At 67.9% G+C, this 113205-nt stretch carries 109 protein-coding genes, 2 tRNA genes and 5 pseudogenes (2 of these 116 only partly in view); 58 read left to right on the forward strand and 58 right to left on the reverse strand.

Annotation, left to right across the window (positions count from 1 at the left end; translation table 11 throughout):
- The 7 genes from BN3385_RS11885 to BN3385_RS11915 all read right to left on the reverse strand — a co-directional run.
- Positions 1-429, reverse strand: partial view of an enoyl-CoA hydratase family protein gene (locus tag BN3385_RS11885; RefSeq protein WP_059016975.1) — the 5' portion only. The gene continues 339 nt to the left of window position 1, outside the view; only the first 429 of its 768 coding nucleotides appear in the window; the start codon lies at positions 427-429; its stop codon lies beyond the left edge, outside the window.
- 1 nt (position 430) lies between these two features.
- Positions 431-1597 carry an acyl-CoA dehydrogenase family protein gene (locus tag BN3385_RS11890; protein WP_059016976.1) on the reverse strand — a complete coding sequence of 389 codons (1167 nt, stop codon included), beginning with the start codon at positions 1595-1597 and terminating at the stop codon, positions 431-433.
- The gene (locus tag BN3385_RS11895) at positions 1594-3573 is read right to left on the reverse strand and encodes an ATP-binding protein (RefSeq protein WP_059016977.1); all 1980 of its coding nucleotides are present in this window, start codon (positions 3571-3573) and stop codon (positions 1594-1596) included. The genes BN3385_RS11890 and BN3385_RS11895 overlap by 4 nt, the downstream gene beginning before the upstream one ends.
- A 10-nt stretch (positions 3574-3583) precedes the next feature.
- On the reverse strand, positions 3584-5179 hold the full coding sequence (locus BN3385_RS11900; RefSeq protein WP_059016978.1) for an acyl-CoA carboxylase subunit beta: 1596 nt from the start codon (positions 5177-5179) through the stop codon (positions 3584-3586).
- On the reverse strand, positions 5176-6324 hold the full coding sequence (locus tag BN3385_RS11905) for an acyl-CoA dehydrogenase family protein (protein ID WP_059016979.1): 1149 nt from the start codon (positions 6322-6324) through the stop codon (positions 5176-5178). The genes BN3385_RS11900 and BN3385_RS11905 overlap by 4 nt, the downstream gene beginning before the upstream one ends.
- Positions 6321-8018 (reverse strand): acyclic terpene utilization AtuA family protein, encoded by a 1698-nt coding sequence (locus BN3385_RS11910; protein WP_059016980.1) that lies wholly within the window; start codon positions 8016-8018, stop codon positions 6321-6323. Before BN3385_RS11910 ends, BN3385_RS11905 begins: the two co-directional genes overlap by 4 nt.
- A 77-nt stretch (positions 8019-8095) precedes the next feature.
- Positions 8096-8458, reverse strand: coding sequence for a hypothetical protein (locus BN3385_RS11915; protein ID WP_059016981.1), 363 nt, complete (start codon positions 8456-8458; stop codon positions 8096-8098).
- A 213-nt stretch (positions 8459-8671) separates the two neighbouring features.
- On the opposite strand from BN3385_RS11915, the gene rpmF reads away from it, so the two are divergent.
- The 7 genes from rpmF to mspA all read left to right on the forward strand — a co-directional run bounded on the left by rpmF (position 8672) and on the right by mspA (position 14591).
- The gene (gene rpmF / locus BN3385_RS11920; protein ID WP_059021838.1) at positions 8672-8845 is read left to right on the forward strand and encodes a 50S ribosomal protein L32; all 174 of its coding nucleotides are present in this window, start codon (positions 8672-8674) and stop codon (positions 8843-8845) included.
- 82 nt (positions 8846-8927) lie between these two features.
- A complete protein-coding gene (locus tag BN3385_RS11925; protein ID WP_059021840.1) occupies positions 8928-9614 on the forward strand; it encodes a response regulator transcription factor in 687 nt (228 codons plus the stop codon).
- Positions 9614-11155, forward strand: a complete 1542-nt coding sequence (locus tag BN3385_RS11930; RefSeq protein ID WP_059016982.1) for a HAMP domain-containing sensor histidine kinase — start codon at positions 9614-9616, stop codon at positions 11153-11155. The genes BN3385_RS11925 and BN3385_RS11930 overlap by 1 nt, the downstream gene beginning before the upstream one ends.
- 62 nt (positions 11156-11217) lie before the next feature.
- Positions 11218-12693, forward strand: a complete 1476-nt coding sequence (locus tag BN3385_RS11935; protein ID WP_059016983.1) for a S1C family serine protease — start codon at positions 11218-11220, stop codon at positions 12691-12693.
- A 50-nt stretch (positions 12694-12743) separates the two neighbouring features.
- Positions 12744-13271 (forward strand): MogA/MoaB family molybdenum cofactor biosynthesis protein, encoded by a 528-nt coding sequence (locus BN3385_RS11940; protein WP_059021842.1) that lies wholly within the window; start codon positions 12744-12746, stop codon positions 13269-13271.
- A gap of 148 nt (positions 13272-13419) precedes the next feature.
- Positions 13420-13575, forward strand: coding sequence for a hypothetical protein (locus BN3385_RS28590; protein WP_197415197.1), 156 nt, complete (start codon positions 13420-13422; stop codon positions 13573-13575).
- A gap of 377 nt (positions 13576-13952) precedes the next feature.
- Positions 13953-14591, forward strand: coding sequence for a porin MspA (gene mspA / locus BN3385_RS11945; RefSeq protein WP_059016984.1), 639 nt, complete (start codon positions 13953-13955; stop codon positions 14589-14591).
- Positions 14592-14659: 68 nt separating this feature from the next.
- Here mspA and mscL read toward each other — a convergent pair whose 3' ends face one another.
- A complete protein-coding gene (mscL, locus tag BN3385_RS11950) occupies positions 14660-15115 on the reverse strand; it encodes a large-conductance mechanosensitive channel protein MscL (RefSeq protein ID WP_059016985.1) in 456 nt (151 codons plus the stop codon).
- Positions 15116-15220: 105 nt separating this feature from the next.
- Between mscL and BN3385_RS27600 the strand changes: the two genes are divergently transcribed.
- Complete coding sequence (locus BN3385_RS27600; protein ID WP_082690434.1) at positions 15221-15433, forward strand: hypothetical protein; 213 nt, start codon at positions 15221-15223, stop codon at positions 15431-15433.
- A gap of 1 nt (position 15434) precedes the next feature.
- On the opposite strand, the gene BN3385_RS11955 is transcribed toward BN3385_RS27600, so the two are convergent.
- The 3 genes from BN3385_RS11955 to BN3385_RS11965 all read right to left on the reverse strand — a co-directional run bounded on the left by BN3385_RS11955 (position 15435) and on the right by BN3385_RS11965 (position 17237).
- On the reverse strand, positions 15435-16088 hold the full coding sequence (locus tag BN3385_RS11955; protein WP_059016986.1) for an SAF domain-containing protein: 654 nt from the start codon (positions 16086-16088) through the stop codon (positions 15435-15437).
- Positions 16089-16150: 62 nt separating this feature from the next.
- On the reverse strand, positions 16151-16471 hold the full coding sequence (locus BN3385_RS11960) for an FmdB family zinc ribbon protein (protein WP_059016987.1): 321 nt from the start codon (positions 16469-16471) through the stop codon (positions 16151-16153).
- 172 nt (positions 16472-16643) lie between these two features.
- Positions 16644-17237, reverse strand: a complete 594-nt coding sequence (locus BN3385_RS11965; RefSeq protein WP_197415291.1) for a 5-formyltetrahydrofolate cyclo-ligase — start codon at positions 17235-17237, stop codon at positions 16644-16646.
- A 62-nt stretch (positions 17238-17299) separates the two neighbouring features.
- Between BN3385_RS11965 and BN3385_RS11970 the strand changes: the two are divergent.
- The 5 genes and pseudogenes from BN3385_RS11970 to BN3385_RS11990 all read left to right on the forward strand — a co-directional run bounded on the left by BN3385_RS11970 (position 17300) and on the right by BN3385_RS11990 (position 21614).
- A pseudogene (locus BN3385_RS11970) lies at positions 17300-18314 on the forward strand (UTP--glucose-1-phosphate uridylyltransferase).
- A 49-nt stretch (positions 18315-18363) separates the two neighbouring features.
- Positions 18364-19611, forward strand: coding sequence for a molybdotransferase-like divisome protein Glp (gene glp / locus BN3385_RS11975; RefSeq protein WP_059016988.1), 1248 nt, complete (start codon positions 18364-18366; stop codon positions 19609-19611).
- Positions 19612-19616: 5 nt separating this feature from the next.
- Positions 19617-20270 (forward strand): GNAT family N-acetyltransferase, encoded by a 654-nt coding sequence (locus tag BN3385_RS11980; protein WP_059016989.1) that lies wholly within the window; start codon positions 19617-19619, stop codon positions 20268-20270.
- 145 nt (positions 20271-20415) lie between these two features.
- Positions 20416-21489, forward strand: coding sequence for a divisome protein SepX/GlpR (gene sepX / locus BN3385_RS11985; protein ID WP_059016990.1), 1074 nt, complete (start codon positions 20416-20418; stop codon positions 21487-21489).
- A 52-nt stretch (positions 21490-21541) separates the two neighbouring features.
- Positions 21542-21614: transfer RNA gene (locus tag BN3385_RS11990), tRNA-Ala, on the forward strand.
- A 196-nt stretch (positions 21615-21810) separates the two neighbouring features.
- Here BN3385_RS11990 and BN3385_RS11995 read toward each other — a convergent pair.
- Positions 21811-22557 (reverse strand): hypothetical protein, encoded by a 747-nt coding sequence (locus BN3385_RS11995; protein ID WP_197415198.1) that lies wholly within the window; start codon positions 22555-22557, stop codon positions 21811-21813.
- 627 nt (positions 22558-23184) lie between these two features.
- On the opposite strand from BN3385_RS11995, the pseudogene BN3385_RS12000 reads away from it, so the two are divergent.
- Positions 23185-23469, forward strand: a pseudogene (locus BN3385_RS12000) (tyrosine-type recombinase/integrase); the annotation flags it as partial.
- Here BN3385_RS12000 and BN3385_RS28135 read toward each other — a convergent pair.
- The 3 genes from BN3385_RS28135 to BN3385_RS12015 are packed head-to-tail and all read right to left on the reverse strand — an operon-like array spanning position 23466 to position 25313.
- Entirely contained in the window at positions 23466-24416 is a 951-nt protein-coding gene (locus BN3385_RS28135) for a hypothetical protein (RefSeq protein WP_156432730.1), read from the reverse strand. The pseudogene BN3385_RS12000 and the gene BN3385_RS28135 sit on opposite strands and share 4 nt — an antisense overlap.
- A gap of 16 nt (positions 24417-24432) precedes the next feature.
- On the reverse strand, positions 24433-24993 hold the full coding sequence (locus BN3385_RS12010; RefSeq protein WP_059016994.1) for a hypothetical protein: 561 nt from the start codon (positions 24991-24993) through the stop codon (positions 24433-24435).
- Positions 24990-25313, reverse strand: coding sequence for a DUF3263 domain-containing protein (locus BN3385_RS12015; protein WP_082690435.1), 324 nt, complete (start codon positions 25311-25313; stop codon positions 24990-24992). Before BN3385_RS12015 ends, BN3385_RS12010 begins: the two co-directional genes overlap by 4 nt.
- A 562-nt stretch (positions 25314-25875) precedes the next feature.
- Here BN3385_RS12015 and BN3385_RS12025 point away from each other — a divergent pair.
- On the forward strand, positions 25876-26622 hold the full coding sequence (locus BN3385_RS12025; protein ID WP_059016995.1) for a DUF5131 family protein: 747 nt from the start codon (positions 25876-25878) through the stop codon (positions 26620-26622).
- On the opposite strand, the gene BN3385_RS12030 is transcribed toward BN3385_RS12025, so the two are convergent.
- Positions 26617-27720 (reverse strand): three-Cys-motif partner protein TcmP, encoded by a 1104-nt coding sequence (locus BN3385_RS12030; protein ID WP_197415199.1) that lies wholly within the window; start codon positions 27718-27720, stop codon positions 26617-26619. The two genes, BN3385_RS12025 and BN3385_RS12030, sit on opposite strands and share 6 nt — an antisense overlap.
- Before the next feature lie 641 nt (positions 27721-28361).
- Here BN3385_RS12030 and BN3385_RS12035 point away from each other — a divergent pair.
- Positions 28362-29615, forward strand: coding sequence for a cytochrome P450 (locus BN3385_RS12035; protein ID WP_059016997.1), 1254 nt, complete (start codon positions 28362-28364; stop codon positions 29613-29615).
- Positions 29608-30249 carry a TetR/AcrR family transcriptional regulator gene (locus tag BN3385_RS12040; protein WP_059016998.1) on the forward strand — a complete coding sequence of 214 codons (642 nt, stop codon included), beginning with the start codon at positions 29608-29610 and terminating at the stop codon, positions 30247-30249. The genes BN3385_RS12035 and BN3385_RS12040 overlap by 8 nt, the downstream gene beginning before the upstream one ends.
- Here the strand turns inward: BN3385_RS12040 and BN3385_RS12045 are convergent.
- On the reverse strand, positions 30164-31054 hold the full coding sequence (locus tag BN3385_RS12045) for a pyridoxamine 5'-phosphate oxidase family protein (RefSeq protein ID WP_059021846.1): 891 nt from the start codon (positions 31052-31054) through the stop codon (positions 30164-30166). The two genes, BN3385_RS12040 and BN3385_RS12045, sit on opposite strands and share 86 nt — an antisense overlap.
- A gap of 29 nt (positions 31055-31083) precedes the next feature.
- Positions 31084-31653: a TIGR03086 family metal-binding protein gene (locus tag BN3385_RS12050; RefSeq protein WP_059016999.1), complete on the reverse strand. Its 570-nt coding sequence runs from the start codon at positions 31651-31653 to the stop codon at positions 31084-31086.
- A gap of 102 nt (positions 31654-31755) precedes the next feature.
- On the opposite strand from BN3385_RS12050, the gene BN3385_RS12055 reads away from it, so the two are divergent.
- Both BN3385_RS12055 and BN3385_RS12060 read left to right on the forward strand, forming a co-directional pair.
- Positions 31756-32352 carry a CGNR zinc finger domain-containing protein gene (locus tag BN3385_RS12055; RefSeq protein WP_059017000.1) on the forward strand — a complete coding sequence of 199 codons (597 nt, stop codon included), beginning with the start codon at positions 31756-31758 and terminating at the stop codon, positions 32350-32352.
- An 87-nt stretch (positions 32353-32439) separates the two neighbouring features.
- Entirely contained in the window at positions 32440-33066 is a 627-nt protein-coding gene (locus tag BN3385_RS12060; protein ID WP_059017001.1) for a hypothetical protein, read from the forward strand.
- A gap of 2 nt (positions 33067-33068) precedes the next feature.
- On the opposite strand, the gene BN3385_RS12065 is transcribed toward BN3385_RS12060, so the two are convergent.
- Genes BN3385_RS12065 through BN3385_RS12085 form a run of 5 tightly spaced genes read right to left on the reverse strand, consistent with a single transcriptional unit; the run spans position 33069 to position 37323 of the window.
- Complete coding sequence (locus BN3385_RS12065) at positions 33069-33803, reverse strand: GAF and ANTAR domain-containing protein (protein WP_059017002.1); 735 nt, start codon at positions 33801-33803, stop codon at positions 33069-33071.
- 54 nt (positions 33804-33857) lie between these two features.
- On the reverse strand, positions 33858-34670 hold the full coding sequence (locus tag BN3385_RS12070; RefSeq protein ID WP_059017003.1) for an alpha/beta fold hydrolase: 813 nt from the start codon (positions 34668-34670) through the stop codon (positions 33858-33860).
- Between the two features lie 3 nt (positions 34671-34673).
- The gene (budC, locus tag BN3385_RS12075) at positions 34674-35498 is read right to left on the reverse strand and encodes a meso-2,3-butanediol dehydrogenase (protein ID WP_059017004.1); all 825 of its coding nucleotides are present in this window, start codon (positions 35496-35498) and stop codon (positions 34674-34676) included.
- Complete coding sequence (locus BN3385_RS12080) at positions 35495-36481, reverse strand: transketolase family protein (protein ID WP_059017005.1); 987 nt, start codon at positions 36479-36481, stop codon at positions 35495-35497. The genes budC and BN3385_RS12080 overlap by 4 nt, the downstream gene beginning before the upstream one ends.
- Positions 36481-37323 (reverse strand): transketolase, encoded by an 843-nt coding sequence (locus BN3385_RS12085; RefSeq protein ID WP_059017006.1) that lies wholly within the window; start codon positions 37321-37323, stop codon positions 36481-36483. Before BN3385_RS12085 ends, BN3385_RS12080 begins: the two co-directional genes overlap by 1 nt.
- Positions 37324-37349: 26 nt before the next feature.
- On the opposite strand from BN3385_RS12085, the gene BN3385_RS12090 reads away from it, so the two are divergent.
- A complete protein-coding gene (locus BN3385_RS12090) occupies positions 37350-37916 on the forward strand; it encodes a TetR/AcrR family transcriptional regulator (protein ID WP_082690437.1) in 567 nt (188 codons plus the stop codon).
- Here the strand turns inward: BN3385_RS12090 and BN3385_RS12095 are convergent, their stop codons facing one another.
- Together BN3385_RS12095 and BN3385_RS12100 are read right to left on the reverse strand one after the other, a co-directional pair.
- Positions 37917-38279, reverse strand: a complete 363-nt coding sequence (locus BN3385_RS12095; protein WP_059017008.1) for a heme-binding protein — start codon at positions 38277-38279, stop codon at positions 37917-37919.
- A 69-nt stretch (positions 38280-38348) separates the two neighbouring features.
- The gene (locus BN3385_RS12100; protein ID WP_059017009.1) at positions 38349-38774 is read right to left on the reverse strand and encodes a DUF1398 family protein; all 426 of its coding nucleotides are present in this window, start codon (positions 38772-38774) and stop codon (positions 38349-38351) included.
- Positions 38775-38822: 48 nt separating this feature from the next.
- Between BN3385_RS12100 and BN3385_RS12105 the strand changes: the two genes are divergently transcribed.
- Positions 38823-39245, forward strand: coding sequence for a MarR family winged helix-turn-helix transcriptional regulator (locus tag BN3385_RS12105; RefSeq protein WP_059017010.1), 423 nt, complete (start codon positions 38823-38825; stop codon positions 39243-39245).
- 4 nt (positions 39246-39249) lie between these two features.
- Here the strand turns inward: BN3385_RS12105 and BN3385_RS12110 are convergent, their stop codons facing one another.
- Positions 39250-40362: a serine/threonine-protein kinase gene (locus BN3385_RS12110; RefSeq protein ID WP_059017011.1), complete on the reverse strand. Its 1113-nt coding sequence runs from the start codon at positions 40360-40362 to the stop codon at positions 39250-39252.
- Positions 40363-40401: 39 nt separating this feature from the next.
- A complete protein-coding gene (locus BN3385_RS12115; RefSeq protein WP_059021847.1) occupies positions 40402-40962 on the reverse strand; it encodes a hypothetical protein in 561 nt (186 codons plus the stop codon).
- Positions 40963-41162: 200 nt separating this feature from the next.
- Here BN3385_RS12115 and BN3385_RS12120 point away from each other — a divergent pair, with 200 nt between their 5' ends.
- Complete coding sequence (locus BN3385_RS12120; protein ID WP_082690439.1) at positions 41163-42479, forward strand: histidine phosphatase family protein; 1317 nt, start codon at positions 41163-41165, stop codon at positions 42477-42479.
- Between the two features lie 49 nt (positions 42480-42528).
- Here BN3385_RS12120 and BN3385_RS12125 read toward each other — a convergent pair whose 3' ends face one another.
- On the reverse strand, positions 42529-43281 hold the full coding sequence (locus BN3385_RS12125) for an O-methyltransferase (protein WP_059017013.1): 753 nt from the start codon (positions 43279-43281) through the stop codon (positions 42529-42531).
- Positions 43282-43325: 44 nt separating this feature from the next.
- Between BN3385_RS12125 and BN3385_RS12130 the strand changes: the two genes are divergently transcribed.
- From BN3385_RS12130 to BN3385_RS12155, 6 genes are all read left to right on the forward strand, one after another.
- On the forward strand, positions 43326-44072 hold the full coding sequence (locus tag BN3385_RS12130) for a methyltransferase family protein (RefSeq protein WP_197415200.1): 747 nt from the start codon (positions 43326-43328) through the stop codon (positions 44070-44072).
- Positions 44073-44162: 90 nt separating this feature from the next.
- A complete protein-coding gene (locus BN3385_RS12135; RefSeq protein WP_059017014.1) occupies positions 44163-46457 on the forward strand; it encodes an MMPL family transporter in 2295 nt (764 codons plus the stop codon).
- A 36-nt stretch (positions 46458-46493) separates the two neighbouring features.
- On the forward strand, positions 46494-47564 hold the full coding sequence (locus BN3385_RS12140; protein ID WP_059017015.1) for a type III polyketide synthase: 1071 nt from the start codon (positions 46494-46496) through the stop codon (positions 47562-47564).
- A gap of 6 nt (positions 47565-47570) precedes the next feature.
- Complete coding sequence (locus BN3385_RS12145) at positions 47571-48080, forward strand: isoprenylcysteine carboxyl methyltransferase family protein (RefSeq protein ID WP_059017016.1); 510 nt, start codon at positions 47571-47573, stop codon at positions 48078-48080.
- On the forward strand, positions 48077-49093 hold the full coding sequence (locus tag BN3385_RS12150) for an NAD(P)/FAD-dependent oxidoreductase (RefSeq protein ID WP_059017017.1): 1017 nt from the start codon (positions 48077-48079) through the stop codon (positions 49091-49093). The genes BN3385_RS12145 and BN3385_RS12150 overlap by 4 nt, the downstream gene beginning before the upstream one ends.
- A 20-nt stretch (positions 49094-49113) precedes the next feature.
- Positions 49114-49947 carry an SDR family NAD(P)-dependent oxidoreductase gene (locus BN3385_RS12155; RefSeq protein ID WP_059017018.1) on the forward strand — a complete coding sequence of 278 codons (834 nt, stop codon included), beginning with the start codon at positions 49114-49116 and terminating at the stop codon, positions 49945-49947.
- 1 nt (position 49948) lies between these two features.
- Here the strand turns inward: BN3385_RS12155 and BN3385_RS12160 are convergent, their stop codons facing one another.
- Positions 49949-51442, reverse strand: a complete 1494-nt coding sequence (locus BN3385_RS12160; RefSeq protein ID WP_059017019.1) for a cellulase family glycosylhydrolase — start codon at positions 51440-51442, stop codon at positions 49949-49951.
- 195 nt (positions 51443-51637) lie between these two features.
- On the opposite strand from BN3385_RS12160, the gene pat reads away from it, so the two are divergent.
- Both pat and BN3385_RS12170 read left to right on the forward strand, forming a co-directional pair.
- Positions 51638-52645 (forward strand): acetyltransferase Pat, encoded by a 1008-nt coding sequence (gene pat, locus BN3385_RS12165; RefSeq protein WP_502688100.1) that lies wholly within the window; start codon positions 51638-51640, stop codon positions 52643-52645.
- A gap of 1 nt (position 52646) precedes the next feature.
- Entirely contained in the window at positions 52647-53468 is an 822-nt protein-coding gene (locus BN3385_RS12170; RefSeq protein WP_059017020.1) for a shikimate 5-dehydrogenase, read from the forward strand.
- Between the two features lie 5 nt (positions 53469-53473).
- Here BN3385_RS12170 and BN3385_RS12175 read toward each other — a convergent pair whose 3' ends face one another.
- The 4 genes from BN3385_RS12175 to lpqN form a co-directional block, all read right to left on the reverse strand.
- Complete coding sequence (locus tag BN3385_RS12175; protein WP_059017021.1) at positions 53474-54826, reverse strand: HNH endonuclease signature motif containing protein; 1353 nt, start codon at positions 54824-54826, stop codon at positions 53474-53476.
- A gap of 76 nt (positions 54827-54902) precedes the next feature.
- The gene (locus BN3385_RS12180) at positions 54903-55766 is read right to left on the reverse strand and encodes a hypothetical protein (RefSeq protein ID WP_231748717.1); all 864 of its coding nucleotides are present in this window, start codon (positions 55764-55766) and stop codon (positions 54903-54905) included.
- A gap of 38 nt (positions 55767-55804) precedes the next feature.
- On the reverse strand, positions 55805-56176 hold the full coding sequence (locus tag BN3385_RS12185) for a hypothetical protein (RefSeq protein WP_059017023.1): 372 nt from the start codon (positions 56174-56176) through the stop codon (positions 55805-55807).
- Positions 56177-56238: 62 nt separating this feature from the next.
- Positions 56239-56943 carry an envelope biogenesis lipoprotein LpqN gene (gene lpqN, locus BN3385_RS12190; protein ID WP_059017024.1) on the reverse strand — a complete coding sequence of 235 codons (705 nt, stop codon included), beginning with the start codon at positions 56941-56943 and terminating at the stop codon, positions 56239-56241.
- 396 nt (positions 56944-57339) lie between these two features.
- On the opposite strand from lpqN, the gene BN3385_RS12195 reads away from it, so the two are divergent.
- The gene (locus tag BN3385_RS12195) at positions 57340-58713 is read left to right on the forward strand and encodes a PE-PPE domain-containing protein (RefSeq protein ID WP_156432732.1); all 1374 of its coding nucleotides are present in this window, start codon (positions 57340-57342) and stop codon (positions 58711-58713) included.
- 77 nt (positions 58714-58790) lie between these two features.
- A complete protein-coding gene (locus BN3385_RS12200; RefSeq protein ID WP_059017026.1) occupies positions 58791-59267 on the forward strand; it encodes a TspO/MBR family protein in 477 nt (158 codons plus the stop codon).
- Here the strand turns inward: BN3385_RS12200 and BN3385_RS12205 are convergent.
- Complete coding sequence (locus BN3385_RS12205) at positions 59264-60232, reverse strand: linear amide C-N hydrolase (protein WP_059017027.1); 969 nt, start codon at positions 60230-60232, stop codon at positions 59264-59266. The two genes, BN3385_RS12200 and BN3385_RS12205, sit on opposite strands and share 4 nt — an antisense overlap.
- A 62-nt stretch (positions 60233-60294) precedes the next feature.
- On the opposite strand from BN3385_RS12205, the gene BN3385_RS12210 reads away from it, so the two are divergent.
- Positions 60295-61008, forward strand: a complete 714-nt coding sequence (locus BN3385_RS12210; protein ID WP_197415201.1) for a DUF5642 family protein — start codon at positions 60295-60297, stop codon at positions 61006-61008.
- Positions 61009-61038: 30 nt separating this feature from the next.
- Positions 61039-61695, forward strand: a complete 657-nt coding sequence (locus BN3385_RS12215) for a DUF5642 family protein (RefSeq protein ID WP_059017029.1) — start codon at positions 61039-61041, stop codon at positions 61693-61695.
- A gap of 2 nt (positions 61696-61697) precedes the next feature.
- On the opposite strand, the gene BN3385_RS12220 is transcribed toward BN3385_RS12215, so the two are convergent.
- Together BN3385_RS12220 and soxR are read right to left on the reverse strand one after the other, a co-directional pair.
- Positions 61698-62291, reverse strand: a complete 594-nt coding sequence (locus tag BN3385_RS12220; protein WP_059017030.1) for an alpha-ketoglutarate-dependent dioxygenase AlkB — start codon at positions 62289-62291, stop codon at positions 61698-61700.
- A 33-nt stretch (positions 62292-62324) separates the two neighbouring features.
- Complete coding sequence (gene soxR / locus BN3385_RS12225) at positions 62325-62756, reverse strand: redox-sensitive transcriptional activator SoxR (protein ID WP_059017031.1); 432 nt, start codon at positions 62754-62756, stop codon at positions 62325-62327.
- Between the two features lie 45 nt (positions 62757-62801).
- On the opposite strand from soxR, the gene arcA reads away from it, so the two are divergent.
- From arcA to BN3385_RS12245, 4 genes are read left to right on the forward strand one after another with little or no spacing between them, the layout of a single operon-like run.
- Positions 62802-64010, forward strand: a complete 1209-nt coding sequence (gene arcA / locus BN3385_RS12230) for an arginine deiminase (protein WP_059017032.1) — start codon at positions 62802-62804, stop codon at positions 64008-64010.
- Positions 64007-65449 carry an aldehyde dehydrogenase gene (locus BN3385_RS12235; RefSeq protein ID WP_231748718.1) on the forward strand — a complete coding sequence of 481 codons (1443 nt, stop codon included), beginning with the start codon at positions 64007-64009 and terminating at the stop codon, positions 65447-65449. Before arcA ends, BN3385_RS12235 begins: the two co-directional genes overlap by 4 nt.
- Before the next feature lie 20 nt (positions 65450-65469).
- Positions 65470-67203 carry a flavin-containing monooxygenase gene (locus BN3385_RS12240; protein WP_059021854.1) on the forward strand — a complete coding sequence of 578 codons (1734 nt, stop codon included), beginning with the start codon at positions 65470-65472 and terminating at the stop codon, positions 67201-67203.
- A gap of 8 nt (positions 67204-67211) precedes the next feature.
- Positions 67212-68750: a flavin-containing monooxygenase gene (locus BN3385_RS12245; protein ID WP_059021856.1), complete on the forward strand. Its 1539-nt coding sequence runs from the start codon at positions 67212-67214 to the stop codon at positions 68748-68750.
- On the opposite strand, the gene BN3385_RS12250 is transcribed toward BN3385_RS12245, so the two are convergent.
- On the reverse strand, positions 68690-70993 hold the full coding sequence (locus tag BN3385_RS12250) for a CaiB/BaiF CoA-transferase family protein (protein ID WP_059017034.1): 2304 nt from the start codon (positions 70991-70993) through the stop codon (positions 68690-68692). The two genes, BN3385_RS12245 and BN3385_RS12250, sit on opposite strands and share 61 nt — an antisense overlap.
- Positions 70994-70998: 5 nt before the next feature.
- Positions 70999-72138: an NDMA-dependent alcohol dehydrogenase gene (locus BN3385_RS12255; protein WP_059017035.1), complete on the reverse strand. Its 1140-nt coding sequence runs from the start codon at positions 72136-72138 to the stop codon at positions 70999-71001.
- 136 nt (positions 72139-72274) lie between these two features.
- On the opposite strand from BN3385_RS12255, the gene BN3385_RS12260 reads away from it, so the two are divergent.
- The gene (locus tag BN3385_RS12260; RefSeq protein ID WP_059017036.1) at positions 72275-73204 is read left to right on the forward strand and encodes an LLM class F420-dependent oxidoreductase; all 930 of its coding nucleotides are present in this window, start codon (positions 72275-72277) and stop codon (positions 73202-73204) included.
- Positions 73205-73228: 24 nt separating this feature from the next.
- Here BN3385_RS12260 and BN3385_RS12265 read toward each other — a convergent pair whose 3' ends face one another.
- Entirely contained in the window at positions 73229-74776 is a 1548-nt protein-coding gene (locus tag BN3385_RS12265; RefSeq protein WP_059017037.1) for a dolichyl-phosphate-mannose--protein mannosyltransferase, read from the reverse strand.
- Positions 74777-74801: 25 nt separating this feature from the next.
- Here BN3385_RS12265 and rsmI point away from each other — a divergent pair, with 25 nt between their 5' ends.
- Positions 74802-75647 (forward strand): 16S rRNA (cytidine(1402)-2'-O)-methyltransferase, encoded by an 846-nt coding sequence (gene rsmI, locus BN3385_RS12270; protein WP_059017038.1) that lies wholly within the window; start codon positions 74802-74804, stop codon positions 75645-75647.
- On the opposite strand, the gene BN3385_RS12275 is transcribed toward rsmI, so the two are convergent.
- From BN3385_RS12275 to metG, 4 genes and pseudogenes are all read right to left on the reverse strand, one after another.
- Entirely contained in the window at positions 75608-76852 is a 1245-nt protein-coding gene (locus tag BN3385_RS12275) for an aminodeoxychorismate synthase component I (protein ID WP_059017039.1), read from the reverse strand. The two genes, rsmI and BN3385_RS12275, sit on opposite strands and share 40 nt — an antisense overlap.
- 45 nt (positions 76853-76897) lie before the next feature.
- A complete protein-coding gene (locus BN3385_RS12280; protein ID WP_059017040.1) occupies positions 76898-77785 on the reverse strand; it encodes an RNA polymerase sigma-70 factor in 888 nt (295 codons plus the stop codon).
- Positions 77782-78980 (reverse strand): annotated as a pseudogene (locus BN3385_RS12285) (NAD(P)/FAD-dependent oxidoreductase). The gene BN3385_RS12280 and the pseudogene BN3385_RS12285 overlap by 4 nt, the downstream one beginning before the upstream one ends.
- A 49-nt stretch (positions 78981-79029) precedes the next feature.
- A complete protein-coding gene (metG, locus tag BN3385_RS12290) occupies positions 79030-80616 on the reverse strand; it encodes a methionine--tRNA ligase (protein ID WP_059021858.1) in 1587 nt (528 codons plus the stop codon).
- 87 nt (positions 80617-80703) lie between these two features.
- Here metG and BN3385_RS12295 point away from each other — a divergent pair, with 87 nt between their 5' ends.
- The 3 genes from BN3385_RS12295 to rsmA all read left to right on the forward strand — a co-directional run bounded on the left by BN3385_RS12295 (position 80704) and on the right by rsmA (position 83717).
- The gene (locus BN3385_RS12295) at positions 80704-81531 is read left to right on the forward strand and encodes a TatD family hydrolase (protein WP_059017041.1); all 828 of its coding nucleotides are present in this window, start codon (positions 80704-80706) and stop codon (positions 81529-81531) included.
- Between the two features lie 150 nt (positions 81532-81681).
- Positions 81682-82803: a resuscitation-promoting factor gene (locus tag BN3385_RS12300; RefSeq protein WP_059017042.1), complete on the forward strand. Its 1122-nt coding sequence runs from the start codon at positions 81682-81684 to the stop codon at positions 82801-82803.
- A complete protein-coding gene (gene rsmA / locus BN3385_RS12305; RefSeq protein WP_059017043.1) occupies positions 82800-83717 on the forward strand; it encodes a 16S rRNA (adenine(1518)-N(6)/adenine(1519)-N(6))-dimethyltransferase RsmA in 918 nt (305 codons plus the stop codon). Before BN3385_RS12300 ends, rsmA begins: the two co-directional genes overlap by 4 nt.
- Here rsmA and BN3385_RS12310 read toward each other — a convergent pair.
- Positions 83711-84520, reverse strand: coding sequence for a serine/threonine-protein kinase (locus BN3385_RS12310; protein WP_059017044.1), 810 nt, complete (start codon positions 84518-84520; stop codon positions 83711-83713). The two genes, rsmA and BN3385_RS12310, sit on opposite strands and share 7 nt — an antisense overlap.
- Positions 84521-84588: 68 nt before the next feature.
- On the opposite strand from BN3385_RS12310, the gene BN3385_RS12315 reads away from it, so the two are divergent.
- The 4 genes from BN3385_RS12315 (at position 84589) to BN3385_RS12330 (ending at position 89271) form a co-directional block, all read left to right on the forward strand.
- Positions 84589-85542, forward strand: a complete 954-nt coding sequence (locus BN3385_RS12315) for a 4-(cytidine 5'-diphospho)-2-C-methyl-D-erythritol kinase (protein WP_059017045.1) — start codon at positions 84589-84591, stop codon at positions 85540-85542.
- 310 nt (positions 85543-85852) lie between these two features.
- The gene (locus BN3385_RS12320) at positions 85853-87487 is read left to right on the forward strand and encodes a fatty acyl-AMP ligase (protein WP_059017046.1); all 1635 of its coding nucleotides are present in this window, start codon (positions 85853-85855) and stop codon (positions 87485-87487) included.
- A 101-nt stretch (positions 87488-87588) separates the two neighbouring features.
- Complete coding sequence (locus BN3385_RS12325; RefSeq protein WP_059017047.1) at positions 87589-88617, forward strand: epoxyqueuosine reductase; 1029 nt, start codon at positions 87589-87591, stop codon at positions 88615-88617.
- A 9-nt stretch (positions 88618-88626) separates the two neighbouring features.
- The gene (locus BN3385_RS12330; RefSeq protein WP_059017048.1) at positions 88627-89271 is read left to right on the forward strand and encodes a DUF998 domain-containing protein; all 645 of its coding nucleotides are present in this window, start codon (positions 88627-88629) and stop codon (positions 89269-89271) included.
- A 52-nt stretch (positions 89272-89323) separates the two neighbouring features.
- Here the strand turns inward: BN3385_RS12330 and BN3385_RS29315 are convergent.
- The 4 genes and pseudogenes from BN3385_RS29315 to BN3385_RS12350 form a co-directional block, all read right to left on the reverse strand.
- Positions 89324-89728, reverse strand: a pseudogene (locus BN3385_RS29315) (DUF6611 family protein); the annotation flags it as partial.
- A gap of 87 nt (positions 89729-89815) precedes the next feature.
- A complete protein-coding gene (gene pth, locus BN3385_RS12340; RefSeq protein WP_059017050.1) occupies positions 89816-90391 on the reverse strand; it encodes an aminoacyl-tRNA hydrolase in 576 nt (191 codons plus the stop codon).
- A 9-nt stretch (positions 90392-90400) separates the two neighbouring features.
- Positions 90401-91057: a 50S ribosomal protein L25/general stress protein Ctc gene (locus tag BN3385_RS12345; protein WP_059017051.1), complete on the reverse strand. Its 657-nt coding sequence runs from the start codon at positions 91055-91057 to the stop codon at positions 90401-90403.
- A 139-nt stretch (positions 91058-91196) separates the two neighbouring features.
- Positions 91197-92063, reverse strand: coding sequence for an oxidoreductase (locus BN3385_RS12350; RefSeq protein WP_059021860.1), 867 nt, complete (start codon positions 92061-92063; stop codon positions 91197-91199).
- Positions 92064-92489: 426 nt separating this feature from the next.
- Here BN3385_RS12350 and BN3385_RS28925 point away from each other — a divergent pair.
- A pseudogene (locus tag BN3385_RS28925) lies at positions 92490-93111 on the forward strand (PGRS repeat-containing protein); the annotation flags it as partial.
- A 12-nt stretch (positions 93112-93123) separates the two neighbouring features.
- Positions 93124-94014 carry a PecA family PE domain-processing aspartic protease gene (locus BN3385_RS12355; protein WP_231748844.1) on the forward strand — a complete coding sequence of 297 codons (891 nt, stop codon included), beginning with the start codon at positions 93124-93126 and terminating at the stop codon, positions 94012-94014.
- On the opposite strand, the gene BN3385_RS12360 is transcribed toward BN3385_RS12355, so the two are convergent.
- The 5 genes from BN3385_RS12360 to BN3385_RS12380 all read right to left on the reverse strand — a co-directional run bounded on the left by BN3385_RS12360 (position 94007) and on the right by BN3385_RS12380 (position 97675).
- Positions 94007-94612: an LpqN/LpqT family lipoprotein gene (locus BN3385_RS12360; protein WP_059017053.1), complete on the reverse strand. Its 606-nt coding sequence runs from the start codon at positions 94610-94612 to the stop codon at positions 94007-94009. The two genes, BN3385_RS12355 and BN3385_RS12360, sit on opposite strands and share 8 nt — an antisense overlap.
- 38 nt (positions 94613-94650) lie before the next feature.
- On the reverse strand, positions 94651-94995 hold the full coding sequence (arsC, locus tag BN3385_RS12365; RefSeq protein WP_059017054.1) for an arsenate reductase (glutaredoxin): 345 nt from the start codon (positions 94993-94995) through the stop codon (positions 94651-94653).
- Positions 94992-95972 (reverse strand): ribose-phosphate diphosphokinase, encoded by a 981-nt coding sequence (locus BN3385_RS12370; protein ID WP_059017055.1) that lies wholly within the window; start codon positions 95970-95972, stop codon positions 94992-94994. Before BN3385_RS12370 ends, arsC begins: the two co-directional genes overlap by 4 nt.
- Before the next feature lie 94 nt (positions 95973-96066).
- The gene (gene glmU / locus BN3385_RS12375) at positions 96067-97521 is read right to left on the reverse strand and encodes a bifunctional UDP-N-acetylglucosamine diphosphorylase/glucosamine-1-phosphate N-acetyltransferase GlmU (RefSeq protein WP_082690444.1); all 1455 of its coding nucleotides are present in this window, start codon (positions 97519-97521) and stop codon (positions 96067-96069) included.
- An 82-nt stretch (positions 97522-97603) separates the two neighbouring features.
- Positions 97604-97675, reverse strand: a tRNA-Gln gene (locus BN3385_RS12380).
- Positions 97676-97770: 95 nt separating this feature from the next.
- On the opposite strand from BN3385_RS12380, the gene BN3385_RS12385 reads away from it, so the two are divergent.
- Genes BN3385_RS12385 through BN3385_RS12395 form a run of 3 tightly spaced genes read left to right on the forward strand, consistent with a single transcriptional unit; the run spans position 97771 to position 102981 of the window.
- Positions 97771-98364: a TetR/AcrR family transcriptional regulator gene (locus tag BN3385_RS12385; RefSeq protein WP_059017056.1), complete on the forward strand. Its 594-nt coding sequence runs from the start codon at positions 97771-97773 to the stop codon at positions 98362-98364.
- Between the two features lie 55 nt (positions 98365-98419).
- On the forward strand, positions 98420-102070 hold the full coding sequence (gene mfd / locus BN3385_RS12390) for a transcription-repair coupling factor (RefSeq protein ID WP_059017057.1): 3651 nt from the start codon (positions 98420-98422) through the stop codon (positions 102068-102070).
- Entirely contained in the window at positions 102067-102981 is a 915-nt protein-coding gene (locus BN3385_RS12395) for a nucleoside triphosphate pyrophosphohydrolase (protein ID WP_059017058.1), read from the forward strand. Before mfd ends, BN3385_RS12395 begins: the two co-directional genes overlap by 4 nt.
- A gap of 107 nt (positions 102982-103088) precedes the next feature.
- Here the strand turns inward: BN3385_RS12395 and efeB are convergent, their stop codons facing one another.
- Genes efeB through efeU form a run of 3 tightly spaced genes read right to left on the reverse strand, consistent with a single transcriptional unit; the run spans position 103089 to position 106442 of the window.
- The gene (efeB, locus tag BN3385_RS12400) at positions 103089-104399 is read right to left on the reverse strand and encodes an iron uptake transporter deferrochelatase/peroxidase subunit (protein WP_059017059.1); all 1311 of its coding nucleotides are present in this window, start codon (positions 104397-104399) and stop codon (positions 103089-103091) included.
- Complete coding sequence (efeO, locus tag BN3385_RS12405) at positions 104380-105546, reverse strand: iron uptake system protein EfeO (protein WP_059017060.1); 1167 nt, start codon at positions 105544-105546, stop codon at positions 104380-104382. The genes efeB and efeO overlap by 20 nt, the downstream gene beginning before the upstream one ends.
- Positions 105543-106442, reverse strand: a complete 900-nt coding sequence (gene efeU / locus BN3385_RS12410; protein ID WP_059017061.1) for an iron uptake transporter permease EfeU — start codon at positions 106440-106442, stop codon at positions 105543-105545. Before efeU ends, efeO begins: the two co-directional genes overlap by 4 nt.
- A 176-nt stretch (positions 106443-106618) precedes the next feature.
- Between efeU and BN3385_RS12415 the strand changes: the two genes are divergently transcribed.
- From BN3385_RS12415 to BN3385_RS12440, 6 genes are all read left to right on the forward strand, one after another.
- Positions 106619-107347 carry a lytic transglycosylase domain-containing protein gene (locus BN3385_RS12415; RefSeq protein WP_059017062.1) on the forward strand — a complete coding sequence of 243 codons (729 nt, stop codon included), beginning with the start codon at positions 106619-106621 and terminating at the stop codon, positions 107345-107347.
- Between the two features lie 120 nt (positions 107348-107467).
- A complete protein-coding gene (eno, locus tag BN3385_RS12420; protein ID WP_059017063.1) occupies positions 107468-108754 on the forward strand; it encodes a phosphopyruvate hydratase in 1287 nt (428 codons plus the stop codon).
- 20 nt (positions 108755-108774) lie between these two features.
- Complete coding sequence (locus BN3385_RS12425) at positions 108775-109440, forward strand: FtsB family cell division protein (RefSeq protein WP_059017064.1); 666 nt, start codon at positions 108775-108777, stop codon at positions 109438-109440.
- Positions 109433-109924, forward strand: a complete 492-nt coding sequence (locus BN3385_RS12430; RefSeq protein WP_059017065.1) for a DUF501 domain-containing protein — start codon at positions 109433-109435, stop codon at positions 109922-109924. The genes BN3385_RS12425 and BN3385_RS12430 overlap by 8 nt, the downstream gene beginning before the upstream one ends.
- A complete protein-coding gene (locus BN3385_RS12435) occupies positions 109921-110862 on the forward strand; it encodes a Ppx/GppA phosphatase family protein (protein WP_059021864.1) in 942 nt (313 codons plus the stop codon). The genes BN3385_RS12430 and BN3385_RS12435 overlap by 4 nt, the downstream gene beginning before the upstream one ends.
- Before the next feature lie 99 nt (positions 110863-110961).
- The gene (locus BN3385_RS12440) at positions 110962-112041 is read left to right on the forward strand and encodes a hypothetical protein (RefSeq protein ID WP_059017066.1); all 1080 of its coding nucleotides are present in this window, start codon (positions 110962-110964) and stop codon (positions 112039-112041) included.
- Here BN3385_RS12440 and BN3385_RS12445 read toward each other — a convergent pair whose 3' ends face one another.
- Both BN3385_RS12445 and BN3385_RS12450 read right to left on the reverse strand, forming a co-directional pair.
- Positions 112042-112515 (reverse strand): DUF4383 domain-containing protein, encoded by a 474-nt coding sequence (locus BN3385_RS12445; protein ID WP_059017067.1) that lies wholly within the window; start codon positions 112513-112515, stop codon positions 112042-112044.
- A gap of 326 nt (positions 112516-112841) precedes the next feature.
- Positions 112842-113205: the 3' end of an NDMA-dependent alcohol dehydrogenase gene (locus tag BN3385_RS12450; RefSeq protein ID WP_059017068.1), read on the reverse strand. 743 nt of this gene lie beyond the right edge of the window; the window shows 364 of its 1107 coding nt (coding positions 744-1107); its start codon lies off the right edge, out of view; its stop codon occupies positions 112842-112844.

The following is a 113205-nucleotide window of genomic DNA, read 5'->3' on the forward strand; positions in this document are numbered from 1 at the left end:
GATGATCGCCGGGGCCACCCCGATCCGCGCCTCGGTCAGGGCGAACGTGCTGCGCGGTCCGGCGACGGCGAGGTCACACGCCCCGACCAGGCCCATGCCGCCGGCCCGCACGTGCCCGTTGATCGCGGCGACCACCGGCCGCGGCGAGGCGACGATCGCACGCAGTACCTCGGCCAGCTCGCGCGCCCGTGCCGCCGTCATCTCGAACGGGTCGCCGCCTGAGGCCTCGCTGAGATCGGCGCCCGCACAGAATGTTCCGCCGGTGTGGCCGAGCACCACCACCCGCACCGCGGGATCGTCTGCGGCCCTGCGTAATCCGTCGTGCAGTTGCTCGACGAGGCGGGTCGACAGGGCGTTGCGGTTGTGTGGCGAGTCCAGCGTCAGCCGGGCGACGTGCCCGTCCACCGCATAGGAGACCAGCGACTCCATGTCAGTACGACCGCGGCAGGCCCAGTGAAGTCTGCGCGACGAAGTTGAGGATCATTTCGCGGCTGACCGGGGCGATGCGCGAGAGCCGGGACGCGGTGAGCATCGCGGCGATGCCGTACTCCTGGCTCAATCCGTTGCCGCCGTGGGACTGCACGGCCTGATCGACGGCGCGGGTGGACGCCTCGCCCGCGGCGTACTTGGCCATGTTGGCCGCCTCGGCGGCACCGGCGTCGTCGCCCGCGTCGTACAGCGTCGCGGCCTTCTGCATCATCAGCTTGGCCAGTTCGAGCTCGATGTGGGACTGCGCCAACGGATGTGCGATGCCCTGGTGCGCGCCGATCGGGGTCTTCCACACCTGCCGGGTCTTGACGTAATCGGTGGCCTTGGTCAGCGCCAGCCGGCCCATCCCCACCGCGCTGGCCGCGCCCATGATGCGCTCCGGGTTCAGGCCCGCGAACAGCTGCGCGATCGCGGCGTCCTCGGATCCGACCAGCGCGTCGGCCGGCAGCCGCACCTCGTCGAGGAACACCTGGAACTGGCTCTCCGGCATGACCAGTTCCATCGGGATCTTGGTGTAGCTCAGACCGGGGGTGTCGGTCGGGACGACGAACAGCGCGGGGCGCAGATTGCCGGTCTTCGCCTCTTCCGTGCGGCCGACGACGAGCAGCGCCTGGGCCTGGTCGACTCCGGAGATCCACACCTTTTGGCCGGACAGGATCCAGTCGCTGCCGTCGCGACGGGCAGTGGTGGTGATTCGATGCGAGTTGGAGCCGGCGTCGGGTTCGGTGATGGCGAAGGCCATGGTGATCGAGCCGTCGGCGATACCGGGCACCCAGCGCTTCTTCTGCTCATCGGTGCCGAACTTGGCGATGATGGTGCCGTTGATGGCGGGGGAAACCACCATCATCAACAGCGGGCAGCCGGCGGCGGACAGCTCCTCCATCACCAGCGACAGCTCGTACATCCCGGCGCCCCCGCCGCCGTACTCCTCGGGCAGGTTCACCCCGATGAAGCCGAGTTGGCCTGCATCCCGCCATAATTCGTCGGTGTGGCCGCCGGCGCGGGCACGCTCCAGGTAGTAGTCGGGGCCGTAGTTGGCGCCCAGCGCGGCGACGGCCTTACGCAGTGCCTGGCGCTCTTCGCTTTCGATGAAGCTGGTGTCGGTCATGCTTCTCCTTCGTCGGCGGCCGGGCTTTCTACCCGGGCCAGAACAGTTCCCACGTCGACCTGCTGGCCGACGCTGACATCGAGTTGGGTGACCACGCCGTCGGACGGGGCGGTGATCGTGTGCTCCATCTTCATTGCCTCCAGCCATACCAGCGGCTGGCCGAGGGTCACGGTGTCGCCGAGGCTGGCGCCGAGCCGGATCACCGAACCGGGCATCGGGGCCAGCAGCGAGCCCTTCGCGACGACGGAGCCGGGCTCGGGGAAGCGGGGCACCGCCGTGAATGTGGCGCCACCCAGTGGGGAGTCGACGAACACGTCGGTGCCGTACCTGCTGACCGTGAATGGGGTTGCCACGCCGTGGGTATCGGCCAGCACGACCTCCTTCGGGGTGGCCGAGAGCACGCGCACCCCCTCGTCGTCCGGCAGCAGCACACCGTCGCGGGTGAAGCGGTAGGTGACCCGATGCTCGTCGCCGCCGGTATCGCGGTAGCTCTTGTGCTGGTCACCTGAGACCAGATTGCGCCACCCGGTGGGGATGTCGGCGAGTACCTGCGCGGTGGTGCGGTTGTGTGCGGCCTCGGCCAGGGCGGCGGCCACCGCCGACCACCGCACGGCACGCTGATCGGCCAGCGGGCTGGCCAGGTCATCCAGGCCGTGGGTGTCGAAGAACGCCGTATCGGTGGCACCGGCGAGAAAAGCCCTGTGCCGCAGTACGTTCACCAACAGGTCGCGATTCGTTCGCACCCCGTGCAGCTGGGTGCGGGCGAGCGCGCCGGCCAGGACCTGCGCCGCCCGGGCCCGGGTCGGGGCGTAGGAGATGACCTTGGCCAGCATGGGGTCGTAGTGGATGGACACGGTTGTGCCGTCCGCCACGCCGGAGTCCAGCCGGACCCCGGTGCCATGGATCCCGCCGAACCGGGTGGCCACACCGGGCACCTCGAAGCGGTGGATGGGGCCGGCCTGCGGCTGCCAGTTGCGGGCCGGGTCCTCGGCGTAGATCCGAGCTTCGATCGAATGCCCGCGGGCCGCAGGCGGTTCGGCGGGCAGCGGCTCACCGTCGGCGGTCAGCAGCTGTAACTCCACCAGGTCGGTTCCGGTGGTGAGCTCGGTGACCGGATGTTCCACCTGCAGCCGGGTGTTCATCTCCAGGAAGTAGAACTCGCCGTCATCGTCGGCCAGGAACTCGACGGTGCCCGCGCCGGTGTAGCCGATCGCGCCTGCCGCCAGCCGGGCCGCGTCGAAGAGCCGGTCCCGCATTCCCGGGATGCGCTCGACCAGGGGTGAGGGCGCCTCTTCGATGATCTTCTGGTGACGGCGCTGTATCGAGCACTCACGCTCGCCGACCGTCCACACGGTGCCGTGCCGGTCGGCCATCACCTGCACCTCGACGTGGTGGCCGGTGGGCAGGTAGCGCTCGCAGAACACCGTGGGATCACCGAAGGCGGACTGGGCTTCCCGCTGGGCCGCGGCGACCTGGCCGGGCAGATCGGCGAGCTGGGTGACCACCCGCATCCCGCGACCGCCGCCGCCGGCGGAGGCTTTGACCAGGACGGGCAGCTGGGCCTCGGTGACGGTGTCAGGATCGAGTTCGGCCAATACCGGTACGCCGGCGGCCGCCATCATCTTCTTGGCCTCGATCTTGGAGCCCATGGCCTGCACTGCCGCCACCGGCGGCCCGATCCAGGTCAACCCCGCCGCGATGACCGCAGCGGCGAATTCGGCGTTCTCCGAGAGGAATCCGTATCCCGGATGCACCGCGTCCGCACCCGATGCGGTGGCGGCGGCGATCAGCTGAGCCGGATCCAGGTAGCCCGACACGCCGTCGAGCCGCACCCGGGTGTCGGCCTCGGCGACGTGCGGGGACTGCGCATCGGGGTCGGTGTAGACCGCCACGGTGGCGATCCCGAGCCGACGACAGGTGGCGAACACCCGCCGGGCGATCTCGCCGCGGTTGGCCACCAGCACTCGTGTGATCATCGCTGATCTCTCACATCCGGAAGACGCCGAAGTTCGACGTCCCCTCGATCGGGCCATTGGCAATGGCGGACAGGCAGATTCCCAGCACGGTGCGGGTGTCCCGCGGATCGATGACCCCGTCGTCGTAGAGCCGGCCGGACAGGAACATGGGCAGCGACTCGGCCTCGATCTGGGCCTCGACGGCGGCCCGCAGTGCCGCATCGGCGTCCTCGTCGACCGTCCCGCCGCGTGCCTCGGTGGCGGCCCGGTTGACGATCGACAGCACACCGGCCAGCTGCGTGCCACCCATCACCGCCGACTTGGCGCTGGGCCAGGCGAACAGGAAGCGCGGGTCGTAGGCGCGCCCGCACATCCCGTAGTGGCCCGCTCCGTACGAGGCGCCGATCAGTAGCGAGATGTGCGGCACCGTCGAGTTGGACACGGCATTGATCATCATCGAGCCGTGCTTGACCATGCCGCCTTCCTCGTAGGCCTTGCCGACCATGTAGCCGGTGGTGTTGTGCAGGAACAACAGTGGCGTGTTGGACCGGTTCGCGAGCTGGATGAACTGGGTGGCCTTCTGGGATTCCTGGCTGAACAGCACGCCGCGGGCGTTGGCCAGGATGCCCAGCGGATAGCCGTGCAGGGTGGCCCATCCCGTGACGAGCGAGGACCCGTACATCGGTTTGAACTCGTCGAAATCGGAGCCGTCGACAATGCGCGCGATGATCTCCCGCGGGTCGAACGGGATGCGCAGGTCGGCCGACACGATGCCCAGCAGTTCGTCCGGGTCGGCCAGCGGTGCCACCACCGGTTTGGGCGCGGGGCCCTGTTTGACCCAGTTCAACCGCGCGACGATGCGCCGCCCGATGCGGATCGCGTCGAGTTCGTCGACGGCGAAGTAGTCGGCCAAACCCGAAACCCGGGCGTGCATTTCGGCTCCGCCCAGCGACTCGTCGTCGGACTCCTCACCGGTGGCCATCTTGACCAGGGGAGGACCGGCCAGGAACACCTTGGACCGTTCCTTGATCATCACCACGTGATCGGACATGCCCGGCACGTACGCCCCACCGGCGGTGGAGTTGCCGAATACCAGGGCGACGGTCGGGATACCGGCCGCCGACAGCCGGGTGAGATCGCGGAACATCCGGCCACCCGGGATGAAGATGTCCTTCTGGGTGGGCAGGTCGGCGCCGCCGGATTCGACCAGGCAGATCAGCGGCAGCCGATTCTCCAGTGCGATCTGATGGGTACGCAGGATCTTCTTCAAGGTCCACGGGTTGCTGGTGCCGCCCTTGACCGTCGGGTCGTTGGCCACCAGCGCGCACTCGACACCCTCGACCACTCCGATGCCGGTCACCACACTTCCGCCGACCTGAAAGTCGGTGCCGTAGGCGGCAAGTGGGCACAGCTCCAGGAACGGGGCGTCGGCGTCCACCAGAAGCTCGATTCGTTCGCGGGCGGTCAGCTTGCCGCGGTCGTGATGGCGTTGCACGTACTTGGGCCCGCCACCGCCGAGCGCCTTGGCCAGTTCGCCGTTGATCTCGGCGAGCTTGGCCGACATCACCTCGGCCGCCTCGGTGAACGCGGGTGCGGTCGGGTCGACGAGGCTGCGCAAGGCGGTCATGACTGGTATCCCAACGTCTTGGCGGCCAGGCCGGTGAGAATCTCGGTGGTGCCGCCGCCGATGCCGATGATCCGCATATCGCGGTATTGGCGTTCGACCTCGGATTCGGTCATGTACCCCATCCCCCCGAACAGCTGGACCGCCTGGTGGGCCACCCACTCGCCGGCCTCGACCGCGGTGTTCTTGGCGAAGCACACCTCGGCGATCAGGTTCGTCTCGCCCGCGAGTTGGCGTTCCACGACGTGGCGCGAGTACACCCGGGCCACGTCGATCCGGCGAGCCATCTCGGTCAGCGTGTTCTGCACCGCCTGTCGCGAGATCAATGGCCTGCCGAACGTCTCGCGGTCCCGGCACCACTGCACGGTCAGGTCCAGGCAGCGCTGAGCCGACGAATACGCTTGCGCGGCAAGCCCGATGCGCTCGGACACGAACGCTCCGGCGATCTGGATGAAGCCGGAGTTCTCGGGGCCGACCAGATTCTGCACCGGTACCCGCACATCGGTGTAGGACAACTCAGCGGTGTCAGAAGACCGCCAGCCCATCTTGTCCAGCTTGCGCGACACCTCGAAGCCGGGGCTGCCCTTCTCCACCACCAGCAGCGACACCCCGGCGGCGCCGGGGCCACCGGTGCGTACCGCGGTGACGACGAAATCGGCCCGCACCCCGGAGGTGATGTAGGTCTTGGCGCCGTTGACCACGTAATGGTCGCCGTCACGCACCGCGCTGGTACGCAGATGCCCGACATCCGAGCCGCCGCCCGGTTCGGTGATGGCCAGCGACCCGATCAGCTCACCGGCCAGCGTGGGCCGGACGAACTTCTCGATCAGGTACTCATCACCGGAGGCGGCCATATGGGGCACGGCGATCCCGCAGGTGAACAGCGAGGCGAAAACCCCACCGGGAACTCCGGATTGGTGCAGCTCCTCACAGACGATCACCGAGTCGACGGAGTCACCGCCGCCACCGCCGACTGCCTCCGGGAGTTCGGCGCCCAGCAGTCCGGTCTCGGCAGCGCGCCGGTGCAGATCGCGGGGGAGTTCGCCGGCACGCTCCCACTCGTCGGCGTGCGGCAGGATCTCGCGCTCGGCGAAGCTGCGCACCGTCTTGCGCAGCTGTTGGCGCTCTGGGGTAGTCCAGATGCTCACGGCAGAATCTCCTCCGGGATCTCGAGATGGCGGCTGCGCAGCCACTCGCCGAGACCCTTGGCCTGTGGGTCGAAGCGGGCGTTGTAGGCGACACCCTTGCCAAGGATGCCGTCGATCACGAAGTTCACCGCCCGCAGCTCTGGCAGCAGATGGCGGGTGATCGGTAAATCCTTTGTCTCAGGCAATAATTCACGCAGCGCGTCTTCGGTCAGGGCGTGTGCGAGCCAGCGCCACTGCGCCTCGGTGCGCACCCACACACCGATGTTGGCGGCGCCGCCCTTGTCGCCGCTGCGCGCCCCGGCGATCGTGCCGAGTGGAACCCGCCGGGTCGGACTTGGCGCCAGGGGTTCCGGCAGCGACGGTGCGGGCACCTCGGCGACCTCGAGGGTCTGCGCGGCCGCCGCAATGACGGTGCGGTGGCCGTCGGGGTGGAAGGCCACCTGCTCGACCTCACCGGCCGGGACGTATCCGGCGGTGAACACCCCGTACACCTGGCCGTCGCCGGGCGGCGCGGTGGAGGTGAAGCCCGGATAGCTGGCCAGCGCGAGTTCGACTGCGGCCGAAGAGAATCGGCGGCCGACCGTGTTCGGATCGGGGTCGCGTACCACGCAGGTCAACAGCGCGCTCGCGGTCTCCTCGGTGTCGGCGTCGGGATGGTCAGTGCGGGCCAGCGTCCACACCATCTCGGCCGGTGCCACGGTGAGCGCGGTCTCCAACTGGCCGCGCACCAGCGCGGCTTTGTCCTCGATGTCCAGGCCGGTGAGGATGAAGGTCACCGAGTTGCGGAATCCGCCGATGCTGTTGAGCGACACCTTCATCGACGGCGGTGGCGGCTCACCGCGCACCCCGCTGATACGCACCCGGTCGGGACCGTCGTCGCTCAGGCTGATGGTGTCGAAGCGGGCGGTCACGTCGGGATTGGCGTAGCGCGGCCCGCCGATCTCGTAGAGCAGCTGGGCGGTCACCGTGCCGATGCTGACCTGCCCACCGGTGCCGGGTTGCTTGGTGATCACCGAGGAACCGTCCTGGTACACCTCGGCCAGCGGGAAGCCGGGGTGCCCGAGGTCGGCAATCTCGGTGAAGAAGGCGTAGTTCCCGCCGGTGGCCTGGGTGCCGCACTCGATGACATGGCCGGCCACCACCGCACCGGCCAGCCGGTCGTAGTCGTCGCGTGCCCAGCCGAAGTGCGCCGCGGCGGGTCCGACCACCACCGAGGCGTCGGTGACCCGGCCGGTGATGACGATGTCGGCCCCGGCGTCGAGGCAGTCAGCGATGCCCCACCCGCCCAGATAGGCGTTGGCCGTCAGCGGCGTCCCCAAAGCGAGTTCCGCCGCCCGGGGCAGCAGGTCGTCACCTTCCACGTGGGCGACCGTGACCGGGATGCCGAGCCGGTCGGCCAGCGTGCGCACCGCGGTGGCCAGCCCGGCGGGGTTGAGGCCGCCGGCGTTGGCAACGATCCGGACCCCGCGGTCGTGCGCGAGGCCCAGGCACTGCTCGAGCTGGGTCAGGAAGGTCTTGGCGTAACCGCGGTCCGGGTTCTTCATCTTGTCCCGGCCCAGGATGAGCATGGTCAGCTCGGCCAGGTAGTCCCCGGTGAGGTAGTCGAGCTCGCCGCCGGTGAGCATCTCGTGCATGGCGGCGATGCGGTCACCGTAGAAACCGGAGCAATTGCCGATCCGTACCGCATCCACCACGCGCTGTCTCCCTTGACGGCCCAACCAACCGGTAGGTTACTTGCCGCCGCTGGCGGCCCGTCAAGGGGTGGCGGCGATCACAATCCGAGTTCGGCCCGCATATCGTCGATGGCCTTGCAGTAGGCCGCCCAGTCCTTCTGGTCGGCGGCGGCCTGGGTCTCGGTGAACAGCTTGTCGCGGGCGGCGGTGAGCTGGTCGACGGTGATCTTTCCGGCCTTCTGGGCATCGCCCATCTGGAGTTCGAAGTCCGAGAGCGCGGTCATGGCGTCCAGACCGCTGGCGGTACAGCCGGTGGCCGTCGCGCTGGCCGACGAGGTCTCCGAGGCTGCCGAGGACTCCGCGGCGGAGGAGGAGGCTGACGAGGAGGTCTCGGACTTGGTCCCGCCGCCACAGCCGACGAGGACCAGAGCCAACAGGGTTGCCGCTGCCAGGAGTTTCATGTTGTTTCCTTGTGATCGTCTGGGAACTTGCTGGAAACCCCCTGTGCGCGACATGGTAAATCGCAGGCGGGCCCTGGTATGGGCGGTTTCGCCGGGTTGCCGGCAACTCGTTTTGGACCCCACCCAGGTGAGCGGCTATCCTGAAACGCAACTGTTGGCCGCCGGCACCCATGTCCTTGCGCGGCGACACCCCTGATCAAGGAGATGTACGTCATGGCTGTGCCCAAGCGCAGAATGTCGCGCTCGAACACCCGCAGTCGGCGCTCGCAGTGGAAGACCGAAGCCACCGGCTTGGTCACCGTGTCGGTCGCAGGCCGTCAGCACAAGGTCCCGCGTCGGCTGCTCAAGGCAGCGCGCCTTGGCCTCATCGATCTCGACAAGCGCTGACACCGTTCGCCAGCAGCGAATTGCCTGCTAGCACGGCGTGCCTCTCAGCCCAATCTCAGTCGTTGGGTTGACACTGGTGGCCGTGCGAATTCTTGTCGTTGACGACGATCGTGCCGTGCGCGAATCGTTGCGCCGGTCCCTGTCCTTCAACGGTTACTCCGTGGATCTGGCCCAGGACGGGGTCGAGGCGCTCGACGCGATCGCCAACGAGCGCCCCGATGCCGTCGTCCTCGACGTGATGATGCCCCGCCTGGACGGCCTCGAGGTATGCCGCCAGCTGCGCAGCACGGGCGACGATCTGCCCATCCTGGTGCTGACAGCCCGCGACTCGGTGTCCGAGCGGGTGGCCGGCCTGGATGCCGGTGCCGACGATTACCTGCCCAAGCCGTTCGCGCTCGAAGAGCTGCTGGCCCGGATGCGGGCGCTGCTGCGTCGCACCACGCCGGAGGATCAGTCCGACACGGCGGTGATGACCTTCTCCGACCTGACGCTGGACCCGGTCACCCGCGAGGTGCACCGCGGCAAGCGCGCCATCAGCCTGACCCGCACGGAGTTCGCGCTGCTGGAGATGCTCATCGCCAACCCTCGCAGGGTGCTCACCCGCAGCCGTATCTTGGAAGAGGTGTGGGGTTTCGACTTCCCGACCTCGGGCAATGCGCTTGAGGTGTACGTCGGCTATCTGCGCCGAAAGACCGAAGCAGAAGGAGAACCGCGGCTGATCCACACCGTGCGAGGTGTGGGTTACGTGCTGCGTGAGACACCGCCCTGATGTCGCCGCTGTGGCGGCGCTCGCGGCAGGCGCGGGCGCCCGAAGAACCATCGACATCGCTGTCGCTGCGATGGCGGGTGATGTTGCTGGCCATGTCGATGGTGGCCATGGTCGTGGTCTTGATGGCAGTCGCGGTCTATGCGGTGGTCTCAGCCGCGCTCTACACCGATATCGACAACCAGTTGCAGAGCCGCGCCCAGCTGCTGATCGCCAGTGGTTCGCTGGCCGCCGACCCCGGCAAGGCCATCGAGGGCACCGCCTACTCTGACGTCAACGCGATGCTGGTGAATCCTGGCCGATCGATCTACACCGCCAATCAGCAGGGCCAGACGCTGCCGGTCGGGCAGCCGGAGAAGGCGGTCATCCGCGGTGAGCTGTTCATGTCCCGTCGCACAGTGTCCAACCAGCGGGTGCTCGCGGTCCACCTGCCCAACGGCAGCTCGCTGCTGATCTCCAAGAGCCTGGCACCCACCAACGCGGTGATGACCAAACTGAAATGGGTGCTGCTCGCTGTCGGCGGGATCGGTGTGGTGGTCGCCGCGATTGCCGGTGGCACGGTGGCGCGGACCGGCTTGCGACCCGTCGGGCGGCTGACCGAGGCCGCCGAGCGGGTGGCCCGTACCGACGACCTGCGTCCGATCCCGGTGTTCGGCAGCGACGAGCTGGCCCGGCTCACCGAAACGTTCAACACGATGCTGCGCGCGCTGGCCGAATCCCGGGAGCGTCAGGCCCGGCTGGTCGCCGACGCCGGCCACGAGCTCCGGACCCCACTGACCTCACTGCGTACCAACGTCGAGCTCCTGATCGCGTCCTCGACACCGGGCGCTCCGCAGCTGCCGGACAACGAGATGGCGGATCTGCGTACCGACGTCATTGCCCAGATCGAGGAATTGTCCACTCTGGTAGGCGATCTGGTGGATCTGACCCGCGACGATGCCGGCGGTGTGGTCCACGAGGCCATCGACATGAGCGAGGTCATCGACCGCAGCCTGGAGCGGGCACGCCGGCGCCGCAACGACGTCCAGTTCGACGTCGACGTGATCGGCTGGCAGGTCTTCGGCGATGTCGCCGGACTGTCCCGTGCCGTGCTCAACCTGCTCGACAACGCCGCCAAGTGGAGCCCGTCGGGCGGGCACGTCGGGGTGCGGCTGCGTCAGGTCGACGCCGCGCATGCTGAACTCGTCGTCTCCGATCAGGGCCCCGGAATCCCGCCCCAGGAGCGGGGTCTGGTGTTCGAGCGGTTCTACCGCTCGGCCTCGGCACGGGCGATGCCCGGTTCGGGCCTCGGGCTGGCGATCGTGAAACAAGTCGTGGTCAAGCACGGCGGCATGATCCGGATCGCCGACACCGTCCCCGGCGGGCAGCCGCCGGGGACATCGTTCTTCGTGTTGCTGCCGGGCCGGCCGATCGCGGTGTCGGCGTACCCGGGTTCTGCTGAGAGCGAAATCACTTCCCAGATTCCGAAATCAAACGGGGACTTGGGCTTATCCGCCGAAAAACCCTCGGCCGTGCCGAGTGTTATCTCAGTCGATTCTCAGTAGTACAAGGCAAGCTGAGATCAACGTTTAGTGCGTCTCGTGAAGAGAAAGAGCGACCTGACACCATGACCGACCACCAGAGGTACACGCCGCAGCAGCAGCCCGGCCACACGACGCCGAATCCGCATGCGGCCCCTGGGTATTCCCAGACACCCCAGGCCGGTTATCAGCAGCCCTACGACTGGCGCTATGCAACCCAGCAGCAGCCACAGTACCGCCAGCCCTACGACCCGTATGCCGCTGCGCGCCAAGGTAATCCGGCTGGCGGTCCGGTGCTGCCGCCGCCGCTGCCGCGGCAGAAGTCGCGGGCGGGCGCACTGACGGCGGGTGCCCTGGCCATCGCCGTGGTGTCCGCCGGCATCGGCGGCGCGGTGGTGTTGCTGGCCCATCCGGACCACCAGCCCGTCACCAGCATCACCAGCGCGGGTCCCGGCGGCCCGGCCAACGTGCCCGCGGCCAATCTGCCCGCCGGGTCCGTCGAGCAGGTCGCGGCCAAGGTGGTGCCCAGCGTGGTCAAGCTGGAGACCGAATTCGGCCGCCAGTCCGAGGAGGGCTCGGGGATCATCCTGTCCTCCGACGGTCTGATCCTGACCAACAACCACGTCGTGGCCGCCGCAGCGGACAAGGGCCAGGGCGGCGCACCCGCGGCACCCCCGATCATCCCGGGCCTGCCCGGCGCCCCGGGGGCTCCCGGCGAGCCCGGTCTGCCCGGTGGACCGGGTGGGCCCGGCGGACCGGGCGGACCCGGTGGTCCCGGCGGTGCTGCCTCCGGCGGGGCCCCGACCACCACCGTCACGTTCGCCGACGGGCGCACCGCCCCGTTCACCGTGGTGGGCACCGATCCCGCCAGTGACATCGCCGTCGTGCGGGTCCAGGGCGTCTCCGGCCTGACTCCGATCACCCTGGGCTCCTCGGCCAATCTGCGGGTCGGCCAGGACGTGGTGGCCGTCGGGTCGCCGCTGGGCCTGGAAGGCACCGTCACCACGGGTATCGTGAGCGCGCTCAACCGCCCGGTGGCCACCGGTGGAGACGTCCGCAACCAGAACACGGTGCTCGATGCCATCCAGACGGACGCCGCGATCAACCCGGGTAACTCCGGTGGCGCGCTGGTGAACATGGCCGGCGAACTCGTGGGTGTGAACTCCGCGATCGCCACCATCGGCGGTGACTCGCCAGATGCCCAGAGCGGGTCGATCGGGCTCGGCTTCGCCATTCCGGTGGACCAGGCCAAGCGCATTGCCGATGAATTGATCAGCACCGGTAAGGCCTCCCACGCCTCGCTGGGGGTTCAGGTCAGCAACGACGCCACGACGCACGGAGCCAAGATCGTCGACGTCACCAAGGGTGGTGCGGCCGATACCGCCGGGCTGCCCAGCGGGGTGGTCGTCACCAAGGTCGACGACCGTGTCATCGGCAGCGCCGACGCACTGGTGGCCGCTGTGCGGTCGCGGGCGCCCGGCGACAAGGTGACGCTGACCTACACCGCGCCCTCGGGCGGGGACAAGACCGTGCAGGTCACCCTCGGCAAGGCGACACAGTGATTCGCGTCGTGGGTGAAATTCCGGTGACGCTGACCGATGCGGCTGCCGCGATGTCGGCCGCCGGATATACGGTGAGTTCCATGGAACAGCCAGGGGAGCTGGTGGGCCGTGCCCTCGTCGTCGTGGTCGACGACCGCACCGCGCACGGCGACGAGGAGGACCACAGCGGACCGTTGGTCACCGAGCTGCTCGCTGAGGCGGGTTTCGTGGTGGACGGCGTCGTGGTGGTCGCGGCCGATGAGGTCGAGATCCGCAATGCGCTGAACACCGCAGTCATCGGCGGTGTGGACCTCGTCGTCTCGGTCGGCGGCACCGGGGTGACTCCCCGGGACGTCACGCCGGAGGCCACCCGCACGATCCTGGACCGTGAACTGCTCGGCATCGCCGAGGCGCTGCGTGCCTCGGGCCTGTCCGCGGGGATCACCGACGCGGGCCTGTCCCGTGGCCTGGCCGGCATCTCCGGCAGCACCCTGGTGGTGAACATCGCCGGGTCGCGGTATGCCGTGCGAGACGGCATGGCGACGCTCAACCCGCTGGCCGCTCACGTCATCGGCCAACTGTCCAGCTTGGAGATCTGACCCGCTTTCCGGTCATTCCGCGGTCGCCGCACGTTCGGCGTACCGTTTCTTAAGGTTGTTCCAATCCGCTGGGAGCTCTTGTGTTACAGGTCTGTGAACTGCGCAAATGGGCCGATTGTGATCTTTATCACAATTTTGGGGGCATGTGATGGACGACAAGCGTCTCGACCGCAACACAGTTAACAAGATCTTCGGTACCGAACTTCCTCAGGAGTCTTCCGACGAACGGGATCCGAACGATCGGCGCGAAGACTCGAACCGTGATGAGTGGCTGCGGGATAACGTTCCGCCGCACCATCATTGATGTCTTGTTGGTGGTGACGCGCGACCTGATCGCGGCCTGTGAGTCGGGTGGCTACACCCCGCGCTCGCCGGACCGGCATACCGGCGACGTCAGCGGGTGAGTGGTGCTGCGGATTCCGACAGCCCCCTCGGCAGGGTCCAGCAAACTTTGTCCTGCGCGGTGAGCTTTGGCGCACCCTGCTCCCATGCGTTGCCGCCTCGATGCCGTGCCGTTATGTTCCTCGTGTCAACGATGAGCAAAGCGTAAGAGCAGAGTGTGAGGACTCTCATTTGATCTGCTCCACGCAGTGTCCGGTGTCAGCATGTTGGGACCCCGAGCACGGAACACACATTCGGTGATCCTTCTCCGGGGTCATCGACGACAGAGCTAGGGAGAACATGAAGGTAATCGGTCGGGTACTGGTGGCCCTCGTCGCCGCCGTCGCGGCGATGTTCGTCGGGACAGGTACCTCTCACGCAGGTTTGGACAATCAGCTGAGTCTGGTGGACGGCGGTGGCCGGACCCTGACGATTCAGCAGTGGGACACCTTCCTGGACGGCGTGTTCCCCCTGGACCGCAACCGGCTGACCCGTGAGTGGTTCCACTCCGGCAAGGCTGTCTACAGCGTCGTGGGCCCCGGTGCCGACGAGTTCGCGGGCACCTTGGAGCTGGGCTACCAGGTCGGCTTCCCGTGGTCGCTGGGCGTGGGTATCAACTTCAGCTACACCACCCCGAACATCCTGCTCGATGACGCCGACATCTCCCCGACGGGTTTCAACCCGCTGGGCTCGGTCATCACCCCGAACCTGTTCCCGGGTGTGTCGATCAGCGCTGACCTGGGCAACGGCCCCGGTATCCAGGAAGTCGCCACCTTCTCGGTGGACGTCGAAGGCCCCAACGGCTCGGTGGCCGTGGCCAACGCCCACGGCACCGTGACCGGTGCGGCCGGCGGTGTGCTGCTGCGTCCGTTCGCCCGCCTGATCTCCAAGGCCGGTGACAGCGTCACCACCTACGGCGAACCCTGGAACATGAACTGACTCCCTGAGCACGTCAACACAATGGCCCCCGGCGCGAGCCGGGGGCCATTGTGTTGTTTTACGACGGGTCAGTCGCGGTCGGCGCTGGTGTGCTTGGCGGTGTCCGGGCTCGGGCCGGTGCCGGGGCCGGTGACCTTCTTGGTGGCGCCGTTGGCGTCGGCGAGCAGATCGCGGATCTCGGTCAGCAGGCTCAGCTCGGTGTCATCGGCCTGCTCGACCTCGCCCTTCTTGCGCAGCCGGTTGTAGGGCACCACGACGAGGAAGTACACGACGGCCGCGACCAGGATGAAGTTGATGAACGCCGACAGCACCACGTTGAGGTCGATGGTCTGGCCCCCGCCGATGTCGATCTGCAGGATGCCGTACTCGGTGTTCTTGTCCGCCCCGATGCGATTGATCAGCGGCTGCAGGATGCTGTCGGTGAACTTGGTGACCAGCGCGGTGAACGCGGTACCGATGACCACCGCGACCGACAGGTCCACGATGTTGCCGCGGGAGAGAAACTCCTTGAAGCCCTTCAACACGAGCGTTGCCCTTTCTGGTGGCGAGATTTCGCAGAGACCTCGAAGGGTAGTACCTGTTAGCTTGGCCGGAGCAGACCAAGAGTCGAGTTCAGCGGAAGGTTTTCCATGCGCAGATGGTCCCGTCAGGCCGGGCTGATCGTGGGTTCGGCCGCCGTCGTGCTCGGGCTCGCTGGCGCCGCACAGGCGGCTCCCACCCCCACGCCGGCGCCGGGACCGCCCGCCACGTCCAGTACCGATGAGCTCACCGACATGGTGATGGGGGCGATCGCCCACCCGGCCGCACCGACCACCACCCCGGTACCCGCGCCGCCAAGCTGACCTAATGGATCGTCAGCGTGACGGTCTGTATCAGCGTCGCACCGGCCAGTGCGGTCGCCGCTGAAGCCGGCAGCGCCACCAGTACCACCCGGTCGTCTCCGGCCCCCACCCCCTTCGGCCTGGGCGACACCAGCACCACGATGGCCCCCGCGGCGACCACCCGGGGCTCGGAATCCGGCTCGGCTGAGACGGCACCGAGCACGTCGACCACATCGCCGGGGCGGATGAGATCCAGCACCGCGGCGTCGGCCAGGTGCAGGGGAACCACCCGGGCGTCGGGCCCGGCCGTCAGTCCGGCCAGCCGGGAGCCCAGCACCCGCACGTCGGTGAGAATCTCGCCCCGGCGCGCCGGCCCGGCCAGCGTCGCCCCGACCACGTCGGCGGCATCATGTTGTGTCCCATCGGGAAGTGTTGCTGCAGAACGGCTTTCGATCTTGACGTCGTCGGCGGTCAGGGCTATCCCGGGGCTGAGGTCATGGGCGGCGACGACGACGTCGGTACGGGCGTCGCCGGGGTCGGGCCGCAGTGCCGCTACGGCAGCCAGCACCACCAACACCGCCGCGGCGATGCGCCGTGCCAGTACGGTGCGGGTGAAGTCGGGTCGCAGAGTGCGCGAAAGACGGTTCAGCAGCGTGGGATTGAGCGATTCGCCCATGCGGCCACGCTAGGCGGCCGATGCTGCGTTCGGTGTCGGCCGGACGTTCGGCCTGTGGATAACTAGCTGGAGGCGGCGGCGGCCGGGGCCGACGAACTGGAGCTGGAACTCGAGGACGAGCTCGACGAGTCACTGCTGCTCGAGGACTTCTCCGAGCTCGACGACGACGAGGACGACTCGGACTTGCCCGAGCTCTTCGAGGAGGAGTCGCGGCTGTCGGTGCGGTAGAAGCCGCTGCCCTTGAAGACCACGCCAACGGAGTTGAACAGCTTGCGCAGCCGGCCGGAGCACTGCGGGCAGGTGGTCAGCGCATCGTCCGTGAAGGCCTGCACAGCATCGAAGCGGTTGTCGCACTCGGTGCACGCATAGCTGTAGGTCGGCACATGAACCTCCGGAAAGTAACCAAAGCTTATTAGCACTCTACCGTGCCAAGTGCTAGAACCGCTATGTGGTGGGTATCATTCCCGTCTCGCCACGAACGGGGGAGCGGACGTGGTGAAATGCCACGAAAGCGGTTCAGGGGGGAGCCTGCCGGTGCATCGTATGTGCGTGGAGTCAGGACCTGTCGAGGGTGACCAGACCGCGCTGCGGAGTCAGCGCGTGCGTCATCCGCACGTCGTGGCGTTCGTGGGGCAGTTCGGCCACCAACTCCTCGTCGCGCACCACCGCCACCACGAGCGCGTCCGGCCTGCGCAGCGGCAGCGAACGGTCGTAGTACCCGCCGCCCCGGCCCAGCCGCACCCCGCGGCGATCCACCGCCAGCGCGGGCACCAGGACCACCCGAGCCTCGGCGATCGCGGTGGCCGCCAAACTCGTGCCGGCCGGCTCCAGCAGGCCGAAGCGCCCGGCCACCAAGGCTCCGGGCTGGTACTCGCCCCACAGCAGGGCGTCCGGGTCGCCTGGGCGGGTCACCGGGAGCAGGACGCGCGCACCGAGGTCGCGCAGCCGGTCCACCAGGTCCACCGACCCGGGCTCGGCGCCCACCGGAACGTACGCGCACACCGTGTCACCGGGACCGGCGACGGCGGCGAGGTGCTCGCACAAGGCCGCCGCCTCCGCCTCGCGGACCGCGGGGGCAACGGCGCGGCGCGCGGCCAACAAGGCGGCCCTGTGTTCAGCTTTCGTTCCGGCGAGCACGACGTCCACCATGTCAGCGGGCGCATCGATTGCGCCATAGGGAAGGACCAGCAAGTGCGGATAGGGTGTGAACGATGACGACGCCGCCAGAGATCCCGATTCCGCGCACGGCCATCGTGCCTGCGGCGGGTTTGGGGACGCGGTTTTTGCCGGCGACCAAGACGGTGCCCAAGGAGTTGTTGCCGGTGGTCGACACCCCCGGTATCGAGTTGGTGGCCGAGGAGGCTGCTGAGGCCGGTGCCGAGCGGCTGGTGATCGTGACCTCCGAGGGTAAGGACGGGGTGGTCGCGCACTTCGTCGAGGACCTGGTGCTGGAGGGCACCCTGGAGGCCCGCGGTAAGAAGGCGATGCTGGAGAAGGTGCGCCGGGCGCCGGCTCTGATCAAGGTCGAGTCGGTGATCCAGCACGAACCGCTGGGGCTGGGACACGCGGTCTCCTGTGTGGAGCCGGTGCTTTCGGCTGATGAGGACGCGGTGTCGGTGTTGTTGCCCGATGATCTGGTGTTGCCGACCGGGGTGCTCGAGACGATGGCCAAGGTGCGGGCCAAGCGGGGTGGCACGGTGTTGTGTGCGATCGAGGTCTCCCCGGCCGAGGTCAGCTCCTATGGCGTCTTCGATGTGGAGAAGGTGCCCGACGCGGCGAATCCGAATGTGTTGCGGGTCAAGGGGATGGTGGAGAAGCCCAAGGCCGAGGATGCGCCGTCGTTGTTCGCCGCGGCCGGGCGGTATCTGCTGGATCGGGCGATTTTCGATGCGTTGCGGCGTGGAGAAGCCCAAGGCCGAGGATGCGCCGTCGTTGTTCGCCGCGGCCGGGCGGTATCTGCTGGATCGGGCGATTTTCGATGCGTTGCGGCGGGTGCCGCGTGGGGTGGGCGGGGAGATTCAGCTCACCGATGCCATCGAGTTGTTGATCAAAGAAGGCCATCCCGTGCACGTGGTGGTCCATCGCGGGTCTCGACACGACTTGGGAAATCCCGGCGGCTACCTCAAGGCTGCGGTTGACTTTGCGTTGGATCGTGACGACTATGGCCCGGACTTGCGGCGATGGTTGGTCGCGCGACTGGGCCTGACCGAAAAGACCGAACAGTAGGAGCTGCGGCGGGCCCGCGCGACCGGGGCTCGAGGCAGAAAGGCGCGCTGTGCGTTCGGTAGAAGAACAGCAGGCCAAAGTGGCAGCTGCCGCGGTGGCGCCGCGCCCGGTTCGGGTCGCCATCGCCGAGGCGCAGGGTTTGATGTGCGCCGAGGAAGTCATCACCGAACATCCGCTGCCGGGCTTCGACCAGGCCGCCATCGACGGCTACGCCGTGCGCAGTGTGGACGTGCTGGCCGTCGGTGATGACGACGAGCAGGGCGGGGAGATCAGCCTTCCCGTCATGGGTGTCATCGAGGCGGGCACCCGCACCCCGAGCCGGTTGCAGCCCAAGCAGGCCGCGCGGGTCCAGACCGGCGCACCGATGCCCACGCTGGCCGACGCGGTGCTGCCGCTGCGCTGGACCGACGGCGGTCAGACCCGGGTCCGGGTGCTGCGCGGTGTCCGGTCGGGCGCTTACGTCCGGCACACCGGTGACGACGTGCAGCCCGGCGATGTCGCGGTGCGGGCCGGCGCGATCATCGGCGCGGCCCAGGTCGGGCTGCTGGCCGCGGTCGGCCGCGAACGGGTGCTGGTGCATCCGCGGCCGCGCGTCACGATCATGAGTGTCGGCGGCGAACTTGTCGACATCAGCCGGACGCCGGGCAATGGCCAGGTCTACGACGTCAACTCCTACGCGCTGGCCGCGGCCGCCCGCGACGCCGGTGCCGAGGTGAATCGGATCGGCATCGTCACCACCGAACCCAAGGAACTGCGCGAGGTGGTGGAGGGTCAGCTGAGCCGCGCTGAGGTGGTGGTCATCGCCGGTGCGGTCGGCGGTGCGGCAGCCGAGGGTGTCCGCACGGTGCTGTCCCAGCTCGGCGAGATGGAAGTCAGCCGCATCGCGATGCACCCCGGCTCGGTGCAGGGGTTCGGGCAGCTGGGCCGCGACGCCGTGCCGACCTTCCTGCTGCCGGCCAATCCGGTCAGTGCTCTGGTGGTGTTCGAGGTGATGGTGCGACCGCTGATCCGGTTGTCGCTGGGCAAGCGGCAGCCGATGCGGCGTGTCGTGCAGGCGCGCGCGTTGTCGCCGATCACCTCGGTGGCCGGGCGCAAGGGCTTCCTGCGCGGGCAGCTGATGCGCGATCAGGACACCGGCGACTATCTGGTGCAGGCCCTCGGTGGGGCGCCCGGTGCCTCCAGTCATCTACTGGCCACCCTGGCCGAGGCCAATTGCCTGGTGGTGGTTCCCACCGAGGTGGAGCAGGTGCGGACCGGCGAACTCGTCGACGTCGCCTTCCTGGCTCAGCGCGGCTGAGCCCGGTGAATCTTTGGCGCAGCAGCTCGCTGCATCCGGGCTGGCCCACCCCCGTCGGTCCACTGCGGGTGCCGGCCGGTCTGATCCGGCTGCGGCCGGTGCGGATGCGTGACGCCGCCCAGTGGAGCCGGATCAGGCTGGCCGACCGGTACAAGCTCGAGCCATGGGAGCCCACCGCGGAGGTGGATTGGACTGTGCGCCATGCTGTTTCGTCGTGGCCCCCGGTGTGCTCCGGGCTTCGGGCGGAGGCTCGCAAGGGGCGGATGTTGCCCTACGTGATCGAACTCGACGGGCATTTCTGCGGTCAGCTGACGATCGGGAACGTGACCCATGGCGCCTTGCGGTCGGCCTGGATCGGCTACTGGGTGTCCAGCGCCGTCACCGGCCGGGGGATCGCCACCGGTGCGCTGGCGCTGGGGTTGGACCACTGCTTCGGGCCGGTCACGCTGCACCGGGTGGAGGCCACCGTGCGGCCGGAGAACGTCGCCAGCAGGGCCGTGCTGGCCAAGGCCGGCTTTCGCGAGGAGGGCCTGCTGAGGCGTTACCTCGACGTGGACGGGGCGTGGCGCGATCACCTGCTGGTGGCGATGACGGTCGAGGAGGTCGAGGGCTCGGTGGCGGCCCGGCTGGTCGACCGGGGGTTGGCCCGCTGGAGCTGAGGACCACGTCGCCTGTTACTAATGTGACATTTGTGGCTGTTGGTGCTTGTCATGACCTAATTACACGTGTGTAATTGAATCCGGCGCGCCGTCGCGGGTTGCGTAGGTCACGGACCTAGCCTGGACGGGAAAGGAGCAGGCCACCATGCCCAGCATCCCCCAGTCATTGCTCTGGATCTCACTCGTCGTGCTCTGGTTGTTCGTGTTGGTGCCCATGCTCATCAGCAAGCGGGACACCGTGCGCCGGACGAGCGATGTTGCGCTGGCCACCCGTGTGCTCAACGGCGAGGACAAGTCCCGCCTGCTGCGTCGCAAGGGCCGCCCGGCGGCCGGTCACCACCACGATCCCGACTGGCAGCGCGACGACGACGAATTCGACGAGTACGACGAGACTGACGACGACGTCGCCGAGCCCGTCCACACCCGCACGATGGTGGTGATGGCGGCGGTCACCGAAGAGGTTCGGCCCGAGCCGGACTACCTCGACGTCGATATCGTCGACGAGGACTCCGGTGCCCTGCCGGTGGGCGGTGGCACCCGCCGGGCCGAGACCGCCCAGCCCTCGTTGTTCGACGAGGCCACCGAGCCGGTCGCAGAGCCCGTCGCCGAGGTCGAGCCCGAATCCACGCCCGAGCCGGTGGCCGAGCTGGATGCCACCCAGGAGTTCGACGCCGTCGCCGACGAGGACGAGGATCCGCAGGACGGCACCGCCGACGAATACGAATACGTCGACGACACATCGGGTTTGGAGGCCGAGGACGAGCCGGCCACCACGGTGACCCCGCGGGCGGGACGATCGCGGCGGCTGGAGTCCAGCACCGCGGCGGCCGTTACGGCACGCAAGTACCGGTTCCGCAAGCGGGTGCTGACCGCGATGTCGGCCCTGATGATCCTGACCGCCGTGCTGGCGTTCACCGTGAGCCGCGACCTGTGGTGGGCCTGCGCGAGCACCGCGGTGGTGACGATCCTGTACCTGGGGTACCTGCGCCGGCAGACCCGGATCGAGGAGCAAGTGCGGCGTCGCCGTCAGCAGCGCATGGCACGCTCGCGGCTCGGGGTGGAGAACACCGAGGACCACGAGTTCGATGTGGTGCCGTCGCGGCTGCGTCGGCCGGGTGCGGCCGTCCTGGACATCGACGACGAGGACCCGATCTTCGAGCACCTCGACGAGGTGCCCTTCGCCCGGCATTACGACCTGCCGCGGGCGGCCGGGCAGTAACGCGGGCGGTTTCAGTCAGCAGGCGTTCGGCTGGTAGCCTGCTAGCGATCAAGGGGCTATGGCGCAGTTGGTAGCGCGACTCGTTCGCATCGAGTAGGTCAGGGGTTCGATTCCCCTTAGCTCCACTTTTCGAGACCTAAGGTTCGAAGATCGAACCCGTTGGCCAGCTTCGGCGACTGTGAGATCGCTCTGGCGTCGGCGCTGAGACGTGTTGGCGGCGGCCGCAGATGCGCGTCGTTACCACTGCGGTCCTGGTGTGCCGTCGCCCGTCGCCGCAGGCGCGGGTTTGACGCTATGCCGCCGCCTGGTCTCACCGGACGCTCACGTATCGAGTGCGGTGAAGTCCAAATGGCAAAAGATACGTCGCAGGGTTGCGCGATCGCCATCCACCGCGCGCCGAATGTCCTGTAGGAGCTGCCATCCCGAGCCAGGCAGGCAGTTTCCGACCACGTACACCGGCGGTCCGTCGAACACGTGATCCTCGAATCTCATCAGAGAGCAGTGCTCCAAGACTTCTATATGTCGCCGCAACTCGCGTGGCCCGCAGTCAACGTAGCTGTGCAACGCCTCGGCCGGGACGCTGAACTCTGGCTCCCAAGGAGCCCAATTGGCCGGTACTTCATCACCGCGATCGACAATGACTGCCAAGAGAGATCGAGCGTCCTCCGGAACGCGGGTCAACCGCTCAGCAAACTGATTAATCTGTTCGCAAGACTCAGCCTGTTCGTCCTCTCCAAGGCCGAGAGGCTCAAGGACGACAAGGCCGTTGTTGGCGGGCGTGTACGTAACGCCCTCGCTTATATCGCCAACTTGGCGGCGCAATTGGTCGGGAACTGAGGTGTAGATCGCCTCGTGGTCCTTCTTGAGTCTCTGCAGCCGGTCGACCGGCCATATTTTCTCGCCGACGTCGGGGTCATCGATGGTGGTGTGGTGGTTCTCGCACATGATGAGGAGATTGTCGTAGGCGCGACGTTCTTCGTTTGTCATGCTCACGTTAAATCGGCACGAGTCGGGCAATGCGCCTTCTATGTGGGCGATCTCGCCATGTAGCACGCCATCGGGACCCATCAGAAGTGCTTCGCAATTTGGGTAGGCGCACCGGTTACCCGACGCGAGGTACAGCATCTTCGTGACCCTCGGGGTTGGCGGAAGTCGTTCAGGAATCTCTTCCACTGCGCTCCCTTCGGTTGCGATCCCCGATGGGCCGGAGACGAACGGATCGATTCGTCGCGTAGCAAAGGCTACCCACTGATGCGGCCCTTCTTCTATAGATAATGACGATTACCGTTCGCGATTGCGTGTCCGTGCGATTCGCGATTGTCGTCTTGAACTGGCCAAGCGCCATATCCGTTCAGCAACACCAGGGTTCGATAGATCTCCCCTCAGGCCCAATTTGTTTGGGCAGGGACAACAGAACGTCCAAGCATCAGCGCAATCACATCTGCGCTACGGTACGGTTCCACGGCCACCATTTTCCGTACGGAAGCCTCAGCTGGGTCGTCGCCTAACGCTTCGGCCGCCGGGGATCCAAGCAGGGTGCGCTGACGTTCACCGACCAGAAGCCCGCAGGCGGGTTCTGCGCCGCGGTCTAGGCGCACGGCCCCACAAAGCGCTCGAGATGCACAACATCACCCCGGCCAATCGCACCGTCAAACCCGCACTCGCCGCCGGTCTGCCAGGCTCGACCTCTTCCACGAGTGGGTGTTCACCACACCGACCGAAGGACCTGTCCGCTACCAGCAGTTCTGGCGCGACGTGTGGAACCCCGCGGTTGTGGCGGCCAAACTCGACCCTCGGCCCACACCGCACGACCTGCGGCACACCTACGCATCATGGCAACTCACCGGCGGAACACCCATCGTGGTTGTCTCTCGCCAGATGGGCCACGAGTCCATCAAGGTAACCGCCGACATCTACGCCGACGTCGACCGTGCTTCAGCACGAGCCGCCGCCGACTTCATGGACCGCACCCTCGACTAGGCGCAGGAGTTCACGTAGGCAGTGCACAGCGGCGCGACCATATCGGCGAGCAGCTTTTCGCCGTCAACTGCGGGCCAGTCGACACTGGGCGGGTCGGTTGACCACATTGCAAGCTCAACGACGGTGCTATTGCGCAGGTCCGAGACGAGGTATTCGTGAGCGACCACCGGTTTCGGACCGCCGACGGTGATGGTCGCGATCAACGACTGGCCAGGGTGTCCGCCGGGAAGGTTCTGCTCTGCAACCCCAGATACGACCGCCCCCGCAGTGGGAGAGGAACATTCGCGTTTCAGAACAGCGCTCGCATTGTCCATCACAGCCGATGCACGCTGACCGGCGATCCAGGGATCGCCCCGCCAATGCAGGATCTGGACTGACAGCTGCCACTGCCCCGGCGGGTTGGGCAACATGATGTGAGCCGCCACCGCCACGTCGCGCTGGTCGTCGGTAATCGGGGGAGCGGCACACAGATAGTCCATTTCGAACCGCGGGCCCGTGACGGCCTCCGACAGGGGCGCGAGCTGCGGCCACGAATAGACGGAATTAAGGGGGATCGCCGACGGTGGGATCCAAGCAGAATCCGGGATGTGCGTACATGCCGGAGGGCAGTTGCCATTCGGCACGCGGTTCGGGTCAGGTGCGGGGGCTGCGAACACACTTGGTGAGGATGATCCGGCGCCCGAAGCAGGGGATGTGAGAGCTGATGTCTGGGGTGCTGCACTTGGCCGAGACGCCAGCTTGTAGCCGCCGAAGACTGCGACACCGATAACCACAATCAGGCTGACAAACACCGCGGTGATCGTGATCAGCCGCGGTGAAACGCGATGGGCGTCGAGTGACGCGATGTCATCGGTTTCGCTGTCGTCGACCGAGCCCCACGCGTAGGCCGATTGAGTGTCCGCGTCAGCAACTCCTGCCAGCTCGGTGGGGTCATTCGGCTCATTCATTCGCTGCCCAACCTGACTACTGGAACAGTGGGAGTAGCACTCCCGGGTCGAGGCTCCAGGCCGTGTTGGTGCCGTCGGAGGTGACATGCACGGGGAAGTCCTGCGGGGCGCCCTCGCCCGTTGACACCGCGACCACACCCTCAAAGCTGGTGTCCCCGGTCTTCTGCAGCGCCACCCGGCCAACGCGCAACGCGTACTGCGTCACGCCGTTGGCGGGATCGTCGAAGTAGCCCTGCATGTTGTCCTGGATGCGCTGGTTCAAGAACTGCAGCAATAGCGCGTTGGCCACCGCGTCACCGATTGCGTCGCCGATCGGATTCGTCCCGGGCGAGTATCCGGACGGGGAACCGGGGTAGTAGCCGGGGGTGTCGCCACCGTAGTAGACCTTCGGGCCCTGATAGGTGGGGTTGAAGTAGTCCCCACTCGGGCTGTCGATGCATTTCTGGTAGCCCGGCCCGGTGTCGTAACAGAACGGGCTGGCATTGGCGACGCCGATCGGCGCCGCGAATCCCGCGGCGCAAAGGAGAAGTGCGGTGGCGACGTTGGTCGCAGCGGATGGTAGCCCCCGGCTGATCATGGGCGGATCTTAGCCGAGATTCCAATACCGGCGTATTGCTTGAGACCAGACAGCTGTGGACTTGCGGCCGTGGCTTGCTCGCTGTCGGTGTCACCGTGCGCGCAGTGGCGATTCGCTGAACGGATCCTGTGCAGCCGATTCACCGTCACCGCCGCGCGAGCCAAAGCGGCCTCACTATCAACGATCTGATTGAGCAGCTGGTAGTACCGCACCGGCGAGATCCCCAACCCTCGGATCGCATCTTCCTTCTCGCCGGCAGTCAGCCAAAAGTGTTGCTCCAGTTCAAGAATCGCGCGTTGCTGCTGGGTCAGGGAATCCATAGCCAATCTCCGTCCAGGTGGTGCTCGAGCTCGGATACCTCAAGGGGATCGAGGGTGTCCATTCGGGTCCATAGGGTGGGTTCGTCGACCCACAGGTGATCGGCGAGCTCGCGCGGGTGCCGCGTCCACCGGAGTCCAGCTACGAGCGCGGGTAGCGCGATCAGCCTGCGTGCGGCGATCTCGTCGACGATCCTTTCCTCATGAGCCGCCGCGGCGGGGTCTGATGGAACCGGGCCGCGCTCTCGGTGCACCAGTTCGTGGGTGAGAGTGCAACGACGTTCCGCTTGGGTCAGCGATTAGCACAACCAGATCCGCGGCCCGATCTGCAGTCCCATCAAGTGGTCAGGAAGCCGATACCGACACGACACATCAACTTCGGCGTGCTCGTCACGCAGAATCCGCCAAGGATGCCATCTCACTTCAATCGACATAGCGCGGACGCTAGGTTAGGGGACCGACACAATTACGGGCCTGACCAGGAAGGACAGCCTTGTAATTTACTGTAGAAGTCGACTAAACTGCAGGTAGTCGAACACATGTTCGATACCGAGATGGGGACGAGATGGCCGACAAATCAGCAATTGAATGGACCGAAGCAACCTGGAACCCCGTCACCGGATGCGATCGCATCTCGGCCGGCTGTGATCACTGCTACGCCATGACCCTCGCAAAGCGACTCAAGGCTATGGGCTCCGCGAAGTACCAAAACGATGGCGACTCGCGCACTTCGGGACCAGGCTTCGGGATCACAATGCACCCCGAGTCCCTCGACGAGCCGCACCGCTGGCGCCAACCCAGGACAGTTTTCGTCAACTCGATGAGCGACTTGTTCCATGCTCGCGTGCCACTGGACTTCATCCGCGACGTCTTCGATGTCTGCCGGGACACCCCGCGCCACACTTACCAAGTGCTCACCAAGCGGAGCCTTCGACTGCGGCGAATCGCCGACCAACTCGACTGGCCGCCGAACCTCTGGATGGGCGTCTCCGTGGAGAACGCCGCGGCGCTCCCTCGAATCGACCACCTCAGAGAGGTGCCAGCCGCCGTGCGCTTCCTGTCCTGTGAGCCGCTGATCGGCCCGCTCGACGGCCTGGACCTCGACGGGATTCACTGGGTCATCGCCGGAGGCGAGTCGGGGCCGAACTATAGGCCTGTCGACGTCAATTGGGTGCGCGGCATCCGCGACACGTGCAGTGACGCCGGAGTTGCCTTCTTCTTCAAGCAATGGGGCGGCCGCACACCGAAGTCGTCTGGTCGTGAGCTCGACGGACAACTCTGGGACGAAATGCCCTTGGCGGCAAGCCTATAGGAAATCGAGGGTGACGCCTGCAGTGAATTGCCGCTTGCCCGGTGGCCTGTTTACCTGAATGAGTTTCTGCTGCTCGAATTCCCGAAGCAGCGGCGTCACGTGAGGCTCCCTGAAAGACGTTTGAAGCAGGACGAAGTCCTTCAGTTCCTCGGCCGTTACCCCGCGGCGTCCCGCAAACACCGACAATATGATCGTGCGGAGCTGCCGCAGATTCGGCTCCGGCTCAAAGAGAACTAAGTCACCTGCCATTCTGTCGGCGAAACGGAAGTTGCCGCCCGGATCCGCCTTCCACATGGCCGCCTTCATGCGGCTCAATCCGACCTTGCTGCGGGTCGCGTGAATGAGAGCATAGGAGATGTTCCCCGTCTCGTTGACCATGTAAAACCTCTGAGTTAAAGGAAGATTGGCGGCCTCAGACACTTTCCCGCGGTACACGTCGACCAACTGCTCGATGCGGTCTTCGCCGGCCTCCAGTTGGGTTAACACTTCGTCCACTTCCATGCCATACAGCTCGCGAATCGATTTTTGTTGACCATCGCGCTCGATGAATCTGTGAACGAAACCGACCATGAAGTTGATGAGCAGCTCACTGTTCGGCGTGGACCCGATCGATCCCAACAACTCCATCGGGAACCGGGTGTAGCCAAAGGGATCGACGAATGCGAAGGTTGGGGCCAGACGCTTATTCTGCTCCCGCATTGTGGTGATCACCTCACCCATGTGGTCATCGAACGACGCATTGTAAACGCCGATCTTGACGTTGGGCGGCCAGGGATCGTAGCTCGCCTTAAACGTCTCCAGCTCTGCAGCAAGCGATTCGACATTCTGTCGGTTCTTCTCGATGAACATGAAGACGAACTCGCAATTGCCTAGCCGCTTCAGGTGCCCATGGTCGAGGAGCGCGCGCAGGGCAATCTGTGGAGATCCCTCGGACCCGTCGCCGTACCGGCCTCGCCCAGCGAACCCGTCGATGTACAAAACGCGTCGGTTCCAAGTGCCGAGGATCGGATACCACGCACCCAGATAATGCTGCAGGATCTGGTGTTTGGCGCGAGTGTGCGCCGCCATCACCCACTTTTCCGGATCCGAGTCAGCCAACGTCAGCCCCTCCCTGTTCTCTCGCCGCCGGCATGGTGAGGCGTCCGCGGCACGCTGGGCAGATCGCGGCCCGCTTCGCTGCCGACACATAGCCCCCTTGGACCGCCCAACCTGTGAAAGAGCAAAGGCTACGCGGTATGAGTGACGTGCGCGTCAGTTCGGTGTGGGTATGGTGCGGATCCGCCCGTACACCTCGATAGAGGCGGACAGCGGCCCCTGGTCGGCGTTTCAGCAGCTCACGACTTCTGTTGGGGGTTTCGAATCCCCTCACCTCCAAGTATCGGCTCCGGCGCGCTTCAACGAGTGCTGGTGTGTGTGTGTGTGCTTGCACTGCAAGCACTTGAAGACGGTGTTCCGTGTTTTCGCCGTTCAGGACCGTTTCGCTGCATTCGTTTGTGTGCTTCAAAGCGCCATGTCGAAGACTAAAACGCCAGTTCAGGGGTTCGATTCCCCTTAGCTCCACTTTGTTCAGCCCGGGCTTGCCCCGGGCTTTTCTTTTGCCTGCTGCCATCCATCTTCTCGATACCCGTATGACCAATTCGGGCTCCTGCGGCTCGCTCTTGACCCCGGACCGTCAGTGGTCATACGCTTCGGACAGAAACGTCTAACCATAGGGTCGGGCCACACGAGAGGACAGGTCGATGTCCACCAGCGCTGCTGTTCCCAATGTCTTCGAGGCCGGACTCCCCGCGTTCACCTACGGCCTCGACGCCACCCCGCACGACGTCCTCGATGATCTGCGCCGGGCTCAGTCGCAGTCGCCGATTGCCATCGGTCCGTTGGGCCCGGAGATCCTGTCCTACGAGCTAGCCCGCGAGATGTTGCGCGACAACAGATTCCGTATGCCGCCTGGCATTACGCTTGCGGCGCAGGGCATCACCTCTGGTCCGCTGTACGACAAGCTGATGAGCAGCCTGCTGGGTCTGGAGGGCCCGCCCCACGTCCGCCTGCGCAAACTGGTCTCCAAAGCGTTCACTCCCCGCGCCACCGCACGCCTGTCGGACACGATCCAGGAGGTGATCAACGGGCTCATCGACCGGCTGGGGGACACCGGCCGCTGCGACGTCGTGACCGATATCGCGCGCCCCTATCCCACTCCGATCATCTGTGCGCTGCTTGGTGCGCCCCGCCAGGACTGGCAGCTGTTCTCCGACTGGACCGAACAGGTCTTCAAAGCCTTCAACTTTCAGCCCGACGCCACCTTCGACGAGTCCGAGATTTTGGGCGCCTGGGGTGAACTCGACGACTACGTCGACGGGATGGTGGCCGCCCGTCGCGATGACCTGACCGACGACCTGCTCTCCGAGCTCATTCGCGCCGAAAGTGACGGTGACCGGCTCAGTCTCGACGAACTGCGGATGCTGGCCGCCGGCTTCCTGATGGCCGGAACGGATACGACGCGAAACCAATTGGCGGCGTCAGTTCAGGTGCTCTGCGAGCACCCGGACCAGTGGGCCGCCCTGCGTGATCGTCCGGAGCTGGCGATGCAGGCGGTCGAGGAGACCATGCGTCATTCACCCGCGGCCTGCATCGTGCCACGGGCCGCTGTCCAGGACGCCGAGTTCGGCGGCTACCTGTTCCCGGCGGGAACCTTCGTCCTGGTGAACACCTTTGCCGCCAACCGTGATCCGGCCATCTACGACGATGCCGACCGTTTCGACATCTCCCGCACGGACTTGCCTCCCATCCTGACCTTCGGTGGTGGAGCGCACTACTGCCTGGGCGCCAACCTGGCCCGCCGGGAGATCGCCGAAGCGCTCGTCGTGCTCACCCGCCGCCTCATCGCCCCACACCGGGCCGGTCCCGCCCCGTGGAAGTCCCTGCTGGGAATGACCGGTCCGCTAACACTTCCGATCGAATTCACCAGCCAGAGCCTGGTGACGGCCGATGCGTAGCCGGGGCTGGGCGGGGGAGACACCGTCCTCGGACGAGGAGGCGATCGCCCGCATCCTCACTGCGGTGGATGAGGAGATTGCCGAGCACGGCGCGGCGATCCGCATTGCCGACGTCGCCCGCCGGCTCGGCGTCACCCGACAGACTGTGTACCGCTACTTTCCCAACGCCGACACGATGCTCATCGCCAGCGCGATGCGCGCTGTCAACGGATTCATCGACCGGCTGGCCGACCACGTCAGCGGCCTCAAAGACCCGGTCACTGCGGTGGTCGAGAGTGTGTCCTTCGGGATCGAGCACCTCTCCGGCGATCCGCAGCTGGAGAAGCTGCTCGCCCGACGGGATGAGGGCGAACCTGTCACCTCGCTGACCTCCGATACGGCATTGACGTTCTGCCTGGCGTTCTTGCGGCGCCTCGATGTGGACTGGGAGCTGCATGGCTTCGACGACAACGCTCTTCGTGAACTCACCGAAATGACCACGCGCACAGTGCAGTCCCTACTCACCGATCCCGGTCAGCTGCCGCGGACCGGACCTGCGCTTCGCGGCTTCATCGCCCGATGGCTGGGGCCGGCGATCCTGTACCCGCGGTGGTCGTCGCTATCGGTCGCGACACCATCACCCGTTCCGGTGTGAAGCTCACACCGCGACCGGTGTACCCGTCGTCGGCCGGCCGGTCGTCCCAGGTGAGGGTGGCCCGGCCGGAGAGCTGAAGCGTTGTGCCCGTGTCGAAGTCGAGGAACAGCAGCGCTGCGCTCGGGTCGACGGCAATGTTGCCCAGGCTGTTGAACAGGTTGTTGCCGGGATAGTCAGGGAACCACAACCGGTCATGGGCGGTGAGCACGAAGCCCGGTGAGCCACCCCGGTGCGACGCGTCGGCGCCCGAAGCGGGGTGCGTCGTACCCAGGAAGAAGGTGTCGGCCCGCTGGATCAGCCTGCGGTCCTCGGCACGCAGGGCATCCCCGGTGAAGACAGCTTCCCGGTTGGTTCCGGCGGCACCAGCGGGGGTGTTGTCGGTGTGAATGTACTTGGGGCAGTTGCCGTAGGACTGGTCGACCTGGATCACCAGCCCGCCCGACGGGTCGGCGCTGAGCTCCCCGTTGATGCGCCAGCGCCGCCGGGTGGCGAAGTCGATGACGATCGCACCGGCCGGCTGCTGATCCGGCATGGCGTGCAGTGGATCGGCCTCCGGCAGGCGGCTGTCGATGTGCAGTGTGGTGCTGTCCGCCGCGGTGAGGAACCCGGGATCGCCGAACAGCGGCGAGGTCCACAACCGGCCCGCGCCGTCGCGGGCGGTCACCACGGCCAGGCGCGCACTCGACAGGAACTCGGCGGTTCCCGACCGGAGTTGGCCACGCGCCACCATCCCCGACAGCCGTCCCGCCTGACCGCTGACCCCGGCCTGGGACTGCACGGCGAGTTCGCCGCTGTGGAATCCCACAGCGGCGTCCCCGTGTCCGCCGGCGGTCGTCACAGCGGATGCCGGCCTGCGAAGGCGACCACCCGCTGCGTCGGTGTCGCGGCTGCGCCAGTGGTGATCGACGGACCGAAGAGGTTCTGTGGCCGCAGTGCCGGAACCAGTTGGGCGCCGACGGCCTCGGCCACCGCCGCTTCGGCGTCGTCGAATTCGACGGGCCGGTTCACCGCGACCGCGAGGTCCCAGCTGTGGATCAGCGTCGAGTAGGTGACGATCCCGACGGCCTGCTCGGCGGGCATGTCACCGAGCACGGTCGCGACCGGGGATTGCCAGTCGGTGACCGACGACCACGCCCGATGCGACCGTTCGACGGCGCCCTCGACGACGGCCAGCGGCGCGGCGCCGAGGATGTCGGCCCCGCTGAAGAGTTCCTCCTCGGTGGGTCCGGCCTGGCCGTCGACGCCGGCGGCGAACGCGTCGATCGAGGCGACGGTATGGCTGAGCAGTGACCGTACGTTCCACCCGGTGCAGGGGCTGGGCAGGTTCAGGTCGCCGCCGGAGAGGGCGGCGGTCAGGGTGATCAGGCGCTGGTCGGCGCTGCGCAGGACGTCGAGGGCGGGCATGGGGATCCTTTCGATCGGACTAACGGTTATTTAATTGCTTTGACGTTAGTCATCATGCGCACACCGATCTAACGTTGTCAAGTTCCTGCTATCGTTAGAAGGATGAACTCCGAGTCGCTGCTGAAGAACGCCCAGGCGGCCGGGTTCGTCGTGGCCGGTGAGCCGCTCGCTGTCGACCTGGCCGACACGATCATCACCGCGCAGAATCCGCCCGCCGACCTGTTGGCCAACGAGGCAACCTGCCGGCTGTGGTGGGAGCTGCAGCGCGACCGTCTGCCCCAGGGGGCGCCGCTGCCGCCGCTGGACGTCACGGTCGAGATCCGCGGGGCGGTCCGCGAGATCCTCGACGCCCACCTGACCGGGGCGTCACCCGGGAGGGCAGCCGTCGAGCAGATCAACGGCATTCTGGCCCGGGTGCCCGCCACCCGACAGCTGGTGCACAACCGGTCCGGGTGGACGGTCGAGACGGCGCGGCGCGCGTCCGCTGACCGGCCCTACGACCTCGCCCTTGCCGCGGTGGCCGACAGCCTCACCGACCTGCTCGTCAGCCCGTCGGTGGATCGACTTCGCCGCTGCCAGAACCCGGCGTGCAGCATGCTGTTCGTCGCCTCCGACGCCCGCCGCAAGTTCTGCACCCAGAACATCTGCGCCAACCGGACCCGGGTGGCCAGGCATTACCGCCGCCACCGCGCGGACTGAACATCACTGCGCGCGTTGTCGTTCTGGCACCCGAACGTTATGACTTTCTGCTCGTTGCGGTGATCCGGCCGTGTCAAGGTCTATGCCGTGGCTTTCTTGGACCCGATGCGGATCGATAACCGCCTGTCCGCGCGCTGTGCTGCGGTGGCATCGATCGGCGCAGCCGTCATCCATCTCGGCGTCGCGCCGACGCACTGGCGGGACTGGGCCCCCTCCGGAGTGTTCTTCGCCTCCATCGCGGTGTTCCAGCTGGTGTGGGGTTTCCTGGCGTGGTCACGCCCGACGACGATGGTGCTCAGTGTCGGGATCGCCGCCAATGCCGCCTGCGTCGGATTGTGGATCGTGTCCCGAACGATCGGAATTCCGCTCGGGCCCAACGCCGGTCAGCCCGAAGCGGTGGAGGCCGCTGGCATCTGTGTGCTGCTTCTCCAGTGCTACGTCATCATGGGTGCACTGTGGACGTGGCTGAGAAGTTCACGCGCGCAACAAGTTTCCGGTACCGGTCGGGCCCTGGTTCTACTTGGCGCCAATGTCGTGATGGCCGTGGCGGTGACGGTCGGTCTGGCCTCGGGATTACAGGGCCACGAGCACGGGCAGCATGCCGAGCCGATGGCCATCCCGGCGGCACCCGAGCAGGCCGATCAAGCCGAGCCGGCCCAGCCGGTGACCAATATGGGCTTGCACACCGACGGCCACCACCACGACCATCCCTGAGCTCAGAGCGTCGGATGCTGTCCGCGACTGGCGATCACGGCTTTCGCGACGTCGGTCAGCTTGATGTTGAAGTCCTGAGAACTGCGGCGCAGCACCTCGAACGCGCGCGGCTCGTCGATGTCGTTGAGCACCATGAGCATGCCGACGGCCTTGCCGATCTCGCGATTGCTCTGCAACGCCGACCGTAACCCGACGGCGTCCTCCCCGCGGGCGGCCGCTGCCGCTGCGACGCTGGCGAACGACGCCATGATGATCGCCCGCCCGGCCGCATCGGAGTTGAAGGCGCCCGGAGTATCGGAGAACAGGTTCAGGGCGCCGACCTTGTGCTGATCGACCATCAAGCGGAACGCCATCATGCCGCGGACCGGTGTCTCCGTCAGCAGCCGTCCGGCCAGGGTCGGCCACTGGCTGAAGGCCCGTAGATCGGGCTCCACCTGCGCCGACTCCTCCTCGATGGCATCCACGCAGGGGCCTTCGCGGATCTCGCGCTCCAGCTGATCGACCCGTCGGGCCACCTCGTCGGTGGCGGCCACCGTGACGTAGTCGCCCTTGCGTTTGAGCAGGATGCTGGCGTGGTCGCAACCCGGAACGATCATGGTCGCCGCGATGCAGATGGCCGGGTGGACGTCCTCAAGGCCGGAGCCTTGGTAGACGATGTCGGCCAGGTTCGCGAAGACCGCCTGGGGGTCGACCGCGTTATCGGCCGCCGAGACGTCGTCGGATTCTCTGGTCGTCATGTCACAAGCATGTCCGACGGAGGGGGTGCTGGCAAAGTGCCGTCCAGCTCGGTTCTAGGACGGCAGGAAGTCCAGCAGGAGTTCGCTGCACCGCTGCGCGGCCTCCAGCGGAATCCAGTGCCCCACGCCCTCGAGGCGCTCGTAACGCCACGGCCCGCTGACGTACTCCGCGGACTGTGTCATCTGCGGTTCGAGTACCGCGAAGTCGTCGCTGCTCCACACGCCCAGGGTCGGCGAGGTGATCGGCGGGAGTTCCATCGGCGGGGTGATCAGGCGGGTCGGCCCGAGGTTGGCGCGGTACCAGTTCAGGCCGGCGGTCAGATGACCCGGTCGGGACAGCCGTTCGACGGCGACGTCCGGCTCGGGGTGGCGGGTCCAGGCCCGGAAGTTCTGATAGTCGTTGGCCGACAACCACTCTTCGGCCACACCCTCGAACTGGAACATCAGCATGTACCAGCTGAGCGCGATCTGGTCATAGTCGGTCCGGTGGAACGCGCCGGGGTGGCCCACGCTGAGGCAGGCCAGGTGATCGATACGGTCGGGGAGTAGCGCGCCCAGCGCCCAGGACAGGCCCGCGCCCCAGTCGTGCCCGATCAGGTGGGTGCGGCTGATCTCCAGCGCATCGAGCAGTCCGATGACGTCGGCCAGCAGGGTCGGGGTCCGGTAGGCCGAGACCTCGGTCGGCCGGTCGGACTCGCCGCACCCGCGCAGGTCGGGGGCGATCACCCGGTAGCTCGCGGACACCAGGGCCGGGATCTGCTCGCGCCAGACGGTGCGGTCGTCGGGCCACCCGTGCAACAGCAGCACGTCGGGACCCTCGCCCTCGACGATGACGTCCAGGGTGATCCCGTTGGTCGGCACGCGCATGGCTCAACCCCTCTCGGTCGCAGCGGCGGCGCGTTCCGCGCGCGCCCGGCTGAACAGCATGTCGAAGTCCGGCTGCCCGGTCTTGGCCGTCACGCCGCCGTCGACCACCAGGTTGATCCCGGTGATGTAGCTCGCCTCCGGCGACGCGAGAAAGGTTATGGCGCTGGCGATTTCGTGCGGCTCGGCGGGCCTGCCCATCGGTACCAGCCGCTCGTACTCCTCGGGCCAGCGGTCCAGCACGGACTGCAGCATCGGGGTGCGTACCCCGCCCGGGCACACCGCGTTGACCCGGACACCCTGCCGGGCGTGGTCCACCGCGAGGTTGCGGGTCAGGTTGGCCACCGCGCCCTTGGCGGTGGCGTACACGGCCAGGCCCGGATCGGCATAGAGCCCGGAGATCGAGCACGTCGTCACCACATTGCCGCCGGTGGCGGCGAGGTGGGGGATCGCTGCGCGACAGGCGAAGAACACGCTGTCGAGGTCCACGGCCATCACCCGGCGCCACGCCTCGGTGGTGGTGTCGGTGATGTGCCCGTAGTGGCCGATGCCGGCGTTGTTGACCAGGACATCGAGGCGCCCGAACCGCGCCACTGTCTGCTCGATGAGCGAGGTGACCTCGGACTCGACGGCCACGTCGACGATCAACGTCGCCGGGTCGCCCCAGCCCGCGGTCCGCAGGTCGGCGGCCAGCTCTTCCAGCGCGTCGGTGGCCCGGTCGGCCAGCGAGAGCGTGGCGCCGAGCTCGGCGAACCGGCGTGCGGTGGCCGCACCGATACCGGAGGCGGCGCCGGTGATGACGACGACGCGGTCCTGGAATGTCGTGGTCATCCGAGCAGGCTCCTGATCTTGTCGACGACACCCGCGGCGGTGAAGCCGTAGTGGCGGTAGAGATGAGTGGGTGGGGCGATCAGCGCGTACTCGTCGGCCAGCGCCAGGCGCTCCAGTCGGGCGGTGATTCCGGCCAGTGCGACGGCCTCGGCGACAGCGGTGCCCAGCCCGCCGATCACGTTGTGCTCCTCGATGGTGAGGATCCGGCCGGTTGCGGTCGCTTCGGCGACCACGCGGTCGGTATCGAGCGGTTTGAGGTAGATGGCGTCCAGTACGGTGACGCCAATTCCCTCCGCCGCCAACGTATCCGCGGCTTCGGCGGCGATCCGCACGCCGATCCCGGTGGCGATCACCGTCAGGTCGCCACCGGAGCGGACCTCGACGAACCGGCCGCGGTCGAGCACCGGCACGTCCGGGTAGACCTCGCGCTCGCTGCCGCGCCCGAGCCGGATGTACACCGGGCCGGGCTCGTCGAGGCTGGCACGGATCGCGGCCCGGGTCGACGGTCCGTCGCACGGTGCGAGCACGGTGAGGCCGGCGATGCTGCGGGTGATCGCGATGTCCTCGGTCGCATGATGGGAGGTGCCGTAGAACCCCATCGAGATGCCGGCATGGTGGGCCAGGATCCGCACCGGCATTTGCGTATAGGCCAGGTCGGTGCGGATCTGCTCGGCGCACAGTAGCGAGACGAACGAGGCGAACGTCGCCACGAAGGTCTGGGTGCCCGTGCTGGCGAGACCGGCTGCCACCGAGACCATGTTCTGCTCGGCGATACCCATGTTGAGGAAGCGCTCGGGGTGGCGTTCGGCGAAGTCCGTCAGGCGGTTGGAGGTGGCCAGATCGGCGGTCAGCACGGCGATGTCGGCGCCGGCGTCGACCAGGTCGGCCAGTTCCTCACCGGCCACGAAGGCCGACAGTCCCGGCAATGAGGTGGTGACGTTCCAGGAGGGCCGGCCACGCTCAGATGTCGTTGTCGTGCTCACTATTTCGACTCCAATTCGCTGATCGCGCGTTGCCGGTCGGCCTCGCCCAGGTAGCCGAGATGCCAGCCGGCGTCGCCTTCCATGAAGGACACGCCCTTGCCTTTGAGGGTGCGGGCGATGATCACCGTCGGGGCGCCGTGGCCGCCGCGGGCGGGGGACAACGCGGCACGCAACTGCTCGACGTCGTGACCGTCGACCTCCTCGACGTTCCAGCCGAAGGCCGTGAACTTGGCGCCGATCGGCTCGATGCCGAGCACCTCACCGACCGGGCCGTCCAGCGTCCACCCGTTGGCGTCGACGATCGCGATCAATCCGGCGGCCTGGTGGTGAGCGGCGGCCATCGCCGCTTCCCACACCTGGCCCTCGTGCAGTTCACCGTCCCCGATCAAGACAAAGGTGCGATAGGTGGCGTCCCGCATCCGGCCACCGAGTGCCATGCCCAGTCCCACCGAGAGGTTGTGGCCGATCGATCCGGAACTGAAGTCGATACCGGGCACTTTGTTCATGTCGGGGTGATCGCCCAGCGGGCTGCCCAGTCGGGTGTAGGAATCCAGCCACTCGGCGGGGAAGTACTCCAGTTCGGCCAGCAGCGGGTAAAGACCAACGGCCACATGGCCTTTCCCCAGCAGGAATCGGTCACGGTCGGGCCAGTCCGGCTCGCCGGGGCGCAGGTCGAGGACGGCGTCGTAGAGGACGGCCAGGATCTCCGCACAGGAGAAGGTGCTCGAATAATGGCCGCTGCCCGCCACTTCGACGAGGTCGATGGTCTTGCGTCGAATCCAGTCGGCACGACGGCGCAGTTCCTCCGTGGTGCGACGCGCGCGTTGCGAAGTCGAAGTCATGGATACAGTACAGTACTGTATTCAGCGTGACCGAGTCTACTGCCCCCGCCAAGCAGGCACCCCGAGTGGCCGATGCGCTGCTGGATGCCGCGGTCGAACTGGTGCGTCGAGGCGGGTTGTCCGCGTTGACCACCGAGACACTGGCCGCCCAGGCGCGGGTCAGCAAAACCACGATCTACAAGAGGTTCTCCGGCAAGGAGGAGATTCTGGCGGCCACCCTCGATCACCTCGACTGGCGGCCCGAGGTGGACGAAACTGGTGATCTCCGAGAGGAACTCACCGACTACCACCGCGACCGCGGCGAGTTCTTCGCACAGCGTGGTGTGGCCCGGGTACTGGCCGCGGTGATGGCCGCCTCGGCCGGCGACCGCCCGACGCGCCAGGCCGTGGCCCAGCATCTGCGGCGCCAGTTGTCGGTCCCCCAGGAGATCCTGCAGCGGGCCCACGACCGGGGGGAGATCAGCGACCGGTTCCGGGTGGACACCCTGGTGACCGTGCTCTGCGGCGCTGCCTACTACCGGTCGGTGATCGAGGGCAAGCCGCTCGACGAACGGTTTCTCGACGAGCTCGTCGAGCTGATCACGACGGCCTGACTACTGCCCTTCGACGGGGACGGGTGCCGCGGTGTCGCAGCGGCCGCGGAAGTCCAGTGACGGCTGCCGAATGGCCTGAAGGTCGGCTTTCACCTGTGGATTGGCATCCAGGTACGCCCTGGCCTCGGCGCGCTTCTGCTCCATCGGCAGGTCCTTGAGGCCGGTGAAGAACTCGTTGACGTCCGGATGGGTGAACAGATAGCCCGACAGCGAGAACCCGACGCCCGACATCACCCCGGCCAGGTCGGCGGAGGTGCAGTTGGGCGGATCCGCTGCGGCGGGTGCGGCGGCGCCCAGCGCTACGGCGCCCGCGCCGAGTCCGACCGTGATCGCTCGCCGCATCCAGTGCTGTGCAGATGACATGTCGCTCCTCCGGCGTGCCGTCGACCCACGCTGTGTTCGCAGGATATCGGCTCAACCGCCGGTCGGGGGTCAGCTTGCCCCGACCAGAACGGCCGGATAGTGCTCGACGTAACTCCGGTTGTCGATGCCGACGTAGGTGCAGGTGCGGTCCTGCAGATTCACCACGAAGTGGATCACGCCCGCCCGCCACGATGCCTCGGCGAACTCCTCGAATGTGGTCTGTCCGGCCTGATCCTCCCGCAGCGCACGGATCAGCGCGGCCTCGTCGAACGGTGCCACGTCGTGCATGCCGGTGTGCAGGGGAGTGTCCTGGGTGACGACCGGACCCTGTTCGGTGTCGTAGACGCACAGCATCGCCGGCAGCCAGTAGGTGAAGGTGCGAACACCGTTGCGGCGCAGCACCTCTGCGAAGTGCGGGAAACCTTCGACGGCGGGGCGGCGCGCGGCGCCTTCGCGGAGTGCGGACTCGAGTGTGGAGATGGCTTCGGATATCATGACAACATAGGACCAATCTGACAACATATTGTCAAATCTGGAGGTGTGATGGCCGACGACGTGGCCCTGTTGGTGGCTGACGTGTTCGAGCTCGCCGGCCTGCTGCGGCGTACCGGTGAGGCGGTCGCCGCCCAGGAGGGCCAGACGCAGGCGCGCTGGCAACTGCTCAGCGTGCTCTCTGAGGAGCCCCTCACAGTGCCGCAGGCGGCCCGCCGGTTGGGTATCACCCGGCAGGGCGTCCAGCGGGTGGTCAACGATCTCGTGGCCGCCGGGCTCGTCGAGTTCGCGGACAATCCGGACCACCGCACGTCACCGCTGGCGCAGCTGACCGCGCCGGGGCGCCGCATTCTGGTGGCCATCACCGAGCAGGCCGCACACGAGAACCGGCGGCTGGCCGACGCGCTCGGATCGACGAGTCTGCGGGCCACCCACGACGGCGTCCGACGCCTGATCGCCGCGCTGAAATCCTGACCGGCTACTGGCCGCGGTGCTTCTTGGGCCCCTTGCCCGGCGGCGGGCCACCCCGGTTGGGTTCTGCGTCGCCATCCCCGGCCGCAACCGATGGGGTGGTCGGTTCGGGTGTTGCGCTCGGCGGCGGTGGCGGCGGGCTCAGCGTCGTGCTGGTGGTCACCTGTTCCGGTGACCGCGCCGGTGCCGGGTCGCTGGCCAGTGCCAGCGCAACGATGCCGAGAACCAGCAGGGAGGTCACCGCGGCGAAGATGGCGGTGGCCCGGTGCCGTCGCCGCCCGGGAGCGGTAAGTGGCGGTCCAGCAAGGACTTTCGTCGGTGGATGTGGTGCGGCCAACGCCGTGTGCAACGCGTGGGCGCTGCCGAAACGGGCCCGCGGGTCGCGGTCCATCGCCCGTTCGACCACCGCCGCCAGAGCCGGCTCCACGTCGGGACGCAGCGCCCGCAGCGGCGGGGGAGTGCCGTGCAGGATCGCGCCGGCCAGAGCGGCCATGTTGTGCTCTTCGGCGGCGAACGGCCGGTGACCGGCAAGGCATTCGAAGCCCAGCACCCCGGTGGCGTACACATCGTCGGCCACCGAGGCCGGCGCACCGGCCAGTCGCTCCGGGCTCAGGTACGCCATGGTGCCCATGATCTGGCCGGTCTGGGTGTGGGCCGCCTGGGGCGTCTTCGCCAGCCCGAAGTCGGCCACCTTCACATCTCCGCCCTCGGTCAGCAGAATGTTGCCCGGCTTGATATCGCGATGCAGCACGCCGCCGGCATGTGCGGTCGCCAGGGCGGCGGTGATGCTGACCAGGATCCGGCGGACCTCGTGACCGGGCAGCGGTCCGCTCGCGATCCGGTCCGCCAAGGTGGCGCCGGGGAGGCGCTCCATGGCGATGAACGGCACGCCGTCGTGCTCCCCGAAGTCGTAGACCGCGACGATGTTGGGATGACTGAGCCGGGCTGCGGCCCGGGCTTCGAGGTGGAACCGGCGGCGCAGGTCGGGCTGGGCGGCTAGTGCCGGGTGCAGCAGTTTGATCGCCACCGGCCGGTCCAGGAGGGTGTCCCACCCGTCGCGCACTTCACCCATGCCGCCGAGACCGACGACGGCACGCACGTCGTAGCGTCCGCAGAGCATGCCCGGTAGGTACCCCGGCCGGGCCGTCGATCAACCCTCTTAGCGGCTGCCGCCGACCTCAGCGGGCAGCGGTGGCGGCAACGGCGTGGTGGATGTGGGCGTGGTCGACGTGGGTTTGGCCGAGGTCGTGGGCGTGGCCGATCCCGAGGTGCTCGGTGACGACGTGCTCGGTGACGAGGTGCCCGATGCCGGGGATTTCGGCCCGTGGAAATCCAGCCAGGACTCGCTGCGGATGGTCTTGCCGCCCGAGTTGACCGTCAACGATTTGGCGTCGACCAGGTAGGTGATGCCGTCGCTCTCGGCGTCGTAGGCGCCGTTGCCGTAGGCCGAGGCGGGCAGGATCAGCTTGGCGCCGTCGCGTACCCGCACCCCGCGGTATTCGTACTGGCCGCCGGAGTCCTTGCAAATCGCCACCCGGGAGGTGTCGGTGCTGCCGAACAGCACCGCGGTGTCGGAGGCTGCGCAGCGCGCGGTCGAATCGACGTAGCCCTGTGAGTCGTAGGCCGGCGCGGCAGCCGCCGACGGCAGGGCGGTGACACACATGGTCAAACCAGCCGCGACCGCGGCGACGCGGGCGGTGCGGACCCAGATACGAGACATCACTCCATCCACGACACCATGGGTCGCGGACGGGTGCGACCGTCGATGCAGAGAAACTACGAGATCGTTAGTTTCCCGATACCGGGCGGGTCGCCGGAGTTATTGACGTGAACAGATTTTCCATCTTGTACAGTGTCGGAGCGCACAGTCAGCCTCGGCTGTGAGCAACAACACAGTGGGGGGTCACAGATGGAGTTTGGATGCGAGATCACATGGGTCGCGGCCGGCTGATCGGCCGCCGAGCCCTCAAGGCGGTCATGACGGTCCTCGCGGCCGTCGCCCTGTTCATCACCTCGGCGCTGCCTGCGTGGGCTGCCGACACCATCACCCTGACCTGGGTGCGCCATGGCGAGTCCTACGGCAACCTGCCTGGTGCGGGCATCAACACCGAGGTGCCGGGCCCGATCCTGACGCCTGAGGGTGAGGACCAGGCCGAGGCGGTCGCCGACCAGCTGAAGGCCGATGGCGTGGCCTACGACGGCATCTACTACTCGGACATGATCCGGACCCAGCAGACCGGGAACTACCTGCACACCGAACTGAGCTCGCTGCCGTTCACCGAGGTGCCGAACTTCCGAGAGATCAGCGCCGGCATCTTCGAGGGTTCGCCGGTCGACAGCGGCCTGGGCCGGATCGGCTATTTCCTGATCCCGCTGACCTGGACGCTGGGCCTGCGCTCGCTGCCCATCCCACTGGGTGAGGGCGGCAACGAGTTCGAGGCCAGGGTCAACGAGTCGATCCAGACGGTCATCGACGACGGCTCGGTCAAGCCGGTGATCTATTCGCACGGCGCCACGATCATGATCTGGACGATGATGAACGTCGACAACCCGGATATTGCGTTGCTGCTGAGCCACCCGCTGCCCAACACCGGCATCGTCGTCGTCGAGGGCAACCCGGAGGACGGCTGGACGCTGGTCAGCTACGACGGCATCGCCGTCGACCAGAACCCGGGCCTGGGCACCCAGCTGTTCGTCAACTTCCGTGACCTCGTGGTGGCCCCGCAGACCGCGATCTACAACGTGGTTCAGGCCGTCAAGACGCTGAACCTGCCGACGATCGTCAACGCGATCGCCACCGGTGTGGTCGACGTGGCCCAGGCGGGCGTCCAGTTCGTCACCAAGTCGGTCAGCGACATCGTCAACGCCATCATCGGCGCTCTGCCGGGCGGAGCGCAGGCCAGCGCGGCGGCAACCAAGGCCGCGGCCGTCAAGTCGGCCGGCGCGGCGACCACCTCGCTGGTTGCCGGCACCGAGCCTGCTACCGAACCGGTCAAGGACTCCTCGGAGTCCACCGAGAAGGCGGCCGACGACACCGAAAGTGGCAACGGCGCAACCGATCTCAGCGACGGCAACAAGGTCGAGCCCGGCAAGGCCGGCTCGGCCCGCACCGCCGGCTCGCTGCAGTCGGTGTCGGACAAGGCTGACGACAGCTCGTCGTCTGCCGCTGACTCCGGCAGCTCCGCCAAGAAGTCCACCGGCGGAAGCAAGCGGTCCAGCCAGAAGGCTGCCGCCTGACCCACCACGACATCGGCCCCCTCCACACCGGAGGGGGCCGATTTCGTGTTCAGCCCAGATACTCCGATTCCAGCACCAGATCGGGCACCAGCTTCTGGTACTCCATGTGGGTGCGGTGCTCGACGGTCTTCCAGGACCGGCCCTGCTGCTCGTTCATGTAGGCCCGGTACTTCGGCGACCCGGGAAAGCCGACGTTGTCGGCGACGGCCACGGTGCCCGGGTGCAGCCAGCCGCGCTCGGCGATGCTGAGCAGATCGGCCAGGTAGGCGTTCTTGTCGTGATCGATGAACAGCAGGTCCACACTGCCCGGGCCGAACCCGTGCTCGTCACGCAGCCGGTCCAGGGTGCGCCCGTTGTCGCCGATCGTTCCCACCACGCAGGTGATCCGGTCGGCCACCCCGGCGTGCGCCCAGATCCGCCGGGCCACTTCGGCATTGGCCTGCGCCAGCTCCACCGAGAACACCCGCGCCTGCGGTGCGCAGCGCGCGATCCGCAGCGCGCTGTACCCGCAGTAGGTGCCCAGTTCCAGAACCTGGCGCGGTGCCACCCGGCGTACCGCGGCGTCGAGCAGCTCACCCTTCTCGTCGCCGATGTTGACCAGGAACGACTTGTCGTAGGCGTACTCGTCGAGGGTGGCCAGCACGTGCTCGATGTCGCCGCGGCGGGCATGCGTCTCGACATAATCGGCGGCCGCCGCCTCCCGGCCGTCACCGATCTGGCCGGTCCTGGTGAAATTGCGCAGCCCGATCCCGGTCCGCAACACCGACCATCGCAACAACGGCAGACGCTGGCGAAGATTCATGCCTTCACGCTACGTTGTGCCCGGGGGCGCCAGGCGGAGGTTGTGTGCAGGTAAGCGGTGGCCGGACAGCCGTGGCGCTGGGTTACGGGCTCATCTGCCACACGGTGTTCGTCATCGGTGTGGGCACCATGATGGTGGCGATGTTCTTCGGCATGAGCCGGTCCCTGGGCACATTGGCCGCGCCGTGGAGCTGGATCGCCAACGCTGCGTTGCTGCTGCAATTCCCGGTCTCGCACTCGCTGCTTCTCACCGACTCCGGCCGGGCCCTGCTGGCCCGCCTGGCTCCGCGCGGCACCGGCACCACGCTGGCCACCACGACGTTCGCCGCGATCTCCGCGGTGCAGGTGTTCGCCCTGTTCGCGCTCTGGTCACCCACCGGGACGATCTGGTGGCAGGCCAGCGGAGTATCGCTCGTAGCGCTGACCGCGCTGTATGTCACCGCCTGGCTGTTGCTGGGTAAGTCGATGGCCGATGCCGGCTTGTCCCTGCAGACCGGCAGCCTGGGATGGACGGCACTGCTGCGTGGACGCAAACCGGTGTATCCGCCGATGCCGACCACCGGGCTGTTCCGGCTGACCCGGCAGCCGATCTACGTGGCCTTCACCCTCACGTTGTGGACAGTCCCGACCTGGACGCCCGACCAGCTGGTCCTGGCCCTCACGCTGACCGCGTACTGCCTGGTCGCGCCCCGGTTCAAGGAGGCGCGTTTCCGGCGCATCCACGGCGCGGCGTTCGACGACTACGCCCGCACCGTGCCCTATTGGCTGCCGTGGCCGCGAAAACAGCGGTGAAGCGGCGGTGAACCCCAAAGCTTGGATGAACCAGCGCGCCATGATGTACGTATCAGCGTTAGACGTCACCGATCACCGAAGGACAAGACATTGCTGTCAGCGATCGCCCGGCTAGCCATTGCGGCGCCGCGGCGAGTGATCGTAGTGGCCTTTCTCGCCATGGTGGCCATCGGCATCTTCGGGGTTCCGGTGGCGACCCACCTGTCCCCGGGCGGGTTCCAGGACCCCACCTCCGAGTCGGCCCGGGCGGCCAAACTGCTCACCGAGAAGTTCGGCCAGGGTGACGTCCAGCTGCTGGTCGTGGTCACTGCACCGGACCGTTTCGACAGCCCACAGGCCCGTGCCGCGGCCACTGAGGTCATCGACCGGCTGCAGCGCTCCGGGCACGTCGCCACCATCACCTCGCCGTGGACGTCGCCACCGCCGGTGGCCGCCGGGTTGGTCAGCACCGACAAGAAGTCCGGGCTGATCGTCACCGGCGTGGTCGGCGACGAGGACAAGCTGCAGAGCTACACCAAGACACTGTCCGAGGACATCGCCCGCGACTCCGACGGCATCGTGGTGCGCTCGGGCGGCACCGCGATGGTCAATCTCCAGGTCACCGAACAGTCCCAGCACGACCTGCTGCTGATGGAGTCGATCGTCGTCCCGCTCAGCTTCCTGGTGCTGGTGTGGGTGTTCGGCGGGCTGTTCGCCGCGGCGCTGCCCGTCGGCGTCGGGTTGATGGCCATCCTCGGTTCGCTCGCCGTGCTGCGGGTGACGACGTTCTTCACCGACGTCTCGATCTTCGCCCTCAACCTCACGACCGCGATGGGGCTCGCGCTGGCTATCGACTACACGCTGCTGATGATCAGCCGCTACCGCGACGAGTTGGCCGACGGCGCGGCGCGCGAACTCGCGCTGACCCGGACCATGCAGTCCGCGGGCCGCACCGTGCTGTTCTCGGCGACCACCGTGGCGCTGTCCATGGCGGTCATGGTGCTGTTCCCGATGAACTTCCTGCGCTCGTTCGCCTACGCCGGTGTGGCCACCGTCGCGTTCGCCGCGCTGGCCGCCATCGTGATCACCCCGGCGGCGATCATGTTGCTGGGGGACCGGCTCGACTCACTCGACGTGCGCCGGCTGTTCCGCCGCGTCTTCCGGCGCGCCGAACCGGTGGTCAAGCCGATCCAGGAGCAATTCTGGTATCGCTCAACGAAATTCGTGATGAAGCGAGCGCTGCCGATCGGCCTGGCCGGGGTGGCGGTGCTGCTGCTGCTCGGCACCCCGTTCCTGGGCGTGCGGCCCGGCTTCCCCGACGACCGGGTGCTGCCGCAGTCGGCGTCGGCCCATCAGGTGGGCGATCAGCTGCGCCGTGACTTCGCCACCAACTTCGAGACCGCGGTCCCGGTGGTCATCCTGGACTCCACCGGCCTGCCCGACGGCGACGTCGCCCGCTACGCCGCCGCGCTGTCCGCGGTACCCGATGTGGTGTCGGTGTCCTCACCGGCGGGCGCGTTCGTCGGCGGCAAGGTAGTGGGCCCACCCACGTCGGCGACCGGACAGTCCCAGGGCAGCACACTGCTCACCGTGGACAGCAGTGCGCCGCTGTTCTCCGACCGCTCCGAACGGCAACTCGACGCCCTGCACGCCGTCGCCACTCCGGGTGGGCGCACCGTCGAGTTCACCGGCGTCGCCCAGACCAACCGCGACAGCGTGGATGCCATCGCCTCCCGACTGCCGCTGGTGCTCGGCCTGATCGCGGTCATCATGCTGGTGCTGTTGTTCCTGCTGACCGGCAGCGTCGTGCTCCCGGTCAAGGCACTGCTGCTCAACATCCTGTCGCTGTCCGCGGCGTTCGGCGCGATGGTGTGGATCTTCCAGGACGGCAACCTCGGCGCGCTCGGCACCACATCCACCGGCACCCTGGTGGCCAACATGCCGGTGCTGCTGTTCTGCATCGCCTTCGGGTTGTCGATGGACTACGAGGTGTTCCTGGTCTCCCGGATCCGGGAGTTCTGGCTGCAGTCAGGTCAGACCGCCGCCGACAACGATGAGAGCGTGGCGCTCGGTGTCGCCCACACCGGGCGGGTGATCACCGCGGCCGCCCTGATCATGGCGATCTCGTTCGCCGCGCTGATCGCCGCGCACGTGTCGTTCATGCGGATGTTCGGGCTCGGCCTGACCCTGGCGGTGCTCGCTGATGCGACGCTGGTGCGGCTGATCCTGGTGCCGGCGTTCATGCATGTCATGGGCAGATGGAACTGGTGGGCGCCGAAACCGCTGGTCAAGGTGCACCAGCGCTTACAGATACATGACGGGGCTGGCTCGCCGGCCCCGAAGGCCAGTGCGGCTGAGCATACTGAGCAGGGTGTCGAACAAACGGTCCCCGCGCCCGACAACTGAACTGAACCGCCCGGCTCCCCAGATCGTGATCTAGATATGGCCCCTACATCCGTGATCGCCGGAGTGCGCGGCGAACTGCCTCCGCTCCGCTACAGCCAGGCTGAGATCACCGAGACCTTCCTCAATCTGCCCGGCTACGGCGAGTACGACGAGATCGTCCGCAGCCTGCACCGCAGCGCCAAGGTCAACAACCGGCATTTCGTCCTGCCGCTGGAGCGCTACTCCTCGCTGACCGACTTCGGTGAAGCCAACACCTTGTTCATCGACAACGCCGTCGAACTCGGCTGTGCGGCGGTCGCCGGCGCGCTCGAAGAGGCCGGCCTGGGTCCCGAGGATGTGGACCTGATCGTGTCGACGACGGTGACCGGTATCGCCGTCCCGTCGCTGGACGCCAGGATCGCCGGTCGCCTCGGGATGCGGCCCGATGTGCGACGGGTCCCGATCTTCGGACTGGGCTGTGTTGCGGGCGCGGCCGGGGTGGCCCGGTTGCACGACTATCTGCGCGGCGCCCCGGACGCAGTGGCGGTGCTGGTGTCGGTGGAGCTGTGTTCGCTGACGTTCCCGGGCGCCAAGCCGGCGATGGCCAGCCTGGTGGGCAGTGCGCTGTTCGCCGACGGCGCGGCCGCGGTGGTGGCCGTTGGTGAGCGGCGGGCCGAGAAGATCGGTGCATCGGGTCCCACCGTGCTGGACTCCCGCAGCCACCTCTACCCGGACTCGCTGCGGACGATGGGCTGGGACGTCGGCGGTTCCGGTCTGGAGCTGGTGCTGTCGGCCGACCTGCCTGCGACCATCGAACGCTACCTGCGCGACGATGTCACCGAATTCCTTGGTGCACATGGCCTGACGATGGACGATATCGGCACCTGGGTGAGCCACCCCGGTGGCCCGAAGATCATCGAGGCCATCGTGGCCAGCCTGGACCTGCCGGATGACGCACTGGAACTCACCTGGCGCTCGCTGGCCGAGATCGGCAACATCTCGTCGTCGTCGGTGCTGCACGTGCTGCGTGACACCATCGCGAAGCGGCCGCCCAGTGGCAGCCCCGGCGTGATGATGGCGATGGGGCCGGGCTTCTGTTCGGAACTGTTGCTGTTGAACTGGCACTGAGACCGGATGATCTTCTACGTCGTTCTGCTGGTCGCGGTCGCGCTGGAGCGGATCGCCGAACTGGTAGTGGCCCGGCGGAACCTGGCGTGGAGCCGCGAGCGCGGCGGGGTCGAGTTCGGGGCCAGTCACTATCCGGTGATGGTGGTGCTGCACACCGGGCTGCTGATCGGCTGCCTGGTCGAGGTGCTCGTCTTGCACCGGCCGTTCGTGCCCGCACTGGGCTGGCCGATGCTTGCGATTGTGATTGCCGCCCAAGGACTTCGGTGGTGGTGCATCACCACTCTCGGCCCGCAGTGGAACACCCGGGTGGTAGTGGTTCCCGGCGCGCCGCGGATCAGCGGCGGCCCGTACCGCTACTTCTCGCACCCCAACTACGTCGCCGTCGTCGCCGAGGGAATCGCGCTGCCGCTGGTGCACAGCGCCTGGATCACCGCGCTGGTCTTCACCGTGCTGAACGCGGCGCTGCTGCGCACCCGCATCCAGACCGAGAACGCGGCCCTGGCGAGCCTGACATGATCGACCTCCTGGTCGCCGGTGGCGGTCCGGCCGGATTGGCCACCGCCCTCTATGCCGCGCAGGCCGGCCTGCGGGTCACCGTCGTGGAACGCCGGCCCGGCGCTATCGACAAGGCCTGTGGCGAGGGACTGATGCCGCATACCGTCCGGCAGCTGGAGAAGCTCGGTGTGCCGTTGCACGGCAAAGCGTTTCGCGGGATCACCTATCTGGACCACCGGCGTCGCATCGAGGCGCCGTTCCGCTCCGGTACCGGGCTGGGGGTGCGGCGCACCGCCCTGCACACCGCACTGCGCGAGGCGGTGACGGCGGCCGGGGTACCGGTGGTGCGTGGTGACATCGGCACGGTCAGTCAGGACGCCGATGCGGTGTACTGCGGCGAGTTCCGCGCCCGCTACCTGGCGGCAGCCGACGGACTGCACTCGCCGATCCGCCGGTCACTCGGGTTGTCCCGGCCCAGTCGGGGCCCGCGGCGCTGGGGGGTGCGACGGCATTTCCACACCGCGCCGTGGAGTGACACCGTGGAGGTGTACTGGGGTGCGGAAGCCGAGGCGTATGTGACGCCGGTGGCTGACGACTGTGTGGGCGTGGCGATCTTGACCTCGCGTCAGGGCTCCTTCGACCACCACCTCGCAGAGTTCCCGGCCTTGCGGGATCGGGTGCGACACCTCGGGCATGACCGCGATCGGGCGGCAGGCCCGCTGCAGCAACGGGTTTCGGCGCGCAGTCGCGGTCGGGTGATGCTGGTCGGTGATGCCGCAGGCTATGTCGATGCGCTGACCGGTGAGGGTCTGGGTATCGCGTTCGGCGGTGCGGAGATTCTGGTGAACTGTGTGGCGGCTGACCGGCCCGGCGACTACGACCGGCAATGGCGGCAGATGTCGCGCCGCTACCGGATGCTGACCGCGGGATTGCTGCACGCCAGCCAGATACCGCCGGTGCGGGCGGCCATCGTGCCCGCCGCCGTCGCCCTGCCGTCGGTGTTCGCCGGGATAGTGAACCAACTGGCCTACTGACCGGCGTAGGCTGCGCCGCTATGAGCGAGATGCCCGGTGTTCCGCCCATCGCCGACTGGAATCGCCTGCTGGACGGCCGGGTTGCGGTGGTCACCGGTGGCGGCGCGGGCATCGGCGCCGCGGTCGCCGCGTTGTTCGCCGAACACGGTGCGGTGGTCGAGGTCGCCGAGATCGACCCGGACCGGGCCGCGCAGATTTCCTCCGAGCAGATCCGCAGCCATGTCATCGACGTCACCGACGACGACGCCGTCACCCGCCTGGCCGATACCGTACTCGGCGAGCACGGCCGGGTTGACGTGCTGGTGAACAATGTCGGCGACTACCGGCCGCTGATGGCGTTCGAGGAATCCACACCGGACACCTGGCAGCGGATGTACGACATCAACCTGCGGCATGTGTTCGCGGTGACCCGGGCCTTCCTGCCCGCGATGATCGAGGCGCACACTGGCAGCATCGTCAACATCCACTCGGTCGAGGGGATGCGCGGATTTCCGCGCGACCCGGTGTATGGGGCGATGAAAGCCGCTGTCGCACACTTCACTACGTGCCTGGCCGTGGATGTCGGCCGCTACGGTCTGCGGGTCAATGGCATCGGCACCGACCTGACCCAGACACCGCAGGTGGACTACCTCACCGGGTACGAGGACGCCCAGCACCTCTGGCAGTCCTGGGCCCCGGTGGGCCGGGTGGGCCGCCCCGAGGACCAGGCCCGGGTGGCGCTGTTCCTGGCCTCTGATCAGTCGGCGTTCGTCACCGGCCACAACATCCCCGTGGACGGTGGAACGAAAGCCGGTGGCGGATGGCTGTTTTCGCCGAGGGCGGGTCGGTTCGTCAACCGCTCCAAGCACCTGTAGGTCAGCGGCCGGACCGTCCGGTCGCGCCGTGGCTGGTGCGTGTCGAGGATGCGGAGCTGTCGGCGCTCTTGGCTGCCGTTGCACGTTTGCGGGTCGAGGTGGCCTGCTTCGGCGTGGTGGCGGTGGGCGTGAGTGCCTGTGCGGCAGTGGGTCTGGTGATGGTGCGGGCCGAGCGGCCGGTGGTCGCGCTGGCCTTCGGTGCGGCCGTGGAACTGGCTGCGGTGGTGCGTTCGGTGGCCGCCGCAGCGGCCGAGTTCTGCCCGGTGATCACCTTCACCACCGATGTCACCAGATCGGTGAGTACCTGGATGACGAGCCTGGGCACGGTCAGCAGCTGCTCGATGATCTGGCTGGCGAAGATGCCGAGCGCCTGCAGGAAACCGTTCTGCGGCAGGTAGGGCGTCACGTCGAACGGGGCGACGGTGCCGTCGGCCAGGTCGGCGATGAGCTCGGCGATGGTGTCGGCGGCGGGCTTCTCGGTCCAGTCGGTGGTGAAGATGCCGAAGTTGTTCTCACCGCCGAACGCACCCGTCGCGACATCGCGGGTGGTGTGGATGAACATCGGGCCCGCGCCCTCGATCTGTTGCCAGGCGACCACGAAGTCGTGGATGTAGGCGGCCTGCTGTTCGGCGGAGATTCCCCAGGTGGTCGGCAGACCGTATTCGGTGGCCCAGAGCTTGAGGTCGCCGTCGCCGGCGGCTGCCATCAGCGCGCGGATGGCCTCGGTCTGCAGCAGCGGGGAGTCGGTGACGGTGCCCAGCGAGAACGGGGTCGTGTACTGGTAGGGGTGATACGACAGCGCGTCGAAGAATCCTTTCGCTCCGTCGGCGTACATCTGCGCGACGAAGGTGACCGGGCTGACCGTTACGCCGGGCAGGGTGCCGACGGCGCCGAGGACACCGGCGATCACCTCGGCATCCGGGTCGGCGGCCTTGATGGCGGGATAGGCCGCCTTGAGGAGTTCGGTGTAGGCCGTCGCGTCCGGTGGCGACCAGAACGTGACGCCGTTGGGTTCGTTCCATACCTCGTAGGCCGAGATCTTTCCGGCATAGCGGGTGGCCACCTCGGACGCGAAGGTGGCGTAGGCCGCGGGGTCGGGATGGCCGATGAGCGGGAAGCCGGCCCACGGCGGGGTGGCGTTGATGACGCCGAGCACGCCCATGTCCCGGGCGGCGGCGGCGTCGATCACCTCGTCGAGCTTCGACCAGTCGTAGGTCGTGGAGTTGTAGGGCTGCACGGCTGCCCACGGCACCGCGACACGGATATCGGTGACGCCCAGGGCTTTCAGGGTGTCCAGGGTGGTGGCGATCTCTGCTGCCGACAGTTGGTACAGGCTCGGATCGGAGATGCCCAGGGTGGTCGAGGAGTCGGCGATCGCGGCGGTCAGCACGATCGGGACATGCACCGGGCCGCGGGAGAGCGGGCCGGCGCTCGCGGCCTGCGGGCAGGGTGTGAGAAGTGCGGCGGCGAGCGCGACCGCTGTGCCCGTGGTCACGGCCCGTCTGGTCCAGCGTAAAAACATCGGCACTACCCCCTGCCATTGCTTTTCGTCGGTCTGACAGTAGTGCCAGCCGGGCGGGATGTGCGCCGAAACACCCCGTGGCGTTTGCCGGCCCTCGGTACCCTCGGTGGCAATGACTACGGAGGTCGCATGACGGCGGACGGCGGCGATAGCGGCCTGGCGTCGGCATTGGGCGCCACCCCGGAGCTGATTGTGCTGCGGGCCAAGGCGCTGGCCGAGATGGACGTGTTCGCAGGCTGTCCTTCCGACGAGTTGCAGACGCTGGCCACTCTGCTGCGGCCGCTGCAGGCGCCGACCGGCCGGGTGCTGATGCGTCAGGGTGAGCAGGCGGTGTCCTTCCTGTTGATCCAGTCCGGTCAGGCCGAGGTACGCCACGTCGGCGAAGACGGGGTGGTGATCCTCGACCAGGTGTCGGCAGGGGTGATCGTCGGCGAGATCGCGCTGCTGCGGGACAAGCCGCGCACAGCGACCGTCGTCACCACCGAACCGCTGGTCGGCTACATCGGCGACGATGTGGCGTTCGCGGTGATGGCCGAGATGCCCGGGGTCAGCGAGCGATTGGTGCGCACTGCCCGCCAGCGGCTCGCAGCCTTCGTCACGCCGATCCCGGTGGTGCTCAAGGACGGCACCGAGCTGGTGCTGCGGCCGGTGCTGCCCGGAGACAGTGAGCGCACCGCACACGGGCCGGTCGAATTCTCCACCGAGACGCTCTACCGGCGGTTCATGTCGATGCGCGCGCCGAGCACGGCATTGATGAACTACCTGTTCCAGGTCGACTACGTCGACCACTTCGTGTGGGTCCTGGTCGACGGGGTGGACGGCCCGGTGGTGGCGGATGTGCGGTTCGTCCGGGACGAACATGACCCGTCGGTGGCCGAGATCGCGTTCATCGTCGGGGATGCCTACCAGGGCAGGGGAATCGGGAACTTCCTGATGGACTCGCTGATCATCGCCGCACACGTCGGGGGCGTGAAGAAGTTCACGGCCCGCGTGCTCTCGGACAACCTGCCGATGCGAACGATCCTGGACCGCTTCGGCGCACACTGGGAGCGCGACGAACCCGGCGTGGTGACAACGGTATTCGACGTTCCGAAACTGGACACGCTGAAGATCGACCCAGCCCTGACCGGCGAGATTCGGGATTCGGCGCGCCAGGTGATCCAGGCGGTGAGCTGATATGCCCAGACCGATGCTGAACAAGGACACCACGCTGTGCATCTCGCTGGCGGCGCGGCCCAGCAATATCGGCACCCGGTTCCACAACTATCTGTATGAGGAACTCGGTCTGGACTTCATCTACAAGGCTTTCACCACAACCGATATCGCGGCGGCGATCGGTGGAGTCCGGGCGCTCGGCATCCGCGGGTGTTCGGTGTCGATGCCCTTCAAACAGGATGTGCTGGCTCTGGTCGACCACGTCGAGGATTCCGCGCGTGCCATCACCGCGGTCAACACCATCGTCAACGACGGCGGTGTGCTGACCGCGTCGAACACCGACTACGTGGCGGTGCAGCGGCTGATCGCGTCGCACGGTCTGGACCCTGCGCAGCATGTGGTGATCCGTGGCAGCGGCGGGATGGCCAGTGCGGTGGCAACCGCCTTCCGGGACGCCGGTTTCGGGGCCGGCACCATCGTGGCCCGCAATGCGGAGACCGGGTCCGAACTCGCCGACCGGCTGGGCTATGACTGGCGCGCCGATGTCGGCGATCTGCGGGCTCCGGTGGTCGTCAACGTGACACCCATCGGAATGTCGGGCGGACCCGAGGCGACCGAACCCGCGTTCGACGATGACGTGATTGCTTCGGCGCGAACAGTTTTCGATGTGGTCGCGCTGCCGTCGGAGACCCCGCTCATTGTGGCGGCGCGGGCGGCGGGCAAGCAGGTGATCACCGGCGCCGAGGTGATCGCATTGCAGGCCGCCGAACAGTTCGAGCGGTACACCGGCGTGCGGCCGACCCCGGAGCAGGTGGCGGCCGCGTCGGCATTCAGCCGCGCTTAGCCCGCTCACGGATTGTCCCGGACTTTGAGGAAGCGTTCGGGATGGTGGTAGGTGTTGGTGCCGCCGGGCCGCGGCAGGTGTGGCGGCGGCGTCCATTCGGTATCACCATTGGGGAGTTTCCGGGTGCTCCACCCACCGTTCTCGACGAGCAGGTTGTCGCATTTGCAGGCGAACCCGAGTTCGTCGATGTTGGTGGATCCGCCGTCAGACCAGTCTTTGGCCGCATGGTGCACTTGGCAGCCGTAGCCGGGCACCGTGCAGCCGGGCGCGGTGCACCCGCGGTCGCGCGCGTGCAGCACGATCCGCTGGTCTGCCGACGCCAGCCGTTTGGTGCGCCCCAGCCACAGGGCCTGGCCGGTGATGCCATCGAACAGTGTCAGGTAGTGGTAGGCGTGGGAGGCCATCCGGATGACGTCCTCCATCGGAACCAGTGCGCCGCCGCCGGTGACACCGTGGCCGGTGCGCTGTTGTAGCTCCTGGAGGGTGGCCGAGACGATGATGGTGACCGGAAGCCCGTTGTGCCGGCCGAGTTTCGGGTCGCCGAGCCTGTCACGCAGCAGAGCCGTCAAGGCGTCGTGCTGGCGTTGGGCCACGGTGCGGGTATCGGAGGCGACCTGCGCCTGCGCCGGTTCGCCGTCGGTGACCGCGGTCTGATCCGCCGGATTGCACATCCCCGGCGCCGCGAACTTGGCCAGCCAGGCCTCCAGGTAGCTGCGCAGTTCCGGGGTGGCCCACAGTCGCGCTTCGGTCATGCCGTCGGGGCGCTGGCGGCCGAGGATGAAACTACGTTTGCGCGCCCGATCCTCGTCGGAGAACGTGCCGTCGGGATTGAGCTCGATGGCGAGACGCTCCGCGAGGCGAGCCAGCTGGTCGGGCCGGAGCAGCCGGGCATGTTCGGCCAGGAACGCCTCGGCCTTCTCGCGTTCGGCCTCGGTGACGTCGAACGGAAGGTCGGCCAGGAAACGCTGGATGACACGCACGTGCTCGGGGTCCAGCGCGCCGGCCCGCCACGCCTCGGCGGTGGCGGGCTGGCGGGGCGGCAGGGATTCTCCGGTGAGTGCGGCGCGATCGGCCATCGGCTCGGCCACCCGGGCGCGGCGGCGGGCTTCGGCGGGGGAGATGCGCAACCAGTCGGCGAGGACTTTGGCCGGCGTCCCGCCGATCTCGGAGATACTCCGTTGTGCCAGTTCGTGGCTGACGTCATGGGACACCACGGTGTGGCGACGAATGGCCTTCTCCGTCAGCGCCGCCAGATGCAACAGATCGGCGACGTCCAGGCCGGAGAGGTCGAGCGCCATGACGGTGTCGAGGGCGGTGTTGACGGAGGCGAAGGCCGCCACCACATCACTCAAACTCATGTTCGAAAGACTATGCCGACCCACCGACAGGAACGGTCCCGCGCACCGGCCCTGTGGACCAACTCCGGACTGTGGACTAACCCGGTCCGTTGACCACCACGATGGGCTTGCGCACCCGCTCGGTCATCGGTCCGGAAAAGCCGGCGTAGAACAGCTCTGCGGCGATGGCCCACGACATCGACGAGTGCACCGCCGCGGCGGTCGGCGCGGCCTCCGCCGGTAACGCCAGTTCGAATGGCACCGTGATCGGATTCCCGGCGCGCAACGGAATCCCCTTGCCCAGCTTGATGATCGGGCCGTCCACCGGCGCCGTCGCGCACGGATTGCGGGTCAGCGGATGTGACTCGCGGTGCGACTGCCAGCGCACCCGCAGATCGCCGTCGGGCAGATCGATCGTCGGGGTCAGTGTGATCTGCCCCCGCACCACCTCACCCGCCCCGTACACCGGCGAGGGCAACGCGATATCGAGCACCGTCTGGCCCGACCCGTCGTACCGTTCCACCGGCTCGTCACCGGCGTAGGCGTCCTCCGGCCGCGCCACCACCGTGAAATCGCCGCGGGCCTCCACGTCGCGGCCCTCCCGGTCCACGATGAGGCGACACGACCAGCGGGCGATCTCCTTCGACGAGGGCGGTGCCCACGACGGAATCCGGAAATCGAAAGAGCCGCCGCTGAACTCGCCGGTGGCGATCGGCACGTCGACCACGACGACACTCACCCATTCGTCGCTTTCGCGGTCACCGCCGTAGTTGGTGCCGACCTCGCCGACGAGCCAGAGATCCGCACTGATCTCGGCGGCCGCCGAATCGGCGTGGCCGGCCCAGCGATAGCGAAAGAAATTGGTGTAGCCCCAGTCCACCTTCGCCGAGCGCACCTTGTCGGCAGCACCGGTCACCGCCGCGGTCACCGTCTGGCGCGGGACGACGACAGCCGGCGTCACGCTCACCTCGAGCGCTGAAGTGCGCCGGAACAGTCCCACTACTTCCTCTGGCTCGCCGCGTAATCCTCCGGCCGATTCTTCTTCATCCACAACCGGATCGGGGCGAACAACACCCAGAACACGCCGTACACCGAGAAATACATGATCGCTGAGGCGAGCACCCCGACCAGCCATGCCGGGTAGATCAGGATCAGACAGAACTGCAGGAACTGCTTGATGCCCACCGGATACCCGTCGGCCATCGACCACACGAAGCGCGGACTCATCGACTTCAGCAGCCGCTTGCCCACCGAGGGCTCGGCTTCCACCTCCGCCTGGACCTCGCTGATATCGCGTCCCCGCTCCTCGCGGGTCAGGCCGCGGGCCGGTGCGGCCGGCTCATCCGGATAGGGCGGTTGTGCAGAGGTCATCCCATACCTCCCTAAGCCGTGGCTGCCGACACGTCACCGCACCGGCAGCCACGGGCCGTCAATCAGGGAGTGATCGTCGTCTTCTCGTCGATCACGCTGGTGGCGTCCATCAGGACGCCTTCCTGCCCGTCGAGGGCGTCGGCGTTCAGCTGCAACACGTAGAGGCCGTCGGCCGTCGGGATCACCACGGTCTTCTGCGCGATGATCCGCTTCTTGCCGTCCTTGACGTAGTTGCCGCCCAGCTGCACGGCGTCGAAGCCGCTCAGCGTGCTCTTGTTGTCGTCACCGAGCGGCTCGTAGTCCGGCAGGTTCTTCAGCTCGCCCGGGGCGAGTTCGAGAATCTTGGCCGGGTCCACGTTGCCGGTCAGCTTGGAGACGATCGCGATGATGCTCGGCGGATCGCTCGGCGTTTCGGGCTTGTCGAACACGATCGCGCCGTACGCCCAGTCCGGGGTCTGCGGGCCGGCATCCGACCAGCCGTCCGGGAAGGGCAGGTCGATGTTCGGCGAACCCGGATCGCCGCGCTTGATCGGCGTCTCCTGAATGTTGTTCTCTTTCAGGTAATCCTGGATGGTCTCGTTGGGACCCTTCGATTCGCTCGGGCTCGCCGATGCCGCAGCGCTGGTCGACGTGGTGGTCGAGGTCGACGTCGAGGTCGAGGTGGACGTCTCCGTCTTGGTCTCGGTTTTCGAACCGCAGCCAACGAGCGCGACACTCAGTGAAATGGCGGCCAGACCCGCCGTCGCAACCGCCGTGATTTTCTGCATCGGACGAACTTTCTCCTTATTTGTGATGGCCGACGCTCTGCCGACGGCCAAATCGCTCAAAATCTTAGTGCTGAGGAAAGGTTTTGCGACCGGAATCCTGCCGAATGAATTGAGGCCTCCGAGTTAGCCAAACCTGACTTTTACGACGCGAGGCTGGTTAATCGGGCCTATTTTGCCCACGCAACCGTCGAACCGGTGCACCATGCAGGTGGACTGCGATGCGGCAGACGTAGCGACGCATCGCGGCGGCGGGTCGGGCGAAGCCACCATCAGGCGTTACGCAAAGGGCAAAGGAGCGCTGTGCGTTCGGCCCTTCGGCGACCCCACACAGTGCTTGCAGCAACGTTGGCGATAGCTGGATACCTGTCGTTGTCACCGCCCGCAATCGGCGTTCAATTGACGTCCACCACCGCGCTGATAATGGGCGGCACCATGCACCCGCTGGTGAGCAGCACGCTGAGCGGGTCGACGCAGTATCCGACCGGGGAACTGGCGTCTTATCCGCTCTCCGAACCCGCCTCCGTCGTCGCGACCATCGTCAATCAGGCGATGGACTTCTTTATCGGGCCGACGGGCGCCGTGCGCGGCACGCCGACCGACCCGGGCCAGTACAACGTGGTCGCTCTGCAGACGCCGGAGGAGTTCTGGCCGCTGTATGGCTCGTTGGATTTCGACGCGTCGGTGGCCGCGGGTGTGGCCAACCTGTCGAACTGCCTGCAGGGCAGGCTGTCGTGCAAGGGCCACTACTTCGACAACGTCCCGGAACTGACCTCCGACTACGTCGCATTCGGCTATTCGCAGAGCGCCAGAATCGCCAGCATCGCCAAACGCGACCTCATCGCCCAGTACCGCAACCCCGACGGCAGCTGGAAGCCGCTCGTCGACTCCACCGGCGCACCGCTGGACGTGTCGTTCGTCATGATCGGCAACCCGAACCGGCCCAATGGTGGCTTCCTGCAACGTTTTGACGGTTCCTACATCGCCGAGCTGGGTGTGACCTTCGACGGTGCGACGCCCACCGACTCCTGCGATGCCGACGGAAGCAACTGCCGGTTCCCGACCGCCGACATCGCCCGTCAGTACGACGGCTGGGCGGATGCGCCGGTGCGCCAACTCAATCTCGTGGCCGACCTCAACGCGCTGCTGGGCATCGCCTATCTGCACTACTACTACGACTCGGCCGTCACCGAGTCGATGTACCAGGGCGCCCTGGGCGACACCACCTACTACATGGTTCCCACCGAGCGGCTACCCCTCCTGATGCCCCTGCAGCAGCTCGGCGTTCCGTCCCCGATCCTGGCCGTCCTCGATGCTCCGCTGCGGGTCATCGTCGAATGGGCCTACGACCGCGGCACCAATCCCGGAGTGCCGACCCCGATGCAACTGTCCGTGCTGTCCGACCCTGCCACCGGCGTGCGGAACCTGCTCGCGGCGATCCCCACCGGCCTCGACGACGGGCTCCAGGAGGCCGGCTTCGGCCGCCCGTTCGGCACCACCCGGGCCGGCATGTTCGGCGTCGGCGGCCCGGCATCGCCCACCTCGTCCGACTCGCCCACGCCGCCGGCGGGGGCCGCGGCACCGCCGCGCCAGCAATCGGCCCGCCCGACGGGGCCCACGCCGCCGGCGGGGGCCGCGGCACCGCCGCGCCAGCAATCGGCCCGCCCGACGGGACAGGCGAAGGCCAAGCCCCGCGCCGCGGCCAGGAGCACCCGGCCGGCTGCCACGTCCGACTCGCACCGCAGCGTCGGCGGGCATCGACCCCGGAACTGACGACCGCGGAACTGACGACACTGTGACGCGCCGGGAAGCCGGGATTGGCCCACAGGCCCCTCGGGTACGTTGCAGAAATGCGTAAGACGATCGTGGGAACAGCATTGGCCACCGCCGCGGCGGCAGTCGTGGGCAGCATCTCCAGCCGCAAGGGCGTGGAGACCTGGTATCCGACTCTGAAGAAGCCACCGTTCAACCCGCCCAACGCGGTCTTCCCGATCGCCTGGACCACGCTGTACGCCGATATCGCCGTCACCTCGGCGGCCACCATCGACCGCTACCGCGCCGACGGCCAGGATTCCAAGGCCAACGCCTACATCGCCGCACTGGGCGCGAACCTGGTGCTCAACGCCGGCTGGAGCTGGCTGTTCTTCGGCAAGCGCAAGCTGGGGCCCTCGGTCCTGGGTGCGGGCGCGCTGGCGATCAGCAGTGCGGACCTGGCGCGCCGCGCCGCCGGTGCCGACCCGAAGCTGGGTGCGGCGCTGACGCCCTACCCGTTGTGGTGTTCGTTCGCGACCCTGCTGTCCAGCGAGATCTGGCGGCGCAACCGCTAGAAGGGCAGCTCGATCGGCGCGAACCGATCGGTGACGTCGCCGACCAGTGAATCGTCGTAGGGGTTGATCGATACCGGTCCTGCGGCCTGATCCAGTTTGAGCCGGTCGAACTCGGCCCAGATGATGCTCGGGCTGGTGGTCAGTTCGAAGAAGTACATCCGGTTGGTGAGGTCGGTGACCGTGCGGTATTCGGTGTTGTAGACCCCGAATTCGGCATACGGTGCGCCGAACGGCACCGAGACGTTGCGCATGATCGCCATGACACCTGCGATCGCTTCGCGCGCGCTGCCGGGCTTCGGCAGTAGCGCCGAGTAGTAGGCGGCACGCTGAAACCGGTCGACGGCATTGACGTTGCCCGGCAACGGCGTGTCTCTGCTGGGATGCGAAAAATCCTGCTCACCAAGCAGTTTCAACTGCTCGTCGTAGGTGGGATCGTTGGTCATCAGGGTGTATTGCCTGCCATGGTGGATGACGGGACGGCCCTGGGTGAACTCGATGATCGCTGAGTCGCCGCCGATGTCTTCCAGGGCGAGGTGGATGTTCGCGTCATGGCCCCGCACGTGCACCTTGAGTAACTGGACGTCCTGCATCAACGCCACTGCTTCGGTCACGGTGGCGGCCTGATCCAGCAGGTACTGCAGCCACAGCCCCGCCTGTAGGGCAGGCTTACCCGGGTCCCGGTCGCCGAAGTCGGTGGACTCCAGGTAGAGCCCGTGCCCGGCAAGCCCCGCCGCGTTGAGGCCGTCCACACTGCCGATGCCGTAGACGGTGGTCACCAGGCTGGCGTACCGGCTGGTCCAGAGCAGTGGATTCGGGTCCTCGACCAATCCGGCGGGATCAATACCGCTGCGCTGTCTGCCGGGCGGGAAGCCGACGATCAACGGCTGTGTGGACTCCGGCCAGTCCATACTGCGGCCGGTCAGGACGGCGAGGTCGTTGGTGTTCCACAAAACCCGGGTGCACATGCCCTCAGGCTATGCCCGCGAGGCACCCGCGTCGGCGAAACAAACAGTGGTATCAAGACGTCGTGAGGCGGCTCATCCTCTGTCTGGGCCCGGTGCTCTGGCTGACCGCGTGTGCGGGTACGGCCGCGCCACCGCCGTCATCCACCTCGTCTGTCCCGGCGGCAGCACGGACCGTGAACCCGGCCGGTATCAAGCGGATTCGGCCTCTGCTGCCGCAGGATTACGAAATCGCCGACGTGGTCGGACCGGTCAGTGCCGCCGGACAATGGGGCTTCGGACCGGGCTGGACAGCCGACCCGCCGCCGTGCGCTTCGCTGGCTGATCCGGCGCCCGCCGATCCCGCTGCCCGCGGCTATTCGGCCTCGGGGCGGGGCGGGACGCTCTACGTCGTGGTCGCCGCTGCCCGCGGCTATTCGGCCTCGGGGCGGGGCGGGACGCTCTACGTCGTGGTCGCCGCGGCCGGTGCGCCCGGCGCGGGACTGCTCGACGAATGTGCCCAGTGGGCCATGGCGTTCGCCCACACCACGGGCACGGTCACCCTCGCCGACCCGCCGGCAGTCGACGGCGCGGACACCGTCGCTATGACTGTGGCCACCCGCACCGTCGTTGAATCCGGTTCGGAAACCAACGGACAGGCCGCAACGGCGCAGGCCTACCTCGACGGCCACGTCGTCATCGTCACGCTCGTCACCGACCCCGGGTCGGAGCACCCGCCGCTGGATGTGCGATTCGTCGACGATCTGCTGGCGTCATCGGTGGCCGCCTTGCGCGGCTGACGACCGCGTCGTTGGGTACATTTGGCGGCGATGTCGAACCCGAAAGCCGCGGTCGCCCTGGTGTGCGCCGGACTGTTGACCGCCTGTGGATCGGGCTCCGGCCCGCAGGGCGCCGACATCTCCAAGGTGTCCACGCTCAAGTCCAGCTTCGGCCCCGACTTCAAGGTCACCGAGGTGGCCAAGACCGGGATCGACCCCAAACTGCTCACCGGTCAGAAGCTGCCGGATGGGTTGAAGTTCGACCCCGAGTCGTGTGCCAAATACGCCACCGGGCAGCTGGTGCCGCCGGGCACTCAGGGCAATATGGCGGCGGTGTCGGCCGAGGGGCAGGGCAACCGCTTCATCGTCATCGCCGTCGAGACCAACGAGCCGGTTCCGGTGACCGAACCCGGCGCCGACTGCAAGAAGGTGTCGTTCAGCGGCGGTGCCCTGCGCGGCACCGTGGAAGCGGTCGACGCCCCATCGATCGACGGGGTGCAGACCCTCGGTGTGCACCGGGTGCTGCAGACGGTGATCAACAACCAGGCCCGCACTGGCGAGGTCTACAACTACTCCGCGCATTTCGGCGACTACCAGGTGATCGTCACTGCCAATCCGTTGGTGCTACCCGACAAACCGGTGGCGCCGGTCGACACCAAGCGGGCGGGCGAGCTCCTGGTCGCCGGCGTCAAGGCCATTCGCGGCTGACCTCAGCGCACATCGCGCGGCCGGAACTGGATGCTGATCCGCGGTCCCTTCGGCAGTGCGGTCTTCGGCACCGCATGCTCCCAGGTGCGTTGACACGAGCCGCCCATCACCAACAGGTCGCCGTGATGCTGCGGTAGCCGCAGCGACGGCCCGCCGCCGCGCGGGCGCAGGGCGAACACCCGGGTGGCGCCCAAGCTGACGATGGCCACCATGGTGTCCTCGGTGCTGCTGCGCCCGACGGTGTCGCCGTGCCAGGCCACGCTGTCGGACCCGTCCCGGTACAGGCATAGGCCGGCCGAGGTGAACGGTTCACCGAGTTCGCCGGCATAGATGTCGTTGAGCCGGCGCCGCAGCCGGCTCAGCGCCGGATGCGGCGGCTGGCCAACGGTCAGATCGTGAAAACTGCACAGCCGGGGGACGTCGAGCACGCGGTCATACATCTGCCTCCGCTCGGCCCGCCACGGCACCGCTGTCAGCAGTTCCTCGAACAGCGTGTCATCGTCCAGCCACGACGAGCGGACGTCGAGCCAGGCGCCGGCCCCGAGGTCACGGCGCTGACTGTGCTCGAACAACGCGCCCTGAACAGACACAGACACGCCCCAAGGTTATCGCACGTCTGTTCGAATACGCTAGAGCTTGACCGCCCCCGGGCCCTCACCGGCCAGCACGTCCTCGGGGTTGGACAAGGCGCAACTGCGCAGGCTCAGGCAACCGCAGCCGATGCAGTCGGCCAGGTTGTCGCGTAACCGTTGCAGGTGCACGATCCGCTCGTCGAGGTCGGCCCGCCAGCCGGCTGACAGCCGCGCCCAGTCCTTGCTGGTCGGCACCCGGTCGGTCGGTAGCGTCGCCAGCGCCTCACGGACCCGGGCCAGCGGAATGCCCAGGCGCTGAGACATTCTGATGAAGGCCACCCGGCGCAGCGTCTCGCGGGCGTAGCGGCGTTGGTTGCCCGAGGTGCGGCGGCTGCGGATCAGCCCCTCGCGTTCGTAGAAGTGCAGTGCGGAGATCGCCACCCCGGCCCGGCTGGCAAGTTCACCGGGCGTCAACTCCTGCTCGGTCACACGGCAACGATAGTTCAGCCTGCTGAAGGCGATACGGTGCTAGGTGTGACTGCGACCGTGCTGGGCTCCAACTCCGAGGTCGGGACGCTGCGGGTCGTTATCCTGCACCGTCCCGGTGCAGAGTTGCAACGGCTGACCCCGCACAACAACGACAAGCTGTTGTTCGACGGTTTGCCGTGGGTGGCCCGTGCCCAGGAGGAGCACGACGCGTTCGCCGACCTGTTGCGTTCGCGCGGGGTGGAAGTGCTGCTGATGTCCGACCTGCTGACCGAGGCGCTGGCCAGCGGGGCGGCCCGGATGCAGGGCATCGCCGCCGCCGTCGACTCGCGTCGCCTGGGACATCCGCTGGCGCAGGAACTTTCGGCGTATCTGCGCGGCCTGGCCCCTGCCGACCTGGCGCATGTGCTGACCGCCGGGATGACATTCACCGAACTGCCGTCGAGCGCGAAGGCCGACACCTCACTGGTGCGGCGCATGCACCATGGCGGCGACTTCGTCATCGAACCGCTGCCCAATCTGCTCTTCACCCGCGACTCGTCGTTCTGGATCGGGCCGCGGGTGGCCATCACATCGCTGGCACTGCCCGCCCGGATCCGGGAAACCTCGCTGACCGACATGATCTACGCCCATCACCCGCGGTTCCTCGGGGTGCGGCGGGCCTACGAATCGCACACCGCGCCCGTCGAGGGCGGCGACGTGCTGCTGCTGGCGCCCGGTGTGGTGGCCGTCGGAGTGGGGGAGCGCACCACACCCGCCGGGGCGGAGGCGTTGGCGCGCAGCCTGTTCGACGACGATCTGGCCCACACCGTGCTGGCGGTGCCGATCGCCCAGGAGCGCGCCCAGATGCACCTGGACACCGTGTGCACCATGGTCGACGTGGACGCCGTGGTGATGTACCCGGCGATCCAGGATTCGTTGTCGGCGTTCACCATCACCCGTACGTCGACCGGGGTGAAGATCCATGACGAGGCACCGTTCGTGACGGCCGCCGCTGAGGCGATGGGTATCGACCGGCTTCGGGTGATCGACACCGGACTGGACCCGGTGACCGCCGAACGCGAGCAGTGGGATGACGGCAACAACACCCTGGCGCTGGCGCCCGGTGTGGTCGTCGCCTATGAGCGCAACGCCGAAACCAATGCGCGACTGGCTGATTCGGGTATCGAGGTGCTGCCCATCGCCGCCTCGGAGCTCGGTACCGGGCGGGGTGGGCCGCGCTGTATGTCGTGTCCGGTCGCCCGGGATCCGCTGTGACCGAACTGCTCATCGGCGGGGCGCTGCGCGGCGGCGGCTCGGGCACCTTCGCGACGCTCAACCCGGCCACCGAGGAACAACTCGGGGTGGCGGCCGATGCCGATGCCGCGGATCTGGACCGCGCGATCGTGGCGGCCCGCACCGCATTCGATGACACCGACTGGTCCCGCGACGTCGAGTTGCGGGTGCACTGCCTGCGCCAGTTGCGCGAGGCGCTGAACGCCGAGATCGCCGACCTGCGGGACATCACGGTGGCCGAGGTCGGCGCACCCGTCAGCTTCACGTACGGCCCGCATCTGCAGGGCCCTGTCGACGATCTCGAGTTCCCGGCCGGCATTGCTGAGACCTACTCGTGGACAACCGATCTCGGGGTGGCCCGGCCGATGGGCATCGCCTCGCGCCGGCAGCTGCGCCGCGAACCGTTCGGTGTGGTCGGCGCGATCACCCCGTTCAACTTCCCGCACCAGCTCAACCTCGCCAAGCTCGGTTCGGCGCTGGCCGCCGGCAACACCGTCGTCCTCAAACCGGCGCCCGAAACGCCGTGGTGCGCCGCGCACGTCGGCCGCATCATCGCCGAGCACACCGATATCCCCGCCGGTGTCGTCAACATCGTGACCTCCAGCGACCGGCGGATCGGGGCCCAACTCGCCGAGGATGCCCGCGTCGACATGGTGTCGTTCACCGGGTCCACCGCCACCGGCGCCGCGGTGATGACCGCCGCGTCGCACACCATCAAGAAAGTGTTCCTCGAACTCGGCGGCAAGTCGGCGTTCATCGTGCTCGACGACGCCGACCTGGTACGAGCCTGCACGGCAGCGGCCACCGCGGTGTCCCGGCACGCCGGGCAGGGGTGCGCGTTCACCACCCGGCTGGTGGTGCCCCGGGCCCGCTACGACGAGGCCGTCGGCGCGGCTGCCGAGGCCATGGCGGCGATCCCGGTGGGTGACCCGACCGACCCCGCGACGGTGTGCGGGCCGCTGATCTCGGCGCGCCAGCGCGACCGGGTGCGCAGCTACCTGGATCTGGCGCTGGCCGAGGGCGGTTCGTTCGCGTGCGGTGGCGGTGTGCCCGACCGGCCCGGCTACTTCGTCGAGCCGACCGTGATCAGCGGGCTGACGAATGCCGCCCGGGTGGCCCGCGAGGAGATTTTCGGACCCGTGCTGGTGGTGCTGGCCCACGATGGCGACGACGACGCGGTGCGGATCGCCAACGATTCGCCCTACGGCCTGTCGGCCACCGTATGGGGCGACGCCGGGCGGGCAGCCGGTGTCGCAGCCCGGCTGCGGACCGGAACGGTGAACGTCAACGGGGGTGTGTGGTACTGCGCCGACACCCCGTTCGGGGGCTACAAGCAGTCCGGCGTGGGCCGCGAGATGGGGCTGGCCGGTTTCGAGGAATACCTGGAGACCAAGCTGATCGCGACCGCGGTGGACCTATAGTTCCCCTCAACGTGACGTCCCTGCCTTTTGACCCCGACGCCCTGCGCGCCCGCTATGCGCAGGAGCGCGACCGGCGGTTGCGGGCGGACGGGATCGGCCAGTACGTCGAGGTGGCCGGTGAGTTCGCAGGGTTCGCGCACGACCCGTGGGCCGGGCCGCCACCGCCGCGGGAGCCGTTGACCGACGAGGTGGACGTCGCCGTGATCGGGGCCGGCTTCGGCGGTCTGCTCACCGGTGCGCGCCTTCGCGAACTCGGGGTGGGCGGCATCCGGCTGATCGACAAGGCCGCCGACGTGGGTGGCACCTGGTACTGGAACCGCTATCCGGGCATCGCGTGCGATGTCGAGTCCTACGTGTACATGCCCCTGCTCGAGGAGGTCGGCTACCTGCCGACCGAGAAGTACGCCAAGGGTCCGGAGATCGTCGAGCACTGCCGGCGGATCGCCGAGCACTACGACCTGTACCGGGACGCCTGCCTGCAGACCGAGGTGCGTGAGATCCGTTGGGACGTCGACTCGTCGCGGTGGATCATCCACACCGACCGCGGTGACGCCATCCGGGCACGGTTCGTCTCGATGGCCAACGGCTACCTGCAGAAGCCCAAACTGCCCGGTATCCCCGGCATCGGGACGTTCGCCGGGCACACCTTCCACACCAGCCGGTGGGACTACGACTACACCGGGCCGGACCTGGAACTCCTGGCGGACAAGCGAATCGGCATCATCGGCACCGGTGCCACGGCGGTGCAGTGCGTGCCGCACCTGGCCCGGGCCGCCCGGCAGCTACTGGTGTTCCAGCGCACCCCGTCCTCGGTCGACGTGCGCGATAACCGGCCCACCGACCCGGACTGGGCCGCCGGTCTCACCCCGGGCTGGCAGCGCCGGCGAATCGAGAACTTCCAGCAGCTCACCGCAGGCGGGGACGCCGAGGAGGACCTGGTCGCCGACGCGTGGACGTCGATCGTCAAGACCCTGCTGGTGATGCGCGACGGCGAACTGGCCGACTTCGCGAAAATGGAGGAGGTGCGTGCCCGCGTCGACGCGATCGTGACCGACCGGGACACCGCCGAGGCACTCAAACCGTGGTACGGGTACTTCTGCAAGCGGCCCTGCTTCCACGACGACTACCTGGCAACGTTCAACCGCGCCAACGTGACTCTGGTCGACACCGGTGGCCACGGCGTGCAATGCATCACCGAACGCGGCGTGGTGGTCGACGGCGTGGAGTACGAACTGGACTGCCTGATCTTCGCCACCGGCTTCGAGGTCGGCACCGAGTACGCCCGGCGCACCGGATTCGAGGTCGTCGGCCGGGACGGCCTGACACTCACCGGAAAGTGGGCCGACGGCGTGCGCACGCTGCACGGGCTGTCGGTGGCCGGCTTCCCGAACCTGTTCGTGGAGAGCATCGCCCAGTCCGGCTTCACGGTGAACTTCCCCTACCTGCTCGACGTCCAGGCCTCGCACGTGGCGTGGATCATCGCCTGGGCGCTGGGTCATGACGTCACCGAGGTGGAGGCCACCCCGGCCGCCGAGGACAGCTGGGTCGCCACGGTCGTCGAACGGGCGGCCGGTACCGAGGACCGCGCCCGGGCCTGCACGCCGGGGTACTACAACCGGGAGGGCCAGGCGAACGCGCGAACCCGGCAGGGCAGCTTCTTCTACGGTGGCCCAACCGAATACGCCGACACGCTCGCCCGCTGGCGCGAGCAGGGCGACCTGGACGGTTTCGAAATCCGGGGCGGTCGCGGGTGAAGTACCTGATGGGCCGGGTCCGGGCGACACTGCGCCGGGGCCGCCAGCCCCGGGTGGCGATCATCGGCGCCGGCTTCGGCGGCCTGGCCGCCGCGGTGGCACTGCGCAAGATCGGCGTCGACGACATTTTCATCATCGAGCGGTGCGATGGAGTCGGCGGCACCTGGCGGGTGAACTCCTATCCCGGCGCGGCCTGTGACATCCAGAGCCACCTCTACTCATTCTCGTTCGCGCCCAACAAGAACTGGACCCGCACCTACGCCCACCAGCCCGAAATCCTGGCCTATCTGGAATCAGTCGCCAGGGACTTCGACCTCGAACGCCACGTCCTCACCGACACCAAGGTGACCAGTGTGCGGTGGAACGAGAGAATCCAGCAGTGGGATCTGGACCTGGAATCCGTCTCCAGCGGAGGGCAATTCGGCTTCCCGGTCGACGTGGTGGTCAGCGCGGTCGGTCTGTTCGGGGAACCGAAGGCGCCCGATATCGATGGACTGGCCCAGTTCGAGGGCCCGGTCCTGCACACCTCGCGATGGAATCCGCGGGTGCCGCTGGCCGACCGGCGGGTGGCCGTCATCGGGACCGGTGCCAGTGCGGTGCAACTGGTTCCGGAATTGGCCGCGACCGCCGCCCACGTCACCGTCTTCCAACGCACCCCGCCGTGGATGGTGCCCAAGGACGACCGGCCGTTCACCGACGAGGAGCTGGCCCGGTTCGGCAAGGGCCGGTGGGCCACCCGCCGTGAGCGCTACCGGCTGTGGAAGGAACAGCACGACAACACCGCCACCCGGGCCGACGATCCGCTGGTGGTGGGACGGCAGGGGATCGCCGAGGACTTCCTGCGCCGCACGGTGACCGACGAGGCGCTGCGTGCCGCGCTGACACCGGACTACCCGTTCCGCTGCAAGCGGGTGCTGCTGGGCGCCGACTATTACCAAGCGCTGCAACGGGATAACGTCGACCTGGTTACTGATCCGATCCGGTCCGTCACCCCGGGTGCGGTACGCACCGACAGCGGCTCGACGGACGTCGACGTGATCGTGTTGGCCACCGGATTTCAGACCAACCACTACCTGTCCGGTATCGAGGTGGTCGGGCCGGGCGGAGTGTCGCTGCACGACCGGTGGGGTGAGGACCCCAGTGCCTATCTGGGCGTGGCCGTCAGCGGATTCCCCAACTTCTTCATGCTGTACGGGCCCAACACCAATCAGGCCGGCAATTCGATCGTCTACATTCTGGAAGCGGGCGCGCGGCTGGTCGCCGACGCGGTCGCCAGGCTGGGCAGACGCGGTGGGCTGCTGGAAGTGCGGCCGGACGCGGAGCGGCGGTTCAACGACGAGATCAGTGCCGAGCTGGAGAAGACGGTCTGGACCCAGTGCGGCAGCTACTTTCGCTCGCCGAGCGGTCGGATCGTCACCCAGTGGCCGTACAAGGAACTCGACTATGCGCGGCGCACCTGGCGACTGCGATCACGCGACTGGAAGCACTACAGACCTTCCGGCCAAGACCCGATCACCGAGTCGGCTTCCAGTTCGGCCAGGTCCTGATCGGTCAATCCGAGAATGCCGCCGAGGATTTCGGTGTTGTGCTCGCCGAGTAGCGGGGCAGGGCCGGTGACGAAGTTGCCGGTGACCGGCGGCCGCGGATAGGGCAGTGGCCCGCACAGCGGATGCTCCCGGGTCTGGAAGAACCCGCGGGCCTGCAGGGCGGGGTTGTCCAGCACGTCGGGGGGCTGCAGCACCGGGGCGGCGGGCACTCCCGCGGCCAGCAGTGCGGTGACCGCCTGGTCGAGGTCCCGGGTGCGCAACCAGTCCGCGAGGTGACCGTCGATCAGGTCGGCCGTGTCGTCCGAGTAGTCGAGACCAGCGGCCCATTCTGGCTGGCCCAGAACATCGTTGAGGGCCGTCCAGTCGTCGGCATCGCGAATACTGACTGCGATCCACTGCTCGTCACCGGCGCAGGCGTAGACGTTCTGGACGGCGAACTCGTGGCCGCGGTTGCCGCGCCGGTTCAGCAGTACACCGGTGACGTCGTACTCGATGGCCTGCAGGGCGCTGGCGTTGAGCACCACATCGATCATCGGGACCTCGATGAGTTGTCCCTGTCCGGTGCGGTCGCGATGGTCCAAGGCGGCGACGGTGAGGAAGGCGGCGTGCACACCGGCCAGCGGATCGCAGGCGCCGCGGGGTGCGGTCGGTAACCCGTCCGGATAGCCGGTGAGCCAGGCCAGGCCGGCGAGTTGTTCCATCGTCATGGCGAATCCGACACGGTCGCGCCACGGGCCGTCGAGCCCGAAGCCGGGCATGCGGACCTCGATGATGCGGTCGTTGAAGGTGCGCAGCGTCTGGTAGCTCAGGCCGAAGTTCTCCATGACCCGCGGCGTGAAGTTCTCGATCACCACGTCGGCGTCGACGATCAACCGACCCAGAAGTGCTTTGCCGGTGTCGGATTCGAGGTCCAGGGTGATGGATTTCTTGCCCGAGTTGACGCCCTGGAACACCCAGCTGTACTCCCACCACCGCTCTACGTCGGCGCGGAACCCCCCGGCAAACCTCATGCCGTCCGGCCGCTGCACTGACTCGATCTTGACCACGTCGGCGCCCAGCATCGCCAGCAGATGGGTGGCCGACGGCCCGGCCCAGAACGCCGTGAGATCGATGATCCGCACACCGTGCAGCGGCAGGTCGGATTTCGGGCTGGCGCGTTTCCGTGGTGCCCACGTCACGTCACCGGCGTCGCCGAGCCGGGGCGGCAGGGCGGGTGGCAGGGGTGTGCATTCGCTCATCCGCCACGGCGGTGCCGGTGATCCGAAACCGGCCGGGTGCGCCTCGAATGATCCGCGCTGCACGAAATGATCCATCCGGGAAAGGGTTTCGCCGTTGCCGATCGCTGCCATCGGGATGCGGAACAGCGCAGCCAGCTCGACGATCTCCTCGACGGTCCGGGAGGCGAACCAGGCACCGGTGCGGGCGCGCACCAGATCGCGCTGTTCCCAGCGGCCCACCTGGAAGCGAAGTTCAGGGACGTCGGCCAGATCGGGACATTCGACCATCGCGCAGAAGTCCTGCCACTGCTGGCCGGTGGCCATCGAGATGCCGACGTAGCCGTCCTTGGCCCGTTCGACCGACGGCACCTCGGTAGACCGGCCGACTACTTCGAGCAGCATCAACTCCTTGCGCAGCCAGGAGAACACCTGCATCGAGACCGTCATGGCCTCCAGGACGGACAGGTCGAATCGTGCACCGCCGCCGTAGTGGGCGGTCAAGCCGAAGAACGCGGCATAGCTGCCCGCCACGAACTCGCCGAGATCACCGGCCACCGACACCGGTGGGCGTTCCGGCTCGCCGCGTGACCCGGTCGACCCGCACCAGCCCTGCAGGGTGAACTCGGTCGCGGGCTGGTCGACCCACGGACCCGTCCAGCCGAAATCCGACACGGTGACCAGAGCGCAATGGGTTGTCAGTTCGGACACTTGCTCTTCGCCGAGTCCGAGCCGGGCGGACTGGGCCGGGGTGGCGCCGAGGATCACGACGTCTGCGCCGGCGAGGAGGTCAGCAGGCGCGGTATCGGCGGCGACACTGTGCTTGCCGCCGGCCAGGAACGCGAAGAACGGGCTTTCGGCGTCCCGGGGCGGGATCCCGGCGGGCCGGTAACGGCGCAGCCGATGGCCACCGGGCGGTTCCACCATCACCACCTCGGCACCCGCGTCACGCAGGAGTTTGCCGGCGTAGGCGGTGGCCAACCGGTTGCCGATCTCGACAACACGAAGGCCAGACAGGGGAGAAGGCATGCGGCTCAGGCGATTCCGAAGTCGATGACGCCGCGGACCAGCTCGCCGCGCAACAGGTCGTCGAAGGCGTCGTTGATGTCGTCGAGCCGGTAGCGGCGGGTGATCATCTCGTCGAGCAACAGCTGGCCCGCGGTGTACATCGCGGCCAGCCGCGGGATCTCGGAGCGCGGGTTGCACGACCCGAACACCGTCCCGCACAGGTTCTTGTTCATCAGGACCAGATCCTGCACGTCGAGCTGGACCGGCTGGGCACCGGCGGGCGCCATCCCGGTGAGAACGCAGGTGCCGCCCTTGCGGGTCAGGGCGAGTGCGGCGCGGATGTCCTCGCCGGTGATATCGGACGGCGAGACGACGACGGCGTCGGCCATCACACCGCGGGTGAGGTCGCGGACCAGATCGGTCGCCTCAGCCGTGGATGTGGCGGTGTGGGTGGCGCCGAAACCGAGTGCCGACTTCAGTCGCGAGTCGCGGGGATCCACCGCGACGATCGTGGTGGCGCCGTTGATGCGAGCGCCCTGCACCGCGGCGGTGCCGATGCCGCCGACGCCGACGATCACCACTGTGTCGCCGCCGCGCACACCGGCGCGGTGGGTCGCCGAGCCGTACCCGGTCGGCACGGCGCAGGACAGTAGCGCGGCAGGCAGCAGCGGGATGGTGGGGTCCACCTTCACCAGTGAATCCGCTGCCACCACAGTGTGTTCGGCGAAGGCGCCGATCTTCGAGGTGTGGCCGAGGTCGTCACCGTCGAGGGTGTGGTGGCGGAAGGTGCCGTCGGTGGGCATACCCGGGGTCAGGACACCGGAGCCCTTGTCGCACAGGTACTCCACACCGGACGCGCACCACCGGCAGTGCCCGCAGACCGCGACGAACGACGTCACCACATGATCGCCGGGCGCCAGGCCGGTGACGCCGTCGCCGACTTCTACGACAACGCCGGACCCCTCGTGGCCGCCGATCGTCGGCGGCCGTTTCGTCGGCGCGCCGGGCGGAGACATGAAGCCGTTGCGGATGTGGTCGTCGGAATGACACAGTCCGGCGGCGGCCATCTGCACCAGCACCTCGCCGGTGCGCGGCGGGTCGAGCTCGAAGTCCTCCACAGACCAGGCGCCGCCCACCTCACGCACGATCGCGGCCCGGCTCCTCATGCCCCGACATTACGGGTGCGGCGTGGGCACAGGGTGCGAGATCTCACTGTGGGTCCACCGGGTCCGCGGTATTCCCGAGTTCGCTCGAAGGGAAACGGGGCGCATACTCCGCTTCGCCGGGGTTACGTTTTCACCCATGGCAATCAAACTTGGACTTCAGATCCCAAACTTCTCCTACGGAACCGGCGTGGCGGAGTTGTTCCCGACGGTGATCGCGCAGGCGCGTGAGGCCGAGGAGGCCGGCTTCGACTCGGTTTTCGTGATGGACCACTTCTACCAACTGCCGGGCCTCGGTGCGCCCGAGGAGCCGATGCTCGAGGCCTACACCGCGCTGGGTGCACTAGCCGCGGTGACGCAGAACGTCCAGCTCGGCACCCTGGTGACCGGTAACACCTACCGCAACCCGACGTTGCTCGCCAAGGCCATCACCACGCTGGACGTGATCAGCCAGGGCCGCGCCGTCCTGGGTATCGGCACCGGCTGGTTCGAACTCGAACACGATTCTCTGGGCTACGAGTTCGGCACCTTCACCGATCGATTCGACAAACTCCACGAGGCGCTGGAGATCATCCTGCCGATGCTCGCCGGCGACCGGGTGACCGCAACGGGCAAGTACTACCGAACCCAGGAGGCTTTCGCCAACCCGCGCTTCCGCGACCACATCCCGCTGATGATCGGTGGCAGCGGGGAGAAGAAGACGATCCCGCTGGCGGCCCGCTACTTCGACCACCTCAACATCATCGCCGGATTCGACGAGCTGGCCCGCAAGGTCGGGGTGGTCCGAGACCGCTGCGAGGACATCGGCCGTGACCCGGCCACGTTGGAAACCAGCGTGCTGGCCATCGCGATCATCGACGAGAACGTCACTCCCGATTTCATCCCCGAGGACTTCAGGCAGCAGGCGGTCTACGGCAGCCCCGAGCAGATCGCCGATCAAGTCAAGACCAAGATCCTCGACGCCGGCGTCGACGGCGTCATCCTCAGTCCGATCACCAGCATCGACGGTTACCACCCAGGGCTGGTCACCGCCGTTGCCGAGGCACTCAAGCCGGCCCTCGGACTGTGAGGCGAGCTGGCTGCCTGGCCAGGCTCACCGCCAGCTGGGCAGCCAGATCTCCATGTTCCACGTCGACTGCGAGATCGGAATCCCGGTCAGGATCGGATACAGCCACGCGAAGTTGGTGATCACCAGCGCGAGATAGCCGCTGACCACGATCAGGCCGAGAGTTCGCCGTTCGGCGTTCTGTTTCGGGGCATACAGGATGTCGCCGAGGATCAGTGCGATCCCCATCACCAGGAACGGCGCCATCGGCACCGCATAGAAGAAGTACATCTGCCGGTCGATGTCGGCGAACCAGGGCAGGAAGCCCGCGCAATACCCGGTCAGCACCACCGCGTAGCGCCAGTCACGCCGCACGAACGCCCGCCATGCGGCGTAGAACAGCACCGGCACCGCCAGCCACCACATTGCCGGGGTTCCGACGAGCATCACCGCCTTCACGCACGACGACGCCCCACAGCCCGGCACGTTCTGGTTGTCGATCGCGTAGAGCACCGGACGCAGCGACATCGGCCACGTCCACGGTTTGGACTCCCATGGGTGGTGGTTGCCGTTGGCGTTGGTCAGCGTGGAATGGAAGTGATACGCCTTGTAGGTGTAGTGCCACAGCGACCGGATCGCGTCCGGCGGCTGGTACCACTGCCGCGGCCCGATCGACTCGCCGACCTCGTACCGGTTGACGGCGGTCTCCGAGGAGAACCACGGCGCATACGACGCCAGGTACACCGCGAACGGAATCAGCAGAAACACATACGCGCTGGGACCCACGTCGCGCCGGATCGCCCCGAACCACGGCCGCGGCACCCGGTAGGCGCGGCGGGCGGCGATGTCGAACGCCAGCGACATCGCGCCGAAGAACACGATGTAGTACAGGCCCGACCACTTGGTGGCGAAGGCCAGGCCCAGCAGGACGCCCGCGCCGAACCGCCACCAGCGCACCCCCAGCCGCGGTCCCCACGGCGTCTCGGCGATGCGCCCCTCCAGCAGGGCGTTGTGCATCCGCTCGCGTACCTGGTCTCGGTCGACCATCAGCGCACCGAACGCCGCCACCACGAAGAACGTCAGGAACGCGTCGAGCAGCGCGGTGCGGGCGGCCACGAAGCTGACACCGTCGGCGATCAGCAACAGGCCGGCGATCGCGCCGATCATGGTGGAGCGGGTGATCCGCCGGACGATCCGCACCACCACTGCCACCAGGATCACGCCCAGCACCGCGCTGGTGAAGCGCCAGCCCACGCCGGTGTAGCCGAACAGCGCCTCACCGATCGCGATCAGCTGCTTGCCCAGCGGCGGGTGCACCACGAGGCCGAACCCGGGATTGTCCTCCACGCCGTAGTTGTGCAGCATCTGCCAGGCCTGCGGCGCGTAGTGCTTCTCGTCGAAGATCGGTGTGCCCGCATCGGTGGGCGAGCCGAGGTTCATCAGCCGGGTCAACGCGGCCAGTGCGGTGATGACGGCGGTGGCGGCCCAGCCCTCGATCCGGTCCAGCGGCCCGAAGTCCGCTACCGGCACCAGCGGGCCGGGGCTGATGACGGGGACGTGGCGCTCCGGCGCGACGTCATCAGCGGTGGCAGTCATCGTTAGCGATCGTAGGCTGTCGGGCATGCCCTCCGGCCGACTGATCCTGGGTGCCACGCCGTTGGGCCAGCCCGCCGACGCCTCGAAGCGGCTGGTCGACGCCCTGGCCAGCGCGGACATCGTGGCTGCCGAGGACACCCGGCGGGTCCGCACGCTGGCCCAATCCCTCGGTGTGACGATCGGCGGCCGGGTGGTGAGTCTGTTCGACCAGAACGAGGCGGCCCGGGTGCCCGGGCTGATCGACGAGATCAAGGCCGGCGCCATGGTGCTGGTGGTCAGCGACGCCGGGATGCCGCTGATCAACGATCCCGGCTACCGGATGGTGACCGCTGCTGTCGAGGCCGGACTCGCCGTCACGTGCTTGCCCGGTCCGTCCGCGGTGACCACCGCGCTCGCGGTCTCCGGCCTGCCGTCGGACCGGTTCTGCTTCGAGGGCTTCGCGCCGCGCAAACAGTCCGCGCGGCGGGCCTGGCTGGCGGGGCTGGTGACCGAACAGCGCACCACGGTGTTCTTCGAGTCGCCACGCCGGCTGGCCGAAACGCTGCGCGACGCCGTCGAGGAGCTGGGTGGGCAGCGCCGCGCGGTGGTGTGCCGGGAGCTGACGAAGATCCACGAAGAGGTGTTGCGCGGGTCGCTGGCCGAGCTCGCCGACTGGGCCGACGAGAAGGTGCTCGGTGAGATCACCGTGGTGCTCGAGGGTGCTCGGCCGGTGGCCGATGCGGCGACCCTGGTCGGTGAAGTTGAGGTTTTGGTTGCGGACGGGATGCGGGTCAAGGATGCCTGCGCCCGGGTGATCGACGCCCACCCCGGCGCGCCGTCGCGCCGTGAGCTCTACGACGCGGTGCTGCGCGCGCGCTCCCAGGAGAACTGACCCACGACAGGGGCCGCCTTGTGCAGGCACTCCTGCCACTCGGCCAGCGGATCGGAGTCGGCGGTGATCCCGCCGCCAACGCCCAGCGCCGCACCGCCGTCCGCGTCGAACTCCACGGTGCGGATCGCGACGTTCAGTTCGGTGCCCGCGACCGGGGACGCCATGCCGACCGTGCCGCAGTACACCCCGCGCCGGTGCGGCTCCCATCGCGCAAGGAGTTGACGCGCTCTAGTTTTGGGTGTGCCGGTAACGGAGGCGGGTGGGAACGCGGCATCCAGTACCGCCGCGGTGGACACGTCGACGGGCACCGTCGCGCGCACCGTCGACACCAGGTGCCACACCCCGGGGGCGGGACGTACGGCGAGTAGTTCGGGAACGGCCACCGAGCCCACCTCGGCCACCCGGCCGAGGTCGTTGCGTACCAGGTCGACGATCATGATGTTCTCGGCGACGTCCTTGACCGACGCCCGCAGCGCGGCCGGATCGGCATGCCATGGCAGCGTCCCCTTGATCGGGCTGGAGGTCACCTGGCTGCCGCGGCGGCGCAGGAACAGCTCCGGTGACAGTGACGCCACTGCGCCCCAGTCGCCGGCCAGGTAGGCCGCGCGGGCCGGCGTGGTCCGGGTGACGGCGTCGGCGAAGAAGTCCAGCGGCGAACCGCAGACGGCTCCGGTGAACTGCGTGCACACGCAGGCCTGGTACACCTCTCCGGCGGCGATCGCTTCCAGGCACTGCGCGACCCCGGCCTGGTGGGCCTCGAAATCGGGCTCGGCCCAATCGATCTCGCAGCGGCCCGCTGACACCGAGGAAGAGATCGCCTCCCGTACCCACGGCGCAAGCGTTGCGCCGGTGAGGCTTTCGTGCCACCAGCAGCCGTCGCGATCCAGCCGCAGCACACAGTCGGTCCAGCCGCCGGCGGCCTCGGGGATGCGCGGCCCGCGGCCATCAGCGGCGGAGTCGGGATAGGACACGTACCCGATCCAGCCGCCACCGACGGCGTCGGTGCGCGCACCCGGGGTGACGGCGAAGACGTCGGCCGGATTCACCGGCTGGGCCGCCACACTCGGCGCGATCACCGCCGCGGAGCCGAACCAGTCGCCGGTCAGCGCCGCCGGTGGCGGCAGACCTCGCCGGGTGGCGGCATCGGCGAGCGCGCACAGCACGTCGGCTGCGGTGCCGATGTCGCCGAGCCGATCGGTGCGCATCGCCTAAGCCTGACGGCTGGGCCGAGCAGACGCAAAGTCGCGGGCTCAGCGGCTGATCTCGCGCGGCACGGTCACCGATGCCAGCTTCTCCGGGTTTCGCATCGCGTAGAAGTTGGTGATCTTGCCGTCGATCACCTCGATCAGGAACACGCTGTCCGGCCGATTGTCGCGGTAGACGATCGCCGCCGGTGCGCTGTTGTACGACGCCAGTTCCACCGTGTACTCGGCGCCAGCCCGGCTCATCAGGCCGATCAGCAGCCTGGCCACCTTCTCGGCGCCCAGCACCGGCCGGCGTGCCGCACTGACCTTGCCGTCGCTGTCGGAGGTGAACACCACGTCCGGGGCCAGCATCGCCATCAGACCGTCCAGGTCGCCGGTGGCGGCCGCGACCAGGAACGCGGTGGTGATCTGTTCGGACTTGCCCGGGTCGACGGGCTCGAACCGCTTGCGCCGCGACTGCACATGCTCGCGGGCGCGGTGCGCCATCTGGCGCACCGCCGCCGCGGATTTACCGACCGCCGAGGCGATTTCGTCGTGGCTGAAGCCGAACACCTCGCGCAGCACGAACACCGCGCGCTCGTCCGGGCTCAGTGTCTCCAACACCACCAGCATCGCCATCGACACCGACTCGGCGAGCACCACATCCGCGGACGCGTCGTCGAGCAACAGCGGCTCGGGCAGCCACGGGCCGACGTAGTCCTCGCGGCGGCGGGCCTGACTGCGCAACGTGTTCAGGGCCTGGCGGGTCACCAGCTGCGCCAGGTAGGCCTTGGTGTCGCGGACCTGGGCCAGATCCACCCCCGACCAGCGCAGGTAACTGTCCTGCAGCACGTCGTCGGCCTCGGTGGCCGAACCGAGGATCTCGTAGGCGATGGTGAACAGCAGCGGCCGCAGCACGGTGAAGCGGTCGGCGTGGTCGTCGGCGTTGGTCACGGTGTCGGCACCGCCTCGGCCGCCGGCCGCTTACCCGCCTTGAGCCACACATACGACCCGGGCCTGCGGGCCTCGCGGCGCAGTCCGCTGATGGTGGCCTTGCAGATTGCTTCCTTGATCCTGGCCGCCATTCTCCCTCCTATGGAGAGCGGCAGCGCGGTGTCGTCGGTGCGGGAGATCTGGATGGTGCCCGCCGCGCGGCCCAGGCTGATGCACTGGCCGGTGAACGCCTGCCGGATCGCGGCCGGCTGGTCGCCGACGATGCGGGCCAGCACGGTGTTGGCGGCCTGGGCACCCAGCGGGAGCGCGGCCTGGCAGCTCATCCGCAGCGGTTCGCCCGACGGGGCGGCGCAGTCGCCGGCGGCCACCACCCGCGGATCGTCGATGCTCGTCAGCGTCTCGTCGGTGAGCAGCCGGCCGATCGTGTCGGTCCGCAGTCCCGAGCGGGCCGCCAAGTCCGGCACACCGAATCCGGCGCTCCAGATCGTCACGAAACTGCGCACCTGCCTGCCGTCGGCCAGCACCACGGCGTCGGGCTCGACGGCAGCGACCATGGCACCCGGGCCGTCGATGATCTGCACGCCGAGCGTGCGCAGCCGCTTGGCGACCGACCGGCGCCCCGGCGCGCTCAGGTAGGGCCCGAGCACCGGCCCGCAGACCAGCGTCACCGCGCGACCCTGCTCGGCCAGTTCGGCGGCGGTCTCGATCCCGGTGGGGCCCGCGCCGACCACCGCCACCGGCGCCCCGTAGTGCAGTTCGTCGAGGGCGGCAGCCAGCCGCTTGGCCTCCTCGAGATCGCCGATGGGATAAGCGAATTCGTCGGCTCCCGGCACTGTGGGGCCGCCCGATCCGCTGCCGACGGCGTAGATCAGGTAGTCGTAGGGCAGCGGATCGGGCGGCCGGCGAACAACTCGACCTGGCGGGCACCGGTGTCGATCCGGGTGGCGGCGTCGACGACCAGTTCGACTCCGGGTGCGAGGATGTCGGCGAAGTCGACGACAGCGTCATCGGATCCGGCGGCCAGCTGGTGCAGCCGAATGCGTTCGACGAACTCCGGGCGCGGATTGACCAGGGTGACCGCGACGGCGGGACGCTGCCGCAGCCGGTTGGCCGCGATCACGCCGGCATAGCCGCCGCCGATGACGACGACGCGAGTGGTGTGTTGTGCATCGTGTTGAGCGTTGATTTCAGTCATGCCCCCAAGACACCTCGCAGGCCCTGACTGTGACTCTACGTGACGCAGATCACTCTGCTTGATAGCGCGGGAAGACCCCGGCCGGAGCGGGCAGTGCGGTTCCCGGCGCGATGCGCACTCCGATCGCGGTGAAGTCACGCTGCGATTCGGGCTGGCCGAGCAGGTCCAGCAGCTTGGCCGCGGACTCCGGCATCACCGGCTGCACCAGCAGTGCGGCGATGCGCACCACCTCCAGCGTCACGTACAGCACGGTATGGAAACGCTCCCGGTCCGCCGCCGACTCCGACTTGCGCAGCACCCACGGCTCCTGGGCGGAGAAATACCGGTTGGCCGCACCCAGCATCAGCCAGATGGTCTCCAGCGCGATGTGCATGGCCTGCTCGTCGAAGGCGGCCCGCACTTTGTCCAGCAGCCCGTCGGCGATCGCCAGCAGCTCGGTGTCCTCGGCGCTGAACTCGCCCGGGGTCGGGACGGCGGCGTCGAGGTTCTTGTTGACCATCGACAGCGACCGCTGCGCGAGGTTGCCGAATTCGTTGGCCAGGTCGGCGTTGATCCGGCCGATGATGGCGTCCTCGCTGTAGCTGCCGTCCTGGCCGAACGGAACCTCGCGCAGGAAGAAGTAGCGCACCTGGTCCACCCCGAACTCGTCGACCAGCGAGATCGGGTCGATCACGTTGCCGACCGACTTGCTCATCTTCTCGCCCTTGACGTTGATGAATCCGTGGGCGAACACCCGCTTGGGCAGCTCGATCCCCGCCGACATCAGGAACGCCGGCCAGTACACCGTGTGGAACCGGACGATGTCCTTGCCGATGACGTGGATGTCGGCAGGCCAGTACCGCTGGAACTCAGGGGAGTCGGTGTCGGGGAAGCCGACGCCGGTGAGGTAGTTGGTCAGCGCGTCGACCCAGACGTACATGACGTGGTCAGGATGCTCGGGCACCGGAACGCCCCAGTCGAACGTGGTGCGCGAGATCGACAGGTCCCGCAGGCCACCGGAGACGAAGCTGACCACCTCGTTGCGCCGGACGTCGGGCCCGATGAAGCCGGGGTTGGCGGCGTAGTGGGCCAGCAGCCGCTCGGCGTAGGCCGAGAGCTTGAAGAAGTAGGTCTGCTCCTCGGTCCAGGTGACCGGGGTTCCGGTCTCGACCGCGTAGCGCGCCCCGTCGTCGCGCACCTCGGTCTCGTCCTCGGTGAAGAAACGTTCGTCGCGCACCGAGTACCAGCCCTGGTAGCTGCCCAGGTAGATGTCACCCGCCTCGTTCATCCGCTGCCAGATCGCCTTGGAGGCCTCGTAGTGGTCGGCGTCGCTGGTCCGGATGAACCGGTCGAAGGAGATGTTGAGGCGCTCCTGCATCTGCTGGAACACATCAGAGTTGCGCCGCGCCAGCTCGGCGGTCGGGATGCCCTGGGCGGCCGCCGTCTCGGCCATCTTCAGGCCATGGACGTCGGTCCCGGTCAGGAAGCGGACGTCGAAACCATCGAGACGCTTGAAGCGCGCGAGGGCGTCGGTCGCGATCTTCTCGTAGGCGTGCCCGATGTGGGGCGCACCGTTGGGGTAGTCGATCGCGGTGGTGATGTAGAACGGCGGGCGGCCTGGGGTGCGCGCCCCCGCGCCGGGGGAAGAAGTGGTCATCTCGCCGTTCACTTTATTGTGTTGCGGGGGGGTCAGAGCGGACGGGGGAAGAAGTGGTCATCTCGCCGTTCACTTTATTGTGTTGCGGTGGGTTCAGAGCGTCCGGCACCGCCGCTACCAGAGCCGTTGAGGCCGTTGATCGACGCCCACACCCATCTGGATGCCTGCGGGGCCCGCGATGCCGCCGACGTGCGCGCGGTGCTCGACCGCGCCGAGTCGGTCGGCGTGCTGGCCGCGGTGACGATCGCCGATGACCTGGACGCCGCCCGCTGGGCGGCCGACGCCGCCACCTGGGATCCGCGGGTCTACGCCGCGGTCGCGCTGCACCCGACCCGGGCCGGCGCCCTGACCGAGACCGCCCGGGCCGAACTCGAGAAGCTGGCCGCCCAGCCGCGGGTGGTGGCGATCGGCGAGACCGGGATGGACCTGTACTGGCCGGGCAAGCTGGCCGGCTGTGCCGAGCCGGCCGCTCAACGCGAGTCGTTCGCCTGGCATATCGATCTCGCCAAGCGGACCGGCAAGCCGCTGATGATCCACAACCGCGACGCCGACGCCGAGGTGCTCGACGTCCTGCGCGCCGAGGGCGCCCCGGAGACGGTGATCTTCCACTGCTTCTCGTCCGGCCCGCAGATGGCCCGCACCTGTGTGGACGCCGGGTGGGTGCTCAGCCTGTCCGGGACGGTCAGCTTCCGCAACGCCCGCGACCTGCGGGAGGCCGCCACCCTGATCCCGCCGGATCAGTTGCTGGTCGAGACGGATGCGCCATTTCTGACCCCCCATCCCTATCGCGGGGCGCCCAACGAGCCGTACTGCCTGCCCTACACGGTGCGGGCGCTGGCCGACGTCGTCGACCGTCCCGCCGAGCTGGTGGCCGAGCAGTCTTACGCAACCGCCCGGCGCATCTACGGTGTGTAGCGGGCCGGTAGCGGCCGGTCTCTAAGGGCTTGTTGAGACCCAGCCGACCAAGTTGCCCGGCTGCAGCCGGATTCGTTACCGTCTTGTGATCGAAGGGGCTGCTTGTAGGGGGCCCCTGTTTGTTTGTTGCCGAGGCGGAATCGAAGACTTTTGAACGCGTTGACCACATTGCACAAGTCGCCCTCCCCCGCTCTGCGTCTGGTGGTGGCTGCGCTGCTGCTGACGCTGGCCGGGGCCGGAATCTTCGCGGTGACCGCGCACAAGACGGTGACGCTGGAGGTCGACGGCACCCAGATGAAGGTCACCACGATGAAGTCGCGGGTGATCGACATCGTCGAGGAGAACGGCTACTCGGTGGCCGACCGTGACGACCTGTTCCCGGCCGCCGGCCAGACCGTGGCGGACGCGCAGACGATCGTGCTGCGCCGCAGCCGGCCGCTGCAGATCTCGCTGGACGGGCAGAACGCCCAGCAGGTGTGGACCACCGCCTCAACCGTCGACGAGGCGCTGCATCAGCTGCAGATGTCCGACACCGCGCCGGCCGCCGCCTCGCGCGGCAGCCGCCTGCCACTGGAAGGCATGGCACTGCCGGTGGTCAGCGCAAAGACCGTGCAGATCAACGATGGTGGGCAGGTCAGCACGGTGCATTTGGCCGCCCCTAACGTCGGCGCCCTGCTGGCCGCCGCCGGCGTTCCGCTGGAGCAGGCCGACACCGTGGTGCCCACGGCGTCCTCCCCGGTCATCGCCGGGATGCAGATCCAGGTGACCCGGATGCGGATCGAGAAGGTCACCCAGCAGGTGCCCCTGCTGCCGCCGGCCAAGCGCATCGAAGACCCGACCTTGAATATGAGCCGTCAGGTGGTCGAAGACCCCGGAACACCAGGCATACAAGACGTAACTTTTGCTGTCGCGACGGTCAATGGTGTGGAAACCGGACGCCTCCCTGTTGCCAACACCGTTATCGCGCCGGCTCGTGAATCGGTACTCCGGGTCGGAGCAAAACCGGGAACAGAAGTTCCCCCGGTAACAAATGGCGCCATTTGGGATGCCATTGCCAGGTGTGAAGCGGGCGGTAACTGGTCGATCAACACAGGCAACGGGTACTACGGCGGTGTTCAGTTTGATCAAAACACTTGGGAAAGAAACGGTGGTTTGAGGTATGCTGGCCGAGCCGATCTGGCAACCAGAGAAGAACAAATAGCAATTGCTGAAGTTACTCGGGCACGACAAGGATGGGGAGCGTGGCCGGTGTGTGGTAGGAGTGCATCGTGACAATTCGTCTCCTGGGACGCACCGAGATCAGAAACTTGGCCAAAGAACTCGACTTTCGGCCGCGTAAATCTCTCGGTCAGAATTTCGTCCATGACGCCAACACCGTGCGCCGGATCGTGTCCGCGTCGGGCATCAACAAGCACGATCACGTGCTCGAGGTCGGTCCCGGACTCGGCTCGCTGACGCTGGCCCTGCTCGATCGGGGCGCGACGGTGTCGGCCATCGAGATCGATCCGGTGCTCGCCCAGCGGCTGCCGAAGACGGTCGCCGAGCATTCGCACAGCGAGATCCACCGGCTGACCGTGCTCAACCAGGACATTCTGACCCTGGAACGGTCCGATCTGGCCGAGCTGCCCACCGCTGTGGTGGCCAACCTGCCGTACAACATCGCGGTTCCCGCGCTGCTGCACCTGCTCGCCGAGTTCCCGTCGATCCGCACCGTGATGGTGATGGTTCAGGCTGAGGTCGCTGAGCGGCTGGCCGCCGAGCCCGGTGGCAAGGACTATGGCGTGCCCAGCGTGAAGGTTCGCTTCTTCGGCAAGGTGCGCCGCTACGGCATGGTGTCGCCGACGGTGTTCTGGCCGATCCCGCGGGTCTACTCGGGTCTGGTCCGGATCGACCGGCACGAGGTCTCGCCGTGGCCCACCGACGACGGCTTCCGCGAGAAGGTCTTCGACCTGATCGACATCGCCTTCGCGCAGCGGCGCAAGACGGTCCGCAACGCCTTCCTGGAGTGGGCCGGCTCGGGCAACGAATCCGCCGAGCGGCTGCTGGCCGCCAGCATCGACCCCGCCCGCCGGGGCGAGACGCTGGGCGTCGCCGACTTCGTGCGGCTCTACCAGCGCTCCGCGGATTTCCTGCCGACCACCGATGCCGCCGACGAGGGCACCTCGCGGCCGGCCGGGGTCTACTGACCGCTTCGTTCCACCGCATCACTGAGGTGGTGCATCATGTCCGCGCACGATTCGTAGCGCCGGTCCGGATCCTTGGCGATCGCGCGTGCCAGCACCAGATCAAACGAGCGCGACAGCCACGGCACCCGGCGGGAGATCTCCGGCGGCGCGGTGTGCAGATGTGCGTCGACCAACGCCATCGGATGTTCACCCGGATAGGGGGTCAGTCCGGTCAGCATCTCCAGCGCGGTGCACGCCAGCGCGTACTCGTCGGTGGCGGCCTGCGGTAGCCGGCCCTGCAGCAGTTCCGGTGCCGCATAGGGCAGTGAGGCGAGCACCTGCGGGGCGCGATGCCAGACGTCCTCGGCCAGGACATGTGCCACACCGAAGTCGATCAAAACCGCGCCGAGGCTCGAAAAATCATGGTGGACAAGGATATTGGTGGGCTTGACGTCGGTGTGCACGATGCCGTGACGATGCGCATGATCCAGTGCGGAGGCGATCTGCTCGAGGGCTTTCAGCTTGGTCTGCAGCGTCGGCAGCGCTGCGGCGTTGCCGCCGTCGATGTAGTGCATCGTCATCCAGATCGGTCCGTGCTCGTAGACCGCCACGATGTGCGGGTGGCGTAGGGCGGCGGCGATCCGGAACTCGCGCGCCAGCCGTGCGGTGCCTGCCGGGTCGCGGTGGGTTTCGTCGAGAACCTTCAATGCGACGACCGGATGCGCCGGATCCGGATCCGAGGCGCGGTAGACGGACGCCTGCCCGCCGCGGCCGAGCAGAGTCTCGACGAGGTAGCCCTCGAATCGCTGCCCGGGGTGTGCCACACCTCCGACCCTAGATTCGGCTCCGCTCGACGTCGGGTGAATGGGCCCCGGCGCGATAGTCTCGTGCGGTGTCTCGGTCCAATGGCTCGATCGCTCCGGAATGGGTGCCGACCGGGTCGGTGACGGTACGGGTGCCGGGCAAGGTGAATCTCTACCTCGGCGTGGGCGACCGTCGCGATGACGGCTACCACGAACTGACCACGGTCTTCCATGCTGTGTCGCTGGTCGACGAGGTCACGGTGCGCAACGCCGACGTGCTCTCACTGGAGACCATCGGGGAGGGCGCCGAGGACCTGCCCGCCGACGAGCGCAACCTGGCCTGGCAGGCCGCCGAACTGATGGCCGAGCATGTCGGTCGCGCGCCGGACGTCGAGATCACCATCGAGAAGTCGATCCCGGTGGCCGGCGGTATGGCCGGCGGCAGCGCTGATGCCGCCGCGGTGCTGGTGGCGATGAACACGCTGTGGGAGCTGGGCGTACCGCGCCGCGATCTGCACGCGTTGGCCGCCGAACTCGGCAGCGACGTCCCGTTCGCCCTGCACGGCGGCACTGCTCTGGGCACCGGCCGCGGCGAGGAACTGGCCACCGTGCTGGCTCGTAGCACCTTCCACTGGGTGCTGGCTTTCGGTGACGGCGGGCTGTCGACGGCGGCGGTCTACGACGAGATCGACCGGCTGCGCGAGACGGGTGAACCGCCGCGCCTGGCGGACGCCGAGCCGCTGCTGGGGGCGCTGGCCTCCGGTGATCCCCGGGAGCTGGCCCCGCTGCTGGGCAACGATTTGCAGCCGGCCGCGCTCAGTCTCAATCCGGACCTGCGCCGCACGCTGCGGGCGGGGACCGACGCCGGGGCGCTGGCGGGCATTGTGTCGGGCTCCGGGCCGACGTGCGCGTTCCTGTGTGCGTCGTCGGCGGCGGCGCTCGATGTGGGGACGGAGCTGGCCGGGGCGGGCGTCTGCCGCACCGTCCGGGTGGCCAGCGGCCCCGTGCACGGGGCGCGTGTGGTGGCCGGACTGACGTCCTAGTTAACCGCTGTTGTGTGACCCGCCCCTCAATTGCCACTAAAACTTGGCGGTAACTTAAGGGAAGTTTAAGATGATCGGCGGTGATGACTAGCGGCCTGGCACTGCAGATGTGCGAGTCGCCCACCCCGATCAGGGGCGGGCGGTGGCCCGCCGACGCCGACTCATCATCGTTTCGAGACCGAAAAGCTCCCGGTTCGTATTGGCGTGCCTCCTATGCGGCACGTTCTGGCAGGTGGAGCATGAAATTCCGGGCTTTTGCGCCGTGCACAGCGGCGTATGACAGCCAGCTCCGGATGCCGAGGAGGTCATCGTGAGCCGTTTCACCGACAAGATGTTCCACAGCGCCATGACCAGTTCCAAGGGGATGGTCACCGGTGAGCCCGCCGAACCGGTGCGGCACACCTGGCGCGAGGTGCACGAACGGGCCCGCCGCATCGCCGGCGGCCTGGCCGCCGCCAACATCGGTCTCGGTGACGCGATCGGCGTGCTGGCCGGTGCGCCGGTCGAGATCGCGCCGGTGGCCCAGGGACTGTGGATGCGTGGTGCCAGCCTGACGATGCTGCACCAGCCCACCCCGCGTACCGACCTCGAGCAGTGGGCCAAGGACACCGCCACTGTCATCGACATGATCGAGGCCAAGGCTGTCATCGTCTCCGAGCCGTTCCTCATCGCGATCCCGGTGCTGCAGGAGGCCGGCGTCACCGTCCTCACGGTCGAGGACCTGCTCAAAGCCGACCCGATCGACCCCGTCGAGACCTCTGAGGATGACGTCGCGCTGATGCAGCTGACGTCGGGCTCGACGGGCTCGCCCAAGGCCGTCGTCATCACCCACCGCAACATCCACTCCAATGCCGAGGCGATGTTCATCGGGGCCAAGTACGACATCGACAACGACGTGATGGTCAGCTGGCTGCCCTGCTTCCACGACATGGGCATGGTCGGCTTCCTGACCATTCCGATGTATTTCGGGGCCGAGCTGGTCAAGGTCACCCCGATGGACTTCCTGCGCGACACGCTGCTGTGGGCCAAGCTCATCGACAAGTACAAGGGCACCATGACCGCGGCCCCGAACTTCGCCTACGCGTTGTTCGCCAAGCGGTTGCGCCGCCAGGCCAAGCCGGGTGAGTACGACCTGTCCACGCTGCGGTTCGCGCTGTCGGGTGCCGAGCCGGTGGACCCCGCCGACGTCGAGGACCTGCTGGACGCCGGGAAGCCGTTCGGCCTGCGGCCGGAGGCCATCCTGCCGGCCTACGGCATGGCCGAGACCACCCTGGCGGTGTCGTTCTCCGAGTGCGGTGCGGGGCTGGTTGTTGACGAGGTCGACGCCGACCTGCTGGCCGCGCTGCGCCGGGCCGTGCCCGCGAGCAAGGGCAATACCCGCCGGCTGGCCACCCTCGGCCCGCTGCTGAAGGATCTGGAAGCCCGCATCGTCGACGAGGACGGCAACGTGCTGCCGGCCCGCGGTGTCGGCATCATCGAGTTGCGGGGCGAGTCGCTGACTCCCGGTTACATCACGATGGGCGGCTTCGTCCCGGGCCAGGATGAGCAGGGCTGGCTGGACACCGGTGATCTGGGCTACCTGACCGACGAGGGCCACGTGGTGGTGTGCGGTCGCGTCAAGGACGTCATCATCATGGCCGGCCGCAATATCTACCCGACCGATATCGAGCGGGCCGCAGGCCGCGTCGACGGCGTGCGCCCGGGATGCGCGGTAGCGGTTCGTCTGGATGCCGGCCACTCGCGCGAAACCTTCGCGGTGGCAGTCGAATCCAACGCCTGGCAGGACCCGGCTGAGGTGCGTCGCATCGAGCACCAGGTGGCCCACGAGGTGGTCGCCGAGGTCGACGTACGGCCGCGCAACGTCGTGGTGCTGGGCCCGGGCACGATCCCGAAGACGCCGTCGGGCAAGCTGCGCCGCGCCAACTCGGTCGCGCTCGTCACCTAGTTCGCTTGTTGAGTGTGCGCCCAGGGCGGGATGTCGCGTGATTTCCCGCCCTGGACGCACTCTCAAACCTCGATAGCTGAGTATTGTGTACTATACTCAGCATGGCGCAGCGACGACTCGACGACCACCCGACCGTGCGAGCGGTCCGCAACCGCCCTCGGCCTGCGCCGCCCGCAGTGATCGACGCCGACGGGCTGCGTGCGCTCTGCCTGGCCGCCGGCGCCGATGACGTGGCCTTCGCCAGCGTGGACAACCCGGCGCTGGCCTCCGAGCGCGAGCACGTCGAGGCCGCCTTGCCGGGCGCCAAGAGTTTCATCGCCCTGGTGGTGAAGATGAACCGCGACAACGTGCGATCGGTGGCGCGCAGCGTGGCCAACCAGGAGTTCCACCGCAGCGGCGAGATCATCAACGAAGCCGCGCACCGGATCACTCGCGCACTGGAGGATGCCGGGCACCGCGCGCTGAACCCGTCGGCCACCTTCCCGATGGAGATGGACCGCTATCCAGGGCGGATCTGGGTGGTGGCCCACAAGCCGGTGGCGGTGGCCGCGGGCCTCGGGGTGATGGGCATCCACCGCAATGTCATCCACCCCAGGTTCGGCAACTTCATTCTGCTGGCCACCGTGCTCGTCAACGCCGAGGTCAGCAGTTACGGTGAGCCACTGGACTATTCGCCCTGTCTGGAATGCAAGCTGTGTGTGGCCGCCTGCCCGGTCGGGGCGATCAAGAAGGACGGTGCCTTCGACTTCGTCGCCTGCTCGGTGCACAACTATCGGGAGTTCATGGGCGGCTTCACCGATTGGGCGCAGACGATCGCCGACAGCGAGGACGCCGCCGACTTCCGCTCGCGGGTCACCGATTCGGAGAACGCATCGATGTGGCAGAGCCTGTCGTTCAAGGCCAACTACAAGGCCGCCTACTGTCTGGCGGTGTGCCCGGCCGGGGAGGAGGTCATCGAGCCCTATCTCGATGACCGCAAGGGTTTCATGGACCTGGTGTTGCGGCCGCTACAGGACAAGGTCGAAACCCTCTACGTGCTACCGAATTCGGAGGCCAAGGCGCACGCCGAGCGGCGCTATCCGCACAAGCCGGTGAAAGTCGTCGACAGCGGTATCGGCAGGCGTGCGTAGGCTGGTTCGATGGAGCGCGCACTCGGCTGGATCGGGGTGACCGGCGGGCTGTTGTCGATTCTCGTGGTGCTCGCCCTGGACGCCACATTGGGCGCCCAGCAGGTCCGAGGACGGTATCTGCGGGCGGCGACCATCTCGGAGTACGTGCACACCGCAGGCAGTGTGGCGTTCGTCGCCGCGGTGCTGACATTGGCCGTGACCTCGGCAGCCTTGCTGTACGGGCTCGTGCGCACGGGGGTGATCCGGTGGCTGTCGGCCGGTTCGGTGTTGCTGACGTTGTGGATCGTCGGGCTGGCGGCGGTGGCTGCCTTTCCCAAGCACAACTGGGCGGTCGGGCCGAGCCTGTCGGGCACCGTGCACCGGGTGGCGACGCTGGTCGCGTTCATCGCCCTGCCGCTGGCAGTGCTGGTGATCGCCCGCGGCCGCACCGGCACCGCCCGGGCGGCCCGATGGCTGGCCGGCATCGGAATCGGTTGGCTGATGGTGCTGTTCGCCGCGATCATCGTCGGTGCAGCGACCGACCAGGCGTGGTGGCGACTGATTCCGCTCGGACTGGTGGAACGGGGAATCGCTGGATTCGAGGTTGCGGCACTGATGGCGCTGGGACTGTGGCTGATTCGCGGTCAGGCTGCCCAGTCGCGACCACTGCAGTGACGGCGTCGTACACCTGCCACCAGCGCGCCTCATGGTCGGCGGGGGAGATGCGGCCCTCGTCCAGGGCCAGATCGGCCCGGTCCAGGGCGCGGGCCATAGCCCGCAGGGTGCGGTAGCGCTCGTCCATCTCGTCGTGGCCGTAGCCGGCCATGGAGGCCGCCCACAGGGTGCGGACCCGCCAGCGCAGATCACCGGCGAGTGCGAACGTCATGGCACCGCAGGCGATCACCAGCATGGTGCCGCCGATCAGCGCGGTCTCCGGCATACCGACCAGCGAGCCGCCGACCTGCAGACCCACCCACAGCGAAGCGCCCCACAGCGGCCAGGCCCGCCACAGCCGCAAGACCTGTCGCTGCCCCGGGCTGATCCCAGGTGGGAACACCACCAACCGATAGCGGGTCACGCCGAAGCGGGCCGGGTAAATGGTGAAGGAACCCCACAGACCTGATGTATTCACCTATCGAGATCTACGCCTGCCGGCCGGCCGGATCCGCGATCTATACGGAATCCTGACGCTGCGGGCGCAGGTTTTGACGCCGCCCTGTCACCAGGCGTGCACCTGATTCTGGGCGGCCTCCAGGCCGACGTCGATCAGCAGTTCGGTGGCGTCGGCGGCCAGTTCGCACAGTGTCGGGACCTCGGTGCGTTCGGTCGCCGAGAAGTTCTCCAACACGAACGCGGCCGGATCCTTGCGGCCGGGAGGCCGGCCGATGCCCACCCGCACCCGCTGGAAGTTCTTGGTGCCCAAGGCATTCGCAATGGAACGCAGACCGTTGTGGCCACCCTCGCCGCCGCCGAGCTTGAGCCGGATCTGGCTGAACTCGATGTCGAGCTCGTCGTGGATGACGATCAGGTCGGTGGGCATCACCGAATAGAACTTGGCCAGCGGGCCGACCTGGCGCCCGGACTCGTTCATAAACGTCCGGGGCTTGGCCAGCACAACGGGCCGGTGGCCGAGCCGGCCGGTGACGATCTCGGCGCCGGACTTCTTGTGCACCTTGAACGCCCCGCCCATCCGGGCGGCCAGCAGGTCGGCCACCATGAACCCGATGTTGTGCCGGGTCTTGGCGTATTGCGGTCCGGGGTTGCCCAGGCCGACGACCAGGAGAGGCTCGGCCATGCCCCGGGCTTACTCGGCCTCGGCCGACTCGCCCTCGGCCTCGCCGGCTTCGGCCTCCTCGGCGGCCTCGGCAGCGGTCTCCTCGCCGGCACCCTCGGCGTCGAGGTCCTCGGCGGTCGGGGCGGTCACGATGTTGACGACCAGCAGTTCGGGATCGCTGATCAGGGTGACGCCGCTGGGCAGCTCGACCTGGCCGGCGGTGATCTGGGTGCCTTCCTCGGCGCCCTCGATGGACACGGTCAGCTGCTGCGGGATCGACAGCGCGTCGGCCTCGATCTCGATGGCGGTGGCGTCCTGGGTGACCAGGGTGCCGGAGGAGGCGTCGCCCTCGAGCACGACCGGAACCTCGACGGTGACCTTCTCGCCGCGGCGCACGACCAGCAGGTCGGCGTGCTGCAGGCTGCGACGGATCGGGTGCACGGTGATCGCCTTGGTCAGCGCCAGCTGCTCCTTGCCCTCGATGTCGAGGGTGAGCACCGCGTTGGAACCGGCGTGGCGCAGCACGGCGGCGAAGTCGTGGGCGTTCAGCTCAAGGTGCTGCGGGTCGCTGCCGTGGCCGTAGAGCACGACGGGCACCAGGCCCTCGCGCCGGGCACGGCGCGATGCACCCTTGCCGGTCTTGCTGCGCACGGTGACGCTGAGTTTGTTGACGGGATTCTTCGCCATGATGGTGCTCCTGTGTTGCCTGTCGTGGGTCATCCGCACGGCAAAGGCAGGCACCAGATCGCTTCCGCGAAGCCTCGTCGATAACGGTGGCCGGACCACCCTCGCCGTGACGCGCCCCAAAGGCTAGCCGACGAGCGCCTCAGAACGGAAATTCAGTGCCTGTGAGCTGCTCGGACAGCGTCCACAGCGCGCGTGCGGTCTTGGTGTCCTGGGCCAGCGGGGTGCGGAACGTGGGGCCGGTCGGGCCGCGCATGACGAACCGCGGTCCGATGTAGGTGTTGCCCGGCAGCGCCTGGGACGCCGCATACAGCGTCTGGCGGGCGCCGAAGTCGGCGCTGGTGGCGAAGATGCTGTTGCCGGCGTCCCAGACCTGCGTGCCCAGCCGGTTGCCGGTGTTGCCCTGCAGGTTGGTCGCCGAGTAGCCGGGGTGGGCGGCGTAGGACTTCAGCGCCGAGCCCGCAGCGTCGAGGCGCTTCTGCAGCTCGCTGGTGAACAGCAGGTTGGCCAGCTTGGACTGGCCGTAGGCCAGCCACGCCGAGTACGGCCGGGCCTTCCAGTTCAGGTCCTTGAGGCTGATCTTGCCGAGGGTGTGCATGAACGACGAGACGGTCACCACCCGGTCGGTGACCTTGGGCAGGAGCAGGTTGGTCAGCGCGAAGTGGCCGAGGTGGTTGGTGCCGATCTGGCTTTCGAAACCGTCCTTGGTCTGGGCGTAGGGCACCGCCATGATGCCGGCGTTGTTGATCAGCACGTCGACGCTGTCGACGCCGTCGGCGAACGCGCGGACCGAGGCCAGATCCTGCAGGTCGAGGGCGCGGACCTCGACATTTCCGGTCATGGTCGCGGCGGCCTCGTCACCCTTGGTGGTGTTGCGGCAGGCCAGGATCGTGTGCGCCCCGACCCGGGCCAGTTCGCGGGCGGTCACCAGGCCCAGGCCGCTGTTGGCGCCGGTGACGATCACGGTGCGGCCGGCGAAGGAAGGCAGGTCTGCTGCGGTCCAACTCATGGCGACCACTTTAGGGGCGGCCGGATCGGACCCGTCGGCGGCATCGGGTGAGCTCTGAGGGTTCTCTGGCAATCGCGGGGCCGACGTGTCTTTGCCGCCGCAACGTTGTCGAATTGACGAACCAGACAATTCGTCGGCATCGGGGAGCTGCTCATGACCGGTACACCCGCGGCACGACCCTGCTCCCGATCCACTCTGTGGCTGGGCGCCGGTGCGCTGACGCTGGGCGTCGGTGCCGCACTGAGCTGTGGCTCGGCGGTGGCACACGCCGACAGCAGCGTCGGGAGCTCGCCGCGGCACCACAGCAGCCCGAGCGCGCCGTCACCGGCAGCGGCCAACAGCACCCGGTCCGTCGCCGGCCCGCACCGGCCATCGGCCGCGGTGGCGCGTCCCGCCGTCACCAGGACCGTGCGGGTGACGGCCAATCAGTCGCCTAATCCCGGGCTGGCCCTGCTCGACAACCTGAACACCGCGGTGCAGAACCTGACCGGGCGGCCCCTGGTCGGCGACGGCGCCGACGGCACCACCGACGCCCAGGGCGTCGGCACCGCGGGAGCACCGGGCGGCTGGCTGTACGGCAACGGTGGCGACGGCGGGAGCAGCACCGCGGCCGGCGCGGCCGGTGGAGCGGGAGGCGCGGCCGGGCTGGTCGGCAACGGCGGGGGCCGGGGGGGCGGGGGGCGGGGGCGGTGGAGCGGGAGGCGCGGCCGGGCTGGTCGGCAACGGCGGGGCCGGAGGTGTCGGCGGCTGGGGCGGTACGGGCGGCGCGGGTGGCACCGGCGGACTGCTGTACGGCAGTGGCGGTGCGGGCGGCGCCGGTGGCCCGACCGGGGCCGGTGGTGCCGGGGGCAACGCCTTCTTCGTCGGTGCCGGCGGACCCGGCGGCCTGGGCGGCCAGACAGCCCAGGGTGGTGCCGGCGGCCGCGGCGGTCTGATCGCCGGGAACGGCGGAGCAGGCGGCGACGGCGGGGTGCTGGCCGCCGGTGGATCCGGTGGCGCGCGCGGCCTGTTCGGCAGCCCGGGCGCCGACGGTGCCAACGGTGGCGCCCCGGCGATCGCGGTGTCCTATACGACGGCCAACAACTATTCGACAGTCCAGGTCTCCATCGGCGGCCAGGCCTTCCTGCCGATCGAGGTCGATACCGGATCCAGTGGTCTGCTCATCCCGATCACACAGATCGACGTGAGCACTCTCGAACCGACCGGCGTCACCAACATCACCGAGTACGGCGGATCCCAGCGCGACTACTACACCGAGTACCGGACGTCGATCGACTTCGGCAACGGCATGGTCACCCAGTCGACCGTCATCGGGGTCATCGACCGCGTCACCGAGCTCAAAGACGGCGTCTGGGTAGAGGTTCCGCAGGAGGACTGGACCAAACCCAAGTACGCCATCGACGCGGTGATGGGCGTGTGCTGGGGTGCCGACGGCGGCGGCCTGAGCAGCCCGATCCACGACCTGCCCACCGGTCTGAATCAGGGCTTCCTACTGAACCTGCCCGCGACGCAACTGGTGTTCGGTGCCAACCCGCTGACTCCGGTGACCACCGTATCCGGTTGGTATGCAACCACATTGGCTGCCCAGGTCAGCTATCGGGGCGTGGATTCGGCGATCACGCCGATCGTGAAGAACGTCGTCATCGACAGCGGTGGCCTCGGGGGGAGCGTTCCGCGCGACGTGTTGCCGTCGACGCTGTCGGACTATGAGGTCGACGACTACCTGCCGGTGGGCACCACGGTCTCCTACTACACCAGCGACGGCCAGACGCTGCTGTTCTCGACGACGGTGACCCAGGAGCAGTACGACGCGGGCAACGCCCCCTCGGTGTCGTCGTTCTCCGACGGCGCCAATACCGGGATCGCGCCATTCCTGCTGGGGCCGATCTACTTCTCCTACACGCCAGCCGATTTCGGCACCGTGTATTTCAACTACGCGCCGGCTACTTGAGGGTGACGGAGAAGCCCCTGATGATCGCCTCGACGTCGTCGGCCTGCGCGGCGGCCTGGTTGGCCAGCGTCGTCACGGTGAACTGCACCAGGTAGCGCTGGAACTTCGGCGCGGGCGTCACCGGGATCACCACCCGGTTATAGGAGTGTAGCCGGCGGTCCTCGAGGTCGTAGCTGCCTTCGATCATGGCCGACGGGAACCCGTCGAAGTCATCAGACGAGGAGTTGAGTTTGGTGAAGTTCTTCGACAACTCGGCGTCCACGCTGGCGTGCTTGAGCGCCTCGGCCACGTCGAAGTTACCGGTGAGCTTGAGCACCACCACCGTCGCCGTCGGATAGGTGTTGTTCTTGGCGATGATCTCGGTGCCGGGGGAGAAGTTCGGGTTGTCGTACTTCGTCCAGCCCGGCGGGCGCGGCAAGGTCACCGCGATGTCGGTGAGCTTGTCCAGGGGGATCTGCTCACCGGTGACGCCGAGACCGTAGAGGTAATCCGAGAGTGGTTGCGGCTTATCAGAACCCGCGGTGGTGGTCGTGGTGGTCGGGGTTGACGACCACACCGAGGAATAGTCCGGCGGATCGGCCCCGCAGGCCGTCAGCATCGTGGCCAGTGCGAGGGATGCAGCCGCCGCGCGTGCTCTCACAGAATCTCGTGGACCGCGTCGATCGGCCTGGCCAGCCGGGTGCCCTTGGGCGTCACCACGAACGGGCGCTCGATGAGGATCGGGTTGGCGGCCATGGCGTCCAGCAGCGCGTCGTCATCGGCGTCGGCCAGATTCAGCTCGCTGTAGAGGGATTCGCGTTTGCGCACCGCCGTACGCACGTCGATTCCGGCATCGGAGATCGGCGTGGCGATCTCGGCACGCGACGGCGGAGTCTTCAGGTATTCGACGACCGTGGGCTCGATGCCGTTCTCGCGCAACAGGTCCAACGTCTTGCGCGAGGTGCTGCAGCGGGGGTTGTGATAGATGACGCTGTCGGTCATGCGTCCCCGTCGAAAAGCCCGGTGACCGAGCCGTTTTCGAACACCGCCCGGATGGTGCTACCCAGCAGCGGGGCGATGGACAGCACGGTCAGCTGCGGGAAGCGCTTGGACTCCTCGATCGGCAGGGTGTTGGTGACGATCACTTCGCGGGCGCCGCTCTCAGCCAGCCGCTCGGCCGCCGGATCCGACAGCACGCCATGGGTGGCGGCGATGATGACGTCCTTGGCGCCGTCGTTGCGCAGCAGCTTCACCGCGCCGGCGATGGTGCCACCGGTATCGATCATGTCGTCGGTCAGCACGCAGGTCTTGCCCTCCACCTCACCGACCACGCGGTTGGACACCACCTGGTTGGGCACCCGCGGGTCGCGGGTCTTGTGGATGAACGCCAGCGGGGTGCCGCCGAGGGCGTCGGCCCACTTCTCGGCCACGCGCACGCGACCGGAGTCCGGCGACACCACGACCACGTTCTCGCAGTTGTAGTTGTCCCGGATGTAGCCGGTCAGCAGCGGCTGGGCCCGCATGTGGTCCACCGGGCCGTCGAAGAAGCCCTGGATCTGGTCGGTGTGCAGGTCGACCGAGACGATGCGGTCCGCGCCCGCGGTCTTGAGCAGGTCGGCGACCAGGCGGGCCGAGATGGGCTCGCGGCCGCGGTGCTTCTTGTCCTGGCGGGCGTAGGGGTAGAACGGCAGGATCGCGGTGATCCGCTTGGCGCTGCCGCGCTTGAGGGCGTCGATCATCAGCAGCTGTTCCATCAGCCACTTGTTCAGCGGCGCGGGATGGGACTGCAGCACGAAGGCGTCGCATCCGCGGACGGATTCGTCGAAGCGGACGAAGATCTCCCCGTTGGCGAAGTCGCGCGCGGTTTGCGCGGTGACCTGGACATTGAGCTCTTTGGCGACCTGCTCAGCCAGTTCCGGGTGCGCTCGGCCGGAGAAGAGCATCAGATTTTTGCGGTTGTCGGTCCAGTCCGTGCCCACTGTGTGCTGCCCTTGCCGGTCGGGGATCGATACGGGCCAATCGTACGGTGCCGGAGCGCCGGGTTACCAAAAAGGCAACATCTGGCGACGTGGATCACTGTCCGGTGTCGGCCTGCTTGGCCTTTCTGGCGGCCTCGGCCGACGCACTGTTCGGCCGCTTCTTCAGTACCCAGTCCTCGACGTTGCGCTGGGGTCCGGCCGAGATGGCCAGCGCGCCGGGCGGGACGTCGTCGCGCAGGACCGTGCCCGCGCCGGTGTAGGCGCCGTCGCCGACGGTGACCGGGGCGACGAACATGGTGTCGGACCCGGTGCGCACGTGCGAGCCGATGGTGGTGCGGCTCTTGTTCTCGCCGTCGTAGTTGACGAAGACGCTGGAGGCGCCGATGTTGCTGTGCTCGCCGATGTCGGCGTCGCCGACGTAGGTCAGGTGCGGCACCTTGGTGCCGGTGCCGATCACGGCGTTCTTGGTCTCGACGAACGCGCCGAGCTTGCCGTGCGCGCCGAGGTGGGTGCCGGGCCGCAGGTAGGTGAACGGGCCGACGGTGGCCCGCTCGCCGATCACCGACAGCTCGCCGTGGGTGCGGATCACGCTGGCGCCATCACCGACTTCCATGGAGGTCAGCGTGGTGTCCGGGCCGATGGTGCAGTTCGCGCCGATCTCGGTGGGCCCGAGCAGCTGTGTGCCGGGGTGGATGACGGTGTCGCGGCCGATGGTCACGTCGACGTCGATCCAGGTGGTCTGCGGGTCGACGACGGTCACCCCGGCGCGCTGGTGGCCGGCGACCACCCGACGGTTGAGCTCGCGGGCGATATCGGACAGCTGCACACGGTCGTTGACCCCGGCCACCAGGGCGTGGTCGTCGACGTGGTTGGCGTGCACGATCTGGCCGTCGGCCCGCACGATCGAGATGACATCGGTCAGGTACAGCTCGTGTTGGGCGTTGTCGGCCGACAGCCGGCTCAGCCCGGAGCGCAGTGCGGCGATGTCGAAGGCGTAGATGCCGGCGTTGACCTCGCGGATGGCGCGCTGCTGCGGGGTGGCGTCGGTTTCCTCGACGATCGCGATGACCTCGCCGTCCTGGGTGCGCAGGATGCGGCCGTAGCCGGTGGCGTCGGGAACCGTGGTGGTCAGCACGGTCACCGCTGCGTGTTCGGCGCGGTGGCTGTCGATCAGCGCGGCCAGCGTCTCGGAGTCGAGTAGCGGGACATCACCGGCGGTGACGACCACGACGCCGTCGAAGTCGTCGGGCAGGGCCGACAGGCCGCACATCGCCGCGTGCCCGGTGCCCAGCTGCTGGTCCTGGACAGCCACCTCGACCGCGCGGCCCAGGGTGGCGGCCAGTTCGCCGACCACCGGGGCGATCCGCTCGCGGTCCTTCCCCAGCACCACCACGACCTGCTCGGGGGCCAGCTTGGCCACCGCGTGCAGGGCGTGGGCGAGCATGCTGCGTCCACCGAGGGTGTGCAGAACCTTGGGGGTGTCCGATCGCATCCGGGTGCCCGCCCCGGCTGCCAGGACCAGAACCGCTGCCCGGTGGTGTGTGGTCACCCCGACCTCCCAGTGTGCGATGTCATACGCGCCACGCCGTCCAGACCGTATGAAACCGCACAGTCGCGCTCGTTGTTGCTTGCTCCGTCGCCAGGACTCGAACCTGAACTATCTGAACCAAAATCAGAGGTGCTGCCGATTACACCACGACGGACTGGCTGTCTTGTTCGCCTAGAGACTCTAGTGCAAAGCCGTACTGTGATAGCCGTGGCAGCACCCGAGAAGGAGCCGCGCGCACCTCGGGCGCGGATGACCGGCACCGAGCGGCGTCGACAGCTGATCGACATCGCCCGGTCGCTGTTTGCCGAGCGTGGCTACGAGGGCACCTCGATCGAGGAGATCGCGCTGCGGGCCAATGTTTCCAAGCCGGTGGTCTACGAGCACTTCGGCGGCAAGGAAGGCCTGTATGCGGTGGTCGTCGACCGCGAGATGTCGGCGCTGCTGGACGGCATCACCTCCTCGCTGACCAACAACCGGTCCCGGGTGCGGGTCGAGCGGGTGGCCCTGGCCCTGCTCACCTACGTCGAAGAGCGCACCGACGGGTTCCGGATCCTGATCCGCGACTCCCCGGCGGCGATCAGCACCGGCACCTACTCCAGCCTGCTCAACGACGCCGTGAACCAGGTGTCCTCGATCCTGGCCGGCGACTTCGCTCGGCGTGGTCTGGACCCGGAGCTGGCGCCGCTGTACGCCCAGGCGCTGGTCGGGTCGGTGTCGATGACCGCGCAGTGGTGGCTGGACACCCGCGAGCCGAAGAAGGAAGTGGTGGCCGCGCATCTGGTGAACCTGATGTGGAACGGACTGACCCACCTCGAGTCCGATCCGCAGCTGGAAGCGGACTAACGAATCAAGGCCCGCCGCAACGTCTTCGGCGCACGCCGCCTAGAATGGTCACATCATGACCGCACCGGGGCACCAGTATGTCCAGACCCCGATCGCGGGTCTGGTCGAATTGGCGCTGCGCGCACCCACGTTCGCCGAATTGGCGGATCGCGCCGCGCAGCGCCCCGCCGAACTGGCCGTGGTCGGACCTGCCAGCGCGAAGCTCTACACCGCGTGTGCGCTGGCGCACGGTGGCCCCCTTCTCGTGGTCACCGCCACCGGCCGGGAGGCCGACGACCTGACTGCCGAACTACGCGGAGTGTTCGGCGACGCGGTCGCGATGTTCCCGTCCTGGGAGACGCTGCCGCACGAACGCCTGTCGCCCGGCGTCGACACCGTCGGTGCGCGGTTGCTGGTGCTGCGTCGGCTGGCCCACCCCGACGATGCGCGCCTGGGCCCGCCGCTGCGGGTCGTGGTCACCACGGTGCGATCGCTGGTGCAGCCGATGGCTCCCGACGTCGCCGACATCGAACCGGTGATCCTGGCGACCGGAGCCGAGCTGGACTTCGACGATCTGGTCGCCCGACTGGTCGAGCTGGCCTACAGCCGGGTGGACATGGTCGGCAAGCGCGGGGAGTTCGCCGTGCGCGGCGGCATCCTCGATCTGTTCCCGCCGACCGCCGAGCACCCGGTGCGCGTCGAGTTCTGGGGCGACGAGGTCAGCGAGATCCGGATGTTCTCGGTGGCCGATCAGCGCTCGATCCCGGAGATCGACGTCGACACCGTGGTGGCGCTGCCCTGCCGCGAGCTGCTGCTCACCGAGGAGGTGCGCGGGCGGGCGGCCAAGCTGGTCGCCGACCGGCCGAGCGGGGACGACAACCGGGTGACCGGCAGCGTCGGAGACATGCTGGCCAAGCTGGCCGAAGGTATCGCCGTCGACGGGATGGAGGCGCTGCAGCCGGTGCTGCGGCCCGACGAACTCGGCCTGCTCATCGACCATCTGCCCGCCGGCACCCCGGTGCTGGTGTGCGATCCGGAAAAGGTGCGCACCCGCGGGGCCGACCTCATCAAGACCGGCCGCGAGTTCCTGGAGGCGTCGTGGTCGGTGGCCGCCATCGGCGGTGACGCCCCGATCGACCTCGAGCAGCTGGGCGGGTCGGGGTTCCGCGAGCTCGGCGAGGTGCAGCAGGCCGCCGCCGTGAGCGGGCATCCGTGGTGGACGCTGAGCCAGCTGGCCGACGAGCGGGCGGTCGAACTCGACGTGCGCCCCTCGCCGAGCGCACGCGGGCAGCAGAGCAATGTCGACGAGATCTTCGCGATGCTGCGTGCCCATGTCCTGACCGGTGGGTTCGCCACAGTCGTCGCCCCGGGTACCGGCACCGCGCACCGCGTCGTCGAACAACTCGCCGAGCGCGACACCCCGGCGGCCATGCTGGAGGCGGGCGAAGCGCCGAAGACCGGTGTGGTGGGTGTGCTCAAGGGCCCGCTGCACGACGGCATCGTGGTGCCCGGCGCCAACCTGGTGGTGATCACCGAGACCGACCTGACCGGCAACCGCGTCACCGCCACCGACGGCAAACGGCTGGCGGCCAAGCGCCGCAACACCGTTGACCCGCTGGCACTGACGGCCGGTGATCTGGTGGTGCACGATCAGCACGGCATCGGCCGGTTCGTGGAGATGGTCGAGCGCACGGTCGGCGGGGCGCGCCGCGAGTATCTGGTGCTGGAGTACGCGTCGTCCAAGCGCGGCCAGGCCGCCGACCGGCTCTACGTGCCGATGGACTCACTCGATCAGCTGTCTCGCTACGTCGGCGGCCAGGAACCCAGCCTGAGCCGGCTCGGCGGTAGCGACTGGGCGAACACGAAAACCAAGGCGCGCAAGGCTGTTCGCGAGATCGCCAGCGAGCTCGTGGCGCTGTACGCCAAGCGGCAGGCCGCCCCCGGACATGCGTTCGGCCCGGACACGCCATGGCAGGCCGAGATGGAGGACGCGTTCGGGTTCACCGAGACCATGGACCAGCTGACCGCCATCCAGGAGGTCAAGAGCGACATGGAGAAGCCGGTCCCGATGGACCGGGTGATCTGTGGTGACGTGGGGTACGGCAAGACCGAGATCGCGGTGCGCGCGGCGTTCAAAGCAGTGCAGGACGGTAAGCAGGTGGCGGTGCTGGTGCCCACCACGCTGCTGGCCGACCAGCACCTGCAGACCTTCACCCAGCGGATGACCGGTTTTCCGGTGACGGTGAAAGGGCTGTCGCGGTTCACCGATCCCGCCGAGTCGCGGGCCGTCATCGAGGGTATGGCCGACGGCAGCGTCGACATCGTCATCGGTACTCACCGGTTGTTGCAGACCGCGGTGCGCTGGAAGGACCTCGGCCTGGTGATCGTCGACGAGGAACAGCGCTTCGGCGTCGAGCACAAGGAACACATCAAGAGCCTGCGCACCCACGTCGACGTCCTGACCATGAGCGCCACCCCGATTCCGCGCACGCTGGAGATGAGCCTGGCCGGCATCCGCGAGATGTCGACCATCCTCACCCCGCCCGAGGAGCGCTACCCGGTGCTCACCTACGTCGGGCCGCACGACGACAAGCAGGTGGCCGCAGCACTGCGCCGTGAACTGCTGCGCGACGGGCAGGCGTTCTACATCCACAACCGGGTTAGCAGCATCGACGCGGCCGCCGCGCGGGTCAAGGAACTGGTGCCCGAAGCGCGGGTGGTGGTGGCGCACGGGCAGATGCCCGAAGACCAGTTGGAGCGCACCGTCGAAGGGTTCTGGAACCGGGAGTTCGACATCCTGGTGTGCACCACGATCGTCGAGACCGGTCTGGACATCTCGAATGCCAACACGTTGATCGTCGAGCGCGCCGACACTTTCGGCCTCTCGCAGTTGCACCAGTTGCGCGGCCGGGTGGGCCGTAGCCGCGAGCGCGGGTACGCCTACTTCCTGTACCCCAGGGAGATGCCGCTCACCGAGACCGCCTACGACCGGCTGGCCACCATCGCCCAGAACAACGAACTCGGCGCCGGTATGGCAGTGGCGTTGAAGGACTTGGAGATTCGCGGCGCCGGCAACGTTCTGGGTGTCGAACAGTCCGGACACGTCGCCGGGGTGGGTTTCGACCTGTACGTCCGGTTGGTGGGCGAGGCCGTCGAGGCCTACCGGGCGGCGGCCGACGGCAAGATGGTCACCACCGCCGAGGAGCCCAAGGACGTCCGGATCGATCTGCCGGTGGATGCCAACCTGCCGCCGGAGTACATCGCCAGCGACCGGCTGCGGCTGGAGGCCTATCGCAGGCTGGCCGCGGCGGGCGACGATGCCAGGGTGGCCGCGGTGGTCGAGGAACTCGTCGACCGCTACGGCCCGCTGCCCGAACCGGCGCAGCGACTGGTCGCGGTCGCGCGGCTGCGGCTGTTGTGCCGCCAGTACGGTGTCACCGAGGTGGCGGCCACCGGAACCGGTTCTCCCACAACACTTCGGCTGTCCCCGCTGACGCTGCTGGACTCCGCACAGCTGCGGCTCAAACGGGTTTATCCGGGAGCCAGCTACCGGGCGACGACATCGACGATCCAGGTGCCGATCCCGCGCGCCGACAGCGGGGTGGGTGCGCCACGGATCCGTGATCTGGAGTTGGTGCAGATGGTCGCCGACCTGCTGCTGGCACTCGACGGACGCCCGCAGGGCGAGGTCGACATCACCACGTTCAGCCCGGCGGCCCAGTCGTGACGGTCGTCCTGGTGGATCCGCGCCGGCCCGCGCTGGTACCGGTCGAAGCGATCGAATTGCTCAGCGGCGACGTGCAATACACCGAGGAGATGCCCGTCCGGGTGCTCTGGTCGCTGCCGTCGGCCCGGCCGGTGTCCACCGGCCAGGACGCTCTGGTGCTGCTGTCCTCGGACCGCGAACATCCCGCCGTCAAAGCCCGGCTGGCGGCGGGTGATCGGCTGATCGCCGTACCCGATCCACAGCCCGGCGAGCGGCTAGTCGACGCGGTGGCGGTGATGGACCGGTTGCGCACTGCGGGTCCGTGGGAGAGCGAGCAGACGCACGACTCGCTGCGCCGCTACCTGTTGGAGGAGACCTACGAGCTGTTCGACGCGGTGCGCGGCGGCAACCTGGAAGAACTGCGCGACGAGCTCGGCGATGTGCTGCTGCAGGTGCTGTTCCACGCCCGCATCGCCGAAGAGGCCACCCATCAAGCCTTTTCGATCGACGATGTGGCCGATGCGCTGGTTCGTAAGCTCGGCAACCGGGTGCCCGCGGTGCTGGCCGGTGAGTCGATCAGCCTGGAAGAGCAACTGGCCCAGTGGGAGCAGCGCAAGGCGTTGGAGAAAGCTGCCCGCGCGTCCTGCGTGGATGACATCCCGACCGCGCAGCCCGCACTTCTGCTGGCGCAGAAAGTGATCGCCCGGGTACAGAACGCCGGCCTGCCCGCTGATCTGATCCCCGAGTCGATCACCACGGTGACGGTCAGTGCCGACTGCGACGCCGAGAATGAGCTGCGCACAACGGTTCTGGAGTTCATGGACACTGTGCGCTCAGCCGAGCGGGCCATCGCCGCCGCGCGGGGCGAGATCGGCGGCGCGGCCAGCGCGCCCACAGAAGGGCAGTGGCGGGCGCACTGGCCGACGGTCTGAATGCCCGAGGGTGAAACAGTGGCGTCGAGTGTGCGTCCACGGCGGTGTTTCGGCCGAAATCTCGCCCTGGGTGCACACTCGATGCCGAGGGTGCACGGCCGACGGGCTCAGCCCAGCAGCGTCGAACCCCAGTACTCGCCGTCGCGCAGTCCCGGCGGGCAGGCGAAGATCCCGCTGCCGGTGTGGGTGATGTACTCGTTGAGCGCGTCTCGGCGGGCCAGTTCGGACTGCATCGGGATGAACTGTTTGGCCGGATTGCGCATGAACGCGATGAAGAACAGCCCGGCGTCCAGATGCCCGAATCCGTCGCTGCCATCGGTGAAGTTGTAGCCGCGGCGCAGGATCCGGATACCACCCAGGTGCTGGTGTGAGGCCAGCCGCACGTGGGCATTGAGGTCGATCAGCGGGGTGCTCTTGTTGTCGACGAGGTCGAGGTTGAGTTCCTCGAACTCCTGGGTCAGCCCGTTGGGTGCGCCGCTGCCCTTCTGCCTGCCGATCACCCGCTCCTGCTCGAGCAGGGTGGTCCGGTCCCAGTTCTCGATCCGCATCCTGATACGACGGCTGACTAGATAACTGCCGCCGGTCATCCAGGACGGCCCATCCCCGTCGGCCACCCACACCTGGTCGTCGAGCGTCCCGGTGTCCTCGGCCTTGATGTTGTTGGTTCCGTCCTTGAACCCGAACAGGTTTCGCGGGGTGGACTGCTCGCGGGTGGTCGACGAGGTGCGGCCGAACCCGAGCTGGGAGTAGCGCACCGCGACGGTGCCGAAGCCGACCCTGGCCAGGTTGCGGATCGCGTGCACCGCCACCTGCGGGTCGTTGGCGCAGGCCTGCACCACGATGTCACCGCCGCAGCGCGCCGGGTCCAGCGTCTCGTTGGGGAACTTCGGCAGGTTCTCCAGCAGCGCGGGCTTCTGCCCGGCGATGCCGAAGCGGTCCTTGCCATCCTTGCGGAAGAAGCTCGGGCCGAACCCGATGGTCAGCGTCAGCTGCGAGGCCGGCAAGCCCAGCGCCTCACCGGTATCGGCAGGCGGCGCATAGGGATTGAGCCCGATCGCCCCGTCGTGGACGGCCTCGTGGCCGGCGGTCATCCGCTCGGCCATGCCCGTCCACTCCTGCAGCATCGCCACCACGTCGGCCTTCGAATCGGTGGTCACGTCGAAGGTGGCGAAGTGCATCCGGTCCTGCGCCGGGGTGACGATGCCGGCCTGATGGGTGCCGCGGAACGGCACCGGCTTGTCCAGGCCGTGATCGGCCGTGGCGGCCGCCGAGGCCCGCCCGGCCAGCGCCCCGGCGCCGGCCGCGCCGACCACCGCGGCGGTGACGCCGGCGGCGCCGAACAGCTTGCGCCGGGACAGCCCGGACCGGACCGGTTCGGGCGCCTCGACCGGTTCGGTGTTACTGGGGAGCGATGACACCTTGAACCTGGCTCACTTCCTTGCTCAGCGCGTCGATCGCGCGGGACAGTTCCTGACGCTGCGGCTCGGTCACCGTGTCGTAGGAGACGAAGCCGTCGCCCTTGCGGTACTTGGCCAGCAGGGCCTCGACGTCGGCGAACCGCTTGTCGACGCGCTTGCCGAGTTCGGCGTCACGCTCGTCGAGGATCGGGCGCACCGAGGCCACCGCGGTCTGTGACCCCTGGACGTTGGCCTCGAAGTCCCACAGGTCGGTGTGGCTGAAGATGTCTTCCTCGCCGCTGATCTTGCTGATCGCCACTTCGTCGAGCAATCCCTGTGCGCCACCGGCGATCTGGGTGGAGTCGATGGTCCAGCCGGGCGCCTTCACGCCGTCGTTGAGTTCCTTGACGTCGGCCACCAGCTGGTCGGCGATCGCGTTGGTGTCCGGCTGCAGGCCGCTGACCCACAGGTCCTTCTCCAGCCGGTGGAAGCCCGTCCACTTCTGGCCCGGCTCCAGGTCGGCCTCACGCAGGTCGATGCGCGGGTCCAGATCGTTGGGGAAGGACTCGGCAACCGGCTCGATGCGCTCGTAGTAGGTGCGGGTGGTCGGGTACAGCGACTTGGCCTTGGCGACGTCGCCGGCCTTGATCGCCGCGGCGAAGGCCTCGGTGGCCGGGACCAGGGCGTCGGTCTGGCTGTTCACGTAGCGCTTGTAGCTGTCCGAGGCTTCCTTGAACTTGCCCTCGGTGTCCACCGTGACCGCGTCGCCGGTGACCACGAAGTCACCGCGGATGCCGTCGCCGATCATGCCGGGCTTGCAGGCGGTCTGATAGGTGCCCGGCTGGGTGAGCTGCACGATGAGCTTGCGCTGCAGTCCGGGGGAGATGTTCTCCACTTCGCCCATCACCCGCTCGCCCTCGCCGTAGACGTAGAACTCGGTGACCTTGGTGCCGTTGTTGGTGATGACGAAGGTGCTCGGTCCGGTGGTGGCCTTGGTGCCCGACAGGGTGCAGGCGCCGTCGGAGGCGTCGACGGTGATCTGCTCGGCCTTGTTGCCCGACTCGGCGGAGGTGGATTCCTTGGCCGTGCACCCGGCCAGGGACAGACCGGCCAGGAGCGCGGCCGTCACGGCGGCACCGGACTTGAGGGAGGCGGCAGGCAGGATCACGAAGCGGACCTTTCGGGTTGAGGGGTTTGCTCCGGAGTGGTGGAGCTGGTGGGGGTTTTGGCGGTCACCGGACGCAGGAACACGGTCAGCACCACCGCGAGGTAGGTCAGCCAGCCGATGAGCTGCAGCACGGTCGGGGTGGGGGTGATGTTGAAGACGCCCTGGATGATCTCGCCGTACCAGGACGACCAGTTGAACCAGGCGGTGATGTCGAAGGCCTTGCTGCCCAGGCCGGGCAGCCAGCCGACGGTCTGCAGGGCGCCGATGCCGTAGGACAGGATGCCGGCGGCGACCACGATCAGGAACGCGCCGGTGTAGGCGAAGAACTTGGCCAGGTTGATCCGGACCGCCCCGGCGTACATGCCCCAGGCGATCGCCGCGGCCACAGCCACCCCGACCAGCAGGCCCAGCAGCGGCCAGGCGGTCTCGGCTTCGGCGTAGCCGACCATGAACAGCGCGGTCTCGAAGCCCTCCCGGCCGACGGCCAGGAACGCCAGCATGAACACCGCGGCCGCGCCGGTCTCCAGCGCGCGCGTCATCCCGGCGCGCAGTTCACCGGAAAGCCCGGCCGAGGCCTTGCGCATCCACAGCACCATCGAGGTGACGATGGCGACGGCGACCAGGGAGGCCACCCCGGCGATCGCCTCGGCGGCCAGGTCTTTGATCGTGTAGGTGCCGTACTGGATCACCAGAAAGACGGTGACCGTCATCGCGACGGCGGCGGCCACCCCCAGCCAGACCCACTTCAGGGCGTCCCGGCGCTGCGATTTCACCAGGAATGCGACCAGAACCATGACCACGATTCCGGCCTCGAGACCCTCCCGCAGACCGATGAGTCCACTGCCGAACAACTGAGCCGGAACTGTCGGTGCCGCAGCGGCAAAAGACGTGGTCATCGGCAGTTCCTCACAGACTTCTGGACAGGCAGCTAAGGCTTACCAAACGAAGGTTGGGCTTACCTTAGCAGGTAGGCGGAAAGCACGTTATCGGCTCGATCTTTGGCTTTGCTAGGGACTAACGACCCTGAACCCGTGGGACGATGTACAGACCGAAAGTGGGTTCGAGGAGTTCCGTGTCGTCATCGCGTTGGGTGCGGGCTGGCGCCGTCATCGCGACAGCCGCCGTGCTGCTTGCCGCGAGTTGTTCGTGGCAGCTGGGCACCCCCATCCCTGAGGGCGTTCCGCCGCCGGCCGGCGACCCGGTGCCCGCGATCGACACTCACGCCAAGGGCAGGCCCGCCGACCAGTTGCACGAGTGGGCAGCCGAACGCGCGCCCGCGCTCGGCATCCCGGTCAAGGCACTGGAGGCCTACGCCTATGCCGCGCGGGTGGCCGAGGTGGAGAACCCCAACTGTCATCTGGCGTGGACCACGCTGGCCGGTATCGGGATGGTGGAAAGCCATCACGGCACCTACCGCGGGGCGACGATCGCCCCCAACGGGGATGTCAGCCCGCCGATCCGCGGCGTGCACCTCGACGGCACCAACGGCAACCTCGAGATCATCGACAACGAGGAGTCGCTGGACGGCGACCCGGTGTACGCCCGCGCGATGGGCCCGATGCAGTTCATCCCGGAAACGTGGCGGCTCTACGGGGTGGACGCCAACAACGACGGGGTGATCAGCCCGGACAACTTCGACGACGCCGCGCTGTCGGCCGCCGGCTACCTGTGCTTCCGTGGCAAAGACCTGGCCACCCCGCGCGGCTGGATGAATGCCCTGCACGCCTACAACCACTCTGACCAGTACGCCCGCACCGTGCGGGACTGGGCGACGGCCTACGCCCAGGGACACCCGCTCTGACAGCCCTCCTCATAGTCCTCGCGGGGTCCACCGACCATCTAGGCTATGAGCCGTCAGTGGGCCAGCCGCCCAGAGCCGGACGAGGACGTTCGTCGCACACCACGACGCAAGGAGAAGCCAGTGCCCATCATCGAGCAGGTTGCGGCCCGCGAGATTCTCGACTCCCGCGGTAATCCGACCGTCGAGGTCGAGGTGGCCCTGATCGACGGCACCTTCGCCCGCGCGGCCGTCCCGTCGGGCGCGTCCACCGGCGAGCACGAGGCCGTCGAACTGCGCGACGGCGCGGCCCGCTACGGCGGTAAGGGTGTCGAGAAGGCCGTCGAGGCGGTGCTCGACGAGATCGCCCCAGCGGTCATCGGGCTCAACGCCGACGACCAGCGACTCGTGGATCAGGCGTTGCTGGACCTCGACGGCACCCCGGACAAGTCCCGGCTGGGCGCTAACGCCATCCTCGGCGTTTCGCTGGCGGTCGCCAAGGCTGCCGCAGACAGTGCCGCGCTGCCGCTGTTTAGGTACCTGGGCGGACCCAACGCCCACATCCTGCCGGTGCCGATGATGAACATCATCAACGGCGGCGCGCACGCCGACACCGGCGTGGACGTCCAGGAGTTCATGATCGCCCCGATCGGCGCGCCGAGCTTCAAGGAGGCGCTGCGCTGGGGTGCGGAGGTCTACCACTCGCTGAAGTCGGTGCTCAAGAAGCAGGGCCTGGCCACCGGCCTGGGTGACGAGGGCGGCTTCGCTCCCGATCTGCCGGGCACCAAGGCCGCGCTGGATCTCATCGGCAGCGCCATCGAGGGCGCCGGCCTCAAGCTCGGGTCCGACGTGGCGCTGGCCTTGGACGTCGCCGCCACCGAGTTCTTCACCGCGGGAACGGGCTACAGCTTCGAGAAGGAGACCCGGACCGCCGCCCAGATGGCCGAGTTCTACGCCGGTCTGCTCGACGCCTACCCGCTGGTGTCCATCGAGGACCCGCTGTCGGAGGACGACTGGGACGGCTGGGTGGAGCTGACCACCGCGATCGGTGACCGGGTGCAGCTGGTCGGCGACGACCTGTTCGTCACCAATCCGGAGCGCCTGGAAGAGGGCATCGAGCGCGGCGCGGCCAACGCGCTGCTGGTGAAGGTGAACCAGATCGGCACCCTCACCGAGACCCTCGACGCGGTGTCGCTGGCCCACAACAGCGGCTACCGCACGATGATGAGCCACCGCAGCGGCGAGACCGAGGACACCACGATCGCCGACCTCGCCGTCGCCGTCGGCAGCGGCCAGATCAAGACCGGTGCACCGGCGCGCAGCGAGCGGGTGGCCAAGTACAACCAGCTGCTGCGCATCGAGGAAGCCCTGGGCGACGCCGCCCGGTACGCCGGCGATCTGGCCTTCCCGCGGTTCGTGGCAGGCGAGTAGGACTCACTCAGGACGTCATTGTGGCGGAAAGCAAGCGGCCCGATCCGAAGCGGCGTTCCCCGGCCTCCCGGCCGGGGGCGTCGAGTCGGAATCGCCCTCGCGCCACCTCCGCCGCCAAGCGCGAGCCCCGGCCGCAGGCCGAGCAGACCGCGCACAGTGTCACCGAGCCGATCCGGCGGGCCATCGCCGCGTCGACCGAGCAGCGCAACGAACAGCGGCTGGGCTTCACCGCCCGGCGTGCCGCCATCCTGGCGGCGGTGGTGTGCGTGCTGACGCTGACCATCGCCGGACCGGTGCGCACCTACTTCGCCCAGCGCACCGAGATGAAGCAGTTGGCCGCCACCGAGGCGATGCTGCGCCAGCAGATCGCCGACCTGGAATCGCAGAAGCAGAAGCTGGCCGACCCGGTGTACATCGCCGCCCAGGCCCGCGAGCGGCTCGGGTTCGTCATGCCCGGCGACATTCCCTACCAGGTGCAGCTGCCGCCCGGGGCGGTACCGGCGCCGGGCGCGAGCCCGCAGACCGAGGCTGTGCGCAACAACGACCCCTGGTACACCTCGCTGTGGCACACCATCGCCGATACGCCGCACGGTCCGCCGCCGGCGCCGCAGCCCGTCGACCCCAACGCCCCGCCGCCGGTCGATCCGAACGCGCCGCCGCCGGCCCCGGTGCCGCCCGGTGGTTGATCCGGCCGATCTCGCCGCGGTGGCCCAGCAGCTGGGGCGTGAGCCACGCGGCGTACTCGAGATCGCCTACCGATGCCCCAATGGTGAACCGGCAGTGGTGAAAACCGCGCCGCGGCTGCCCGACGGCACACCGTTCCCGACGCTGTACTACCTGACCCATCCGGCGCTGACGGCAGCGGCGAGCCGGCTGGAGTCCGAGGGCCTGATGAAGTCGATGACCGAGCGGTTGGAGGCCGACCCGGAGGTCGCCGCGGCCTACCGCCGCGCCCACGAGTCGTATCTGGCCGAGCGGGATGCGATCGACCCGCTGGGGACGACGTTCTCCGGTGGCGGGATGCCCGACCGGGTGAAGTGTCTGCATGTGCTGATCGCGCACTCGTTGGCAAAAGGCCGTGGGCTCAACCCGTTTGGCGATGAAGCGCTGGCGGTACTGGCCGCCGAGCCGGCGATGGCCGGAATCCTGGTGAAGGGGGAGTGGACGTGACCCGGGTGGCGGCGATCGACTGCGGCACCAACTCGATCCGGTTGCTGATCGCCGACCGCATCGACGGGCGGCTGCGCGATGTGCACCGCGAGATGCGGATCGTGCGGCTGGGCCAAGGTGTCGACGCCACTGGACAATTCGCGCCCGACGCGCTGGAGCGGACCCGCGCGGCGCTGGTCGACTACGCCGCGTTGCTGGAGCGTTTCGAGGTCGGCAAGGTGCGGATGGTGGCGACGTCGGCGACCCGCGATGCGTCCAACCGCGACGTGTTCTTCGCTATGACGGCCGAGGTGCTGGGAAGGGTGGTGCCCGGTGCGATCGCCGAGGTGATCACCGGGTCCGAAGAGGCCGAGCTGTCCTTCAACGGTGCGGTCGGCGAATTGGATTCGGATGCGGCACCTTTCGTGGTGGTCGACCTCGGTGGGGGGTCCACCGAGGTGGTGCTGGGCGAGCAGGGCGGTGTGCAGGCGTCGTTCTCGGCCGATATCGGGTGTGTGCGGCTGACCGAACGCTGCCTGCATTCCGATCCGCCGACGGTTGCCGAGATCGCCTCGGCCCGCGAGGTGGTGCGCGAGCGGCTCGGCGAGGCGCTGCGCGCGGTGCCGGTGGAGAAGGCGAAGACCTGGGTGGGGGTGGCCGGCACCTTCACCACGCTGGCCGCGCTGGCACAGAACATGACCACCTACGACTCCGACGCGATCCATCTGTCGCAGGTGTCGTTCGACCAACTGCTGCCAGTGTGCGACCAGCTGATCGGGATGACCCGCGCCCAGCGGGCCGCGCTGGGGCCGATGCATGAGGGCCGCGTCGACGTGATCGGCGGCGGCTCGATCGTCGTCGAGGAGTTGGCCGACGCGCTGGGGCAGCGGGCCGGGATAAACCGGTTGATCGTCAGCGAACACGACATCCTGGACGGCATCGCCCTGTCCATCAGCTGACCTGAAAGCTGAGAAACAGGCGGGTCAATTTTGGCTTCCTCTCAGTTTCTTCTCAGGTAACTTGATGCTCCGACATCGAGGTCACCAAGAGAGGACGCCATGCAGATCTCACTTCGATCGCACCTGATCGCCGGAACCGCCGCGATGGTGGGGGCCAGTGCCATCGCCATGACCCCCGTGGTCGCCACCCCCGACCTGCACCAGCCCGCGATCCCGGTTCCGTCAATCTCTGCCGAAGTGACACTGGCCGGATTCGACAGCCCGGTCACCGAGTTGCTGTCCAGCCTGAAGCTGTTCAACCTTGCCCTCTTCGCGACCGCCGGTCCGGTGACGCTGACCGCACCATGGTCGGATCTCGCCACGGTGGGGCTGCTCCCGCAGATCATCACCGATGCGCTCCCGGTGATCCGGCAGCTGGGACTCAATGGGTCCGACAACCTATACCAGGGGGTCGGAGGTCTTCTGGACAGTGCCAGCCTGCTCAGCGAAGGCGTGTGGAACGCCGCCGGCGACGTGCTGTCCCTGGATGTTCCCGGTGCTATCAATACGTTGGTGACGGCCGTGCAGGCCGCTGGCACCGAGGCCCTGGCCGCCGGCAACTACGTCCTGACCGGTGTGATCACCCGGGCGACGGCGGTGGTCAACACCCTGGTATCGCTGGCGCCTGACATCGCGGCGGCGGTGGTCGGGCAGGTGCAGGTGGTGGTGGGCAGTGTCGTCAAGGTCGTCACCGATACCGTCGCGGCGCTGGGGACGGCCAACCCGGTCGAGAACGCCTGGAACGCCGTCGTCGGTGGGCTGCTGGGCCCGCTCGGGGTGCCCGGCACGATCGCGGCCATGACGGTCGGTCTGGGTGCGAGCGTGCCTGCCTACGTGCCGAGCGTGCGGGTGGTGGTGAGCTCGCTGAACACCCAGATCGCCGAGGCGCTGGCCACTCCGAACCCGGCGCCCAAGCCGGTGGCTGCGGTGGCGCCGTCGGCCTCCGCGCTGCGCGCGGCAGCATCGGAGGAGACCACGACTGCGGTCGCATCGGGTGCCGACGAGAGTGCCGCCAGCGACGGCAGCGCCGCGCCTGGTGACAACGACAACAGCGGCTCGGCGCAGGCCGGCTCGTCGAAGGGCGGCGAGCACAGCCGCAGCACCGGTGGCAGCAAGCGCGCCCACAAGGCCGCCGACTAGTCAGTCGTCGATCAGCGGTTCGCCGCCGGCCCCGGTGGGCACCCTGGCCCCGGCCAGGGTGACTCCCAGCAGGACCATGACGACACCGATCGAGAAGTGCAGCCAGTTGTCGGCGTTGTTGAGCGGCAACACCTTTGGGTCGCTCAACAACCCGTACAGCCATAGGCTGAGGAACAGCAGGCCGCCCAGGATCAGGTAAGCCCTGGCCTTGCCGTAGCTGGTGGCCAGCAGCAGACCGGCCATCCCGGCGACCAGGTGCACCAGGTTGTGCACCACCGAGGTGTTGAACACTCCGAACAACTGGGCTCGGGAGTCCGGCCCGAACCACTGCAATTGGTCCAGGCGGGTCGTCAGGCCGGGGGTGAAACCGGCGATCGCGACGGCCAGGAAGGCCGCGGCGACGAGCACCGCGGCCCCCTGGACGGCGAGCAGTCCGACCGGTCGTCGGAGCCTGCTCGATTTGGCGGTCGCCATGGCGCAGGCATACCCCTGCTACGTAGGCGTCAATCGCCGACACAACACACGATCAGAGCGCCGTCAGTTGCCCGGCGCTCTGATCGAAGTATTCGAGAAAGTTACGGCTTGACGCGGCAGCCGCTGCCGATGTTGTGGCAGTGATGGCCACCATCGCAGGCGTTACAGCGACAGGTGCAGCCACCGGTGTGCTTGGTCTCGGAAACATGCATGTCAGATCATCTCCTTCGCGGCCCGTGGGGGCGGGCACTGCGGGCACGTATCAACATATGACCATGTCACGATAGATCGCTGGCGACAGATGTGTCAGCTGAACACGCAGAGTGTCAGAACCGGATCAGTCCTCGCAGGTTCACCCCGGCGTGCATGTCGGCGTAGCCCTGGTTGATCTCCTCGAGGGTGTATTCGCGGGTGATCAACTCGTCGAGCTTCAACTGCCCGGCCCGGTGCAGATCGAGCAGCCGCGGGATGTCGCGGCGCGGATTGGACGAGCCGAAAAGTGATCCGCGGACCTGCTTTTCGTAGAGGGTGAGATCGAACAGTGACATGTCCACCTGGGTGTCGGTGGGGTGCGGAATCGCCGTCATCACGACCCGGCCGCGTTTGCCGACCAGACTCAGACCCTGTGCCACATAGGCGCCTTCGGCCGAGTCGGTGCTCACCACGCACACATCGGCCATCGCGCCGCGG

Source organism: Mycobacterium sp. M26 (assembly GCF_001494595.1).
GTDB lineage: Bacteria > Actinomycetota > Actinomycetes > Mycobacteriales > Mycobacteriaceae > Mycobacterium.

What these genes read in the sequence shown, in the direction of transcription:
- BN3385_RS27600 (WP_082690434.1), top strand. Translation starts at nt 15,221, where the DNA reads ATGCGCAGATGGTCCCGTCAGGCCGGGCTGATCGTGGGTTCGGCCGCC.
- BN3385_RS12275 (WP_059017039.1), bottom strand. Translation starts at nt 76,852, where the DNA reads ATGCGCACCGATCGGCTCGGCGACATCGGCACCGCAGCCGACGTGCTG.
- budC (WP_059017004.1), bottom strand. Translation starts at nt 35,498, where the DNA reads ATGACCACGACATTCCAGGACCGCGTCGTCGTCATCACCGGCGCCGCC.
- BN3385_RS12040 (WP_059016998.1), top strand. Translation starts at nt 29,608, where the DNA reads ATGCGTAGCCGGGGCTGGGCGGGGGAGACACCGTCCTCGGACGAGGAG.
- BN3385_RS12085 (WP_059017006.1), bottom strand. Translation starts at nt 37,323, where the DNA reads ATGACTTCGACTTCGCAACGCGCGCGTCGCACCACGGAGGAACTGCGC.
- efeU (WP_059017061.1), bottom strand. Translation starts at nt 106,442, where the DNA reads ATGACCACGTCTTTTGCCGCTGCGGCACCGACAGTTCCGGCTCAGTTG.
- sepX (WP_059016990.1), top strand. Translation starts at nt 20,416, where the DNA reads ATGCCCAGCATCCCCCAGTCATTGCTCTGGATCTCACTCGTCGTGCTC.
- BN3385_RS12200 (WP_059017026.1), top strand. Translation starts at nt 58,791, where the DNA reads ATGCGTAAGACGATCGTGGGAACAGCATTGGCCACCGCCGCGGCGGCA.
- BN3385_RS12185 (WP_059017023.1), bottom strand. Translation starts at nt 56,176, where the DNA reads ATGACCTCTGCACAACCGCCCTATCCGGATGAGCCGGCCGCACCGGCC.
- BN3385_RS12250 (WP_059017034.1), bottom strand. Translation starts at nt 70,993, where the DNA reads ATGCCTTCTCCCCTGTCTGGCCTTCGTGTTGTCGAGATCGGCAACCGG.
- BN3385_RS12345 (WP_059017051.1), bottom strand. Translation starts at nt 91,057, where the DNA reads ATGGCGAAGAATCCCGTCAACAAACTCAGCGTCACCGTGCGCAGCAAG.
- BN3385_RS12360 (WP_059017053.1), bottom strand. Translation starts at nt 94,612, where the DNA reads ATGCTGACGGCCTGCGGGGCCGATCCGCCGGACTATTCCTCGGTGTGG.
- BN3385_RS11915 (WP_059016981.1), bottom strand. Translation starts at nt 8,458, where the DNA reads ATGAAACTCCTGGCAGCGGCAACCCTGTTGGCTCTGGTCCTCGTCGGC.
- BN3385_RS12025 (WP_059016995.1), top strand. Translation starts at nt 25,876, where the DNA reads ATGGCCGACAAATCAGCAATTGAATGGACCGAAGCAACCTGGAACCCC.
- BN3385_RS11995 (WP_197415198.1), bottom strand. Translation starts at nt 22,557, where the DNA reads ATGGGTCCCGATGGCGTGCTACATGGCGAGATCGCCCACATAGAAGGC.
- BN3385_RS12120 (WP_082690439.1), top strand. Translation starts at nt 41,163, where the DNA reads ATGCGAGATCACATGGGTCGCGGCCGGCTGATCGGCCGCCGAGCCCTC.
- mfd (WP_059017057.1), top strand. Translation starts at nt 98,420, where the DNA reads ATGACCGCACCGGGGCACCAGTATGTCCAGACCCCGATCGCGGGTCTG.
- BN3385_RS12070 (WP_059017003.1), bottom strand. Translation starts at nt 34,670, where the DNA reads ATGCGCGTGCCGACCAACGGGATCACCCTGGACGTCATCGTCGAGGGC.
- BN3385_RS12065 (WP_059017002.1), bottom strand. Translation starts at nt 33,803, where the DNA reads ATGACGACCAGAGAATCCGACGACGTCTCGGCGGCCGATAACGCGGTC.
- BN3385_RS12145 (WP_059017016.1), top strand. Translation starts at nt 47,571, where the DNA reads ATGATCTTCTACGTCGTTCTGCTGGTCGCGGTCGCGCTGGAGCGGATC.
- BN3385_RS12170 (WP_059017020.1), top strand. Translation starts at nt 52,647, where the DNA reads ATGCCCAGACCGATGCTGAACAAGGACACCACGCTGTGCATCTCGCTG.
- BN3385_RS28590 (WP_197415197.1), top strand. Translation starts at nt 13,420, where the DNA reads ATGGACGACAAGCGTCTCGACCGCAACACAGTTAACAAGATCTTCGGT.
- BN3385_RS12095 (WP_059017008.1), bottom strand. Translation starts at nt 38,279, where the DNA reads ATGTCATCTGCACAGCACTGGATGCGGCGAGCGATCACGGTCGGACTC.
- BN3385_RS12105 (WP_059017010.1), top strand. Translation starts at nt 38,823, where the DNA reads ATGGCCGACGACGTGGCCCTGTTGGTGGCTGACGTGTTCGAGCTCGCC.
- rpmF (WP_059021838.1), top strand. Translation starts at nt 8,672, where the DNA reads ATGGCTGTGCCCAAGCGCAGAATGTCGCGCTCGAACACCCGCAGTCGG.
- BN3385_RS12265 (WP_059017037.1), bottom strand. Translation starts at nt 74,776, where the DNA reads ATGACTGCCACCGCTGATGACGTCGCGCCGGAGCGCCACGTCCCCGTC.
- BN3385_RS12115 (WP_059021847.1), bottom strand. Translation starts at nt 40,962, where the DNA reads ATGTCTCGTATCTGGGTCCGCACCGCCCGCGTCGCCGCGGTCGCGGCT.
- BN3385_RS12330 (WP_059017048.1), top strand. Translation starts at nt 88,627, where the DNA reads ATGGAGCGCGCACTCGGCTGGATCGGGGTGACCGGCGGGCTGTTGTCG.
- BN3385_RS28135 (WP_156432730.1), bottom strand. Translation starts at nt 24,416, where the DNA reads ATGAATGAGCCGAATGACCCCACCGAGCTGGCAGGAGTTGCTGACGCG.
- BN3385_RS12175 (WP_059017021.1), bottom strand. Translation starts at nt 54,826, where the DNA reads ATGAGTTTGAGTGATGTGGTGGCGGCCTTCGCCTCCGTCAACACCGCC.
- metG (WP_059021858.1), bottom strand. Translation starts at nt 80,616, where the DNA reads ATGACCACTTCTTCCCCCGGCGCGGGGGCGCGCACCCCAGGCCGCCCG.
- BN3385_RS12155 (WP_059017018.1), top strand. Translation starts at nt 49,114, where the DNA reads ATGAGCGAGATGCCCGGTGTTCCGCCCATCGCCGACTGGAATCGCCTG.
- BN3385_RS12245 (WP_059021856.1), top strand. Translation starts at nt 67,212, where the DNA reads ATGGGCCGGGTCCGGGCGACACTGCGCCGGGGCCGCCAGCCCCGGGTG.
- BN3385_RS12150 (WP_059017017.1), top strand. Translation starts at nt 48,077, where the DNA reads ATGATCGACCTCCTGGTCGCCGGTGGCGGTCCGGCCGGATTGGCCACC.
- BN3385_RS12100 (WP_059017009.1), bottom strand. Translation starts at nt 38,774, where the DNA reads ATGATATCCGAAGCCATCTCCACACTCGAGTCCGCACTCCGCGAAGGC.
- BN3385_RS12110 (WP_059017011.1), bottom strand. Translation starts at nt 40,362, where the DNA reads ATGCTCTGCGGACGCTACGACGTGCGTGCCGTCGTCGGTCTCGGCGGC.
- pth (WP_059017050.1), bottom strand. Translation starts at nt 90,391, where the DNA reads ATGGCCGAGCCTCTCCTGGTCGTCGGCCTGGGCAACCCCGGACCGCAA.
- BN3385_RS12325 (WP_059017047.1), top strand. Translation starts at nt 87,589, where the DNA reads ATGGCGCAGCGACGACTCGACGACCACCCGACCGTGCGAGCGGTCCGC.
- arsC (WP_059017054.1), bottom strand. Translation starts at nt 94,995, where the DNA reads ATGACCGACAGCGTCATCTATCACAACCCCCGCTGCAGCACCTCGCGC.
- BN3385_RS12055 (WP_059017000.1), top strand. Translation starts at nt 31,756, where the DNA reads ATGAACTCCGAGTCGCTGCTGAAGAACGCCCAGGCGGCCGGGTTCGTC.
- BN3385_RS12215 (WP_059017029.1), top strand. Translation starts at nt 61,039, where the DNA reads ATGTCGAACCCGAAAGCCGCGGTCGCCCTGGTGTGCGCCGGACTGTTG.
- BN3385_RS11965 (WP_197415291.1), bottom strand. Translation starts at nt 17,237, where the DNA reads ATGGTGGACGTCGTGCTCGCCGGAACGAAAGCTGAACACAGGGCCGCC.
- BN3385_RS11930 (WP_059016982.1), top strand. Translation starts at nt 9,614, where the DNA reads ATGTCGCCGCTGTGGCGGCGCTCGCGGCAGGCGCGGGCGCCCGAAGAA.
- BN3385_RS12125 (WP_059017013.1), bottom strand. Translation starts at nt 43,281, where the DNA reads ATGAATCTTCGCCAGCGTCTGCCGTTGTTGCGATGGTCGGTGTTGCGG.
- BN3385_RS11895 (WP_059016977.1), bottom strand. Translation starts at nt 3,573, where the DNA reads ATGATCACACGAGTGCTGGTGGCCAACCGCGGCGAGATCGCCCGGCGG.
- BN3385_RS12440 (WP_059017066.1), top strand. Translation starts at nt 110,962, where the DNA reads ATGCAGATCTCACTTCGATCGCACCTGATCGCCGGAACCGCCGCGATG.
- BN3385_RS12010 (WP_059016994.1), bottom strand. Translation starts at nt 24,993, where the DNA reads ATGATCAGCCGGGGGCTACCATCCGCTGCGACCAACGTCGCCACCGCA.
- BN3385_RS12015 (WP_082690435.1), bottom strand. Translation starts at nt 25,313, where the DNA reads ATGGATTCCCTGACCCAGCAGCAACGCGCGATTCTTGAACTGGAGCAA.
- BN3385_RS12445 (WP_059017067.1), bottom strand. Translation starts at nt 112,515, where the DNA reads ATGGCGACCGCCAAATCGAGCAGGCTCCGACGACCGGTCGGACTGCTC.
- BN3385_RS11900 (WP_059016978.1), bottom strand. Translation starts at nt 5,179, where the DNA reads ATGACCGCCTTGCGCAGCCTCGTCGACCCGACCGCACCCGCGTTCACC.
- BN3385_RS12255 (WP_059017035.1), bottom strand. Translation starts at nt 72,138, where the DNA reads ATGAGGAGCCGGGCCGCGATCGTGCGTGAGGTGGGCGGCGCCTGGTCT.
- BN3385_RS12140 (WP_059017015.1), top strand. Translation starts at nt 46,494, where the DNA reads ATGGCCCCTACATCCGTGATCGCCGGAGTGCGCGGCGAACTGCCTCCG.
- BN3385_RS12385 (WP_059017056.1), top strand. Translation starts at nt 97,771, where the DNA reads ATGACCGGCACCGAGCGGCGTCGACAGCTGATCGACATCGCCCGGTCG.
- BN3385_RS12035 (WP_059016997.1), top strand. Translation starts at nt 28,362, where the DNA reads ATGTCCACCAGCGCTGCTGTTCCCAATGTCTTCGAGGCCGGACTCCCC.
- BN3385_RS12205 (WP_059017027.1), bottom strand. Translation starts at nt 60,232, where the DNA reads ATGTGCACCCGGGTTTTGTGGAACACCAACGACCTCGCCGTCCTGACC.
- BN3385_RS12260 (WP_059017036.1), top strand. Translation starts at nt 72,275, where the DNA reads ATGGCAATCAAACTTGGACTTCAGATCCCAAACTTCTCCTACGGAACC.
- BN3385_RS11935 (WP_059016983.1), top strand. Translation starts at nt 11,218, where the DNA reads ATGACCGACCACCAGAGGTACACGCCGCAGCAGCAGCCCGGCCACACG.
- BN3385_RS12050 (WP_059016999.1), bottom strand. Translation starts at nt 31,653, where the DNA reads ATGCCCGCCCTCGACGTCCTGCGCAGCGCCGACCAGCGCCTGATCACC.
- BN3385_RS12350 (WP_059021860.1), bottom strand. Translation starts at nt 92,063, where the DNA reads ATGAGTTGGACCGCAGCAGACCTGCCTTCCTTCGCCGGCCGCACCGTG.
- lpqN (WP_059017024.1), bottom strand. Translation starts at nt 56,943, where the DNA reads ATGCAGAAAATCACGGCGGTTGCGACGGCGGGTCTGGCCGCCATTTCA.
- mspA (WP_059016984.1), top strand. Translation starts at nt 13,953, where the DNA reads ATGAAGGTAATCGGTCGGGTACTGGTGGCCCTCGTCGCCGCCGTCGCG.
- BN3385_RS11890 (WP_059016976.1), bottom strand. Translation starts at nt 1,597, where the DNA reads ATGACCGACACCAGCTTCATCGAAAGCGAAGAGCGCCAGGCACTGCGT.
- BN3385_RS11955 (WP_059016986.1), bottom strand. Translation starts at nt 16,088, where the DNA reads ATGGGCGAATCGCTCAATCCCACGCTGCTGAACCGTCTTTCGCGCACT.
- BN3385_RS11940 (WP_059021842.1), top strand. Translation starts at nt 12,744, where the DNA reads ATGTCGGCCGCCGGATATACGGTGAGTTCCATGGAACAGCCAGGGGAG.
- rsmI (WP_059017038.1), top strand. Translation starts at nt 74,802, where the DNA reads ATGCCCTCCGGCCGACTGATCCTGGGTGCCACGCCGTTGGGCCAGCCC.